The 85,758-nt window shown below is 43.5% G+C and carries 92 protein-coding genes, 2 tRNA genes, 1 rRNA gene, 5 pseudogenes and 1 other annotated feature; of the genes and pseudogenes, 14 read left to right on the top strand and 86 right to left on the bottom strand.

Annotation, left to right across the window (positions count from 1 at the left end):
• Positions 1–122: 122 nt before the first annotated feature.
• The 16 genes from FYJ57_RS09530 to FYJ57_RS09605 all read right to left on the bottom strand — a co-directional run bounded on the left by FYJ57_RS09530 (position 123) and on the right by FYJ57_RS09605 (position 11,728).
• Positions 123–248, bottom strand: a complete 126-nt coding sequence (locus FYJ57_RS09530) for a MerR family transcriptional regulator (protein ID WP_235904527.1) — start codon at positions 246–248, stop codon at positions 123–125.
• Positions 245–463, bottom strand: a complete 219-nt coding sequence (locus tag FYJ57_RS09535; protein ID WP_008705328.1) for a hypothetical protein — start codon at positions 461–463, stop codon at positions 245–247. Before FYJ57_RS09535 ends, FYJ57_RS09530 begins: the two co-directional genes overlap by 4 nt.
• Positions 456–683 (bottom strand): DNA-binding protein, encoded by a 228-nt coding sequence (locus FYJ57_RS09540; protein ID WP_154432470.1) that lies wholly within the window; start codon positions 681–683, stop codon positions 456–458. The genes FYJ57_RS09535 and FYJ57_RS09540 overlap by 8 nt, the downstream gene beginning before the upstream one ends.
• A gap of 580 nt (positions 684–1,263) precedes the next feature.
• A complete protein-coding gene (locus FYJ57_RS09545; protein ID WP_154432471.1) occupies positions 1,264–2,202 on the bottom strand; it encodes a macro domain-containing protein in 939 nt (312 codons plus the stop codon).
• Entirely contained in the window at positions 2,174–2,674 is a 501-nt protein-coding gene (locus tag FYJ57_RS09550; RefSeq protein WP_154432472.1) for a TIR domain-containing protein, read from the bottom strand. Before FYJ57_RS09550 ends, FYJ57_RS09545 begins: the two co-directional genes overlap by 29 nt.
• 14 nt (positions 2,675–2,688) lie before the next feature.
• Positions 2,689–3,054: a hypothetical protein gene (locus FYJ57_RS09555; RefSeq protein ID WP_154432473.1), complete on the bottom strand. Its 366-nt coding sequence runs from the start codon at positions 3,052–3,054 to the stop codon at positions 2,689–2,691.
• The gene (locus tag FYJ57_RS09560; RefSeq protein ID WP_205839947.1) at positions 3,041–3,526 is read right to left on the bottom strand and encodes a type II toxin-antitoxin system HicB family antitoxin; all 486 of its coding nucleotides are present in this window, start codon (positions 3,524–3,526) and stop codon (positions 3,041–3,043) included. The genes FYJ57_RS09555 and FYJ57_RS09560 overlap by 14 nt, the downstream gene beginning before the upstream one ends.
• Before the next feature lie 12 nt (positions 3,527–3,538).
• Positions 3,539–3,799 carry a type II toxin-antitoxin system HicA family toxin gene (locus FYJ57_RS09565; protein ID WP_154432474.1) on the bottom strand — a complete coding sequence of 87 codons (261 nt, stop codon included), beginning with the start codon at positions 3,797–3,799 and terminating at the stop codon, positions 3,539–3,541.
• Positions 3,800–4,191: 392 nt separating this feature from the next.
• The gene (locus FYJ57_RS09570; protein WP_154432475.1) at positions 4,192–5,532 is read right to left on the bottom strand and encodes an FtsW/RodA/SpoVE family cell cycle protein; all 1,341 of its coding nucleotides are present in this window, start codon (positions 5,530–5,532) and stop codon (positions 4,192–4,194) included.
• Positions 5,533–5,535: 3 nt separating this feature from the next.
• Positions 5,536–5,865, bottom strand: a complete 330-nt coding sequence (locus tag FYJ57_RS09575; RefSeq protein WP_154432476.1) for a PadR family transcriptional regulator — start codon at positions 5,863–5,865, stop codon at positions 5,536–5,538.
• A gap of 89 nt (positions 5,866–5,954) precedes the next feature.
• Complete coding sequence (locus FYJ57_RS09580) at positions 5,955–7,526, bottom strand: MobA/MobL family protein (RefSeq protein ID WP_205839948.1); 1,572 nt, start codon at positions 7,524–7,526, stop codon at positions 5,955–5,957.
• A 397-nt stretch (positions 7,527–7,923) separates the two neighbouring features.
• On the bottom strand, positions 7,924–9,267 hold the full coding sequence (locus tag FYJ57_RS09585) for a virulence-associated E family protein (protein ID WP_154432522.1): 1,344 nt from the start codon (positions 9,265–9,267) through the stop codon (positions 7,924–7,926).
• Between the two features lie 27 nt (positions 9,268–9,294).
• Positions 9,295–9,879 carry a CHC2 zinc finger domain-containing protein gene (locus tag FYJ57_RS09590; RefSeq protein WP_154432478.1) on the bottom strand — a complete coding sequence of 195 codons (585 nt, stop codon included), beginning with the start codon at positions 9,877–9,879 and terminating at the stop codon, positions 9,295–9,297.
• Between the two features lie 212 nt (positions 9,880–10,091).
• The gene (locus FYJ57_RS09595) at positions 10,092–10,439 is read right to left on the bottom strand and encodes a plasmid mobilization protein (RefSeq protein WP_118380867.1); all 348 of its coding nucleotides are present in this window, start codon (positions 10,437–10,439) and stop codon (positions 10,092–10,094) included.
• Entirely contained in the window at positions 10,439–11,527 is a 1,089-nt protein-coding gene (locus tag FYJ57_RS09600) for a site-specific integrase (protein ID WP_154432479.1), read from the bottom strand. The genes FYJ57_RS09595 and FYJ57_RS09600 overlap by 1 nt, the downstream gene beginning before the upstream one ends.
• Positions 11,528–11,539: 12 nt before the next feature.
• On the bottom strand, positions 11,540–11,728 hold the full coding sequence (locus FYJ57_RS09605) for a hypothetical protein (protein ID WP_087175032.1): 189 nt from the start codon (positions 11,726–11,728) through the stop codon (positions 11,540–11,542).
• A gap of 334 nt (positions 11,729–12,062) precedes the next feature.
• Here FYJ57_RS09605 and FYJ57_RS09610 point away from each other — a divergent pair, with 334 nt between their 5' ends.
• Positions 12,063–12,584 carry a helix-turn-helix domain-containing protein gene (locus FYJ57_RS09610; RefSeq protein WP_154432480.1) on the top strand — a complete coding sequence of 174 codons (522 nt, stop codon included), beginning with the start codon at positions 12,063–12,065 and terminating at the stop codon, positions 12,582–12,584.
• A 335-nt stretch (positions 12,585–12,919) separates the two neighbouring features.
• On the opposite strand, the gene FYJ57_RS09615 is transcribed toward FYJ57_RS09610, so the two are convergent.
• From FYJ57_RS09615 to FYJ57_RS09670, 12 genes are all read right to left on the bottom strand, one after another.
• On the bottom strand, positions 12,920–13,219 hold the full coding sequence (locus FYJ57_RS09615; protein ID WP_055262129.1) for a type II toxin-antitoxin system RelE/ParE family toxin: 300 nt from the start codon (positions 13,217–13,219) through the stop codon (positions 12,920–12,922).
• Position 13,220: 1 nt separating this feature from the next.
• Positions 13,221–13,469, bottom strand: coding sequence for a type II toxin-antitoxin system prevent-host-death family antitoxin (locus FYJ57_RS09620; protein WP_055262131.1), 249 nt, complete (start codon positions 13,467–13,469; stop codon positions 13,221–13,223).
• Positions 13,470–13,624: 155 nt separating this feature from the next.
• Positions 13,625–14,239, bottom strand: coding sequence for a helix-turn-helix domain-containing protein (locus FYJ57_RS09625; RefSeq protein WP_055261444.1), 615 nt, complete (start codon positions 14,237–14,239; stop codon positions 13,625–13,627).
• A gap of 21 nt (positions 14,240–14,260) precedes the next feature.
• On the bottom strand, positions 14,261–14,923 hold the full coding sequence (locus FYJ57_RS09630) for a phosphatase PAP2 family protein (RefSeq protein ID WP_055261446.1): 663 nt from the start codon (positions 14,921–14,923) through the stop codon (positions 14,261–14,263).
• Positions 14,924–15,176: 253 nt separating this feature from the next.
• Complete coding sequence (locus FYJ57_RS09635) at positions 15,177–15,551, bottom strand: TnpV protein (protein WP_055261448.1); 375 nt, start codon at positions 15,549–15,551, stop codon at positions 15,177–15,179.
• A 4-nt stretch (positions 15,552–15,555) separates the two neighbouring features.
• Entirely contained in the window at positions 15,556–16,977 is a 1,422-nt protein-coding gene (locus tag FYJ57_RS09640) for a plasmid recombination protein (protein ID WP_055261451.1), read from the bottom strand.
• Positions 16,978–17,262: 285 nt separating this feature from the next.
• Positions 17,263–17,490, bottom strand: coding sequence for a DUF5348 domain-containing protein (locus FYJ57_RS09645; RefSeq protein WP_022092901.1), 228 nt, complete (start codon positions 17,488–17,490; stop codon positions 17,263–17,265).
• 191 nt (positions 17,491–17,681) lie between these two features.
• Entirely contained in the window at positions 17,682–17,915 is a 234-nt protein-coding gene (locus FYJ57_RS09650) for a complexin-2 (protein WP_427786934.1), read from the bottom strand.
• A 71-nt stretch (positions 17,916–17,986) separates the two neighbouring features.
• Positions 17,987–19,054, bottom strand: coding sequence for an AAA family ATPase (locus FYJ57_RS09655; RefSeq protein ID WP_022092900.1), 1,068 nt, complete (start codon positions 19,052–19,054; stop codon positions 17,987–17,989).
• A gap of 124 nt (positions 19,055–19,178) precedes the next feature.
• Positions 19,179–19,499: a plasmid mobilization protein gene (locus FYJ57_RS09660; protein WP_022092899.1), complete on the bottom strand. Its 321-nt coding sequence runs from the start codon at positions 19,497–19,499 to the stop codon at positions 19,179–19,181.
• Positions 19,489–20,604, bottom strand: a complete 1,116-nt coding sequence (locus tag FYJ57_RS09665; RefSeq protein WP_055261453.1) for a site-specific integrase — start codon at positions 20,602–20,604, stop codon at positions 19,489–19,491. The genes FYJ57_RS09660 and FYJ57_RS09665 overlap by 11 nt, the downstream gene beginning before the upstream one ends.
• 2 nt (positions 20,605–20,606) lie before the next feature.
• On the bottom strand, positions 20,607–20,801 hold the full coding sequence (locus FYJ57_RS09670; RefSeq protein ID WP_005611072.1) for a hypothetical protein: 195 nt from the start codon (positions 20,799–20,801) through the stop codon (positions 20,607–20,609).
• Positions 20,802–20,984: 183 nt separating this feature from the next.
• Here FYJ57_RS09670 and FYJ57_RS09675 point away from each other — a divergent pair.
• Positions 20,985–21,431, top strand: a pseudogene (locus tag FYJ57_RS09675) (helix-turn-helix domain-containing protein); the annotation flags it as partial.
• Between the two features lie 203 nt (positions 21,432–21,634).
• Here FYJ57_RS09675 and guaA read toward each other — a convergent pair.
• The 11 genes from guaA to FYJ57_RS09730 all read right to left on the bottom strand — a co-directional run bounded on the left by guaA (position 21,635) and on the right by FYJ57_RS09730 (position 33,325).
• Complete coding sequence (gene guaA, locus FYJ57_RS09680; protein ID WP_106491233.1) at positions 21,635–23,179, bottom strand: glutamine-hydrolyzing GMP synthase; 1,545 nt, start codon at positions 23,177–23,179, stop codon at positions 21,635–21,637.
• Positions 23,180–23,270: 91 nt separating this feature from the next.
• Positions 23,271–24,626, bottom strand: a complete 1,356-nt coding sequence (locus FYJ57_RS09685; protein WP_154432481.1) for a CCA tRNA nucleotidyltransferase — start codon at positions 24,624–24,626, stop codon at positions 23,271–23,273.
• An 88-nt stretch (positions 24,627–24,714) separates the two neighbouring features.
• Positions 24,715–26,154, bottom strand: coding sequence for a proline--tRNA ligase (gene proS, locus FYJ57_RS09690; protein ID WP_154432482.1), 1,440 nt, complete (start codon positions 26,152–26,154; stop codon positions 24,715–24,717).
• A 144-nt stretch (positions 26,155–26,298) separates the two neighbouring features.
• Positions 26,299–26,511, bottom strand: a binding site (T-box leader).
• 69 nt (positions 26,512–26,580) lie between these two features.
• Entirely contained in the window at positions 26,581–27,210 is a 630-nt protein-coding gene (upp, locus tag FYJ57_RS09695) for a uracil phosphoribosyltransferase (RefSeq protein ID WP_022171355.1), read from the bottom strand.
• Positions 27,211–27,325: 115 nt separating this feature from the next.
• Positions 27,326–27,769, bottom strand: coding sequence for a ribose 5-phosphate isomerase B (gene rpiB / locus FYJ57_RS09700; protein WP_154432483.1), 444 nt, complete (start codon positions 27,767–27,769; stop codon positions 27,326–27,328).
• Position 27,770: 1 nt separating this feature from the next.
• Positions 27,771–28,232, bottom strand: coding sequence for an arsenate reductase/protein-tyrosine-phosphatase family protein (locus tag FYJ57_RS09705; protein WP_022171357.1), 462 nt, complete (start codon positions 28,230–28,232; stop codon positions 27,771–27,773).
• Between the two features lie 9 nt (positions 28,233–28,241).
• A complete protein-coding gene (locus tag FYJ57_RS09710; protein WP_154432484.1) occupies positions 28,242–29,291 on the bottom strand; it encodes an L-threonylcarbamoyladenylate synthase in 1,050 nt (349 codons plus the stop codon).
• A gap of 110 nt (positions 29,292–29,401) precedes the next feature.
• On the bottom strand, positions 29,402–30,103 hold the full coding sequence (locus FYJ57_RS09715) for an N-acetylmuramoyl-L-alanine amidase (RefSeq protein WP_328597461.1): 702 nt from the start codon (positions 30,101–30,103) through the stop codon (positions 29,402–29,404).
• Between the two features lie 64 nt (positions 30,104–30,167).
• Positions 30,168–31,058: a coiled-coil domain-containing protein gene (locus tag FYJ57_RS09720; protein ID WP_154432485.1), complete on the bottom strand. Its 891-nt coding sequence runs from the start codon at positions 31,056–31,058 to the stop codon at positions 30,168–30,170.
• A 42-nt stretch (positions 31,059–31,100) separates the two neighbouring features.
• Positions 31,101–32,786 carry a glycosyl hydrolase family 18 protein gene (locus tag FYJ57_RS09725; protein ID WP_154432486.1) on the bottom strand — a complete coding sequence of 562 codons (1,686 nt, stop codon included), beginning with the start codon at positions 32,784–32,786 and terminating at the stop codon, positions 31,101–31,103.
• A gap of 299 nt (positions 32,787–33,085) precedes the next feature.
• Positions 33,086–33,325 (bottom strand): hypothetical protein, encoded by a 240-nt coding sequence (locus tag FYJ57_RS09730; RefSeq protein ID WP_118568048.1) that lies wholly within the window; start codon positions 33,323–33,325, stop codon positions 33,086–33,088.
• A gap of 551 nt (positions 33,326–33,876) precedes the next feature.
• On the opposite strand from FYJ57_RS09730, the pseudogene FYJ57_RS16270 reads away from it, so the two are divergent.
• Positions 33,877–33,972, top strand: a pseudogene (locus FYJ57_RS16270) (DUF6783 domain-containing protein); the annotation flags it as partial.
• Here FYJ57_RS16270 and FYJ57_RS16275 read toward each other — a convergent pair.
• Positions 33,958–34,038, bottom strand: a pseudogene (locus FYJ57_RS16275) (DUF6783 domain-containing protein); the annotation flags it as partial. The pseudogenes FYJ57_RS16270 and FYJ57_RS16275 sit on opposite strands and share 15 nt — an antisense overlap.
• Positions 34,039–34,101: 63 nt before the next feature.
• Between FYJ57_RS16275 and FYJ57_RS09735 the strand changes: the two are divergent.
• Positions 34,102–34,917, top strand: coding sequence for an adaptor protein MecA (locus FYJ57_RS09735; protein WP_328597462.1), 816 nt, complete (start codon positions 34,102–34,104; stop codon positions 34,915–34,917).
• A gap of 126 nt (positions 34,918–35,043) precedes the next feature.
• On the opposite strand, the gene FYJ57_RS09740 is transcribed toward FYJ57_RS09735, so the two are convergent.
• Entirely contained in the window at positions 35,044–35,244 is a 201-nt protein-coding gene (locus tag FYJ57_RS09740; RefSeq protein ID WP_022171223.1) for a DUF1858 domain-containing protein, read from the bottom strand.
• Positions 35,245–35,438: 194 nt separating this feature from the next.
• On the opposite strand from FYJ57_RS09740, the gene FYJ57_RS09745 reads away from it, so the two are divergent.
• Positions 35,439–35,609, top strand: coding sequence for a 4Fe-4S ferredoxin (locus FYJ57_RS09745; protein WP_022171222.1), 171 nt, complete (start codon positions 35,439–35,441; stop codon positions 35,607–35,609).
• 111 nt (positions 35,610–35,720) lie between these two features.
• Here the strand turns inward: FYJ57_RS09745 and FYJ57_RS09750 are convergent, their stop codons facing one another.
• From FYJ57_RS09750 to FYJ57_RS09805, 12 genes are all read right to left on the bottom strand, one after another.
• Positions 35,721–36,293 (bottom strand): helix-turn-helix domain-containing protein, encoded by a 573-nt coding sequence (locus FYJ57_RS09750; protein WP_205839949.1) that lies wholly within the window; start codon positions 36,291–36,293, stop codon positions 35,721–35,723.
• A gap of 71 nt (positions 36,294–36,364) precedes the next feature.
• On the bottom strand, positions 36,365–37,699 hold the full coding sequence (gene dnaB, locus FYJ57_RS09755; protein ID WP_022171220.1) for a replicative DNA helicase: 1,335 nt from the start codon (positions 37,697–37,699) through the stop codon (positions 36,365–36,367).
• 13 nt (positions 37,700–37,712) lie between these two features.
• Positions 37,713–38,159, bottom strand: a complete 447-nt coding sequence (gene rplI / locus FYJ57_RS09760) for a 50S ribosomal protein L9 (protein ID WP_154432489.1) — start codon at positions 38,157–38,159, stop codon at positions 37,713–37,715.
• 2 nt (positions 38,160–38,161) lie between these two features.
• A complete protein-coding gene (locus FYJ57_RS09765; RefSeq protein ID WP_154432490.1) occupies positions 38,162–40,207 on the bottom strand; it encodes a DHH family phosphoesterase in 2,046 nt (681 codons plus the stop codon).
• A gap of 244 nt (positions 40,208–40,451) precedes the next feature.
• Complete coding sequence (rpsR, locus tag FYJ57_RS09770; RefSeq protein WP_022171217.1) at positions 40,452–40,715, bottom strand: 30S ribosomal protein S18; 264 nt, start codon at positions 40,713–40,715, stop codon at positions 40,452–40,454.
• A gap of 59 nt (positions 40,716–40,774) precedes the next feature.
• Positions 40,775–41,230, bottom strand: coding sequence for a single-stranded DNA-binding protein (locus FYJ57_RS09775; protein ID WP_022171216.1), 456 nt, complete (start codon positions 41,228–41,230; stop codon positions 40,775–40,777).
• 77 nt (positions 41,231–41,307) lie between these two features.
• A complete protein-coding gene (gene rpsF, locus FYJ57_RS09780; RefSeq protein WP_154432491.1) occupies positions 41,308–41,595 on the bottom strand; it encodes a 30S ribosomal protein S6 in 288 nt (95 codons plus the stop codon).
• A 104-nt stretch (positions 41,596–41,699) separates the two neighbouring features.
• Positions 41,700–41,900 (bottom strand): DUF951 domain-containing protein, encoded by a 201-nt coding sequence (locus FYJ57_RS09785; protein ID WP_022171214.1) that lies wholly within the window; start codon positions 41,898–41,900, stop codon positions 41,700–41,702.
• A gap of 3 nt (positions 41,901–41,903) precedes the next feature.
• Positions 41,904–42,635: an NAD-dependent protein deacylase gene (locus tag FYJ57_RS09790; RefSeq protein WP_118618619.1), complete on the bottom strand. Its 732-nt coding sequence runs from the start codon at positions 42,633–42,635 to the stop codon at positions 41,904–41,906.
• Between the two features lie 76 nt (positions 42,636–42,711).
• A complete protein-coding gene (gene srtB, locus FYJ57_RS09795) occupies positions 42,712–43,530 on the bottom strand; it encodes a class B sortase (RefSeq protein ID WP_154432492.1) in 819 nt (272 codons plus the stop codon).
• An 82-nt stretch (positions 43,531–43,612) separates the two neighbouring features.
• Positions 43,613–44,692: a metallophosphoesterase gene (locus FYJ57_RS09800; protein WP_328597463.1), complete on the bottom strand. Its 1,080-nt coding sequence runs from the start codon at positions 44,690–44,692 to the stop codon at positions 43,613–43,615.
• 143 nt (positions 44,693–44,835) lie between these two features.
• Positions 44,836–45,900 (bottom strand): PTS sugar transporter subunit IIC, encoded by a 1,065-nt coding sequence (locus tag FYJ57_RS09805; protein ID WP_154432494.1) that lies wholly within the window; start codon positions 45,898–45,900, stop codon positions 44,836–44,838.
• Positions 45,901–46,021: 121 nt separating this feature from the next.
• On the opposite strand from FYJ57_RS09805, the gene FYJ57_RS09810 reads away from it, so the two are divergent.
• A tRNA-Met gene (locus tag FYJ57_RS09810) sits at positions 46,022–46,095 on the top strand.
• 306 nt (positions 46,096–46,401) lie between these two features.
• Here the strand turns inward: FYJ57_RS09810 and FYJ57_RS09815 are convergent.
• From FYJ57_RS09815 to FYJ57_RS09840, 6 genes are all read right to left on the bottom strand, one after another.
• Positions 46,402–47,391: a diaminopimelate dehydrogenase gene (locus FYJ57_RS09815; RefSeq protein ID WP_154432495.1), complete on the bottom strand. Its 990-nt coding sequence runs from the start codon at positions 47,389–47,391 to the stop codon at positions 46,402–46,404.
• Positions 47,392–47,576: 185 nt separating this feature from the next.
• Complete coding sequence (locus FYJ57_RS09820; RefSeq protein ID WP_154432496.1) at positions 47,577–48,269, bottom strand: FadR/GntR family transcriptional regulator; 693 nt, start codon at positions 48,267–48,269, stop codon at positions 47,577–47,579.
• Positions 48,270–48,351: 82 nt separating this feature from the next.
• On the bottom strand, positions 48,352–49,044 hold the full coding sequence (locus FYJ57_RS09825; protein WP_022171207.1) for an LrgB family protein: 693 nt from the start codon (positions 49,042–49,044) through the stop codon (positions 48,352–48,354).
• A gap of 2 nt (positions 49,045–49,046) precedes the next feature.
• Positions 49,047–49,412, bottom strand: coding sequence for a CidA/LrgA family protein (locus FYJ57_RS09830; protein WP_154432497.1), 366 nt, complete (start codon positions 49,410–49,412; stop codon positions 49,047–49,049).
• A 151-nt stretch (positions 49,413–49,563) separates the two neighbouring features.
• Entirely contained in the window at positions 49,564–51,156 is a 1,593-nt protein-coding gene (hcp, locus tag FYJ57_RS09835) for a hydroxylamine reductase (RefSeq protein WP_205839950.1), read from the bottom strand.
• A 177-nt stretch (positions 51,157–51,333) separates the two neighbouring features.
• The gene (locus tag FYJ57_RS09840) at positions 51,334–51,951 is read right to left on the bottom strand and encodes an ATP-binding protein (RefSeq protein ID WP_154432498.1); all 618 of its coding nucleotides are present in this window, start codon (positions 51,949–51,951) and stop codon (positions 51,334–51,336) included.
• Between the two features lie 186 nt (positions 51,952–52,137).
• On the opposite strand from FYJ57_RS09840, the gene FYJ57_RS09845 reads away from it, so the two are divergent.
• A complete protein-coding gene (locus FYJ57_RS09845; protein WP_154432499.1) occupies positions 52,138–52,800 on the top strand; it encodes a Crp/Fnr family transcriptional regulator in 663 nt (220 codons plus the stop codon).
• 136 nt (positions 52,801–52,936) lie between these two features.
• Here the strand turns inward: FYJ57_RS09845 and FYJ57_RS09850 are convergent, their stop codons facing one another.
• The 5 genes from FYJ57_RS09850 to FYJ57_RS09870 form a co-directional block, all read right to left on the bottom strand.
• A complete protein-coding gene (locus FYJ57_RS09850) occupies positions 52,937–53,518 on the bottom strand; it encodes a 50S ribosomal protein L25 (protein WP_154432500.1) in 582 nt (193 codons plus the stop codon).
• A 127-nt stretch (positions 53,519–53,645) separates the two neighbouring features.
• Positions 53,646–54,113 carry an Hsp20/alpha crystallin family protein gene (locus FYJ57_RS09855; RefSeq protein ID WP_154432501.1) on the bottom strand — a complete coding sequence of 156 codons (468 nt, stop codon included), beginning with the start codon at positions 54,111–54,113 and terminating at the stop codon, positions 53,646–53,648.
• A gap of 372 nt (positions 54,114–54,485) precedes the next feature.
• Complete coding sequence (locus tag FYJ57_RS09860; protein ID WP_331466650.1) at positions 54,486–55,778, bottom strand: chloride channel protein; 1,293 nt, start codon at positions 55,776–55,778, stop codon at positions 54,486–54,488.
• Positions 55,779–56,041: 263 nt separating this feature from the next.
• On the bottom strand, positions 56,042–57,721 hold the full coding sequence (locus tag FYJ57_RS09865) for an alpha-amylase family glycosyl hydrolase (RefSeq protein ID WP_154432502.1): 1,680 nt from the start codon (positions 57,719–57,721) through the stop codon (positions 56,042–56,044).
• Positions 57,722–57,733: 12 nt separating this feature from the next.
• A complete protein-coding gene (locus FYJ57_RS09870) occupies positions 57,734–58,678 on the bottom strand; it encodes a hypothetical protein (RefSeq protein ID WP_022172737.1) in 945 nt (314 codons plus the stop codon).
• Between the two features lie 319 nt (positions 58,679–58,997).
• Here FYJ57_RS09870 and FYJ57_RS09875 point away from each other — a divergent pair, with 319 nt between their 5' ends.
• The gene (locus FYJ57_RS09875) at positions 58,998–60,221 is read left to right on the top strand and encodes a dicarboxylate/amino acid:cation symporter (protein WP_154432503.1); all 1,224 of its coding nucleotides are present in this window, start codon (positions 58,998–59,000) and stop codon (positions 60,219–60,221) included.
• An 89-nt stretch (positions 60,222–60,310) separates the two neighbouring features.
• Here the strand turns inward: FYJ57_RS09875 and pdxR are convergent, their stop codons facing one another.
• Positions 60,311–61,708 (bottom strand): MocR-like pyridoxine biosynthesis transcription factor PdxR, encoded by a 1,398-nt coding sequence (gene pdxR, locus FYJ57_RS09880; RefSeq protein WP_154432504.1) that lies wholly within the window; start codon positions 61,706–61,708, stop codon positions 60,311–60,313.
• Between the two features lie 137 nt (positions 61,709–61,845).
• Between pdxR and pdxS the strand changes: the two genes are divergently transcribed.
• Both pdxS and pdxT read left to right on the top strand, forming a co-directional pair.
• Positions 61,846–62,718, top strand: coding sequence for a pyridoxal 5'-phosphate synthase lyase subunit PdxS (gene pdxS / locus FYJ57_RS09885; RefSeq protein ID WP_154432505.1), 873 nt, complete (start codon positions 61,846–61,848; stop codon positions 62,716–62,718).
• Between the two features lies 1 nt (position 62,719).
• A complete protein-coding gene (pdxT, locus tag FYJ57_RS09890; protein WP_154432506.1) occupies positions 62,720–63,289 on the top strand; it encodes a pyridoxal 5'-phosphate synthase glutaminase subunit PdxT in 570 nt (189 codons plus the stop codon).
• A gap of 473 nt (positions 63,290–63,762) precedes the next feature.
• Here pdxT and FYJ57_RS09895 read toward each other — a convergent pair whose 3' ends face one another.
• The 4 genes from FYJ57_RS09895 to FYJ57_RS09910 all read right to left on the bottom strand — a co-directional run bounded on the left by FYJ57_RS09895 (position 63,763) and on the right by FYJ57_RS09910 (position 67,083).
• Positions 63,763–64,023: a DUF6171 family protein gene (locus FYJ57_RS09895; protein ID WP_022172742.1), complete on the bottom strand. Its 261-nt coding sequence runs from the start codon at positions 64,021–64,023 to the stop codon at positions 63,763–63,765.
• A gap of 110 nt (positions 64,024–64,133) precedes the next feature.
• Complete coding sequence (locus FYJ57_RS09900) at positions 64,134–65,636, bottom strand: alpha-N-arabinofuranosidase (protein WP_154432507.1); 1,503 nt, start codon at positions 65,634–65,636, stop codon at positions 64,134–64,136.
• A 48-nt stretch (positions 65,637–65,684) separates the two neighbouring features.
• Positions 65,685–66,674, bottom strand: a complete 990-nt coding sequence (locus FYJ57_RS09905; RefSeq protein ID WP_154432508.1) for a family 43 glycosylhydrolase — start codon at positions 66,672–66,674, stop codon at positions 65,685–65,687.
• A 202-nt stretch (positions 66,675–66,876) separates the two neighbouring features.
• Positions 66,877–67,083 (bottom strand): DUF1858 domain-containing protein, encoded by a 207-nt coding sequence (locus tag FYJ57_RS09910; protein WP_022172745.1) that lies wholly within the window; start codon positions 67,081–67,083, stop codon positions 66,877–66,879.
• A gap of 363 nt (positions 67,084–67,446) precedes the next feature.
• Between FYJ57_RS09910 and FYJ57_RS09915 the strand changes: the two genes are divergently transcribed.
• Complete coding sequence (locus FYJ57_RS09915) at positions 67,447–67,929, top strand: DUF2798 domain-containing protein (RefSeq protein WP_154432509.1); 483 nt, start codon at positions 67,447–67,449, stop codon at positions 67,927–67,929.
• Between the two features lie 168 nt (positions 67,930–68,097).
• Here FYJ57_RS09915 and aguB read toward each other — a convergent pair whose 3' ends face one another.
• The 14 genes from aguB to FYJ57_RS09985 form a co-directional block, all read right to left on the bottom strand.
• Complete coding sequence (aguB, locus tag FYJ57_RS09920; RefSeq protein ID WP_154432510.1) at positions 68,098–68,979, bottom strand: N-carbamoylputrescine amidase; 882 nt, start codon at positions 68,977–68,979, stop codon at positions 68,098–68,100.
• Between the two features lie 63 nt (positions 68,980–69,042).
• On the bottom strand, positions 69,043–70,224 hold the full coding sequence (gene aguA, locus FYJ57_RS09925; protein WP_154432511.1) for an agmatine deiminase: 1,182 nt from the start codon (positions 70,222–70,224) through the stop codon (positions 69,043–69,045).
• Positions 70,225–70,315: 91 nt separating this feature from the next.
• Positions 70,316–71,467: a carboxynorspermidine decarboxylase gene (gene nspC / locus FYJ57_RS09930; protein WP_022172749.1), complete on the bottom strand. Its 1,152-nt coding sequence runs from the start codon at positions 71,465–71,467 to the stop codon at positions 70,316–70,318.
• The gene (locus FYJ57_RS09935) at positions 71,464–72,723 is read right to left on the bottom strand and encodes a saccharopine dehydrogenase family protein (protein WP_118576663.1); all 1,260 of its coding nucleotides are present in this window, start codon (positions 72,721–72,723) and stop codon (positions 71,464–71,466) included. Before FYJ57_RS09935 ends, nspC begins: the two co-directional genes overlap by 4 nt.
• An 87-nt stretch (positions 72,724–72,810) precedes the next feature.
• On the bottom strand, positions 72,811–73,665 hold the full coding sequence (gene speE, locus FYJ57_RS09940; protein WP_022172751.1) for a polyamine aminopropyltransferase: 855 nt from the start codon (positions 73,663–73,665) through the stop codon (positions 72,811–72,813).
• A gap of 14 nt (positions 73,666–73,679) precedes the next feature.
• Positions 73,680–75,152: an aminotransferase class I/II-fold pyridoxal phosphate-dependent enzyme gene (locus tag FYJ57_RS09945; RefSeq protein ID WP_022172752.1), complete on the bottom strand. Its 1,473-nt coding sequence runs from the start codon at positions 75,150–75,152 to the stop codon at positions 73,680–73,682.
• Positions 75,153–75,808: 656 nt separating this feature from the next.
• Positions 75,809–76,663 (bottom strand): ADP-ribosylglycohydrolase family protein, encoded by an 855-nt coding sequence (locus FYJ57_RS09950; protein ID WP_154432512.1) that lies wholly within the window; start codon positions 76,661–76,663, stop codon positions 75,809–75,811.
• A gap of 291 nt (positions 76,664–76,954) precedes the next feature.
• Positions 76,955–77,173 carry a hypothetical protein gene (locus FYJ57_RS09955; protein WP_154432513.1) on the bottom strand — a complete coding sequence of 73 codons (219 nt, stop codon included), beginning with the start codon at positions 77,171–77,173 and terminating at the stop codon, positions 76,955–76,957.
• Between the two features lie 247 nt (positions 77,174–77,420).
• Positions 77,421–78,461, bottom strand: a complete 1,041-nt coding sequence (locus tag FYJ57_RS09960; protein WP_022172755.1) for an alcohol dehydrogenase — start codon at positions 78,459–78,461, stop codon at positions 77,421–77,423.
• 213 nt (positions 78,462–78,674) lie between these two features.
• Entirely contained in the window at positions 78,675–79,157 is a 483-nt protein-coding gene (queF, locus tag FYJ57_RS09965; protein ID WP_154432514.1) for a preQ(1) synthase, read from the bottom strand.
• Positions 79,158–79,168: 11 nt separating this feature from the next.
• Complete coding sequence (gene queC, locus FYJ57_RS09970) at positions 79,169–79,852, bottom strand: 7-cyano-7-deazaguanine synthase QueC (RefSeq protein WP_154432515.1); 684 nt, start codon at positions 79,850–79,852, stop codon at positions 79,169–79,171.
• A 17-nt stretch (positions 79,853–79,869) separates the two neighbouring features.
• The gene (gene queE, locus FYJ57_RS09975; protein ID WP_154432516.1) at positions 79,870–80,520 is read right to left on the bottom strand and encodes a putative 7-carboxy-7-deazaguanine synthase QueE; all 651 of its coding nucleotides are present in this window, start codon (positions 80,518–80,520) and stop codon (positions 79,870–79,872) included.
• Complete coding sequence (locus FYJ57_RS09980; protein ID WP_154432517.1) at positions 80,521–80,943, bottom strand: 6-pyruvoyl trahydropterin synthase family protein; 423 nt, start codon at positions 80,941–80,943, stop codon at positions 80,521–80,523.
• A gap of 458 nt (positions 80,944–81,401) precedes the next feature.
• Positions 81,402–82,274 (bottom strand): MerR family transcriptional regulator, encoded by an 873-nt coding sequence (locus FYJ57_RS09985; RefSeq protein WP_154432518.1) that lies wholly within the window; start codon positions 82,272–82,274, stop codon positions 81,402–81,404.
• A 229-nt stretch (positions 82,275–82,503) separates the two neighbouring features.
• Here FYJ57_RS09985 and FYJ57_RS09990 point away from each other — a divergent pair, with 229 nt between their 5' ends.
• Together FYJ57_RS09990 and FYJ57_RS09995 are read left to right on the top strand one after the other, a co-directional pair.
• Positions 82,504–83,766, top strand: coding sequence for an iron-containing alcohol dehydrogenase (locus tag FYJ57_RS09990; protein ID WP_154432519.1), 1,263 nt, complete (start codon positions 82,504–82,506; stop codon positions 83,764–83,766).
• Complete coding sequence (locus FYJ57_RS09995; RefSeq protein ID WP_154432520.1) at positions 83,723–85,102, top strand: aldehyde dehydrogenase; 1,380 nt, start codon at positions 83,723–83,725, stop codon at positions 85,100–85,102. The genes FYJ57_RS09990 and FYJ57_RS09995 overlap by 44 nt, the downstream gene beginning before the upstream one ends.
• Positions 85,103–85,199: 97 nt before the next feature.
• Here the strand turns inward: FYJ57_RS09995 and FYJ57_RS16550 are convergent.
• A pseudogene (locus FYJ57_RS16550) lies at positions 85,200–85,304 on the bottom strand (DUF6783 domain-containing protein); the annotation flags it as partial.
• On the opposite strand from FYJ57_RS16550, the pseudogene FYJ57_RS16555 reads away from it, so the two are divergent.
• Positions 85,284–85,355, top strand: a pseudogene (locus tag FYJ57_RS16555) (hypothetical protein); the annotation flags it as partial. The pseudogenes FYJ57_RS16550 and FYJ57_RS16555 overlap by 21 nt on opposite strands.
• A gap of 114 nt (positions 85,356–85,469) precedes the next feature.
• Here FYJ57_RS16555 and FYJ57_RS10000 read toward each other — a convergent pair.
• A tRNA-Asn gene (locus FYJ57_RS10000) sits at positions 85,470–85,542 on the bottom strand.
• An 89-nt stretch (positions 85,543–85,631) separates the two neighbouring features.
• Positions 85,632–85,758, bottom strand: a 23S ribosomal RNA gene (locus tag FYJ57_RS10005); the annotation flags it as partial.

Below are 85,758 nucleotides of genomic sequence, written 5' to 3' on the forward strand. Positions count from 1 at the left end.
GAATTTGGCATTAAAATTTCTTCTTTGTCTGGACATGATAATGGATCCTTTCTTTCATACTGGTTTAAGTATATCAGATTCATTAAAAACTGTCCGAAAAAGTGTCTTAATTTATGAGACCATTATACTTTTGCTTTCAACTCCTTGTTGTACTCTCGCATCAAATTGTAGGCATACGCTTTAGAAACACCAAGAATTGCACACACATCATCCACATCCATATACATTTTTTCCTGCACTATACTCATATCGCTTTATCCTCCTTCAAATATTGCTCAACATGTTCCAGACCATAGATCTTGTCCTCTACATAACGGGTTGGTACCCGACCGAGAATCACATAATAGTTTTTGCTTTCCAGATCGGCATTCATTCTTTCCACCACCCGGTAAGCAAACGAAACTGATAATCCAAAGAGTTCTGCAATGTCTTCCACTGATAAATACATTTTTCTCTTACGCATGAAACCATTCCTTTCCCTCTTCCTGTGGAATCTCACAAGTATCTTCCACTCCGTAGAAACGCTTCACAAAATACTTTGTCGGAACTTTTCCTCTAAGCGTCAGATATCCCTGTTCTTCCAGTTCCTTGTTCAGATTTCCGATGATCTCATAAGCCGATGTCTGTTTTACTTCCAGAAGTTCACAAATATCAGATGCCTTTAAAAATAATTTGTTCTGCATAATCAGTACCTCCTGTATTTTGAATATTTATCTCTTCATATACTCTGTACTGGCAGATGCAAAATCGGACATCATTTTCCGAAATTTATCAAATTTTCTTGTTTTTTAATTCTCCATCAGTGTGATTACTGTGTCATGGAGTTTAAGCTCATCGAAAGTAAAGAACCTTTCTGTGGTATCTGTTTTCTAAATGCAGGCAACAAAAAAACAGTCTGCCTTGACGAAAATCACTTCAATCAAAACAAACTGTTCTTCATATTTACTCTAATTTTATTTTATGAGAATAACCGATTTCACGAAATTTGCAGGTGAATCTGGAATATAAACAAGAGAAAAAAATAATTTTTAAACTCCATTTGCACTCCATTTGGTCTTTTCGACACCCCGCAAAGCCTTTATTTATGGGCTTTTCCGCGATTTTTCAAGCTACTCAAACTCGGCTCCATTGCGGCAAAACTTAACGGAATTAATTAATGTTTTGCTTACAATAAGCGAAGTTTTTATTTCTACTACATAATTTACGCTGGCTTTCCGATGAACTGTTGCCAGAATGTTGCCATGATACTCTATATATTTCTTTCTATTTTATCATCACGCCTTCCTTTTTATCATTATTGTCTACATATCTATATTCGCACATGTAATGAAGATATTCGTTTAGCTTATCTAACTCTAAATCTTTATGTTCCAAATCTAACGGATGAATACATATCTGTAAGTTCTCAGTTATCTTTCTTTCTTTTGCAGAAGCTACAAATGAAAAAATTATTTCCTGAATGACCTTTTTTCTAGAGGCTTCTTTAATTCCTGCTCTTCCTGTTCCCAATAACGGAATCGCTAGATTTTCAATATGTCCTCTACTCTCCAGATGACTCCAAAGCCCTTCTAATGCTATTTGTACATTTTCAAATTTTGTATTTACTGTTTTCCCATATTCATTAACATCTGCAATTGCCACAAAATAATAATGTTTTCCTGCATATGTAACTTTACTAACAGTACCTAAAGGATATTTTTTATCTTTACTATGTGTTCTATCAATTTTTTCATATGCATATCCTTCCAATCCTTTTTCAATCAAATTATCCAATGTCCCTATATTATTAGCAAAATATTTCTTTTGAAATTGTCCCTGCACACTACTAACACTAATAAACTCATCTTCCATTTTAGTATCAAATGTTGTATTTGTTGGGATTACTATTGCAGCCTTTGCATTTAACACATCGGATACTTGCAAATTAATTTTCACATCTGTTCCCTTTAAAAAATATTCATAGTTTAAGTAAACTTTATTTTTCCAAAAAGAAATAATTATACAACCACCAAGAATCCAAATAACATAGTCATGCATCCATGTGTAAATAATATTTGAATTAAACATTAACAATACACATTCTCCAACCGTTAATATAATACCTAACAATGTAAGGACATTTTCAATAATCTTCCAAAATCGTTGGATGGTAAATTTTAAAATATACTTTACTTTACAACCCCAGTTTCTTATATGTTTCATCTGAATAATAATATGCTCCTGTTTTTCCTTCTCTTTTTGCTTTTTGATTAAAATCCGGCCAGTTTTCAAGTGCATATTCCAAGATTTTTGCATTAAAACTAACATGAATCGCTAACTCATCTCTAATGATAGCTGGACATCTTTGTGAATCCATAGATCGTTTTCCATTTAAATTAACAACAATACATGGTAATTCTCGTTTAAGTGCCTCTTGAATTTCCCATCTTACATATTTATATAAATATCTTGTATGTTCACCTACTAAAAGCACAAAAATCTTAGTATTTCTAAATCGTTCTTGCAGCCCTCTTTTTATTGATTCTTCACTTTTATCCAATATTGTATTTATATCATGCGCATCATAAAAATTAAAAGATGTATTGTCATTTTGTCTCCACGCTTTCATCAAATAATAATAATGCAAATCATGATCTGCATCCATGGAAACATATACTTTATTTCTGTATGCCATTTTCAATCACTCCATTACATTTTTTGAGCAAGCTCCATTTTACTATATCCCATAACAACTAACATATCATCCAATGAATTTAATAGCATTTCTCTTGCCATCGGTACTAACTTCTGTTCTGCAATTTCATTATAATCATCTGGTAATTGATTCAATTCAAACACAATATCAGAAACTAATTCCATTCGTAATTCTTCATCTTTTGAACCAATATTTAATTCAATATTTAACAAAACAGTTTTATCTTCTTCATTTTTGGAAGTTTTCATCTTTGCTCTACATTCCATACTAAGTTCAAATTTCTTAGACAAATTTTGAGAAATATAAATATTGGCACTGATTATTTTCCGTTTTACAATTTTTGCACTAATTTCCTGCATATATTAAACTCTCCTTTTTAGACCATATCGGCTTGTCGTGATACATCGATGTTAAACTTGCATCGACATAACTTTCCCAATTCATTTGCTTCTTCCCATATGGTATATATATTACAGTTTCCTTTATATTTTCTTTTGACTCAAAAGACTGATTAATCGCCTTCATTACATATTGATTTAAAGTAATCTTCTGCTTAGCAGCCTCCAATGCTGCTTTTTTATGCATTTCTGGCGGTATTCTAATATTAAATGTTCCTTTAAATTCTTTATCCGGATTTTTCCCTATCTTTTCACACAACTCTAAATAATTATCGATACATTGCTCAAACATTTCTTTTAGTTCCGTAACTGATGTACCATGAAAATTCAAAGAATCGGTAATACCAAACACTTCTCCAACAAATATGTTATCTTCTGCATCATATTCCACAGATGCATGGTATCCTTTATATTCTAACATTGAATTCATCATATCACCTCTAACTTAATCTAATTCACCTATATCTTTTAAAAATTGTATAGTTTTATTAATTTGGTATCTATACAATTCATTTCCTGGATGCGGTTGATCAAACTGTAAAACTCTTTTTGTTTCATTATGCACAAACCCTATTCCTGAACCTCTACCTCCCGAAAATTTTTCACAATTACATTTACCCATCAGCAAATCTAGCTCTCTGGTTGTAAAGTTTTTAGGACTTGGTTTCCTACATAGTTTTTCAATCAAATCTTTTTTCTTAGGCATCTATAATTATCACCACCATCGATTCATTATATGCAACTATTTTTCAGTTGCTTAATTATACCACCCTTTTTTTCGTTTTTCAATCGCTTTCTGATAGCAATTTAAGTCTAATCATTTTTATCAACTTTAATCATGCAACACTCCTATCTACCAAACCAAACGGACACAAAAAAATAACCGTCCCAGCCTCGCAAACTGAACGGTTATTTTCTTAAATAATCATTATGTGGGCTAACCGTCTATCGGTAACACCTTTTCTATAAATTATATTAGCATCGAATTCTCAAATATGTCAAAACCTTTATTTGCATCTACCACATAACATTCGATGAGTATTTTTCCTTACTTGCCATAGATTTCTGGTTTCTTACTCTGATTATCATTCCGTCAGATTATAAATCAATCGTCATTTTTATATGTGGCATTTTGACTTTTACATGTCGCGGGTAAACATTTTTGTACCTGTATATGCTTAATACGATACCAATGAGCCCATATGAAACAACAATATAACTTCCACCTGCAGATAAGAATGGAAGAAATGTCGTTGTTGGCGGAAATGCCCCTAAATTTTCTAATACATTTATCAGAAAACTTACAAGGAAAATCATGCCACATCCACATCCCATCATCATACCTAATTGGTTCTTCTGTTTCAAAGCTGTTCCAAAAACAAAAAGTATTAAAACAGTTAAGACACAGCATACAAGTATCGCTACGATCATTCCGTATGTAGATGACAAATACGTTAGCAGATAGTCTGCATTAAACCCGGGCAATTTTTCCGAAACATCTGCTCCACTACTTCCTATCATTTTATTTGTGTTCAAAAATGAACGTATTGTTGCAGTCAAATAATTTGCATCTCCAGTGTTAGAAACAAATGCCTGTATACGTGCTTTCTGGTATGACGCCAGGACATTTCCAAAATACATCCCAAAGAAACTCACAACTGGCAGAACCATAAAAATCCCCCATAATCCGGCTATCGTTTTTTTCTTCGGAATGATAAACCAGTCTTTCAAAACAGCTATTGTCAACATCACAAGCATCGATATCATCATCAAACCTGCTGTCATTGTGGCAGGCATCCGCATGACAAAAAGAATCGGCAGTACCATCCAAGCTACTGCTTTTACGAATCCCTTATAGCCTAATCCATGATACTGGTAAATGACTCCCCCGTAAATCGGAACATAGAACAACATCAATGCCTGTATGGATATGACCCTTCCACCAATATTCATGTAATATGTCATACCATTTATGCTAACTCCAAAAAACAAGGTTAGTAAACATGTCGCCAATAATATAACAGCAATCAACTTAGAATATCTTGCTAATAATGTATAGTCCATAAAATATAAGACCATCATGACTACAATTCCCACCAATACATGAATCACATATCTACTGGAAGCAAATGCATCTGCCCCATCCATATGCGTTGCAATCATTATATGCGTCACAATTCCAGCTACACTAATTAAAGCGATCATAAAAAGCAACTTCCATGCAATCTGAGGCTTATGAATCCGGTCAAGTGAAATCCCCGCCTCGACCGGATCCCCCATATCCTTAACAGCCTCTTTTTCTGCACTCTCGTAGTTCATGCCAGCATGGATGTTTGCCTCAATCTGCTCTTCCATATGATTCTGCAATTCCTGTCGTATATATGGTCTAGCCTTCTTGCAGCGAATTTGTTCTAGCAATGTCTTCAAATATTCATCCATAAATCACACCTCCAATGCAAGAACATTCGATACTGCTGCCGAATACTCTCTCCATTCTTCGGTTTTCTTCTCCAGAAGTTTTCCTCCCTGTTTTGTCAGACTATAATACTTTCTGGTTTTTCCGCCAAATTCTTGTTCATATACCACCAATAAGCCCTTTTCTTCAAGGCTGTGCAACAATGGATATAATGTCCCGGCCTTTAATTCAAACACATTCTGAGATTTTTGGCGTAATGTATCTATCATCTCATAGCCATACATGTCCTTTTCAGATAACAGTTTCAAAATAAGCATTGTCATGCTTCCGGAAACTAATGATTTTTCAATAGCCATAAACTTCATCCTCCTTATGTAGGTAATCTATATATCGGTTATCTATATAATATGCAGATAAACATTATCTGTCAAGACTTTTTATCATATTATAAGCAATCTCTATTATGAATTTTTTGTTGCCTAACATAATCTACATTTTGCCCCTGTCGTTTTTTCTCCTCCAACCGTTCATGAATACTTCTTTTCTGTCCGGTACTTTTCTGCACATCCCATGCTCGCATATTGCTCACATTTGCCGGAATCGTCAGATACAGTTTCTCCCGTTTGAACTCCTGAGCATCCCATTCCTTCTGAGCCTGTTGAACTTTCTTTAATTCCACTCTTGCAGCCTTCATTGCCTTTGTAACTTCCAGTGCATTTTGATATCCATGCTGAGCCGGTATTAAATCCAGTGTATCTTTTGCCTTTTCCAGTTGAGCTTTCTTCGCATCAATCTTTCCTTCCAGTTCTTTCCGCTCTTTTTTGTGGAACCATTTCTTTTTTACTTCCTTCAAATCTTTTTCCAGTTTCACGACGGCTTTTTCAATGGCATAAATCTTCTGTTCCTGCTTTTTCATCTTATTAAGGATCTGTTGTAATCTCATAACCTCTGCTTCCTGCTTTTCCGAGGCAGGACGTTCTCCTTTCGGTTTTGCTGGAAGTGGTTCTGGAGTAATATCAATCCTTACATCATGAGCAAGCAATGGATTCCCTTCCGAATCTCTATCGCAGTATTTCGTCTCCCGCAGAAATTCTACAAATCCCCTTAGGTATCCGACTGCTTTCTGAAGAATTACGGTAAATAATTTCGGATCCTGTCCATGTTCCCGGAGTGACTCCGCCACCGGTTCATCAATCTGTGATTGCTTTGCCATCATCACTTCTACTTCTGATGCACCTGTAAGTAATGCCCGGTCTACATTCCGGTTCCATTCCTGCCGGAGATAATTATCTGCCCTGATCTCCGCTTCTTTGGGATTGTTTTTCCCAATCTTCTTGGTAGCAAGATAAGGACCGCCTTTCTGAAATACCTGCAACTTCTCATTTTCATCTTTCACAATCTCATTGATGGCATCCGTCATGACCTGCTTCATATTTTCAAGAAACGCATTGGACTTAAATTCCTCTTTCTTGGGTTGAAAGAAATTCGTCTCATACACTTCCCTTTTTTTGATGATCTTACATCCGGGTCGGAGATTTCCGTCTTCATCTAGGATTTCCTTTTTCGTCCGCACATGCTTTCCCTTTTCATTATAGAACATATTTCTGCTGGCAATTTTCCACTCCACTTCCTGCCGAATCTCCCGCTCGGAAAAAATTAGGTGAATATGCAGATTGGTTTTGCTCTTATTGTGGTGCAATGCTGCGCAGCATCCCACATCATATTTCTCTAAGAAAACCGAAGTTATATACTTCAGCAACAGTTCATGGTCATACTCGATCAGGCTCGGCGGTAACATGATAATCAATTCCCTGGCTTCAATACATGTTCCCTCCGTTCCACTTTTTGCAAAGTCCCGCTGATTTTGATCCGAAAGCAGATCCCAGTAATGATCTTCTACATTGGAAAAGACTGCATACAAGTTCTCCTGTCGCTTGGGGCTGCTGATATAATCCACTCTGCCTTTCACATCATGCAGCTTGCTTTCCATCACAAAGCTATGATTTCGTCTGTTCACAATACCTCCTTTCCGCCCGGATACGCTACCAAAGAAAATCGTCATCGGAATGGACCTTCATGGCATTCTCAAGTCATGCAAAAACGCCCCTGCGAGGCCCTCCGGGAGGACGAAAGACACAGAGTATAAGCTTTAGCTTGTGCGATGGGTGTATTTCGCTCTCAATCGCCGAGGGCTCTTTTTGTCATACCCGGATGATTCTATATGTGCTGATGATTAATTTTTTCTGACTGACGCATCCGCCATTTTTATTGATGCCCGTTTCCGGGCTGTTTCTCATTTCTGCTTTGTTTTCAAAGTTTTTTCGCTCCTGTTCACACCTTCTTGTTCACATTTCGCCCGGATTTTTGTGAACAGAAACCTGTGAACAGAGCTCAAAACATTTTAAAAGTAATCTTTAATCAAATGGTATTTCCATGTTCTCATCCACTTTCATGAATCCTTCCTCATCTTTTTTCGATTGAATCCGTTTCCATGATCTCTGCGTTCCGATTGCCCCACCAAACCTATGATTGCCATGTTTCGTCCAGCCGATGATCTCATTGTCCATCAGATTACCAATTTCTTTTGACTGCCATTTTGGAACGATACCTTCCTGATGAAATACCTGCTGATAGATAATCGTAGAACAGACATAATCTTCTTCATACGAATCAAGAAATGCCTGTATCATACCTGTCTGAGTGTCCTCCGGCATGAATTCTCTCTGAAGCAGCTTAACGTGATCCTCCATCTCCGGTGAAAAAGTCAGCGGATAATTTCCGCTTCGATAGATTTCCATTGCCTCTGCCCATGCCTGGATAATGTATAATCTGGATTCCGCTTCATTTTCATAAATGGTGGTTTCCGCTTTTTCCGGAAATACCCTGACCGGAGCAAATCTCCGGTTTCCAGTACGGTCAAATGGAAGGAAATTCAGGTCGTTGGAAGTACCGCAAAAGACACACTGACGATACCTGTCCTCTGCCCGTCTTTCATAGGGAATCCGGTAAATATCCTTCTGTCGGCTCAGGAAAGATTTCGTCTCTTCAATACTCTTGGCATTTGCCACCGCATTCATTTCTGACATTTCCACAATCCAGTGTCCTTGCAGATACTCATAAACTTTCTTATCATCGATCCGTTTCATATCGTCCGTAAACCACTCATCTTTGATTGCCAGATATCGGAAAAACGTAGATTTTCCGGTTCCCTGCCCGCCGACCAGGCAGAGCATAATGTCGTATTTTGCTCCCGGCTCATACAGCCTGCGTATGGCTCCCATCATGTGCATCTTCATCACTTCCCCGGTATATCCAATATCCTCTGCCCCGAAAAAATGTGTCAGCATATGCTGAATTCTTGGAGTCCCATCCCATTTCAGGCTCTCCAGATATTCCAGGATCGGATGGAAGCTGTTTTCATTTGCCACAATATCGATTGCCTTTGTGATTACACGGTCACTGGTCAATCCATAGTTCTTTTCCAGATATAAAGCCAGATTGTTCATATCCGTATCGGTCATATGGACGCCACGTCTTTTCCATGGCATTTTCTTCATGATGTCAATCTGACACGTCATTTCATTTCTGCAGATGGCTCCTTTCAGACAGGAATCATGCTCCAACGCATATTTGCAGTTCTGAATGGACTGCCGGATTTTCCCCTTTTCTGTGACATCCAGACGATTTCTGATATCCTCCACTGTCAGAAGCTCCGTTTCCACAATCTCCTCTAAATTCTGCAAGGACTCCTCGCTCATATTCTGCAACTCTCTGTTCATACCGCTTCACCTCCTCCCGTCCGTTCTGGAAAAATCCAGAACCTCTTCGTCAGTTCCAAACATCAGCATGTCCGCCATATAACTGACCTTGCTTTCATTCTGTAAGGCTTCTGCAAATAATGGATGCCATTCCTCTTCCGCAGATTCCGGCTTGTAAAATTCCTTCCAGAATTCCATCCACCGTAAATACCGGAGCAACACATCCGAAGCATACTTCGCCCATTGCTCAATCTTTTTCTGTACGAATTGCATCCGTTCTTCTTTCGTCAGAACCTTCTCTTTTTTCTTAACTTCCAGTTTTCGGTTTCTATTTGCCCCAGATGTCCCGATTGAAAGATTCAGAGAAAAATCATCATTGATCTTCTTCGCTGCTTCCAGTTGCGATAATCCAAACAGCACCGCCACATAATTGACTGCATCTCCTTTGGCTCCACAGGCGAAGCAATAATAATTCCGGTCAATCTTCATACTGGGGTGTTTATCATTATGAAACGGACAGCACGCCATCCCGTTCCGGCTCACTTTTAACCCATATCTTTCTGCCACCTGCCTTGCGGTGACACGTTCTTTCATTTCCTGAAAAATGTTCATGTACGTCCTCCTGTATCCTTTGTTATCAAATTCCGTAATTTTCCCTCTTTCCGTCACAGGAGAACTTTGCTATACTACACATAAAGCTATATGCGTATAGGCAGACTTCTCCCGTAAGGATTGAGTTTTGTCTATGAGGCTTTACCAGAGCCTGCATAAGTTTTTAAGCGTGTGAGAAATGTCCTTGTTACCAGCAGGGGCATTTTCCTTTTTTAGGGATGTTCCGGGGATTCCACATGCTGCGGTTCCTCCTTCATCCCATTTAGCGTCACAGCAACCATCTGGATAGTCTGAAGAAGTTCTTCATTTTCTTCACTGCACACTTCCAACCGTTTCAGTTCCCCGTAAATCTGCTGCATCTGATTTTTCAGAGCTTTGTACACTCTCGGATTTCCCTGCACAGTCACTTCCCAGTCCATTAACTTTCTCAGGATGTACTCCTGTTTGCTAAGCCCGGATAACGCCACCATGCGGTCAATCATTTTTGCTTCTTCCTCGGATACCCGGAATCCCACTGTCCGGTTTCTCCATCGTCCTTTTGCATCTAACGTTCTCTCCATCAGATTTCATCCTCCTTCTCCATCCGCTCCACATCCAGTTTATTCGCCATCTCCGTCTGTACCGTTGGAAACAAATGTGCATACCGATACGTGATTTTTTCTGCTTCATGCCCCACACGGTTTCCAATGGCAAGAGCAGTAAATCCCATATGAATCAGCAGGGAAACATGGCTGTGGCGGAGATCGTGGATTCGGATAATCGGAACTCCTGTCTCTTTGCATCCCCGTTCCATTTCATGTTTCAGATAAGATTTAGAAAACGGGAAAATACGCTGATCCGATGCCAATGAATAATACATCTGAAAATAGTCCAGCATTTCTTCACAGAGAAACTCCGGCATCACAACGATCCGATTACTTTTTGCTGTCTTTGGCGAAGTAATAATATCCTGCTTTTTCATCCGGTGATACGTTTTATTGATCCGTACCGTCTGTTTCTCAAAATCAAAATCTGATCGTGTAAGGGCAAGCAACTCCCCTTCCCGAATTCCGGTCCAGTACAACATCTCAAAGGCATAATAGGATCTGGGCTTGTCCATCATTGCCTCAGCAAATATCAGATACTGTTCCTTTGTCCAGAATTTCATTTCCTTTGGAACCTCTTTTCCCATACTTCCTGCCTGTCTTGCCGGATTTCTGGGCAGATTATAATAGTTCACCGCATGATTGAAAATTGCTGTAAGCTGTGCCTGAATCGTTTTCAGATAATCCACGGAATAGGGCTTGCCCTTTTCATCCCGGTATGCCATCATCTCATTCTGCCAGGCAATCACATCTGCCACGGTAATCTCGTTGATTTTCCGTTTTCCAAAGTAAGGAAGGATTTTTGTCCGCACAATGTGGCTTTTCGTCTCAAATGTACTTTCCTTCACCCTCTGGCGTTTATACTCGGAATAAATCTCATAAAAACTCTCAAACGTCATATCCAGCTTATTTCCTTTTCGGAGCATCATCTCATGCTCCCATGCAGTCGCTTCCCGTTTGGTCTTGAAGCCACGTTTCTGCGTCTGTTTTCTTTCCCCGGTAAAATCGGTGTACCGGAACACCACTCTCCATGTACCTTTGTCTTTTTCCTGATAGACAGCCATCTTAAGTACCTCCTATTTTTCTTCATAAAACAACTTTTTCTTGAAATAATTGGCATCCACACGCCCCGGCACTGTAATCAGTCCCATTCCGCTGAGTTCTTTATTCAGCTGGCGGATAATCTGGTATGCCTTTGACTGCTTGACCTGTAAAATATCCATTACCTCTTCTGCAGTCAGAAACCCATTCTTTAATTCAGACATTCCATTCACCTCCTTCCGCATCATCTTCGAGGAAAAACCCCTCTACTTATCCAAATTTTCAAGACATCTTATACAACCTCGCTTTCAAATTTTCTTTAACTTAACTTTATTCAGTTAAGTTTTAAACGTATTATATTAACTCTTTTCCGTTAAGTCAAGTGATTTAAACATCAGTAATTAAATTTTTTTGTTTAAGTTTATATTGCGTCTTATTTTTCCATATGCTATACTGATTTAAATAAATATCGTTAACCACCAGTTCCTATTCATTGCACCACCGTAGGAACTTATATTCAAAAATGAATAAAAGATTTCAGGAAAAGGAGAGATTCCTATGGCATTTGGAAAACGTATTAAATTTTTCAGAAACAGAAAAGGTATGAAACAGAAGGAGCTTGGCGAACTTCTTGGGTTCCTTGGAAAGACTTCGGATGTCCGTGTGGCGCAGTACGAGACAGAAGCCAGAACCCCTAAAGCTGATCTGGTCAAAGAAATGGCACAGATCTTCGGTGTAAGCACCAGAGCCATCAATGTCCCGAACATTGACTCCTATCTCGGTCTCATGCACACCCTCTTTGCACTGGAAGATATGTATGGCATTAAGATCGGAGAAATTGACGGAGAACTCTGCCTCCGACTTGACCGGGAACAAAAAGAATATCAGCATCTGTTTGAACCTTTTCATGCATGGCAGCAAATGGCTGCAAAACTGGAAGCCGGAGAGATCAGCCAGGAAGAATACGATAACTGGCGATATAACTATCCGGAATTGGACACCTCTGAGATTCGGGCAAAGATTCCGTCTCAGGAACTCTCTGACGAACTCATCAAGGCTCTGAAAAAAGAGAATCAATAAAGAAATGTAAAAAGAAAAAACCTTACTGACTACTCTTTCCAATTTTGGAAACAGTTCATCAGTAAGGTTTTTATGTTATAGAAATATAATTTTATTCAACGGATATTGCAAGAACGTTGCCAATCCGTTGCCAAAAAATAACGGAATTTGCTTGGAAACCGCATAAATACTTGGTCTATTTTTGCAAAATCTTATTCAAACTCGCAAATGAGTTTTTGTCACTATACAATTTTGTATAGGCGTTATGGTTCTATCTGGTTTTATATGTGTTCCACTATCCTTAGTCCACGGACTGTACTGAACGGTGTTATCAATTTGTTATCATATTTCTGTTATCAATCAAAAATTCTTGTAATATCCTGATACCGATTGATGACACGATAAATTTCTACATACTCGTTGCTTACCTTGTAGATAATCACATAATCTTCCCATATCGCATATTTATAGTCTGTCCGAAAGCTGACTCGCTTTGAAAGGTCTGAACCCATTCCCGGAAACATCTGGAGATTCTCAAATTTACCATAAATTTCCTTTATAGTCTTTGCGGCATATTCTTCACTATCTTCAGCGATGTAATCCCGGATATTCTTCAGGTCCTTTGCAACAATCGGGTTAATCCGTAATTTTAACATCTTATTCCCCCACAAGTGCCTTCAGTTCATCTAACTCCAGCCATCCCTCGCCGTCTTTCACTGCTTCTTCGGCTTCCTGCAGCTTCATTAAAAGCTTCTTTTCCGCACGATCACGTTCATAATCTTCAAAATCCATAACCACAAAACGTCCTCTACCATTCTTGGTAAGATATACAGGCTCGCCTTTATGGCAGTTCTTCAGGACTTCGTTATAATTTCTCAAATCAGATACTGGTAAAATACTTGCCATATTCTTTCAGCTCCTTCCTTGATTTTATATTGTTTCTGCTACTTATATTATACACAAAAAGCTGTAAAATTCAACGTGAATTTTTACAGCTTTCTATTATAACTATTCCTATTTTTTAATTCGACAAACTTGAAGTTGTAGGGGACAATACCTGATCAGCCTGCCTTGGCTTGTTTATAAAGGAGACCACTTTTGATCAGTAATAGCAGAAAAGCAACTATTATTGCATATGGTTCTTTCATCATTGCCAAAAACAAAACATCGATAACACTGCATCCTATAGACAATGCAGTAATCACCTTTTTGCCTTTTTCAAATTTGAAATAGACCATCAATATTTTCACAATCCCGATAATCGTTAAAGTGATGAACATTATCCAATAAATGGTAATAATCCATTTATTATTATCTACATACTCAAAAAGATTTACCGAATAGATATAACCATTGACCGGCTTGGGATACAGCGGAAGAAAAATAAGCATCAAAGAAAGCAAGTCAACAAATCCCCATAATAAGTCACATACACTATTGAGATTTGATTTGTTTTCTTTTTCTGCAATCAAAATCAACTGTTCTCCAGATAACAGATCATCAATCGACACAGAAAAATATCGAGATATTTCCTTTAATGAATCTATGCTCGGATATCCTCTTCCGGATTCCCATTTTGAAATTGCAGTTCTAGATACAAATAATGCCGCAGCCAGTTCTTCTTGTGTCATTCCCCGGCTTTTTCTTAATTCCTGAAGTTTTTCATGAAATTCCAAAACCTCCACCCCTTGCTCGTTTTATTTATTCTTTATTGACAGTATAACCGCTCCCTGATAAATAGAAAATAATCCAATGCTTAACAATACGCCACCTACAATATCCGTGAGCCAATGTACTCCCGAAATCAATCTGCCAATAACCATGAATGCCGAAAAAGCGATTGTTACAATCGTTATCACTTTTTTGACTGCAATGCTTGACAGCCTGCGCTGAGTCTGTTCGATCAAAGTCGGCATCACACACAATACCAATAGTGTAGTTGATGATGGATAAGATGCCTCCATTACTCCGTTAATTAAAATAGGTCTGTAATTGATTGGAATCATCTCAAAAAATATATATGCCAGGATCACGACAATATAATAAATACCCAGAATAATGATATCCGGATCCACCTTGAAAAGACTTCTTTTCTTAATCAACTGAACTAGTCCCACACCTGCAAAGATCAGGCATACTACGACAGGCACCAGCCCCATCCAATCAGTAATCGAATAAATCATCATGTGTACGCCTGTGAAGCGGTGAAACCAGCAATTGAGTGTTGCAAATCCAATATTCGTTCCGTTTTGACCATGAGGCTGCACATCTACCATCTGGATCAAAACTGTCCATAATACAAAAGTTGCAATGAATATTCCTCCAAATAGTAAATTCTTCATTCCGTTCTTTTTCATCATTCTACGTCCTTTCTATATGGGTTTGTCTTTTCGACACATTCACCTTATCAAAAAACATAAAATGATGATAGAATCGCTCGGTCACATACGTGATACGATTCGTATCATACCCGTAAATGCTTGTTTTTTCAGTATTTCCTTCTGATTATCTATCCCTGCAAATCCGGATTTATCTTTTAGCATTCTATCATGTTCTATTCTGAAATTCCACTCTTACATTTACAAAGAGTCGCCTTTCGGCAGCCCTCTTAACTTATATATAAACGATCTCTTTCAGTACAATTTTTTCAGCACTTGTTCTGATATTATTCATCAACCCGACCCACTTCATCTGATCCCGTATCTTCAATGTTTCTGTCACACTCTGTTCTTCTGCCATCTGCTTCATTAACATTTCGACCTGCTCTCTTGCATCCCGATCAATCTGATTCAGATGTTCAGTCAGCTTTCCAGTCAATAACAGGCACTGATATCTTGCTGGTCTATACTCTTTCAGATATTGTTTCCGCAACATTCCATATTTCCCATATGTCGGTTCTTCCTCATTCAGCACCAGACCCGGCAAATAGTAATCTCCATGCAAGGTATAGCTTAATCCGTTCTTTTCATCATAAATGTGTTTTTTCATGCACTTATATCTCCATTCCTCTGTTCTTTGTTTTATTTTTCTTACGCTGCTGATTCTCCATCTCGCTCTTTTTCGCACCCCATGCTAATCTTTCGTAAATGCTTCCTTTTGGCATTTGTTCCATCCGTCGTTTTTCTTCCAGTGCTTTCTGATTATGAATATCCTGCAGTACCGCAGCCTCCACAGTGTCTATTCCCATGACACGCACAACACGATCATATCTATCAGAAACACTTTGCAACATATTCTTTTCTTCTAATAATTTCTGATTGTCTTTACGCATATCATCCAACTCTTTCTGAACACTGTTATATGCCTGTTTTGTCTTCTGGTATTTATTTTTCCATTTCTCCACTTCTTTCGTAAGTTCTTTTACCTGGGCAGCCATTGCAGCAATCTTATTCTTCATTTGAATAAATAATGGTTTAACTTTTTTATCCCGATAGGTTCCTGCACGTTCCAATGCTCCTGCTTCCGGTAGAAGCGTTTTAACCGTCCCATATTCTTTTATTTCCTTACTGACATTATCTATGATCGGCTGTAACTGCTCCCGACGTTCTTCTAGGCTTTTTAATTCTATTTCTGCTTTCTCTGCCCGCTTTTCTGCAGCTTCTTTATCCCTGACCGCCTGTTCCTTATCTTCTTTCAAAAGCTGAATATCTGCCTTGGATTCTGCAATCTGTGCAGTCAGTCCCTCATTCTCTGCTGTCAGATACTCTTTTTCCTGCTCCAGAGCCTGAACTTCCTTCTTTCGTTCTTTTTTCTTGAAATTATAAACATCCAGATGTTCCTCATGGGTACCTTTCTGTTCCCATTCAATCCCATACTGCTTTGCAATATCTGCCAGCACTTCTTTTTCGTGGTTTATCCACTGATTTAATTCTGTGTCATGTTTATTTCCACCTTGAAATCCCAAACTTTTTAATGCCTGCTTCAGTGAAACTCTGATATCCATCCCTTTTCCTTTCCAACCAGTCACATAGGGAACAAAATCAATATGCAGATGTGGTGTAGCTTCATCCTGATGAAGATAACAGCAAAATACCCGGAGAGTTGGATTCCTTTTCTGAAAATCCTGCATATATTCATTCAACACCTTCACTGCCAGTTCTCCTTCTACTGTCCCTACAGCCATGTCTTCACAATTTCCAATCTGGAAAATGACCTCATGGAATAGTTTTTCCTGTTTTCCCTGCCGGATTTTTTCATAATAATTTGTAATCTGACGGTCTTTTCTTTTCCCCACATTGTATCGCTCCACAGAATCATCAAACAACTCTTTATAAACATCTTTCAGATTTTCATTCTGGTAACAAATATTCAAGTGTACTCTGTCCGGATCTACATTTTCTGCTATGAAATCCCTTCTGTTATGAGCCAGAGAACCAGCTCCGATCATACCGCTAATTGTTCTTTTCATGGTCATGCTTCTCACCTCCCCTTCTGAAACCAGTGCCAGACATGGCACATAAATTTGTATCTTCGCCAGTTATGGCGATAAAAAGAACTCTTCGCCGGATACGGCGGTTTTGTTACTTTTGTCAAAAGTAACGCAAAAGCACTTTCGACAGCCGTACCGTCCATCAAAAGTCCCCTTGCGCCCTGCCGGGGGCAAGACGTCCGGGGACGTCTGTTATGCACCGACCGAATCGGAGCGAAGACCTATTCCTCCCGTTGGTCGGTTTACTCCTGCGTTACTTGTATGACTGACTTATCCCGTTATTCTCGCCCGGACATATTCCAAATCTCCGCAGTATGGTGTCCCCACCAGATACCATTCCCTTGCCGGATTCATTTCCATTCTGGTCTTGACCCACTGATCGTCAACCAGCACTTCCAGCCCTTCTCCGCAGTGAAATCCTGTGTCAATCCATAAATCTGATGATAATAAACCGTATCTTCCGTTATTGCTGTTATAACCTAATCTTCCTTCTCTCATTGTGTCACTCTCCCTTCATTTATCGTTTTCCATAGGGAGCCCCGTTTCAGGGCATCCTTCACAGCCATCAAACCACCAACGCACTGTCGTTTTATCCACAACCTTCCGTCTTGCATCTTACCAGCTTTCTCCTTGTCTGCTATCTACAGGTGCGTGACACGCTCCTGTCATAGGACAGACAACAAGAACTGTTACCATCGAAAGCTTTCCGGTATTCCCCGCCTGTCCAGATATTCCTGACGGGACTTTTCCCGTTCTTCCTCTGTCGGAGCAGTTTTCGACTGTGTATATAACTGCCGGTTTGCCATACGCTCCACTTTCTCCATAAGCCCTTTGCAAATTTCCTCCGAACAGCTTTGATCTTCCATCAAATGATAGGAAACCAGCTGTCTAAACAAGGCAAATGGTATCTGTACATTTTTTATTTCCATGTTGTCTCCTTTCAAGGTGGCAAGATGCCCTGTTCTTAAGAAATAGTCATCTTGCCATCTTCCTTTTATTCTGGAAGCATCCAGAACCATTGATTTCCACGTTTCACCGAATCAATCTCCAGTTCCAGTTTTGCGTTCCGTAGGGTTTTCTTCTTAATTCCTCGTTTTTCCGCTTCTTCTTCAATCTTTTTCTGTGCCATGCCACCATCAGCCAATATTTCCAACAGAAACTCCTTTGCCTTCCGGCTTTTCTGACCTCTGCTGTCACCACTGAGCAGATCATCCGCACTAATGTCGTATTCCCCGATCCACTCGAATCCAGTATCCTTATCTAATCGGAATGCAATTGATTTCCCTTCCGGTGCAAGGGAACTTTTCACATGGCATACCACACGGATTTCCGGTTCATCTTTAATCCGCCCAACAATCAGCACACTTCTGGCTGCCGCCTGAAAATCAATCGAACCCAATCCACGGTAAGAAGATTTTCCGTTACTGTTTTTGTTCATATGCCCGATCAGAATGATTGCACAGTGGTATTTCTCTGCAAGCACTGCCACACGCTTCATTAACGGACGGATTTCATTTGCCCGGTGCATATCCACCTCTGCTCCAAGAAATCCCTGTATTGGATCTAAAACTACCAGACGGGCTTTTGTCTGTATGATAGCTTCTTCCAATCTGGCATCCATCATGGTCAATGCCCGATCGTTATCATCAATTACCATCACTCTGGAACAATCTGCACCAGCTGCAAGAAGTCGAGGCTTGATAGTATCGCCCAATCCATCTTCTGCAGTCTGATAAATAACATTCACAGGTTCTATCGGGCTTTCCACTGGATTCGCATCAGAGTCAACGTTCTTTTCTGCTCTATCCTTCTCGTCTGTTGCCTGTTGTTGCTCTGGAAGAATTTTTTCGCCTTTGGTCAACTTCGCAATAATCTGAAGTACCATCGTAGTCTTTCCTTCTCCCGGATCTCCCTGAATAATCGTTACTTTTCCAAAAGGAATAAACGGATAGAACAGCCATTCAATCTGCTCTACTTCCACTGATTCCATATTTATCAGCTTCAGATCCGACTCCGTCCTTTTTATTTCTGTTTTCTTTGTCTCTACTCTGTTCGTTTCCATCGTTCCTCCTTATTTTCCCGTTGAAAGGAAGTGGAGATTTTGATAGAATACTCGTAGAAAGTTTTTGGTGAGTATTCTACCAAATCTCTGCCTTTAGGTGTTTGCCGACACTTAAAGGCATTTTCTATTCTTCCTTCATGCCATCCATCGTCACTGTGATCAGCCGGATTACTTCCAGTAAATCCTCCGGCACATCATCACCCTTTTTCAAACGTTTCAGTTCATTCAGAACCTTTGCCAGTTCATTTTTCAACGCCTTATACACTCTCGGATTTCCTGTCACTACAACCTCTTTTTCCTGCAATCTTCGGATAATATAATCCTGTTTAGTCAGACCGGACAATTTAACCGCTGTTTCCAGAAGTTCATCCTCCTCCGGTGATACCCGAAAAGCTACCGTTTTATTTCTCCAACGCCCCTGTCTATCCAAACATTTAGCTGACATACGCAAGTCCTCCTTCCCTATCATTTGGTTCTTCATTCATGTTTTCTGCATCCAACTGGTCTGCCATATCCTGCTGTACGGACGGGAACAGATGCGCATATCGGTAAGTGATCTTTTCTGCTGAATGACCAACCCTTTTTCCGATTGCCAGTGCTGTATAGCCCATGTTAATCAGCAAAGAGACATGGCTGTGTCTGAGATCATGCACCCGGATTTTTTTCACACCGCTTGCTTTGCATCCTCTTTCCATTTCATGGTTCAGATAATACTTAGTTACAGGGAAAATACGGTCATCCGGCTGCAGGCTGTAATATAACTTCAAACAATCCTGCATTTCGTCACATAAGAACTTTGGCATAGTTACAGTACGGACACTGTTCTTTGTTTTCGGAGTGCTGATCACATCTTCTCCCTTTAAACGCTGATAGGATTTGTTGATCCGCAACGTTCTCTTCTGGAAATCGAAATCCGCAGGAGTTAAAGCCAAAAGCTCCCCGGATCTGATTCCGCACCAGTACAATAACTGGAACGCATAGTAGGAAAGTGGTTTATCCATCATTTCTTCTGAAAACTGTTTATACTCTGCCTTTGTCCAGAAGAGCATTTCCTTGCTTTCTTCTGAGCCGATTGTGCCAGCTTTCCTTGCCGGATTCATGCTAAGATCATAAAACTTGATCGCATGGTTGAAAATCGTACTCAACTGTCCATGGATTGTTTTCAGATAAGTAGGGGATAAAGGTTTTCCTTTCCTGCTTGTCAATTTGCGAAGCTCATTATGCCAGTCCAAAACATCCTTTGCGGTGATTTCTGACACCTTTCTTTTTCCCAGATAGGGTAAAATCTTGGACTTGATAATATTTTCCTTTGTAAGCCAGGTACTCTTTTTCAGCCTTGGTCTCACATCTTCCTCATATAATTTGCAGAAGCTCTCCAGTTCCATATCCATACTGGCTTTCTTCTGGAGTATGAACTGCTGCTCCCACTGTGCAGCTTCTCTTTTTGTTGCAAATCCTCTTTTGCATTTCTGCTTACGTTCGCCGGTCCAGTCCTGATACCGTACCATAACGTACCATGTGTTATTGCTTTCAGTCTTGTAAATTGCCATTCTTAATTCCTCCCATCGTTTGATCTCGTTCCGTAGAACTGTTCGTAAAAATACTTCCGGTCAACTTTTCCTGCAATTGTCTGGCATCCCATCGCCTGTAATTCCCTGTTCAGCCTTTTCATCAGCTTATAAGCGTAGGATTCCGATACTTCCAGAACTTCCATGACCTCTTTTACATTCATAAACATTTTACTCATTGTAAAATCCCTCCTTCGTTTCTCACTATACATTTCTGTATAGTCCGTATGATACTATACTTTTTTGTATTGGTCAAGTGTTTCAAAACAAAAATTCTATACTTTTTTGTATGGTTTCTCCTTGTCTGTACTATACATATATGCTATACTCAATTTATCAAGTAAAAGACAGGAGATATGAGCATGGCAATAGGAGAAAGAATTCATCATTTTCGACTTCTGCGTGGATTTACGCAGAAATATTTAGGTCAACAGCTGGGATTCAGCGAATCACAGGCTGATGTCCGCATTGCACAGTACGAAAAAGGCTCTCGCAGTCCAAAGGAAAACTATCTGAATGCACTGGCTGACATTTTTGAGGTCTCCCCTCATGCACTCGCTGTACCGGACATTGACAGTTATGTTGGGCTGATGCACACCTTATTTACATTAGAAGACCTTTACGGACTTCATATTGGAGAAATTGACGGAGAACTCTGTCTCCGGCTGGATAAGTCCAAAGGAACCACCTACCTTTCTATGTTTGATATGTTCTACGCATGGCAGGAACAGGCAGAAAAACTAAAATCCGGGGAGATCACCAAAGAAGAATATGACCAGTGGCGGTACAATTACCCGAAAAAAACAACATAAAAACCAACGAAAAAAGGCCTTACCAAATTGATTTCACTCAATTCAGTAAGACCTTTTTTGTTGGTTTCACACATATTACCTGACAACCACCGGATTGCTGATAAATACTACCTAAATATCCGGTGTTATCATTTTGTTATCAAATAGAACTTCTTGTGCCCGGAAATGCCCTGTTTATAAGGGTTTCCAGAATTTTTTCATTATTCAAACTCAATCGTTGCCGGTGGTTTCCCCGTGCAATCATACATTACTCTATTTACATGCTTCACTTCATTTACAATTCTGCTGGTTGTTCTTCCGATGACATCCCACGGAATCTCAGCGCTTTCTGCAGTCATGAAATCTGTAGTGGTTACCGCACGCAGTGCGATGGCGTAGTCGTATGTTCTTTCATCACCCATAACACCTACGGAACGCATATTGGTCAGAGCTGCAAAGTACTGGTTTACTTCTTTGTCCAAGCCAGCTTTAGCGATTTCTTCGCGCCAGATGGCATCTGCGTCCTGTACCATCTGTACTTTTTCTGCGGTTACATCGCCGATGATACGGATACCGAGCCCAGGACCAGGGAATGGCTGACGGAATACCAGGTAATCCGGAATGCCAAGTTCCAGACCGGCTTTTCTTACTTCGTCTTTGAACAGGTCACGCAGAGGCTCGATGATTTCTTTGAAATCTACATGCTCCGGCAGACCACCTACGTTGTGATGAGATTTGATTACGGTGGATTCTCCGCCAACACCACTTTCTACAACATCCGGATAGATAGTTCCCTGTACCAGGAAGTCCACAGCTCCGATTTTCTTTGCTTCTTCTTCAAATACACGAATGAATTCCTCACCGATAATTTTTCTCTTTGCTTCCGGTTCTTCCACGCCTTTCAGTTTCTCATAGAAACGTTCCTGTGCGTTGACCCGGATAAAGTTCAGGTTATAATTGCCGTCCGGACCGAAGACCGCCTCTACTTCATCGCCTTCGTTCTTTCTCAGAAGACCATGGTCTACGAATACACAGGTCAGCTGATCGCCAACTGCCTTGGATAACAGAACAGCTGCCACGGAAGAATCCACACCGCCGGACAGTGCACACAATACTTTACCGTCACCGACTTTTTCACGGATCGCCTTGATAGACTCTTCTACGAAAGAATCCATCTTCCAGCTGCCGGCACAACCACATACGTTAAATACGAAATTTGCCAGCATCTGTTTTCCTTCTTTTGTATGAAGAACTTCCGGATGGAACTGAGTTGCATACAGTTTCTTTTCTACATTTTCCACTGCTGCTACCGGACAGTCCGGTGTATGAGCAATGATCTTGAATCCAGGTGCTGCCTGCTCGATATAATCGTTATGACTCATCCAGCAGATGGTCTTTTCGGATACATTTTCAAATAATGCAGAAGACTGATCTACGGTTACTTCGATCTTACCATATTCACGAACCGGCGCCTTGCATACTTTTCCGCCCAGCTGGTGCATCATCAGCTGAGAACCATAGCAGATACCGAGAACCGGGATACCCAGATCATAGATTTCTTTTGCATAAGAAGGAGAATCCTCCAGGTATACACTGTTGGGACCGCCGGTGAAAATAATTCCCTTCGGCTCCATAGCTTTGATTTTTTCCAAATCGGTTTTGTAAGAATAAATTTCACAGTATACATTACACTCACGTACGCGTCGCGCAATTAACTGATTGTACTGTCCACCAAAATCGAGTACGATTACGGTTTCTCTCTTCATGAACGTCTCCTCCTGATTTTCTGATATCCATTGTTTCTGCCCGGTTTTCGCCGAAGCTTTATATTTCTCTTTATTTCTAAAGTACCCTATATTATAAAGTACCCTCTGCCTTTTGACAAGTCCCATGTTCTTTCCACCAGGCAAGCAATTTTTCTTTCTCATTCATCTCTGGCTGATCCAGTACCATCTCCAGTAGTTCCTGAAGCACAGCTCCCATCTGCGGTCCCGGTTTCATTCCGGTCGCTATCAGATCCCTGCCGGTCACTGCCAGTGTTTTCAGCGACACGCACTGGTGTTTTTCCATGATCTCATGGTAAAGCTTTTCCACAGCTTTGATCCGCTCCAGCTTCTCTTCTCTGAGATACATACTCTGTGCAAGGTTATCTGCCCGCTGCACCTTCAAAAACAGCGGAAACAGATCTTCTCCTACTTTATAGATTGCCCGCCGGACTGCTTTCTCTTCCGGGGCCGGACGATAATCGTGCCAGTAGATCAGACGAGTCACCTGTGCGATGGTATCGTTATCAAACTTCAGTCGTCGAAGAATCTTTTTCGCGATTTCTTTTCCCTCCGGTCCATGTCCTTTAAAATGATCCACACCGTTCGCATCAGTCGTCCGCATATTCGCTTTTCCGATATCGTGAAGCAGCATGGTCAGTCGCAGAATCCGGTCTTTTTCTGTCAGGCTAAGTGCTTTTAACGTATGCTCACCCACATTGTACATATGATGTGGCGTATTTTGTTGTGTTTCCATAATTGCATCAAACTCCGGCATGATGATCCGTGTAATTCCAAGATCATACACACTTCTCCACATCTGCGGCCGATCCGACATCAATAGTTTCACTGTCTCTGTCTGGATCCGCTCCGCACTGATCTTTGAAAGCGTCGGTGCCAGTTCCACAATTGCCTTTTTGGTATTTTCTTCAATCTCAAATCCAAGCTGCGCTGCAAACCGTACCGCCCGAAGGATCCTCAGTGCATCCTCACCGAACCGCTGCCACGGATCTCCCACACAGCGGATGATCTTTCTTTGCAGATCATTCATCCCGCCAAATTCATCAATCAGCCCACGATCTTTGCTGTAAGCCATGGCATTGATCGTAAAATCACGGCGTTTCAGATCTTCCGTCAGATTTGAGGTAAACTGTACCTCTTTCGGATGCCTGCCATCTTCATATTCCCCGTCAATCCGGTACGTGGTCACTTCATAGCCGACACCATGTACCATGACCGTCACGGTTCCATGCTGCAGACCGGTGTCCACGGTTTTGGAAAATAGTTCTTTCACCTGATAAGGAGTGGCAGATGTGGTTATGTCCCAGTCATCCGGCGTTCTGTTCAACACCGAATCCCGGACACAGCCACCCACTGCAAATCCCTCATACCCATGTGCCTGAAGCACATCAATAATCATGTTTACTGCTGCCGGTAACTGTAACCGCATTCTATCCACTCCTTTTCTGTTTCATGCTATTCGTTCTGAACACCGATAACAGCCGAATGCCTTTATTGATGTTCCCACACTTTTTCTTTTAGTATGCTTTGCCCCAGTATACCATCTTTGTCGCCGGTTTTCCACAGCATACACAGGTATCTGCCAGATGTTCCTGGTTGAATGGGATACAACGGGAAGTTGCTGCTGTATCTTCTTTGATCTTATCCTCACATGCCTGATCGCCACACCACATAGCTTTAATAAAGCCAGGTTTTTCATTGATGGTCTTTACAAATTCTTCGTAGGTGGTTGCTGTATAGGTATGTGCATCTCTGTGTGTTCTTGCTCTCTCCAGCATATCATTCTGGATAGTGTTCAGGATCTCTGTTACTTTCTCAGCCAGTTCCGGTAATGCGACAACAATCTTTTCACCGGTATCTCTTCTTGCAACGACTGCCTGATTTGCCTCGATGTCCTTTGGTCCACACTCGATACGAACCGGAATACCACGCATCTCCTGCTCTGCAAATTTGAATCCCGGACTCTTGTCGGTAGCATCTGTTTTCACACGAATACCTGCCGCCTTCAGTGCAGCTTCCAGTTCAGCGGCTTTCTCCAGAACGCCTTCTTTTCTCTGCTGGATCGGGATGATCACTGCCTGTACCGGTGCGATTCTCGGCGGCAGTTTCAAACCGCTATCATCACCATGTACCATGATCAGTGCTCCGATCATACGGGTTGTCATACCCCAGGATGTCTGATGTACATACTGTAATTTATTTTCTTTGTCTGTGTACTGAATGCCGAATGCCTTTGCGAATCCATCTCCGAAGTTATGACTGGTACCGGACTGCAGGGCTTTTCCGTCATGCATCAGAGATTCGATGGTGTAAGTAGCTTCCGCACCTGCAAATTTTTCTTTGTCTGTCTTTCTTCCTTTGATAACCGGGATTGCCAGTACCTGTTCGCAGAAATCTGCATACAGGTTCAACATCTGGATGGTTCTCTCTTCTGCTTCCTCAGCAGTTGCATGTGCGGTATGTCCTTCCTGCCACAGGAATTCTCTGGAACGCAGGAATGGACGGGTTGTCTTTTCCCAACGCATAACAGAACACCACTGATTATATACTTTCGGCAGATCTCTGTGAGACTGGATCTCTTTTGCATAAAAATCACAGAACAGAGTCTCAGAAGTCGGGCGGATGCAGAGACGTTCCTGCAGCGGTTCAAGTCCACCGTGTGTCACCCATGCAACTTCCGGTGCAAATCCTTCTACGTGATCTTTTTCTTTCTGCAGAAGGCTTTCCGGAATCAGCATTGGCATATACACATTTTCTACGCCTGTTTCTTTGAATCTTCGGTCAAGTTCATGCTGGATATTTTCCCAGATCGCATAACCCGCCGGTTTGATCGCCATACATCCTTTTACACTGGTGTAATCAATCAGATCTGCTTTTTTTACTACATCGGTATACCACTGTGCGAAATCCTCTTCCATGGAAGTGATCGCTTCTACCATTTTTTTGTCTTTTGCCATCTTTATTTCCTCCATTTTTGTTCTCACGTACTCTCGGAATCTTTCTGTGCTTGATTTTGCGAGATGATTTTTTGTCAGTTGTATCCGAGAGTACATTTCTCTATCTCCAGGGGATTCCAGATCAAAATAAGCACCTGATCCCCAAAAAGGGACCAGATGCTTATCCGGCGGTACCACCCTAATTAACAGCCCGAAGACTGCTCACTTTCTTTCACTCTTTTTTAACGCCAAAGTCGCGGTCTGCTTACTCACAGACAGCTCCGGGGTCGGTTCCACACACTCCGCACAGAAATCTTCCACCTCTGATTTCCTCTCTGTTGATTGTCACCTGTGTACTATTCCCTTCATCGCCTTTTTTATTTTATTGCTGATAGGATTTTATCGGAAACTCCCTGATTTGTCAAGGGGTTGCTATCCGACTCTCTCTTATTTTGTTCCGAAGATTCTGTCTCCTGCATCGCCAAGACCCGGTACGATATAGCCGTGATCATTCAGATGATCATCCAGTGCACCGATATAGATATCCACATCCGGGTGTACTTCCTGCAGTTTCTTTACACCTTCCGGTGCTGCAATGATACACATGAAGCGGATATTTTTTACACCTTTCTGTTTCAGCATGGTAATTGCTGCTTCTGCGGATCCACCGGTTGCCAGCATCGGATCAACAACGAAAATGTCACGCTCGGAACTGTCTGCCGGAAGTTTGCAGTAATATTCTACCGGTACCAGAGTTTCCGGATCACGGTACAGACCGATATGTCCTACTTTTGCAGCCGGAATCATTGCCAGCATACCTTCTACCATTCCCAGGCCTGCACGGAGAATCGGTACTACAGCCAGTTTCTTTCCTGCCAGTTCTTTCGCAGTCATCTTTGTGATTGGGGTTTCAATTTCCACCTCTTCCAGCTTCAGATCTCTGGTCGCTTCGTAGCACATCAGCATCGCGATCTCACCGATCATCTCTCTGAATTCCTTGCTACTTGTCTCTGTTCTTCTGATAATTCCGATTTTATGTTGAATCAACGGGTGATCCATAACTACTACTTTTGACATTTGTTCTCCTTTCTGCCGTTTCCGACATAGCGCTCTTTTATCATTCTGTATCACAGTCGGGAATTTCATTCATAACTGTATCTGTTACCTTCTTTTTCATGTATTTTACTGCACTTTACTCTCCGTCTGTCGGCTCCTCGATCAGTTTGATTCTACGGATGTGACGTTCATCGTTGGAAAATGGAGTATCCAGGAATGTCTCCACGATCTTAATGGCAAGTCCCGGTCCTACAACTCTTCCACCCAGTGCCAGTACATTGGCATCGTTGTGTTCTCTGGTTGCCTGTGCACAGAAACAATCGGTACATAATGCAGCACGGATTCCAGGTACTTTGTTGGCTGCGATAGAGATACCGATTCCAGTTCCGCAGATCAGGATTCCTCTCTCACATTCTCCCTTAACGATGGCATGAGCCACTTTTCTTGCATAGATTGGATAGTCTACGGAATCTGTGCTGTCGCATCCATAATCCCGGTACTCCAGTCCTCTGCTGTCCAGGTATGCCTCAATCTCCTTCTTCAGTCCATATCCGCCATGGTCACAACCAATTGCTATCATGTTACAGTTCCTCCTCTTCGTTTAACCTTGTTACCAGTTTTCTCATCAATAATTCCAGTTCCGTATAGCACTGACTGTATACAGTCAGTGGCTGACCGTGCAGGGACGGTATATCTCCGCTCTCCCCCACGTATTCTTTTACTGTATAGACATGGGGCGCATTCTCATACGTTTCCCAGATCTGCGATTTTTGTTTGTCCTCCATCGTCAGGATCAGAACATCATTGTTGATATCTTCCTGCTCTAACTGCATGGCAATATGACTTGGCTGCGGGTAACCGTTGCTGGTCAGTACTGCCTCCGCTTTCGGATTCAACGGTTCCGGAAATAATACCACCATCCCTCTGGACTCAATCGTCAACGGATTGGTAAGAAATTTTCTTTTCAGGATCATCTCTGCCATCGGCGCCCTGCAATTATCATTGGTATCTACAAAAATCAGTTTTTTATACCGTATTACCATAGTTCATCCTCAAACCTGAATCTTTTTCTGACCTGCAGCCTTCATCAGACGGTTCATAATCGCCTGTCCCATCTGGGGCGTATCAAAAGCTTCTGAATAAATATAAGTCACTCCACAGTCGTCAAATTCCCGCAGTACAGCAAACAGATGTCTCGCAATGCTCTCTTCATCTGCCCTTGTTCCGATGCACTTTACAATTCCTTCCGGATAAGCCTTTATACTCTCCTCTGTAGCAATCACGCCCACCTTCTCTCCTGCTCTGATCTTTTCTTCCACCAGCGCACAGATTTTCTCCTGTACAGCTTTCGGTGATCCTTCCACCACGGTCAAATCCGCTTTCGGTGCATAGTGGCGGTATTTCATTCCGGGAGCTTTCGGTTTGACTTTACTGTCTGCCTGGATCAATCCCCGATCCATCTGCACCTGACCGATCACACGTCTTACCATCTCCTGATTAATATATCCCGGACGCAGAATCGTCGGAATCTCTTCCGTAAAATCCACAATTGTTGATTCCAGACCGATCCCCACGGATCCGCCATCCAGAATCATATCAATCTTCCCATCCAGATCCTCTTCCACATGGGAAGCCATCGTTGGACTCGGGCGACCCGATGTATTGGCACTTGGTGCCGCAACATAGCCTCCCCCTGCCCGGATCAGTGCCTGTGCCAGCGGATGATCCGGCATACGCACTGCCACAGTATCCATTCCACCGGTCGTCTCATAAGGCACAATATCGCTTTTCTGAAAAATCATTGTCAATGGTCCCGGCCAGTAAACTGATGCCAGTCTTTTTGCACTCTCCGGCACCTCTTTTACAATTTTCTCCAGATCTTCCATATCTGCAATATGAATGATCAGTGGATTATCGGAAGGCCGACCTTTCGCCCGATAGATTTTAGCAGATGCCTGCGGATCCAGTCCGTTTCCTCCAAGTCCATATACCGTCTCTGTGGGGAATGCTACCAGACCGCCCTGTCTCAGAATCTCTCCGGCTTCCCGGATACCTTCCATATCTAATTCCTGGGGATTCATGCGAATCACTTTTGTTTTCATTTTCTTTCACCTTATTTCTTCACATCTGATAACAGTATACTAGAGTAACGTGCGATGGGCAAGTGTAAATTTATCACAAGACTTCTCAGGCTCCTGTGATTTTTTTATTTTCACTTTTTCTCTGCCAGGCTGCTCAGATATTCCAAGGTACCACTGCAGATTGCTTTTGCCACCTTGCTCTGATATTTTTCATCCGTCAGCAATAAGGCTTCCTGATTATTACTTAAAAAACCGCATTCTACAATCACCAGTGTTGCCTCTGTCTTTTTCAGCATATAATAAGTCCTGTTCCCTTTGGCCTGTCTGTGATTTTCCTTATCCAGCACTTCCACCAAATGTTTCTGTAATATCTCTGCCAGCTTTTTTCCTTCTGAAGAATCCTCATAATAAAAGACCTGTGCCCCATGAATTGCTTCTTCCGGGTAGCTGTTTTGATGAATACTTAATACACAGTCCGGCTGGATCTTCCGAACCATCTCACAACGTCTTTTCAGATCCTGTACTTTACTGTTTCCTCCGTCTCCTTCCGAAAGATCTACATCATTTTCTCTCGTCATATAGACCTTTACCCCGTTTTTTTCCAGTTGCTTTTTCAGCCGTTTTGCAATCTGCAGATTAATATCTTTTTCCTTTTCCTGATGAATCCCTATTTTCCCCGGATCACTGCCCCCGTGACCACTGTCTATCAATACCACACCATTCCCCGCTCCGGCATCTGCCCCTGTAAGTCTTGCTCCCGTCCTTGCCAGCCAGAACACACCGGTCAGAAGTAGCACCGTCATTCCCAGTTCCCATATTTTCTTTTTCATCATAAAAACTCCCGGAGCATATTTATTAAAATATATGCCCGGGAGTCTGGTTCAAGTCCTGTGTTTTTCATTCTTCATCCTGACGGTTCATCATCTGTTTCATCTCTTCCTCGGAAAAATCTTCCTCTTCCTCGTCGAGATCTTCTTCATACTCCGACTCCCCTGTCTGCAGATTATTCTGTGCAGCAACTGTACTTTCGTCTTCTTTTTTTCTGGATGCCTCTTCATCTTCCAGCTCTCGCATGGTTTCCGGCATCGCACTGACAATCTTATGTACTTCTTTATAAGAAGCCATAAAACGAATCTGTGCCTGGTTGATCAGTTCTACAATTTCATTCATCTCATCCTGTACAGCAATGTATTTTCGTTTTCCATCAGCCAGTTTCGCATCCACTTCTGCCTGTACGGCTGCCAGGCATTTCTCTGCTTCTTTCTTCGCTTCGTCCATCAGTTCATCTCTCGTAGCAATGGCCTCTGACACAATCTGATCTGCTGCTTTTCTTGCATTCTGTGTTGTAGTCTCTGCCTGCTGATCTGCATCGTTGAGTACCTGTTCTGCTTTTTCATTTGCTTCTCTGATAATCTTTTCCGCTTTCTCCTCAGATTCCAGCACCAGTCCACCGATCAGATCATAGCGGTCAATATATTTTTGATATTTTTCGCTGATCTCACGCTCCAGTTTTTCTTTCTGTTTCTGTTTTTCCTGAATTCGTTCTTCCAGATGAGCGATTTCTTCTTTATGTGCTTCTTTTTGTTTCTGCAGTGCTGCTACTTTTTCACTGTCCTTTTTCGCAAGCTGTTTTTTCAGTTCCTGAATCTGCTTTGCCTGTTCCTTTTTTTCTTTAATCAGTTTGCTTTTTTCCGCATATGCTGCGTCCTTCATCTCGCGAACCTGATTCAATACATCATCTTTATCAAAACCACCCATCAACGTCGTTTTAAATCTTTCTTCTGCCATCTCTTTTTGTCCCTTTCCCTTCTTGTCTATACTCCTTTTATTTTACTGCAGATACTGTGCGATCACCGGCCATACAGATGCCCGCTCAAATCCCAGTTTCCACTCAGCTACTCCTGCCAGCTGATTCTCCTGTATCAGTTTCATCTTCTCCCCGATGGACTGTTCATCTTCCACCCAGATGGTATAGATTCCATCCTCAGCTTCTACACTCGCTACATTCTGCCCGGCTTCATCATCCCAGTAAGTATCCATACCATGTTCACTGATATAATTTGCAGCTCCATCCATTCCCAACACTTCGCTGGTCAGATTTCCCGCACCAAATGGCTGGATCCAGACTCTTGTATAGAATGGAATCGCATTGATCACTTTCTGTGCCGGCACTTCTTTCAGTGTATCTTCGATACCTGCTTTTACAAATCCAAGTGAAGACACCGAACCTGCATCTGTGCTCCCTGCATAATGTTCATCGTAACCCATAATGATCACATAGTCTGCAACAATTCCCTGTTCTGTTCTGTCATAATGTTTGCTGTAAGTCGGAACCGGGTCATCAATGGAAAATACTATTCCCTGATTACGGCAGGCAATCGAAAGTTCTCGTACAAACTGAATATAATGCGGTGCCTGTTCTTCTGTAATTGATTCAAAATCCAGGTTGATTCCATCCAATCCCACTGAGGCTGCCTGTGTCATCAGTTGCTGAATGATATTGGCACGTGCCGCTGTACTTGACAGGAATGTCAGATTATCCGTTTCACTGTTAAAATTATCGATCAGTCCCCAGACCTCCATCCCCATAGCATGTGCCTGGTTTACATAATCAGCACTTGCCAGTGAAGAAATTGTTCCATTATTATCCGTCACCGAAAACCAGGTTGGTGAAATCGTGTTCACTCCCTGTGCATCTGCCACCATCTGTGCCAATGTTGCGTTTCCATCCATACTGGTCACCTGATGAAACGCAAGATTGATTTTATAATCTTTACTGATATTGGTATATTCCGGTACAGTACTTGCATGTTCCTCATTATCATCCTTCGGATCCGAAAGTACTTCTTTTTTTATATATCCACTGTAGCCATCTGCCGTAGCAACTCTGCTCCAATTGTCCAGCTCCTCCTGCAGATACAGCGTATCTCCTTTTTTTACCTTGGCCACAATAGAACTCTTAATCCCGCCTTTCTGACGAATCTCACTGTTTTTCTGTGCCGTTACCAGCTGCAGATCATTCCATTTTGTTCGAACCACCACACGAGCCGGATCTTCAAAAGCAGTATACGTCATATCCGTATACTGGCTGACAAATTCAAGATCCAGATAAACACCGCCATCAATCTGTTTCAGTATCACATAATCCGTCATCTGAGTCCCTGCTGATGTCACATACTGCGTACTCTCAGGAACAATCTGAAATTCTTCCGTTGGCAACGTATACAGCATCACCTGCTGCTGACTGTCCCAGTAAAATCTGCTGTTAATATATGTAGCAACGACAGAATTCTCTACATAATACCTTCCGTCGATCATTTTTACTTTTGCATCTTCAAGCTCATGGTTCACCACCAGCCCCGCCTCATCATCTCCGGTGAGCTGAAAATAGTCTTTTCCGTCTATGATTGTTCCGGACGGAGTATATTTTTTAATAAATATAGAAAGGATCCCTGCGCAGATCACTAAAAAAATCAATATGATCACCGAAAAAACCGGTGTTATTTTTTTCTTCATTTCTGATAACCTCCTACTGCCCTTTATTATAACAACAGAATGATTTCCCGTCATCTTTTTTTGACATATTTTTTGTTTTTTCTATATTTTATCTTTGACTTTGACTCGTTGCTCGCGTAAAAATCAAAATTGGTCCACCGGACCAATTAATGATATGCAATGCAAAAAAAGCCACAGCAAGAATAACTGAATTTTTTCTGCTGTGGCTTCTTCTTTTTGCAAAACAGCTTTTCTATGCAAGGGAGGGAACCTTATAGGATATTATTGTTTCTCTGCTGCTTTACATTTTCTGTTTTCATTTATAATTTCTGTGTATAACCATCTTCTTTCTTCACCGCATCGAACTCCAGCCGGAGCAGACGTCCGTAAGAATCCGGAACGTAATCTCTCATATAGGAAATATCTTCTGCGATCTTATGTGCTTTCCAGATTTCCTTCGGACTGCTGGGTTCTCCGTCCAGCCACAACGGAATCCCCTGTGCCTGATAAGCATCCAGTTCCTTTCGAAAATCATCCTTTTGCTTCTTATTTTTTTTCATGTTTTTTGTGATATATGATCCTTTCTTAAGTGCACAGCACCATTATTTTTCGAAAAGATGACACTCGTCCCATCAATTAAATTAATTACATTCATTTTTACACTTTGGGGAAAATACGATATTATACGCTAATGAATTGAATAAAATTGTAAATAGTTGAAACGTTTTTTGAAATGTTTATAGATTATCAAAACAGTGGCTGGCCTCACATCCTTTCCAGGAACCGTGCCACCTCTTCTGGTTTTTATTATACCTGATTTTTCCTATAATGCAAGAAGAATATTACGAAAAGGCCGAAAACCATTAAAATATTACACATTTTCCTCAAAATTGTTGAATTCTGTCTTTATTCGTCGAAAATCCTCTTCCGTACGGTTTGCAATCTTTTTCTATCACCTGCAGAAACTACTGTGAAATAACAAATGCAGAGATTTTAATCCTTTACATCCGGTTTGCATATAGTATATAATAATAATGATTCAATATGCTCTTTTTGTAGCTAGCTACGCTGAGGCTTTTTAAACTGTACAATTGGATTCGCAGACAAGTGAATGATACAGTTATTTCGAAAACGGTGTACTAGAGCGTGTCTGAAAAAGGCTTTTCGTGAGCTGCGAGTCCCAGTTTGTGGGAGATTTTATCCGAATGAGGGCGGCGTAGCGGGCTACGGCAACCGAATGAGGGTAACATATACCGCAATGTAGGGCTTGCAAGTTGTGGAAATGATTTTTCAGACACGCTCTAGAACAATGGTTGATAGTAAGGATGTGATATCTGTGAAAATAGAAAAAATTAATGATACCCAGATCCGCTGCACACTGACCAGCGAAGATCTGGCGGATCGCCAGCTAAAGTTAAGTGAACTGGCTTACGGATCCGAAAAAGCAAAAGATCTTTTTCGTGATATGATGCTACAGGCTCAGGATCAGTTTGGTTTTGAAGCCGACAATGTTCCACTAATGATTGAAGCAATTCCGATTACACCGGACAGTATCGTACTGATCATCACAAAAGTAGAAGACCCGGAAGAACTGGATACCCGTTTTTCCAAGTTTGCTGCCGGTATCGATGAAACTGCTCCTTCCCAGACGGAAGGGCCGGCTGTTACCGGTGCAGACGACATCCTGGATCTTTTCCAGAAACTGTGTGAAGGACGACTCAAAAAGCCTGTTGCTTCCTCTGAAAAAAATAAAACCGAAGATTCCTCCGACAGAAAAACAAAGATTCAGCCGGATACTGCAGAAACGCACTCTGATACAGAGGCAGCGGAAAATGACATTGCTCAGACCCGTCCGGATCTGACCCGTATCTTCACATTTTCCAGTCTGGACACCGTTATCCGGGCGGCTCTTACTTTAAACGGATGGTATACCGGCACAAACACACTCTATAAAGACCGTGAGACTACTTACGTACTGATCCTGCATCAGTCCGGCATGAATCCGGAAGACTTTAACAGAGTCTGCAACATGCTCTCCGAATATGGTACCGGCAAAGCCTGCACCGCTGCAACAGAAGCCTATTTCAAAGAACACGGTGAGATTCTGATAGCTGATCAGGCACTGCAGCAGCTGTTATTATTGAATGTATAACTTTCAAAATCAGGTTTCAGTTGAAATCGGTTCACGGAGTCAATTATTGATATGCAATGCGGAATAAAACGAAACGGCAGGACATCTGAATTCTTCCTGCCGTTTCGTTTTTCTTTACACGATTTTTTATTGTGCCAGATAATCATTAATCTGATCTACCAGCAGATCTACATCCAGTCCATGAACCATCGCTGCTTCTTCCAGGGTCTCTCCCTGTGCAGACGGACAACCAATGCAGTGCATACCGGCGCGCATTAAAATTACTACGATATTTGGATCGATCGTAACCAGATCGGCAATAATCATATCTTTGGAAATTTTTCTCATTCTGTTTATCTCCTTTCCTGTGATACGCACATTATAATACCATTTTCTCCCGTAGGCAACTGTTGTATCACACCAAAATCATACAAACTCCTGCGATTGTACGTAAATTTGTACTTGTAATCCTGCACTACTTATATTAGAATTAGCATATAGCCGAGAGTATATCGGTAAATACGAAAAGGAGGATTTGAATTATGGCATATGTAATTTCTGACGAATGTGTAGCATGTGGAACATGCGCTGGTGAATGTCCAGTAGAAGCTATCAGCGAAGGTGATGGAAAATATGTTATCGATGCTGATACTTGTGTAGAATGCGGTACCTGTGCAGGTGTCTGTCCTACAGAAGCTATCGTTGAAGAATAATTATTATTTTAAATATAATTATTTCCGCGCGGAAGAAGGAGCTGTACACAAAACTGTGTACAGCTCCTTCTTTATGTTATTTAGTAACTGTTTGCTCCCTTCACAGTTACGTTATTTTTTCTTTTTGCGATTTTCCTGCGTGGCGGCGACCATTTTTCTGGATTGTTGATGTCGCCGGATCGCTTCATCCAATCTTCGGTAACGTCCTTCTTTCCTCTCCTTCAGTTCAATATCGTGAATCAGGCGTTCCATGATTGCCTGAAAACGTTCTTCTTTTGTCGGTTGTTCAGATCTTCTTTTCTGCTTTTCTTCTTTTTTTTCAAAGGACTGCTCTGTCAAAAATTTCCGTGGAGTTACAATCTTTACCTGAATCTGTTCTTCCTGAAATTCCGGCTCTGTTTTCTGTTGTTTTATAATACCCTCTCCCGACATCCTATGTTCTTCCACTTGCGGAATTTCATCCTTCTCATGAAGTTTCTCTTTTATTGTCTTTAACTGCAAACCCTCTTTTTTCAGTTCCTTGATTTTCTGAAATATTTCCAGATCTTTATCGGTGTAGTATCGATGTCCCATCTCATTTCGTTTGATGGACAAGCCCAGTTCCTCTTCCCAGTAGCGCAGTACATGAGGTTCTACCTGAACCAGTTTTGCCGTCTCAGAAATCAGGTATCTGGTTTCTTTCATAATACAAGTACCTCCTGCACTCATTATAGAGCATACAGGAGGTACTTTACAAGAAAATCTCTTCGCCTTTTTTAGTCCTTTTTCGCGTTAACAAACCGAGTGTACTCCGGCATCCATACCAGATTTACTGTACCGATCGGGCCGTTTCGCTGTTTGGCGATGATAATTTCCGCCATGTTTTTGTTTTCAGTATCTTTATTATAATAATCATCACGATAAATGAACATAACCACGTCCGCATCCTGCTCGATCGCTCCTGATTCTCGGAGGTCTGAAAGCATCGGCCGTTTATCATCTCGTTTTTCCACCGCACGGCTCAGCTGTGACAGCGCAACCACCGGAACATTTAACTCTCTGGCTACCCCTTTCAGTGCCCGGGAAATATCAGAAATTTCCTGCTGACGGGAATCACCGCCACGTCCACTACCGGACATCAACTGTAAGTAGTCAATGATAATAATATCCAGTCCCTGTTCCAATTTGAATTTTCTGCATTTGGACCGAAGCTCAGAAATAGAAATACCTGGTGTATCATCAATGATCAGACGGGAATTTCCAATCACACCGGCTCCCTCGATCAATTTCGCCCAGTCTTCATCTTCCAGACTTCCGGTACGGATCTTTTGAGAATCCACCTTAGACTCCAGTGAGAACAGACGGTTCACCAGCTGTTCCTTACTCATCTCCAGCGAAAAGATGGCTACTGATTTGTCTTTTCGAAAAGCCATATACTGTGCCATATTCAGAACAAATGCCGTCTTACCCATGGAAGGACGAGCCGCTACCAGGATAAAATCCGAAGGTTGCAGACCGGATGTCTTATAATCCAGATCCACAAAGCCCGTTGGAATTCCCGTTACAGTTCCCTTCGTCTGTGAAGCTTTCTCGATGGTCTCCAGGGCGTTTAACACCACCTGGCGAATCGGAACATAATCTCCACCCGTTCTGGTCTGAAGAAGCTGAAACAGCTGCTTTTCTGTATCTTCCATGATTTCTTCCACCGGTTCTTTATCCAGATAACAGGTATTGGCAATATCTTCGTTCATCTTGATCAGTCGGCGCAACATTGCTTTTTCTTTGACGATTTTTGCATAATGTCCTACGTTAACCGAAGTAGGTACCGCCGTCAGAAGATCCTTTGCAAATTCCATGCTGCTGATCTCCGGCGGAACATCCTTTTCTTTCAGTTTCTCCGGAAGTGTGACAAAGTCTACCGGTTTTCCTTCGTTATATAATTCCACCATGGAATCGAAAACAATTCCCATCTGCTGTCGATAGAACTCATCTCCGGTCAGGATCTCGGATGCAATCATAATCGCCTCACGGTTCATCATCATACAACCGATGACAGAGCGCTCCGCATCATCGCTGTGGGGCAGAATTCGTTTAATCAGTTCTTCTTCCACGGAAGAATTCCTCCTATGCTTCTTTTACCACAACCTTCAGTTCACCTGTTACCTTCGGATGTAACTTGATTGGCACCATAGTTGTACCCAGCTCTTTGATCGGAGCTGAAAGCTGCAGTTTCTTTTTGTCCAGTTCATATCCAAGCTGTGCCTTTGCCGCCTCCGCGATCTCTTTTGCAGAGATGGATCCGAAAGTTCTTCCACCTTCTCCAACTTTAATGCCTACGGTTACCTGTTTGTCTTTCAGTTCTTCCGCGAATGCTTTTGCAGCATCCAGATTTTCCTGTGCTACTTTGTCTTTATGAGCTTTCTGAAGTTTCAGATCATTCATATTTTTTCCGGTTGCTTCCACACCAAGTTTTTTGGGAAGCAGAAGATTTCTTGCGTATCCGTCACTTACATTAACAACCTGTCCTTTTTTTCCAAGAGCTTTTACATCTTCAAGCAAAATAACTTTCATCTTTATATATCTCCTTCATCTAGCATTTTCTGTAAAGTCTGTTTCAGTACATCTTTCGCCTCTGTAATAGAGTAATGTTCCAGCTGCGCTCCTGCGATATTCAGGTGCCCGCCACCGCCAAGGCGTTCCATCACAATCTGTACATTTATTTCGTCGATGGATCTTGCACTGATATAAATCGTATTGCGATAATCTGTCAGCACAAAAGATGCCTTTACCCCAATGATATTCAGCAACTCATTTGCCGCCTGTGCACCAATCACTGTAGGGCTGTCAAGTCCTTCACTTGGACACACCGAAATTGCAAAGTGTTCACGAAACAGTTCTGCGTTTCGGATTGCTTCTCCTTTAGCCCGATAATCCTCAACATGTTCACGAAACATCTTTCTTACCCTTGTCACATCCGCACCACATCTCCGCAGAAAAGCTGCGGCCTCAAACGTGCGTACACCGGTTTTTGTAAGAAAATTATTGGTATCGATCATTATTCCCGCATACAGACTGTCAGCCTCTATATTCCGGATCCGAATACCGTCCGCAAAATATTGCAGAATCTCTGCAACCATCTCGCAGGCCGATGATGCATAGGGTTCAATATAAGATAATACCGCATTCTGAATAATATCTTTACTCTGTCTGTGATGATCCAGTACCACGATTGTCTTGGTCATATACAGAAGTTCTTCACATTCTGTATAACCTGGTCGGTTCGTATCCACTACAACCACTACCGTATTATCATCCACAATCTCTTTTGCTTCATGACTTGTGACAAACATCCGGAAATCATAATCCTGGCTGTGCAGGAACCCGTCCATCAGCGGACGGATCGATGAAGTCGGATTATTGATTACAATATAAGCTTTTTTCTCCAGAGTTCTTGCAGCCCGGTAGATACCGATGGCAGCTCCGAAAGAATCCACATCTGTAATCTTGTGTCCCATGACCACGATCTTGTCCTTACTGCTCATAAATTCTTTCAGAGCATGGGCTTTCACTCTGGCTTTCACTCTGGTAGTCTTTTCCATCATCTGAGATTTTCCGCCAAAATACGTGATATTATTGCCATCTTTGATGACAACCTGGTCACCACCACGACCAAGAGCCAGTTCCATGGCGATCCGGGCCGATTCGGAAGTATGCGCATACGAATCCGCATTGATACCGATACCGATACTGATAGTTACCGCCATCTCATTTCCGATATTTACAGATTTTACTTCTTCCAGAATATTAAATTTTTTCTCTTTTAACTGTTCCAGTGACTTACGGCGCATGACCAGAAAATATTTATCTTTTTCCAGTTTCTTCACCACGCCGTCTATCGAAGCAAAATACTTGTTGATCTTACGATCAATCAGCGCGATCAACAAAGAGCTTCTGACCTCTTCAACGCTTTCTAGCGCTTCCTCATAATTATCCAGATACAAAAGTCCGGTCACAAGCTGTTCTTCCTGATTCTTCCGCATATACTTTTTAAGTTCTGTTTCATCAAAAAGATAGGCTGCAATCAAATAATTCTTCTCTTTATCTGCATCTATGATCTGAGAACCATCCAGCAGTTCATCGATCTCTACTCTTCGCATGTTCAGCCGAAAATCATGATCCTGATATGCGACTTCGAAATCTCTTACTTCCTCCGGCAACGGAAGTTTGTTCATTGTCACCTCCGGAAAAATATTTCCGATAAAGCGACGGTACTTCTGATCTTTCCCCGTCAGATAAAGGAACTCATCATTCATCCAGAGGATCTTTCCTTCTGCATCCAGCAAGGCATAGGGAAGTGCAAAGTTTTTCATCAGACTTTTCTGCACCTGACCATATTGGGTAGCAAAAGAAATCAGTTCGTTGAGGAACACCGGTCTTCTGTGAAAATATAGCAGAATCCCGAGCAACAGATACACTGCCGTAAATACTGTACCGATTCCTCCCGCCTTCCAGCTGACGCTGTATAATAACACATCCATTGCCACCAGAAGTATCGTCAGAATAAAAGGCCAGCGCATATATGTTGCCAGCTTACCCTTTAACTTAATTCCATCTTTCATACTCTGTACCTATTATCGATTTTCCCTCCGCATATTCTATCCCCACAGAGTAAAAATCTCCTTTTCCAAGTACACCTTTGCTTTCTTTAAACAAAGGTATGATTTTCCGGCACTCTGTCAAAAATGACAAACCACCAAATTACTCTCCTATTATATCATTTCCCGCGCAAAGAAAAAAGTCTTTTCTTTTTAAACAAGAAAACCGCCATCGGTTTCCCGATGACGGTATAACAAACTTTTTGAATTAGTCTGTTACATATGGCATAATAGCGATATGTCTTGCTTTTTTGATTTCTACAGTCAGAGCTCTCTGATGTTTTGCACAGTTTCCTGTGATTCTTCTAGGAAGGATTTTTCCTCTCTCGGAAACATATTTTCTTAATTTATTTACATCTTTGTAGCTGATTTCATTGTTTTCTTTACCGCAGAATACACAAACTTTTTTTCTTCTGCGTCCGCCTCTTCTCTTCATTGGAGAATCCGGTCTTTCACTTTTATTGTAAGCCATGAATATTACCTCCTTATCGAAATCTAACGATTCGCACCCGAACCTGGGTTCAATGCGTATTAGTTAAATGGCAGATCCTCATCAATTCCATCCGGAATATTCATAAAACCGTCTGCAGATCCGCTTCCACCTGCTGTCGGAGCGGATGGTGCTGCCTGACCGCCAAAATTACCGCCACGGTAATTGTCGCTGGCTGCCTTGCTCTCTGCAAACTCCTGGTCTTCAACTACTACATCCGTGGTATAGACCTTCTGGCCGTCCCGGTTTGTGTAGCTTCCGGTCTGAATTCTTCCACTGACTACAACCTTCAATCCCTGACGGAAATACTTCTCAGCAAATTCTGCTGATCTTCCAAAGGCTACACAGCCAATAAAATCAGCCGTTGCCTCACCGTCTCTCTTGAATCTTCTGTCAACAGCCAGTGTATATCTTGCGATTGCCATTGAATTGTCACCTGCTGAATATCTTACCTCAGGATCTCTTGTTAAACGACCCATTAAAATGACTTTGTTCATATTCTTACCTCTCTTGTAAATGTATATACTTTTACGGGATCTTACAAACCTTTAATGGGCTTGGCACTTAAGAAAAATTAAGCTTCTTTCTTAACAACTAAATATCTCATTACATTGTCCATGATACGAACGTGTCTTTCAACTTCTGCAGGACAGGTTGCATCTGCTTCGAACTGGATGAAATAGTAGAAGCCTTCTCTCATTTTCTGAACTTCGTAAGCTAATCTTTTCTTACCCCATTCTTCAACTTCTGTAACTGTTCCGCCGTAACGTGCTACATAGCTTTTTGCTTTCTCTACTACGGCTTCACGAGCTTCATCCTCGATTTTTGCATTCACAACCAATGCTAATTCATATTTGCTCATGCTGTTTTACCTCCTTTTGGACTTTTGGCTTCCGGTTTCAGTACCGGAAACAAGGATAAATTATATATCACAAGACGATATTTTACCATGAATCAAAAACAATTTCAAGTATTTTCTTCACTCTTTTTCTGTAAATTTCTTGTGTTTTTTTCCACCAGTTTCCGTGCAATCATGATTTGATGACCGCACCCGGTGCATTTCAGACGGAAGTCAGCACCCACACGGAGAATTTCCCATTCACTGCTTCCACAGGGATGTTGTTTTTTTAATTTTACAATATCCCCCACTTCATACTGATATGTCATATTTTATTTCCCCTTTACTTTAATCTGTGAAAAAATCTGACCAATTGGTTTCTGGATCAGAAGATCTGCATTTCGATCCTGTGGTGTGGCACCTTTATTGATCAGTACCAGTGCTCTTCCCCTGAAATAATCCAGCAGACCGGCGGCCGGATATACTGCGAGAGATGTGCCACCCACGATCATCACTTCTGCCTCTGCAATGGTACGGATGGCATCCGATACTACCTCATTATCCAGTCCTTCTTCATATAAAACCACATCCGGCTTGATCACACCGCCGCACTCGCATTTTGGAACACCCGCAGAATGCAGCATGTACGATGCATCAAAAAATTTATGACATTTCATACAGTAATTTCTGTGTACCGATCCGTGAAGTTCCATCACATGTTTACTTCCTGCTGCCTGATGAAGTCCATCGATGTTCTGTGTCACCACACCGGTAAGCTTTCCCGCCGCCTCCAGTTCCGACAGTTTTTTATGTGCCGCATTCGGCTTTGCATCCAGTGCCAGCATCTTATCCCGGTAAAAGCGGTAAAATTCTTCAGGATGCCGCATAAAAAACGTATGACTTAAAATGGTCTCCGGCGGATAATCATATTTCTGATTATACAGACCGTCCACACTCCGAAAATCCGGAATTCCACTTTCTGTAGAAACTCCGGCCCCACCAAAAAATACGATCCGGTCATGTTGATCAATAAGTTCCTGTAATTTTTCCACATCCTGTCCCATGATACATCCTCCTTATCCACATATTTCACAGGTTTCTTCCACCCATTCACATTCTTTCACTTCTGCATATCTGATTTTATTTATATGTTCCGACCCAGCGCGCCTGTACAACAAAACGCACCGATTCATCGGAAGTACAGGTAGACAATGTTACCACATAATCATCTTTTCCAAGTCCCAGTGCCTTCATATCCACCTTCGACTGTTTTGCCATCTTCTTCACATAAGCCTCAAACTGTTCATCATGTACACTGAACAATGTATATACATCACTGCCCACCTTTGCATACTGCATGGAAAAAATCTCATACCTGTATTTTCCGTTCGGCGTACAGATCCACAGGTATTTGCTGTCTTTGTATTTTTCACTTTCGTACATCTGTTTTAGTTTTCCGAACATTGAACCGTTTTTCATATTATGACCATAGATGATGGTATTGCAATCAGAAAAATCAGATGCATTGGTAGAATCAATAAATACAGACCCCGCAAAATTATAAGTCTTTTTAATTGTCCGGTGCAGATAATATTCATTATCTTCTCCCTGGGCAATTGGATAACTAATAGATGGAATTGCCTCCAGCTCCAGCCATCCCACTACATCGTCATTGATTGCTTTTAATGCGTCAAAATCCACTTCCGGCGGATTGACGGTAAGTTCTTCCTCCGGGATCAGATTTCCTTCCTCATCTTTCTTCTCTTCCACCACTTCCAACGGTTCACTGCTCTGCACCGTTGTTGCTTCTGCCACAGCATGATATTCATCCACTCCTTTTTTATACCCCAGATAGATATTTACCAGCTGATACATAGAGAAGCAGAATACACACAGTGCAACCAGAAACAGCAGTTTCCAGAAGATTCCCCCACCTTTTTTCTTTTTCTTAGCTGTCATCTCTCACTAACTCCTTCTTTCTGTCTTCCATTCTGTTGTACCGTTTCCTGATTCATACTTTTATACAGGCATGGTTCGAAACTCATCCCTGAAAATGAATCGTGATCGGACAGATCTCGCAGTCGGTACCGACACGCATCGCCGATCCCCAGACACCAACCCCGGAAGTTACGATACTGTGCAGGTTCCCTTTTTTCAGATAACCACAGGCATTTTCCCACATCAGTTTGACAGTCAGATTTCCCGGGAACATCTGGCCATCATGGGTATGTCCGCATAGCTGCATATCTGCACCCGATGTCTCAAGTTCTTTCAGTTGTTTCGGCTGATGTTCCAGAACAATGATCGGTTTAGCCTTATCCAGACCACTCAGAATCACTTCCGGCTCTATGCGATTTTTAGTTCCGTCACCCGGCTTTTGCGCATCTTTTCTTCCCACCAGATAAAAAGCATCATCGATCAGCATCACTTCGTCATCCAGAATCCGGATCTTTGCTTTTTTTGCAAATTCTTCAAATCGTGGATCACGCATCTCTTTAGCCTGAGACGCCACAGAAAATCCACCAAGCAATCGCTCTGTCACATCATGATTGCCAAACACACCAAACGAACCATATCTGCTCTTAATTCCCGCCAGTGTCTTTGCGATCCTGTCCGGGTTCTGCACGGCTTCATATTCATTATCAAAAATATCCCCGGCAAATACCACCAGATCCGCATTCTGATCATTAATCTTTTTCACCATCCGCTGCATCTGCCCGTTTCCCACACTATAACCAAGATGCAGATCCGCAACCAGTACCACTTTCAGATTCCTGTTGTCTCCACAGTTTTTCCGGATCGTCACTTCATACGGTTTGACTTTTACGATATTAGAATGCACGATACCATAAGCACTGATTCCTCCAATCAATGCAGTCAGAAGAATTCCCACGAATACATATCCAACTTTACTAAAAAAGAAATCATGTATTTTCCCCGGTATTTTCTTCAGTACCAGCCGCAGGATATCTGCAACTGCAATAAATATCAGAATGTATGCAAAAGTTCCCAGCCAGTAATTACTGATACGCTTTACCAGTACCTGCAATTCTGAAGAAGGAAGAAGGAATGCAAATAACAGTGAGAGTGCCAACAGGGAATAAATTACAATATATGGCACTGCAAACTTTCTGGAGTGAAAACGTTCGGAACACGCTGTCAACCACTTGTGCACCCGATGAAGGATATAAAGGTTTAAAGATATATAAACCGGTATAATAATCAGTAAAATCATATTGTCTCCTCTATGTCATACCGCTCCTTTTACAGATCCAGTTTCATATCTCCGTCCTTGATAAAATTATGTTTTCTCATAAACTGTGTAAACACCACTGTAAGAACTGCCGGCAGCATAAACTGTATCACAACAATCTTCAGCAATACTACAACCGGATGTTCCGTCTGTGCCATCACCTGCCAGGTCATGATCTGACCAACAAAGCCGGCAGATCCCATCCCTGAACCTGTCGCATTGTTCGTCATATGAAACAACATCGTGGAAACCGGGCCAAGCACAGCGCTCGACAGAATCACCGGAAGCCAGATCAGTGGTTTTTTAACGATATTCGGCACCTGCAGCATGGAAGTTCCCACACCCTGTGCGATCAGGCCGCCCACACCGTTTTCCCGGAAACTTGCCACTGCAAATCCTATCATATTACAGCAACATCCCACAGTAGCAGCTCCTGCTGCCAGCCCGGACAGATTCAGGATTACACCTAATGCTGCTGAACTGATCGGCAATGTCAGGATCATGCCCATCAGAACGGATACCACAATTCCCATCAAAAATGGCTGTTGCTCCGTTCCCCAATTGATCAGACCACCGAGCCACGTCATAAAAGAAGAAATCGAAGGACCCACCAGAACACCCACGGCAGAGCCCGTACCAATAGAAAGCAACGGAACCAAAATAATGTCCAGCCTTGTTTTTCCTGCAATCAGATGACCGATTTCAATACCTACATACGCGGCAATAAAGGCGCCGAGAGGTTCTCCCGGTCCCTGGAGTGCCAGATTACCATCCACCAATAATGTTCCGGCCAGTACCTTCGAAGCATAGCCACCGATCATACCACTGGTAGCTGCTGACAGTACAACCATTGGAGATTCCTGAAACTTATACGCTACACCCACACCGATCCCGGCACAGGTTAACCCGGCTGCTATTTTCCCCACCGCATAGATCAGTGTCCCGATGGATCCTCCTGCAAGCGTCCCGATCTGCTGGATGATCGTTCCGATGATCAGTGTTGCAAAAAGTCCCAGTGCCATTCCACTGAGTCCCTCCACAAAAACCCGGTTCAGACATTTCTTAATCAGATTCATACATAACCCCTTTCCAGCTCATCACTTTATTCCTGTTCTTTTCAAAGTGTAACACGGTTACTTCCATTCTTCCAGTACTATTTGACAAATCCACAGCATAAGCATATAATATAATTGATAACGCGGGATGGAGCAGTCTGGAAGCTCGTCGGGCTCATAACCCGAAGGTCGCAGGTTCAAATCCTGCTCCCGCAATTTTTTATGTTCAATTTCAGTAACTATTCAGCAGCCATTATCCCGCGAGGTGTTTTGGCATATTTATGCCAAAATCCCGAGACATACAAGCAAAAATGCCATCACCGAAGGTGATTTTAAATGCATTTTTGCTCGTAACTGTGAAGGTACTGAACAGTTACCAATTTTAAATAAAATCATCACACAAACACCATCTGACACTTTTTTCTGTGTCGGGTGGTATTTTTTTACTCGTTGCTCACGAAAAAAGAAGAGTGACCTTTTTTTAACAGCCAGCTCTTCTTTTTGTCTTTTGTTCTTCTATTTTTACAGCAGATGTGCACGAATCTCGTCTGCGCTCAGCGGGGAAAGATATGCCGGAGCTACATCAAAGACCGTCTTACATCCTGTCATTCCTTCTGCTTTCATACGGCTCAGTGCCCTTGCGTAAGCAACCAGTACACTGGAAGTAAATTCCGGATTGGATTCCAGTTTCAGAGAATATTCGATCATCTGATGGGTATTTTCATTTTCACCGGTCATGCCACTTCTCATAACAAATCCACCGTGAGGCATCTTGTTATGAACAGCGTCAAATTCTTCTTCAGAGATAAAGTTTACTGTGGTATCGTATTCATCAAAATAGTTTTTCATAGTTTTGATGGATTCTTCGATCTGTTTTTTATCAGCACCTTCCTCGGCAACTACGAAGCACTCTCTGGTGTGTTTCTGACGTGTTGTCAGTTCCGGCTGTTTTCCGGCTCTTACCTGATCCATCGCTTCTTCCACCGGAACAGTATACTGAATACCACGTTTTACACCCGGGATTCTTCTGATTGCATCAGAGTGTCCCTGGCTTACGCCTTTACCCCAGAATGTATAGGTTTTTCCGTTTGGCAGAATGGATTCTGCATAGATACGGTTCAGAGAAAACAGACCCGGATCCCAGCCTACAGAGATCATAGCCAGATGACCATTTTCTTTTGCGGCTGCATCTACATTTGCAAAATGCTGTGGAATGTTTGCATGGGTATCAAAACTGTCGATGACATTAAAATCTTTTGCCAGTTCCGGCGTCTGTTTTGGAAGGTCTGTAGCACTTCCGCCACAGATGATCATAACATCGATCTGATCTTTCATATTCTTTGCATCTTCCATGGTGTATGCTTTTACGCCAGGTGTTTTGACAGTTACTGTTGCAGGATCTCTTCTGGTAAATACACCTGCCAGTTCCATATCTTCATTCTGACGGATCGCCATCTCAACGCCTTTTCCCAGATTGCCATAACCTGCAATACCGATTCTTATTTTTTTCATCGCTAATTCCTCCTGTACTCTCCTATCTATTTCCGGAATCTTTCTGTACCTGCTTTGTCAGAAGAGACTCCGATCATGTATATTTCCGCCTCCGTACCGACGGTTTTCGGGGATCACGTTCTGAGACTGCACTTTGTGTTCACCACTTTACCTTTGCACAGTCATAAATCTCCTTTTGTATCCTATCACATTTTGATGTCACGTTCAAGCCATTCATAATGTTCTTCCAATGCCAAAAGCCCTTCCTGAATATTTCCCTCAATAAGACAGATGGCAATATTCTTATGAAGTGCGATCCATTCTTCCGTATCAATGGATGCCGCCTGCCGCAAAACCACCTCACCCTCTGAGCGTATGATCTCAGACAAGGCATCCGTCAGAAGAATCAGAAGCCGGTTCTGCGAATACTCAAATACCAGGTGGTGCAGTTCATGATCCGAGCGGATCCGTTCCTCAAGATCTCCGTTTTCCATCCGGTTGATAATCGCTCCTGCTTTTTCCTTTCCTTCCTCTGAAATCAGCGCGCTTGCCTGCACATACGCCTGTTTTTCCAGAACTGACCGAAGCTGATTGACTTCCCGGTAATTACTCTCTTCCATCAGAACCAGCATGGAAAAAACACTGCTGAGGCTTTCTCCCATCCGGTTTACCAGAAAATTTCCCTTGCCGTGGCGGCTTTCCAGAACGCCTGTATGCTCCAGGATCCGTAGTGCTTCCCGGACCGAATTTCGGGAAATCCTCAGTGTTTCCATCAGTTCCCGCTCGGAGGGTATCTTCCCGCCATAAGAAATATCTTTGTTTTTTATCAGTGTTTTCAAATATTCCAGTACCTGGTCATAGGCTTTTGGTGAAGTTGCCTGTACACTTTCCTTATCCAACTGTTTTTCTCACTTTCTTACTTTTCTTCCCTGCCAGACCCACAGCCGGCATGATTTCCGGACAAAAATACCCGACATATTTTTACATCAGACTTGCAAAAACAGAAGATGTTACCACCGTCAGCAAACCTGCCACAGCGATTGCAAGACTGCTCATCGCACCCTCGATCTCACCCAGTTCCATCGCTTTTGCTGTTCCGATGGCATGAGCGGCAGTTCCAAGAGCCAGTCCTTTTGCCACCGGTTCTTCCAGACGAAAGAGCTTACAGACAAGATCTGAAATCACATTTCCAAGGACACCCGTAATGACGATAACTGCTACGGTAATAGTTACCACACCGCCAAGTTCTTCCGATACCCCCATACCAATGGCTGTAGTAATGGATTTCGGAAGCAGAGTTACATACAACTGAGAGTTCAGATGGAATGCCCGCGCCAGGATGTAAACACCGACCATACTTGCCAGCACCCCGGACAGAATGCCCGCTGCAACGGCTTTGATATTATTCTTCAGCAGTTCAATCTGTCGATAGAGGGGCACAGCCAGACTGACCGTCGCCGGTGTCAACAGATAACTGATATACTGGCCACCTTCGTTATAGGTATCATAATCAATATGAAACAGAATCAGCACCGCCATTACGCAGATGACTGCAATCAACAACGGATTAAAAATTGCCAGTTTAAATTTCTTTTTCAGAAGAGTTCCGATCTCATAGGCCACCAGACTGATCACCGCACCAAAAAATACGGAATTTGTCAGGAAATCTTTCATTTTTATTTTCCCTCCTTACGTTTTCTCTCCCAGCGGATCACCCGCTGTGTCACCTGTCCGGTCACTCCCATGACAAGTACAGTTGTTACTACCGTCACTACGACCACCGGAACCACGACCGGTCGCAGCACATCCCATGCATTCAAAAGTCCTACTGCCGCCGGGATAAACATAACCGGCATAATTTCTATCAGAAAATCAGCGGCTCCCTCTACCTGATCCAGCTTTACAATACCGGTAAGAAGTGCAGCAAGCAACAATACCAGCCCATACACACTGGCCGGAACCGGAAGTGGAATCACCATACGGAAAAACTCGCCGATAAACGAGAACAACAATATCATACAAAACTGTCTTACGTGCTTCAAAATATTTCTCCTTTCGCTGGTAGTACCAGTTTCAGATTATACTGACCTGACTATTTCCTGTCAAGGAGCAAAATCCCCATAGAAATTCAAAAATCTCCGGCAATCGTTTACAAATTGCCGGAGATTTTTCTTTAAAAAATGCTGCTGTCCATTATCCCAGCATTTTCTCCAGATCTTCCTTCGGATCCCCGATTGGACTGATCCGGTAGTTTTCTACCAGATACTGCAGCACATTGGGAGACAGGAATGCCGGGAGAGACGGTCCGAGATAAATATTTTTGATTCCAAGGTGCAGAAGTGTCAGCAGGATGCACACCGCCTTCTGCTCGTACCAGGAAAGCACCATGGAAAGCGGAAGTTCATTGACTCCGCAGTCGAAAGCTTGTGCAAGCGCGACTGCCACTTTGATGGCTCCGTAGGCATCGTTACACTGTCCCATATCCATGATCCGAGGGAAACCGCCGATGCTTCCGAGATCCAGATCATTAAACCGGTATTTTCCACACGCCAGCGTAAGAATGATCGTATCGGACGGTGTCTGTTTTACGAATTCCGTATAATAGTTTCTGCCTTTTTTTGCTCCGTCGCAGCCGCCGACCAAAAAGAAATGCCGGATCGCTCCTGCCTTTACCGCATCCACGATCTGATCTGCTGCCTGCAGAATCGTTCCATGTCCGAAACCGGTGGTCAGCTTTTCTCCGCCGTTGATTCCCTGGTACTGTCTGTCTTCTGCAAATCCGCCAAGTTCGAGTGCTTTCTCGATCACCGGTGTGAAATCTTTCTCATCATCCACATGCACCACACCCGGATAAGAAACTACTTCCGTGGAAAAGACGCGGTCTGCGTAGCTCTCCTTCGGTGGCATCAGACAGTTGGTCGTAAACAGGATGGCTCCCGGAAGATCAGCAAATTCTTTCTGCTGGTTCTGCCATGCCGTTCCGAAGTTTCCTTTCAGATGACTGTATTTTTTCAGTTCCGGGTATGCGTGTGCCGGAAGCATCTCGCCATGGGTATAGATATTGATGCCCTTTCCTTCGGTCTGTTCCAGAAGCAGCTTCAGATCACGCAGATCATGACCGGTAACCACGATAAACGGCCCTTTTTCCACTTTCATTGAAACCTCTGTAGGTTTCGGGATTCCGTAAGTCTCTGTGTTGGCACGATCCAGCAGTTCCATACAGGTCAGATTAACTTTTCCCGTCTCCAGAACCACCGGGAGAAGTTCTTCCATGCCAAGATCCATAGACAGCGTAGCCAGTGCTTTATATAAGAAGAAGTTCACTTCTTCCGACTGATATCCAAGTACCATCGCATGGTATGCATACGCTGCAACACCCCGGATGCCGAATAATAACAGGGATTTTAACGACCGGATATCCTCGTCTGCATTCCAGATTTGTTCCATATCATAATTGTCTGTATTTCCACATTTTGCCACACAGGTTCCGCATCCCGGTGCGATTCTGCTTTTTTCCTCTTCCACACGCTCGATCATCACACGAATCGTCTCTTCATTGAAACTTACATTGGTCAGTGTTGTAAATAATCCCTCGATGATCACCCGGTCGGTATCGGCGGTCTTCGGATTGTTGCCGCAGGTCTTCGCAAGGCCGATCAGTGCCCCTGTCAGCTCATCCTGCGCCTTTGCTACATCAGCCGTCTTTCCGCATACTCCGCGCTTTCCGGTACATCCATTGCATCCTGCTGTCTGCTCACACTGAAAACAAAACATATTTTTCTCCATTTTTTGTACTCCTTTTATCAGTTTTTTTATCGTTTTCTTTACTTTTACCTTATTTATCTCATAAGTATCCCTGATTTTTCTGCTTTTATCCTTCGTACTATGTCTCTCGCACAGATAGCCTCACGGATTACACCGTTTGGTTTTTCCCATCCGTCTGCCTTTAAAACGTTCTGCCCGTTACTCCCGGATCGTACCGTCAGTTCCGACCGTGATCACCTGCCATGGCAGCCGTTTTCCGCTCGCTTCAAGGGCACGTTTTGCCGCCATCTCAAGTCCTCCGCAACATGGAACCTCCATGCGGACAACAGTGATACTCTGCACCTCATTCTGCCGGATGATCTCTGCCAGTTTAACGGCATAATCGGTGCTGTCAAGTTTCGGACATCCCACCAGCACCACACGATCTTTTAAAAATTCATCGTGGAACTTCGCATAAGCGTACGCTGTACAGTCTGCCGCGATCAGCAGGTTCGCTCCCTCATAAAAAGGTGCATGCACCGGCAGTAATTTGATCTGTACCGGCCACTGACGCAGACGGGAACGCTCCGCTTTCGCCTTTTCTTCTTTATTTTTCAGCACTGCTGCCTCGTCATAAGCTTCCGCTTCCCGTTCAATAAAATGAATCGCATCCATCGGACATGCCGGAAGGCAATCCCCCAGTCCGTCACAGTAATCGTCGCGCATCAGTTTTGCTTTCCCGTTTACCAAACCGATTGCCCCTTCGTGACAGGCCTTAGCACAGGCGCCACAACCATTACATTTATCTTCCTCTATCTGAATCACTCTTCGGATCATATTCGATTCCTCCTTATTTTCTATATGCACTCCTGAAATCTCTCTATATCTGATTTTACACAAATGCATTTCTGTCTCTGTTATGCTGTCCTTCTTCTCTTTGCAACAGCTCCCTTGCGTTTACAAACAGAGGATACTATAATATCAGATAAAAATATGTTGTTTTAACCACAAAAAGGAGAAAAAATGAATTTTCCAATATTAAAAAAAATCCCCCTGTTTTATGGTGTGAAACCGGAGGAAATTCCGTCTATTCTGCATTGTCTCTCCGGACAGATCCGGTCGTTTTCCAAAGGGGAAATGATCTTTTGTGCCGGTGAATCTATTACCGCTGTAGGAATCGTGCTGGAAGGTTCTGTTCATATTGAAATTGACGATTTCTGGGGCAGTAAAAATATCCTGAATCACGTCGGACCCGGACAGCTTTTCGGCGAAGCCTACGCCTGTTCCCCTTCGGAACCGCTGATGGTCAATGTCGTATCCGTCACGCCCAGTCAGATTTTATTTCTGGATGTTCCGAAGATTTTGCATACCTGTGAAAAACCATGCAGTCATCACCAGCAGATGATTGAAAATCTGCTCCGCATCATGGCAACCAGTAACCTGCAGCTTTCCCGCCGGATCCTGCACACCACACCGAAAACCATCCGTGAACGGCTGCTCGCCTATCTTTCCTATCAGGAACTGCTCACCGGATCGCCTGAGATCACCATCGCCTTCAACCGCCAGCAGCTCGCTGACTATCTCAGCGTGGACCGGAGTGCGCTTTCGAAAGAAATTGGGAAAATGCAGAAGGACGGGCTGCTGGAAGTGAAAAAAAATGAATTTGTCCTAAAAAGCAGAGAATAAAGAATATGATGCCGTGTACATCTTCGCAGAGTGTTCCCGATTTACTGAAAAACAGTTTTTGTAAGACACTAAACAGGGCAAATCGCTCTTTCGAACGATTCGCCCTGTTTGTGTTTTTATTTACTTGATTTTTGTATTATTCAGCCTCTTCAGCTGTCTCCGGTTCCGGTACACTGTTGTGAACTGCGGTGCAGGATACAACAACTGCTTCCGGATCTGTTTTCAGATCGATGTTCGGATTCTTGGCGATCTCCAGATCTTTGACTTTGATCACATCACCGATCTTCATCTCACCGACATCCACCTGAACTTTATCCACCAGGTCAGCAGGCAGTGCCTTATAAGAAATCTCTTCCAGATCTTCCTGCAGAACACCTGCCTCTACTTTCTCATGGTTGAGCAGAACGATTTCCGCTACGGAATGTACTTTCTCGGTACTTACCAGTGCCTGGAAATCAATCTCATCCACGCGGTTTGCCATTGCATTGTAATCAACCTCTTTGATCAGTGCATCGTAGGTCTTGCCGTCTACTTCCAGCATAACCTGACTTCCTTTGTTGTCCGTCTTCAGCAGCTGATCTACTGCCTTTTTCGTCATCTGGATCGGAAGAGATCCTTCAATCTCTCTGCCAAACAGATTACCTGTGACATAGCCTTCTCTTCTTAATTTCTTTGCTTTGACGTCCATGCTTCTTTTTTCAGCTTTTAAAGTATTCATTTATCTTTTCCTCCAAACTGATTGCTTAGCAGCCTTCTACAAAGAGGTTTTGTTAAGTATTATATATAAATGTGCTACCGTCTGCCATCCGGCAAACCGTATGGTTAATAGTTACCCGATTCAGATATTATCCTTCAATGGCGATGTATTTGTTTTCTTCCACTGCCGGTTTTGCTTCTTTCTTCGGAACGAACAGTTTCAAAATACCATGTTTGAATTCGGCTTTGATCTCACCCGGATCTACTTCCTCTCCCACATAGAAGCTACGTGTGCAGGCACCTGCATAACGTTCTTTACGGATATATTTTCCGGTTTCTTTTTCTTTCTCGTCTTTATCAAGGCCTTTGGCTGCCTCGATGGTCATATAACCATTTTCCAGAGAAACCTTTACTTCATCTTTGGCAAATCCCGGAAGATCTATTTCAAATTCATATCCATTGTCTTTTTCTTTGATATCGGTTTTCATCACATGTCCGGCTCTTCTGCCGTACAGTTTTTTCTCTGCTTTGTGCAGTTCCTTGCCGGTATCGAACGGAAAATAATCATCAAAAAAGTCATCAAACAAATTCTCTCCAAAAATACTAGGCATCAACATAAGTCATCTCTCCTTTTTATTCATCATGTATTATTACCTTGTTTCTTTGGAACTGGGATGCTTCAGGAGCTTTCGAACTTTTTCTTCGTTCTTTTTGTTCCCTTCCTTTGTTCTAGGTGTAATATAACACTTAAATCAGCACTCGTCAAGGGGGAGTGCTGATTTTTTTGTGAAGATTTTGTGTCCTTCCGTGACATTCGTCTGGTACATCGTCTCACAGACAAATGAATGATTCAGTTATTTCGAAAACAATGTATCCGGTCTCATGGGAGCACGGACTTTGACTTGTTGCCCACGTAAATGAAAAACGAACTTCCACCCTTACTTTGTTTGCCACAACATCAAGGTAGAAGTTCGTTTTTCAATTAGTTATCAGGTCTTCGTATGCCGGTTTACATATTTCGCCTTATATTTTGAGTACACGATCGTCTGGTCTTTATACAGCCCGTAATATCCGGACACTGCATAGCTGACCGCCACAGCCAGCAGATAATACGAAACGCCCTGGAAGCCAAACAACTCAAAGGCTATCAGTATAGAAGTAACCGGGCAGTTCGTCACACCGCAGAAGACAGCGGTCATCCCGGCGGCTGCACTTAAAGACGGTGAAAATCCCATTATCTGTCCTGCCAGACAGCCAAAGGTAGCACCAATGGCAAATGAAGGAACGATCTCCCCCCCTCGAAAACCTGCACGCATCGTCAGTGCTGTCAGAAGCATTTTCCAGAAAAAGTCAAAGGTCTGCGTCTGTCCATGTTCCACTGCCTGTTCGATCAGCTGATTACCCGCACCCATATACCGGTCTGTCCCAAGGATCCAGTACAGGACTACTACCAGACAGCCCGCCGCGAAGACACGCAGATATGGATTTTTCATCCATTTATCATATCCCTTGCTCACATATTCCAGTAACAGACAAAAAAAGATACTGACTGCACCGCAGCCTACGGCGATGATGCCCATTTTAATCCCGTTTTCCATCGAAAATGCCGGGATTCCCGTGACATGAAAGTTCTCCGGATGGATTCCGAAACTTCCCGCAAAATCATAAGCAACCAGCGATGCCACCACACAGGGCAGCAAAGCCGCATAGTACATCACACCTACGCTGACCACTTCCATGGCAAATACCGCTGCCGCCATCGGCGTACCGAAAACAGCCGAAAACGCAGCACTCATCCCGCACATAACGATCACATGGCGGTCTTCCTCATCCAGATGGATCCACCGTCCCAGTTGATTTCCGATACTTCCTCCAAGCTGGATCGCCGCACCTTCCCGGCCTGCTGAGCCACCAAGCAGATGTGTCAATGCTGTAGCGATAAAAATCAGTGGTGCTGAACGAAGCGGGACCTCATCCTGCGACCGGATCGTAGAGAGTACCTGGTTCGTTCCTCTGTCCTCTTTTCCAATCTTCTGATATAAAAATACAATCAACAGACCACCAAAAGGCAATAATAAAACAACCGCCGGTCTGTCTGCCCGAAACTGTGTCACCCAGCTCAGACACCCGGCAAATAAACTGCTGGCACCGCCAACCACTCCACCGATCAGAAGTGCCAGCAGGATCCATTTGACAAAGTTGCTCATATCCTGCTGTATCCGTTTTCCATAATAATGTGACATCACTTCCAGACGGTGATGTCCCTTTTTCATAGGTTCCATATGTTTCCCCGCTTCCCTTTCCTCTTTCGTATTTCCGCCTCATTTTCCCGGAATCATACTTTCTTTCAGTATACGCCATCCCTGTATATTTTTCCAGCGCAATGAACTTTAAATATCATGGAAAATTGGTTCACTGTTACGGTTCACTGGCTCAATTATTGATATGCAGTGCAACGAAAAAACAGGGCGAAGCCGCTTCCCTCTCAGCGTTCGCCCTGTTTTCCCTTATTTCTTTTACTCCCTCACATCACTGCCTGATCCCCTTATGCGTAGATTCCCTCAGAATCTGTAATCTCGTACTCAAAAGTCTTCAGATTTGCGCGCAGTGTTGCACTCTCGCCCTGGTTTGTCCAGATGAAGGTAATGATTTCACCTTCTGTGGATACTGCAAGTTCTGCATCAAAGCCGAACGCTTTGGATACGTTTCTAAAATGCAGAAGTTTCAACTGCTCTTTTACGATATCTGTCTTCATCAGTTCTTCGATCTGTGCTGCGGACAGATTGGTACGGTTGATTTCTTTATGACCGCCGGCACCGGCACGTTTAACAGCCTCGTGGTCGTTCTTGCCAGCGAAAAGATCCAAGTACCATACCTGCGGTTTTCCAGGCATGAACATCTGCAGTGCTCTGGCCATAAGCATTTTTTTGTCATCTTCGCCCAGTGCACTGTAATAAGTTGCATTTACCTGATAATATACATTTTTCTGACCATGAAGATCTTTCACATATCCGCCTCTTGCAACAACAGTGTCGATGATCTGCTGGATTCTTTCTTCCGGGATCAGCCCCTTCAGATCCAGAAGCGGGATTCCATCGTGGCAGCCCAGCATGTTGACTACATGGATTTCTTTTTCCATCAGTTCTTTTGCCCATTTTTCCAGAGTGGAACCGTTGCCGCTTTCCAGTGCATCGATGATCATGCCCGGAAGGAAGAAATCGTAGGTCATGTAACCCTGTTTTGCAATCTGTTCATAGTTCTTCTCTCCGTAGCTTGCATGGATCTCCGGAAGAAGGGTCAGATTGTATTTGTCTGCCAGTTTTCGTACTTTTTCCAGTACTTCCCATGTTCCCGGCTCATTCAGGAAGTTTTTTTCTCCCGGCTCCTTCGGTGCATAAGCAAATGCGTCCAGACGCACGATCTTTGCTCCGTATGCAGCCAGCGTCTTCAGTGTTTCGTCATAAAACTCCCATACCAGTGGAGATTTGATATTCAGATCCATCTGTCCCAGATATTTTCTCTTACTCTCCAGAAGTTCTACCACGCTGTCTTTGCAGAAAGTATCAATGTTGAGTTCTGACGGTTTTTTACCTGCTGCAATCTCCTCATTGACTTTCTTCGCGATCAGATCTGCTTTGTAATACTGTACCTTTGCCACCTGCATAATGTCCTGTGCATCCAGTACCGGATATTTAATTTCCTGGTAGAACGTATTCCAGTAAGGCACATTTTTTCCGTCCGGGAAACGTACCATCAGGATGGGAAGACCCGGTTTACGGAAGAACATATGCTCGATCAGTTCCTGATCCGGCTGGATATATCCTTCTTCAGTCATGGTTCCCTTTCCTTCCCAGAACTTGTTCCAGTCGATAAAGAAATCACGGTATTTGGAGTCGTCGCCGTTTTTCAGGATATCCTGAAACTGCCTAGATAATACAGAAGCATGGTTCAGGATAAAATCCAGTTTCAGATTAATTCCCAGTTCTTCCAGTGCTTCCAGATCTTTTTTATCTGCCAGTTCTTCATTCAATGTGTAATCGATTACAGAGAACCCGCGATCAAGATCTGTATTAAATACGCTGGGCAGAATATAGAAGGAAGAAAATACATCCTTTAATTCCGGTTTCTGTAAAAATCCGGTGATATCACTGAGGGTTCCACCTACGCTGTCCGGATATGCATTTAACATCGGTTTTGCATCTGCTGTAACGGTCATTTTACTCATGCTTCTCTCTCCTTATATTCTTCCCTGATCCATGATCTCTTTGTATTCGTCATAGGATAACAGTTTTCCTGCTTTGGATACGATCACTTTCGCTTTATGAGCCTGGCTCTCCAGCATATCCTGTTCCAGTTCCAGTACCATGGTGGTAAATGGGCTGTCTACAGCACCGTCACGATTTCTTGCTTTTCTGTGTGCCATAGTCTCCTGCGGAGTACTGTTTAACAGAACCGGGATATCTACACCCTTGTAATTGTCACTGTTTCCGTGTGTCCACTCGATGATCAGGATCTCGGTATCAGAGAAATCCACTTCTTCATACCACAGTTCGGTATCTTCTCTTCCCATCCGTTTCAGCCAGATCTTTTCTGCCTTGTTTTTAAAGCTTTCAACGATTTCTTCCACTTCTTTGAAATCGATTTCATTCAGGGTACCAAGATATCCTCTCAGGCCTGTCTTACCATTCTCCAGATAAGATTCATACCAGTCGTAGCTCTCTTTCAGCTTCGGATCTGCATCCATTCCTGCAATCTGTCTTTCATGGATGATGTCGAATCTTTCTTTTGTAAATGTTCCGTCTTTTACCATACCGCGGATCGCGCTCTCACGAAATACATGAAGACGTTCTGCATCGTTGTACTTTGGAATTCTGTGCGGATAGTTATCTCCGGACAGTGTATAGGCTTTCATGCCAATCTGATTAAAATAGAAAGAAAGCAGAGAAGCGGTCTCTGATTTTCCTACTCCGGATCCACCGCATACAGTCAGTACGATCTTGCGGTCTGCGTCTTCTTTTTTCAGTTCTCTGATCTGTCCTAAAAGTTCTCTGAAGATCAGGTTTGCTTTGTTGATGTGATCTTCACCAATCTCGATCTTGTCTCCTGGCATGTCGCCCTGTGGGATCTTCTCCGGGATCACCGGTGCAGTCCATGCAGAAGGATTTTCCACATATTTGTTCATGTTTGCCTCCTCTTGTCCGGCTGCCTTCCGACAGCCGCTGAATCATTGCGTTTTCGTAACTGTTCCATACCTTCACAGGTACGGACCAAAATGCATGTAAGCTCATCTTCGATGATATCATTTTGGCTTATTTGTCAGATAAAGGAATTATATCACGACATTGTGAAAAACATATCGCAATATAATCGGTGTTATTATATGCCAGATACCCGTTTTCCGTCAATATTTCTTCAAAATATTTCTCCGTGTAATTTTTGTGTAATATTTGCTTAATATCTTTATGGTAAAATATTTCATATTTTTTTAGAGGAGGAAATCTATGAAAAAGTTTTATACGTGGTATCAAAAACATATCACAGGTGCAATCTTTATCGGCCTGATTCTCGGTATTCTGACCGGACTTTTTCTGGCTGGACGATTTGAACCTGTACTGACCGTCACCAGTCTTCTGGGAAGCATCTATATGAATGCACTGAATATGATGATCTTCCCTCTGGTCTTCTGTTCCATCATCATGGGTATCACCAGTATCGGTAATGCCCGTACCACCGGAAAGATTACCGGTTATTCCATGATCTTTTTTCTGTGTACCACCGGACTTGCCAGTCTGGCAGGACTGATCATCCCACGTCTGATCCGCCTTGGAAAAGGAGTTAACTTCGAGATGGCAACTTCCGATATCCAGGCTACCGAGATGACCAGCATCCTGGATACCGTAAAAAACCTGATCCCGTCCAATCCGGTAGCTGCTTTTGCCAACGGAAATATGCTTCAGGTTCTGGTATTTGCCGTTATCATCGGTTTTACCCTGTTGGCGATCAAAGAAAAAGGGGAACCTCTGTTACATCTGATTGATTCCTGTAACGAGGTATGTCTGAAAATCATCAGCACCGTGATGTATTTTACCCCGATCGGTGTCTTCTGTACCATCGTACCGGTTGTAGAAGCCAACGGAACCAAGACGATCCTGTCTCTGGCTACCCAGCTGATCATTCTGTATGTGACTTTCTACGGATTTGCACTGTTCATCTATGGAGGATCCGTAAAACTTCTTGGTAAGACAAGCCCGGTCAAATTCTTCAAGGCCATCATGCCTGCTGCTCTGAATGCCTTCGGAACCTGTTCCAGTTCCGCAACCATCCCGATCAGCAAACAGTGTGTGGAAGAAGAACTCGGTGTCTCCAACAAGATCACCAGTATCACCATTCCTCTGGGAGCAACCGTCAACATGGATGCGGTATCCATCCTGATGTCCTTTATGATCATGTTCTTCGCTAATGCCTGCGGTATTAACGTAAGCATCAGCATGATGATCATCATCCTGTTAGCCAACGTTCTCCTTTCTGTGGGAACTCCGGGTATCCCCGGCGGAGCCATTGCTTCTTTCGCAGCTCTTGCTACCATGGCAGGGCTTCCGGCCGGCGTTATGGGTGTCTACATCAGTATCAACACCCTGTGTGACATGGGTGCAACCTGTGTCAATGTCATCGGTGACCTGGCTGCCTGTGTGGTTCTGAAGGAGAAAATCAAGTTAGACGAATAAAACAATTAATTACATAAGTGCAGAAAACGGGATACACCCGGACATCGAAAATGATTCCAGGTGCATCCCGTTTTATTTTCTCATTTTTTTCAGCAGATTTTCTCCAGCCCTCTTACAATCTTTCCGATCCGCTCCATATCTACCGAAGAATAATTCATTACATACGTGTTTTCAATTCCTGCCTTCTTTTCATAGTAGAACTTGGAAAGTGGTGACAGCTTGATGCCCTGGGCTTTTGCCAGCTCTATTACATTCTCCTCAGCTTTCTCCGTTTTCAGTTTCATCAAGAAATGCACACCGGCCTCTTCCCCGGATATTTCCACGCATTTGTGCAGACCACTATCCCAGATCGCAGATAAGAATCCATTTTTCTTATTTTGATAGTAATTGCGCAGCCTGTTAATATGTTTTTCGAAATATCCTTCTTTGATAAACAGATCCAGGGTATATTGTTCAAAGTTTGATACCGTACAGGAATAAAATGATAATTTCTGATAAAACTGTTCCAGAAGCGGACGCGGCAGGATCATATAACTGATACGTACAGTAGAAGCCAGCGTCTTTGTAAAGGTATTCATATAAATAACTTTTTCGGAAATATCGATACTTTGCAGTGTGGGGATCGGTTTCCCGCCCAGACGCAGTTCACTGTCGTAATCGTCCTCGATGATGTACCTGCCTTCTCCTTTTGAAGCCCAGCCAAGAAGTTCATAACGGCGGCTGATCGGCATCACAATTCCGGTCGGATAATGATGGGATGGAGAAATATGTACGATATCTACCTTTTTTTCTTCTAACTGAGAAACTTCCACGCCTTCATCATCCATATCGATGTATGTCCAGTTTACCTGATAGTTCCGATAGATTTTCCCGATCTTCTGATATCCCGGATTTTCCACCGCATAGACTGCCTCGTGTCCCAGAAGCTGGATCAGCAGACCGTACAGGTACTCGGTTCCGGCTCCTATGATGATCTGCTCCGGCTGTACCGTCATACCCCTGAAATCCTTCAGATAGCCCGCGATGGACTGTCTGAGTGACATAATTCCTCCACAGGGCGGGTTAGTCATCAACTGAATCCGGCTGTCGCTTAACACCTCCCTGACCATCTTCGCCCAGATGGTAAATGGAAACTGATCGGCCTCGGTCTGATTGCTGGTAAAATCAGCCAGATAGCTGTTTTCTCCACTGGTCATGGGAATAATCTCCTGCACTTCTTCTCTCTGTTTTGTCTCCAACACCCCTTTAAAGTCCGTTACATAGAATCCTCTTTTGGGCATGGAATAAATATAGCCCTCCGCGATCAGCTGCTCATAGGCATTTTCTACAGTGATCACGCTGATACCCAGATTTTTTGCAAAACTCCGCTTGGAGGGAAGTTTTTCTCCTGCCTGCAAAGTCCCCTGTAAAATATCGTTTTTGATGCATTTGTACAGATATTCATACATGGAATCTGACCCTATATTTGTGAAATTATACGTCAGCATTATTCTTCTTTTCTCCTGTCTGGCCTTACTGAATATATTTATTTTGATAATTTTTTCATATCCACTTTAGCATTATAATCTATCCATACATTTTTTTCAAGAGATTAACCTACTACTTAAGGAGGAATATTATTATTATGGAAAACAGATACGAACTGAACAAGGAACTGGCACAGATGTTAAAGGGCGGTGTCATCATGGATGTCACCACACCGGAGCAGGCAAAGATCGCGGAAGCAGCAGGTGCCTGTGCTGTCATGGCACTGGAACGGATACCTGCAGATATCCGTGCAGCCGGCGGTGTTTCCCGTATGAGTGATCCGAAGATGATTCAGGGGATCCAGAATGCTGTTACTATCCCGGTTATGGCCAAATGCCGAATCGGTCATTTTGTGGAGGCTCAGGTTCTCGAAGCGATCGAGATTGACTATATCGATGAGAGTGAAGTGCTCTCTCCTGCAGATGATGTGTACCATATCAATAAGAAAAACTTTAAAGTACCTTTTGTATGTGGAGCAAAGGATCTGGGCGAGGCGCTTCGCCGGATCAACGAGGGTGCTTCCATGATCCGTACCAAAGGAGAACCTGGTACCGGTGATATCGTGCAGGCGGTACGTCATATGCGTAAAATGAACGGTGCGATCGCACAGATCAAAGGCATGCGTGAGGATGAGCTTTTTGAGATTGCAAAGCAGTTACAGGTTCCTTTTGATCTGGTTGCTTATGTACATGAAAATGGAAAGCTTCCGGTGGTTAATTTTGCAGCCGGAGGTGTGGCTACTCCTGCAGATGCAGCTTTGATGATGCAGCTGGGTGCCGAGGGTGTCTTCGTAGGATCCGGTATCTTCAAATCAGGCAATCCGGAGAAGAGAGCAAATGCGATTGTGAAAGCGGTTACGAATTATACAGATGCGAAGATAATCGCCAGATTATCTGAGGATCTCGGGGAAGCGATGGTCGGTATCAACGAATCTGAGATTCAGCTTCTGATGGCAGAAAGGGGAAAGTAAGATGAAAATTGCAGTTCTTGCCGTACAGGGAGCTTTTATCGAGCACGAGCGGAAACTGGAAGTACTTGGGGCTTCCTGTGTGGAGCTTCGCAAGGCAGAGGATCTGAACCAGTCTTATGACGGGCTGGTTCTTCCCGGCGGCGAAAGTACGGTACAGGGGAAGCTTTTACGGGAGCTTGGGATGTTTGATACGATCCGGAAGCAGATTAAGAAGGGACTTCCGGTTTTGGCTACCTGTGCGGGGATGATTCTTCTGGCGGATTCGCTGGAGGGGGATGCGATGGTACATCTTCAGACGGTTCCGATGACGGTGAAGAGGAATGCTTATGGACGGCAGTTGGGGAGTTTTCACACGGAAGCAGAGTTTAAAGGAATTGGGGAGATTCCTATGACGTTTATCCGCGCGCCTTATGTGGCGGATGTTTCGGATGGCGTTGAGGTACTGGCTGTAGTACAGGATCGGATTGTGGCGATTCGGTATGGGAAGCAGATGGCGCTGGCGTTTCATCCGGAGCTGGATGAGGATCATCGGGTGCATGAAGAGTTTTTACGGATGTGTGGAGAAAAATAAGTTCGGTTGGGTTCATGACGGACGAAGCGGGAGGGCGGACAGCGCCGGGCAGACAGCTGCTGGTAACGCAAATCTGAGCTAGTCACCAACTCCGACTATGTTCACGAGGGTCGGCGGACCCTCGCGAAAGTCTGCGTAGGTGCCGGATCTCATCTTTGCTAAAAGCACCAGCAAAAGGCTGTCTGCCCGGCGCTGTCCGCCCTCCCGCTTCTGGCTTTCGTTGAGACTGGTTTTGTTCGATGGGAGATTTCCCTCTGGTAGATTGTTTTTAATTTTGGAAGTTACTATTCAATAAGTGACATATGACTTGTAACTTTGAAAGTACTGAACAGTTCCCTTTGAAACTGTTTACTCTTTAAGTTGTTTTTTATCATAACTGCTTAGTAAAAAAGACAGCCTGTTTTCGCATTAGTTTTTGCTTAAACAGACTGTCCGCAGCGCGGCAAAACGGTTTTCTCCATTTGGATCAATTTTCACCATCTCGGATGAATATCCGGGCAGTGGCGGTGGGTTATGGCGGCGCGCATTTCTACATAGCAGCCGCAGATGCGGCACATACCGGAGAGCAGGTGGTCGCAGGTTTTGCACTGGGACAGGCGGGTTTCGTATTCCTGATCCGGGGTTTTGTCGTCGGGGTTCAGGTTGGCGATGTATTCGTACATGGTTTTGTATGTGTCTGCTTCGCTCATTTCACGAAGCAGACATTTTTTGCAGATTCTTGTGAATGTGTCCATTGTTTTTTCTCTGTTTTTTATATCGTGTCATTTTACCGGAAAAGGGCAGCCTGTATAACAGGCCACCCTTTTGGTATCGCAGGGATTGCTCCGCGATTTTCACGCGGACTTTATTTCAGTGCAATGTGCAGTACACTGCAGGCCGGAATGGTGAATTTGATTCCGGCGTGTACTTTTTCTACGCCTTCGAAGGACTGTACCACTACGTTTTCCGGATCATCGAAAGTATTTTTTGCATGCATTTCCTGGGTTACGATCTGAGCTTCGATGGATTCCACTTTTTTACCAAGGATGGTAGTTTCGATCGGGTAAGCATGTTCCAGATCCAGATTGGTCATGGTGATATGCATCACACCGTCCGTATCTACGGATACAGACTCAGACAGATTTGGTACCATATTTTCTTCTTCCAGTCCGACGGTTTCTGTCTCCAGGGTGCTGTCCAGGAGGTCTGCGTCCTGATGGTATTTGTACATATCAAATACATGATAGGTCGGGGTCTTGATCATTTTGCTGCCTTCGGTCAGGATTACGGCCTGCAAGACGTTTATCATCTGGGCGATGTTTGCCATTTTTACGCGGTCGCTGTGTTTATTAAAGATATTCAGGTTGATACCTGCTACCAGGGCATCGCGCATCGTGTTCTGCTGATACAGGAAGCCCGGGTTGGTTCCCGGTTCTACTTCGTACCAGGTTCCCCATTCATCGACGATCATTCCGACTTCTTTTTTCGGATCGTATTTATCCATGATCGCTCCGTGACGGGTGATCAGTTCGTCCATGTACCAGGTCTTTTTCATGGTCTGGTACCATTTTTTTTCGTCAAATTCAGTAGCACTTCCTTTGTTTAACCATCCGCCCGGATGCGTATAGTAGTGCAGAGACAGCCCGTCCATAAATCCGTGCTGACCCGGTTCGTTTCGACGGAAGGTGGTTTTCATGACTTCCTCTGTCCACTCGTAATCGTCCACATTTGCTCCGCAGGCGATCTTTTTGATCGGTTTGTTTCCGGCATAGTTCCGCACATATGTCTGGTATCTGCGGTACATATTTCCATAGAAATCCGGGTTCATGTTACCGCCACAGCCCCAGTTTTCATTTCCCACACCAAAGTAATCTACCGTCCACGCTTCTTTGTGACCGTTTTTCGTTCTCAGGTCTGCCATCGGGGATACGCCCTCGAAGGTCATGTATTCTACCCACTCAGACATTTCCTGTACGGTTCCGCTTCCCATGTTGCCGTTGATATAAGTCTCACAGCCCAGCTGACGGCACAGCTCGAAGAATTCGTGCGTTCCGAAGCTGTTGTCTTCTACCACGCCGCCCCAGTGGGTGTTGACGATTTTCTTTCTTCCTTCTTTCGGTCCGATGCCGTCTTTCCAGTGATATTCGTCAGCGAAACATCCACCCGGCCAGCGAAGTACCGGGATACGGATCTGTTTTAAGGCTTCCACCACATCGGTACGCATCCCGTTGACGTTCGGAATTTCAGAATTTTCTCCCACATACAGTCCCTCATAAATACACCTTCCCAGATGCTCGGAAAAATGCCCCTGCAGTTCTTTATTGATATGGGAAAGTTTTCGTTCTGCATTGATTACAAATTTTGCCATGTTGTTCCTCCATATTTTTATGTATAAAGTATATTTTCAAATATCCGTTTACAAATACTCTGTTTCTTCCACCTTCTGGTACACAAATACCGGGAATCCTTTTTCGTCATACATCACTTTCATGATTCTCGCATGGCGGTTCGGGTCGTACAGTGGATCTCCGATGATCTCGTCATACGGGCGGGCATGATAGACACAAAGATCCGTCACACCATCTTCTGCCTTTACAAAGCAGTTGTGCCCCGGTCCGTAAATCCCCTTTTCTTCGTCGGTTTTCAGTACCGAATGCCGCAGTTTCGTCCATGCATGCGGATTCAGCAGATCTGCATTTTCATCGATATACATCATTCCCATGCAGTAGCATGCTCCCGTCGCGCTTGCGGAAAAAGTCAGAAAAATCTTTCCGTCATGTTTTAAGATCGCCGGTCCTTCATTTACCCAGAAATCCACCCGCTCCCAGTCATAATCCGGTGTTGTCAACAATACCTGATCCGTGCAGAGTTTGTTGGCTGCGGCCATTTTTCCGATATACAGATTGGAAATCTGGCGACCGACACCCGTTTTTTCCGCCCAGATATAATACCATTCTCCCCGGTGTTCAAACACCGTCGCGTCCAGAGAAAAGGCATGGAACGAAAATTCATCGCTGTCTGCCGCCTGCATCATGCCAAGTTCTTCCCATTCATCTTTCATCGGATTCTGCCCCTTGCAATGCAGGACATACGGACGGATGTTCCAGATGTCATCTTTATCCCCGGCTGCATAGTAGATATACCATCCGCCAAACAGATAGTGAATCTCCGGTGCCCAGATATGGATGCTCTGCGGTCCGCTTTCATGTCTCACCCAGAGGGTTTTCTCCTCCGCATGTACCAGACCACCCAGATCGTTCGCAGCACGCAGAATAATCCGGTCATAAGCCGGTACGGATGCGGTAAAATAGCAGGTTCCGTCCGTGTGGCGGTACACAAACGGATCCGCCCGCTGCGCGATCCATTCATCGTTGTATGGCGTGTGGATATAATTGTCTTTATTCATTTTTATCCTCTTTTTCTGTTAAAATAGTTTTCTTTTTACTGATTATAAGAAATAATAGACTTGTTGATAATATGGCAACAAGTCCAAATTTGCCATATGCTTTTTGTATACTCTGCCAAAACTTAAAAATCCTCAGTTCCGACAGGTGCTTCTTACACCAACCGGAAACTGAGGATCTTAAGATTTGAACCGCTTCTACGACTTACGCGTTTCTGCTGCTCAGATATTCGTTAATATTTGCCAGAACAACGTCTGCATCCAGACCATGCACCATGCATGCTTCTTCCAGAGATTCTCCGATAGAAGACGGGCATCCTACGCAGTGCATACCAGCCTGCATCAGGATCACAGCGATTCCGCCATCCAGTTCCAGCATCTCGCCCATAGTGGTTTCTTTCGTAACCTTCATGATTGGGTCCTCCTTCATACTGTTTTCGCGACTGTTTCCAATCACACTTACTGATACATTTTATCATACTTCTCTCAGAACTTCCAGTTTTCTCGGTAGATTTTTCTCACAGTTTTCCACAGGCTCCAGTGGATTCATCCGTGATATCCACGGAACTCCGTCCCCGGTGGAGGAAAACTTTGTGGAAAGTCTCCTATTACATTCGCCGGTAGCAGGTAATTTACAACAGATACCCGGACAATTGGCTCTGATGCACCGGATTTGTCAGAAAAATAACACTTACGAAACACCAAAGACTACGTTATAATAATCAACGCTGTAAAAAACCAAGTAAGATTTGAAAGAGAAAAAGGAGTAACAAATATGCCGCAGAATAAAAGAGAAAGTTTAATTTACACCGTCCTGATGTGTTTTTGCATGGTGCTCTGGATGAGTATGTATAATGTCACCCTGCATATGGGAGGTTTTTCCCTGGAAGTGTTAAAAGAGGGATGGCTGGGCTTCCCGATCGCCTATGTATTTGCCATATGCTGTGACTGGTTCCTGGTATCCGGTCTGTCGAAAAAGTTTGCATTTACCTATCTGGTAAAACCGGAAGACAGTGTACTGAAAAAAGTCATCTGTGTATCCTGTTCCATGGTAGTACCGATGGTACTCATCATGTCCATGTACGGTGCTGTGGAAGGATGTGTGCGCTCCGGTGCATGGTCCCAGCTGCTGATGATCTGGCTGACCAACATTCCCAAGAACTTTATCATGGCTCTTCCTTTCCAGCTGATCATAGCCGGGCCGCTGGTTCGTTTCATCTTCCGTTCTGCATTCCCGGAAGGCAAGGTACTGGCGTAACACAGCACAAAATCCGGGAAAGTGGTGTTAAGAGATACCACTTTCCCGGATTTTTTATTTACGCGAGCAATGCGCCAAAGTCCATGCTTGTATTAGACCTTGGCGACTGCCGCGATAACTCGAGAAACTTGCAAAGCGTGTTTCTCATAGTTTTTTCTGCTCTCTCGTCTACTCTGTAATTTTCCCGTAGCACTTCGGTCTCCTGTCGCGGAACAGTCCCCATTCCAGACGTTTTGCTGCCAGTTCATCCAGATCAAATGTCTCTGTCAGTATTTCTTCCTGATCCCTGGAAGCTGTCTGTAAGAGTTCTCCCGTTTCATCCGTGATAAAAGAGGAACCGTAAAAAATCAGTGATGATTCCTGCCCGCCATTTTCCGCACAGGGTTTTACTTCCTCTTTGCCGATCCGGTTGGCCGCGATCACCGGCATCAGATTCATCGCTGCATGTCCCTGCATACAACGACGCCAGTGCGGCATACTGTCACATTCAAGAATCGGTTCGGAACCGATCGCCGTAGGATAAAAGAGCAGTTCTGCTCCTTCTAAAGCCATACACCGTGCAGTCTCCGGGAACCACTGATCCCAGCAGATTCCCACACCGATCTTTCCATATCTGGTGTCAAATACCCGGAAACCGGTGTCTCCCGGTGTAAAATAAAATTTCTCCTGATAATAATGATCATCGGGAATATGTGTTTTCCGATATACCCCGAGTAGTTCTCCATCCGCATCGATACAGGCTACCGAATTATAGAGATTATTGACCTCTTTTTCATAAAAACTGATCGGTAAAACCACTTTCAGTTCCTTCGCCAGCTTCTGTCCCCAGCACACCGCTTCATTTTCTTCCACAGGCTTCGCATAGCTGTAAAAATCATATCTCCTCTGCTGGCAGAAATATTCTCTCTCGAAAAGTTCCGAGAGCAAAATGATCTGTGCACCGGCGGCGGCTGCCTGACGTACCATTTTTTCTGCTTTTTTAAGGTTTTCCTGCGGATGATTGGTACACTGCATCTGCACTGCTGCCACCGTCACCTGTCTTTTTCCCATGTTCTCTTTCCTCCTGTCACCCCGGTACTTTTGTCCTTTTCATGGGACTTTTACCAGCTCTTCTCACCGCTTCTGTTCGTTTCGTCTTTTCCCTGCCGGAATCTGCTGCGTAATACAGTGGATATTTCCTCCCCCTGTCAGGATATCTCTGGCATATACCGGGATAATCTCACGATCCGGACAAAGTTTTCCCAGAATCTGTGCTGCTCTCCGGTCGCTTTCTTCATTTTCCCCGCCAAATGCCGGCAGTATCACAGCACCGTTGGAAAAATAGAAGTTTACATAAGAAGCTGCCAGACGTTCTCCCTCTTCCCGGACATCCTCGCCTTCTTCAAATACATATCCTTCCAGTTCCTCTCTGGTCACGCAGACCGGGTGATCCGGGATCGGAAGTTTATGCACAGTGATTTTTCTTCCCTTTGCATCTGTCTCTCCTTCCAGGTATTCCAGGCACACCTCAGATAACGGATACTGAGGATCTTCCCTGTTGTCTGTCCAGGCAAGAATCACCTCACCCGGTTTTAAGAATGCACAGACATTGTCCACATGCTCGTTGGTCTCATCCATATAGATTCCCCGGGGCAGCCACAGCACTTTTTCGGCCCCCAGATAGGCTTTCAGTTTTTCTGTAATCTCCTCTTTGGTAAGATCCGGATTTCTGCCCTTACTGAGCAGACAGGATTCGGTCACCATCACGGTTCCCTCTCCATCGCTGTGGACAGAACCGCCTTCCAGCACAAACGGCCTTGCGTCATACCAGGTGTATCCCTCTTTCTCGCAAAAGAAAGGAGCAAAACGATTGTCTTTTTCCCATGAAGCGTACAGTCCGTCTTCGGTTCCGCCCCAGGCGTTAAACTCCCAGTTGATTCCCCTTACTTCCTGTCCATCCGTCACAAAGGTTGGTCCCACATCTCTGGCCCAGGCATCGTCGGTCTCTGCCGCAAAAACCCTTATCGGATACAATGCTTCATCTGTCTGCAGACGCTGTGCCAGCTTTTCCGCCTCTGAAAATGTCTTCCCACTTGCCGCAAGATAAACTTCTTCACTTTTTGCAATTGCCCGGATTACGTCTGCAAATGCTTTTTTTGCCTCCCGTGCACCATTTCGCCAGGATCCCGGCCGTTCCGGCCAAATCAGAATACAGCCCCGGTGCGGCTCATATTCTCCTGGCATACGGTACCCGTCCTGCACCGGCAGAATCTTTCTTATTTCTACATGATTTATTGTCTTTTTTCCGCTGTCCATGTCTTCCTGTCTCCTGTTTTTCTCCTGGTGTTTCTGCAAATATCAAGTACTCTCTGAAGAATCTAATGATCTCTCAGGATATTCTGTGATGTTATGACAGTCTCTCTTTAAAATCCTCATACCCGAATGTCTTTATCATCTCCACCGTTCCATCTTCCTTCAACAAAGCGATTCCCGGAAGCGGCATACCGTTAAAGGTATTATTTTTCACCATAGAATAAATCGCCATATCTTCAAAGACCAGACGATCTCCGATCGCTACCGGATGTTCAAAACTGTAATCCCCAATCACATCCCCGGCAAGACAGGTCATGCTGGATAACCGGTACGTATATGTTTTTTCTCCCGGTTCGTACCCACCCCGCAGAGGCGGACGATAGGGCATTTCCAGTACATCCGGCATATGACAGGCCGCGGACGCATCCAAAATCAGGATCTCCATTCCATTTTTCACGATATCCTGCACTTCTGTCACCAGATATCCGGCATTTAAAGCTATAGCCTCTCCGGGTTCCAGATATACTTCTACCTGATAGGTTGCCCGAATATAGGCAATCAACTGTTTTAACTGTTTCAGCTGATAACCCGGTCTTGTGATATGGTGGCCTCCTCCCAGATTCAGCCATTTCATCTTTTTCAGATACTTACCAAACTTTTCTTCAAAAGCCCGAAACGTAATCACCAGATCATCGGCATCCTGCTCACAGAGCGTATGAAAATGAAGCCCTTCCACACCTTCCAGCAGATCTTCCCGAAACTCTGCCTTCGTCACACCAAGCCGTGATCCCGGTCCGCATGGATCATAAATCTCATGACCTTCCTGAGTGGAACATTCCGGATTCACCCGGATTCCCACGCTGACCGGTTTTCCATCTTCCCGGATCTGTGCGCTTTGTTTACATAACTCTTTATATTTTTCATACTGTCGGAAGGAATTGAACACGATATGATCACAGATTTTCACCAGTTCTTTCATATCGGCTTCCTTATACGCCGGTGCAAACACATGATTTTCTTTTCCCATCTCTTCCCTGCCAAGGCGGGCTTCATAAAGCCCGCTGGCCGTGGTTCCGCTGATAAAGGTTCCAATCATCGGGTACAGAGAAAACATGGAAAACGCCTTCTGTGCCAGCAACACATGACAGCCCGTGTCCTTCTCCAGTTTCTGAAGAATCCTGAGATTTTCTTTTAACTTTTTCTCATCTGCCACGTAACAGGGAGTTGGCAGATCTTTCCACATCATTCTACGATCTGTGGATCTTCATCCACAACCCACGGCAGGCCATACTGATTCAGCATATCCATAAACGGATCCGGATCAAATTCTTCGATATTGAAGACACCGTCTTTATCCCATACTTTATCCACAACCAGCGCCGCACCGATCATTGCAGGAACACCTGTCGTATAAGAGATTGCCTGGGAACCAACTTCTTTGTAGCATTCCTGGTGATCACACACATTATAAATATAAATCGTCTTTTCTTTTCCGTCTTTCTTTCCGGTGAAGATACAGCCGATATTAGTCTTTCCCACAGTACGCGGACCAAGAGATGCCGGATCCGGGAGCAGTGCTTTCAAAAACTGAATCGGAACGATTTCTCTTCCTTCATAATTGATGGGAGAAGTGGAAAGCATTCCTACATTTTCCAGACATTTCATATGTGTCAGGTAACTCTGTCCGAATGTCATAAAGAAACGGATTCTTTTTACACCAGGTACATTCTTCGCCAGAGATTCGATCTCCTCATGGTGAAGCAGATACATATCTTTTTCTCCTACCTGCGGGAAATTATATTCTCTCTTGATCTCCATCGGTTCTGTCTCTACCCAGTGACCGTTCTCCCAGTAGGAACCATTGGCAGATACTTCACGAAGGTTGATCTCCGGATTGAAGTTAGTTGCAAATGGATATCCGTGGTCTCCGCCATTGCAGTCCAGGATATCAATGGTGTCGATCTGGTCAAAATAATGTTTCATTGCATATGCGGTAAATACGCTGGTTACACCCGGATCAAATCCGCTTCCCAAGAGAGCTGTAATCCCCGCTTCTTTGAATCTTTCACGATACGCCCACTGCCAGGAATAATCAAAATATGCAGTAAATCCAGCCTCTTTGCATCGTTTTTCATAGATGGCTCTCCACTCCGGATCATCGGTATCTTCCGGTTCGTAATTCGCGGTATCGATATAATCCACCTTACACTCCAGGCAAGCCTCCATGATCGTCAGATCCTGATACGGCAGCGCCACATTCAGAACCGCATCCGGCTGATACGACCGGATCAGGGCAACCAGTTCTTCTACTTTATCCGCATTCACCTGTGCCGTTGTGATCTTCGTATCTGTGGTTGCTTCCAGTTTTTTCTTTAAAGTATCACATTTTTCTTTCGTTCTGCTGGCAATGCAGATCTCTGAAAATGTTTTGCTGTTCTGACAGCACTTATGAATCGCTACTCCTGCTACGCCTCCGCATCCGATAATCAGTAATCTTCCCATTCTTTTTTCCTCCTGTTTTCTATTATGTACTCTTAGGGTCTTTCTGACCCAGTTACTTTTCCTGATTGTTCCGTACCTTCACAGTTGCTACTTTTCTTCTTCTTCCAGCATATCTTCCACATACTTCGGAAGCATAAAAGCTCCCTTATGAAGATTGGTGGTATAATACCAGGTCTTAATTTTCCGTTCTTTCCATCGTTTTACATTCAGATCATCCAGGGGATGATATTTTTTGGAAGCAAATCCAAACAGCCAGTATCCGGAAGAGCAGGTTGGTATATGTGCCTGATACACTCTGCTGACGGGAAAGCTGTGACTGGCCTTCCTGTGCATGACCCGGCAGGATTCTTCGTCCTCATCATAAAACGGACTGCCATGCTGATAAACCATGATCCCGTCTTCCTTTAGCGCCCGGTAACAGTTTCCGTAGAATTCTTTGGTAAATAATCCTGCATTATGCCCCAGTGGATCGATTGCGTCATTGATGATCAGATCGTACATATTTTGTTTGCTTCGCAGAAATCGCAATCCGTCTTCATAATAGACCGTTACCCGTGGATCTGACAGTCCGCAGGCATTATCCGGAAAGTATTCTTTACAGACCTCCACAAACACCCGATCCGGTTCCACCACATCAATGGTCTCAATCTCTTTGTAATGTCCCAGTTCTCTTGCCACACCGCCGTCACCGCCACCGATCACCAGCACATGTTTCACATTCGGATGAACAGCCATCGGAATATGTACGACCATTTCATCGTAGATAAATTCATCCTTCTCTGAAAATACAATGCTTCCGTCTGCACTTAAAAAACGGCCAAATTCATCCGAATCAAATACATCGATCCGCTGAAATTCCGTCTGCAGCCCGAACAGCTGCTTTTGTACCTTTACAGAAACTTTTACTTTTTCTGTATGGTAATCCGAAAACCATAATTCCATTCTTTTCTCCCCCCTTATCTTCTTACCGCACCGGTCGGAGCTTCCATCACATACAGATATTCCACCGCCGGATCCTGCGTTCCCTGCATGGAACAGCCCTTTTCTTTCGCATATATAATGTAGTCAATAATTTCTTTTGTGATCATCTCTCCCGGGGCCAGAATCGGAATCCCCGGTGGATAACACATGGCAAATTCACCACAGATCATCCCTTCTGTCTCCCGGATCGGCACTGCCTTTTTCTCCGCATAAAATGCCGTCTGCGGAGATACCATAACGGTCGGGTTAATATATTCGGTATTCGGCATCTGCTCCGGATCTCTGGCGTACAGCCTCTGGATATCCGAAAGAGCCCCTACCAGGCGTTCAATATCCTGAATCCGGTCACCAATGGAAATATACGCCAGAATATTGGCAATATCTCCCAGTTCAATCTGGATATCATATTCATCCCGCAAAAGATCATACACTTCGATACCCGCAAGACCGATATCTCTGGTATAGACAGACAGTTTAGTCACATCAAAATCGTATACACTGCTCCCATTGATCATGTCTTTTCCATACGCATAGAATCCACCGATGGCATTGATCTCTTCCCTTGCATACTCAGCCATCCGGCTCACTTTTGCAAAGGATTCTTTTCCCCGGAGAGCCAGATTTCTTCTGGAAATATCCAGACTGGACATCAGAAGGTAAGATGCACTGGTGGTCTGGGTCAGATTGATAATCTGACTCACATATTCCCAGTTCACATTTTTTCCCGTCAGCAACAGGGAACTCTGGGTCAGGCTTCCCCCGGACTTATGCATGGAAACCGATGCCATATCCGCTCCTGCGTCCATGGCACAGACCGGAAGGTTCTCACCAAAATACAGATGGGTTCCATGGGCTTCATCCACCAGAACCAGCATATTGTGTGCATGAGCAATCTTTACAATGGATCGAAGATCCGAACAGATTCCATAATAAGTAGGATTGTTCACCAGCACCGCTACCGCATCCGGATTCGCAACAATCGCTTTTTCCACTTCGGACACTTCCATTCCCAGGGAAATTCCGAGACGGTTATCCACCTCCGGGTTTACATAAACCGGTATCGCTCCACACAATACCAGGGCATTGATCACACTCTTGTGTACATTTCTTGGAAGGATGATCTTATCCCCCGCCTTGCAGCAGGAAAGTACCATTCCCTGTACCGAAGAGGTAGTTCCTCCTACCATGAAAAAAGCATGATCCGCACGGAATGCTTCCGCCGCCAGCTCCTCTGCCTCTTTGATCACCGATACCGGATGGCAGAGATTGTCCAGCGGTTTCATGGAATTCACATCCAGACTGACACATTTTTCACCCAGAAGTTCCACCAGCTCCGGATTACCCCGCCCTCTCTTATGCCCGGGCACATCGAAGGGAACGACCCTTCGTTTCTTCAGTTTTTCCAGCGCCTCATAGACCGGCGCATGCATCTGTTTTTTCTTATCCATATCTTCTCCCTGTTGTCTTTTTCCTGTCCACAGATCAAATATTGTTTATATGTGACTGTGAAAGTACTGACCCGTTATATTTATATAACGAGATAAAATACGCTTCGCAAATTTTACTCGTTATCGCGACAATCGCCAAGATCGCATGCAGGCATGGACTTTGCCTCGTTGTTCGCGTAAATCAAAATTGATCCACCGGACCAATTATTGATAGGTAATGCAACAAAAAAAGACAGGTGAAATCACCTGTCCGCATTGTCATTCTATAGTTCTACTTTGTATTTTCTCTACATCCGCAAAAACTATGTTCTCAGAGTTTGTCGTTGGCATCTTTGCCAGCAAATATTTGCTATTCCGTAACTGTATCCGCCCACAGCTACAAGCTAACTACTCTTTATTGACCATTTCACAAGTGATACCTCAACCGGATTTCTTCGCTTTCTTCCGGTTGGAAACTTATAAAATTTAGCTTTTAACTAAATCAATAATGCGGTCTCTCACCGCTCTCGGCAGCTGCCCCGCCTGTCCGTATGGGCTTAACCAATATGCTTGGTGGGCTAATAATAAATATTTGCATGAAAACATGGTTTGCTTCATGTAGTTTTGAGTATATCACAGCATTTTATGTAATGCAAGTAAAAGCTGGGTAAAGTCATTCAAAGTACTTTCCCGGGTGTCCCATTCTTATCATCTGAATCGACATTTCTATCTCTGCCAAGAGCATGATCAAACTCATCAAGAACATCCGTCATCAGGCCTTCATCGAGCCGACTTCTGCACTCTGCAACCAATACAGCTGGAATTCCATAAAATGCTTCTGCAATACTGCCTGTAATAGCGCCAAGTGTGTCAGTATCTCCACCAAGTGATACTGCATTCCGTATGGCATCCTCAAAATCTTGGGATTCCAGAAATGCAATAATCGCCTCCGGTACTGTTCTCTGACAAGTCTCATCCATATGATATCCCGGTCTGATTTCATCAAGTGTTCTATTAAGATTATAATGAAACTCCCTCTCAATATATTCTTTAATCTCTTCTTTCGAGAATCCATTCCTAGCCATGTATATTGCACTGGCTGTTGCCTCTGCACCCTTAATGCCTTCCGGATGATTATGTGTCACGTTTGCTGTCGCTCTTGCTACCTCTCTTGTTCTTTCCATCGAATCATAAAGCCATCCCGCCGCTGACACTCTCATGGCAGAACCATTTCCATAACTTCCGTATGGCTTTGGATTGCTTTCTCTAAGCCAATGCCTGAATCTTCCACCATAACCTGCATATGGATATCTTTTTCCCCTATCCTGCATGTTAGTTACTACCGCCTCTTCAATTTCCTTTACTGTAGCTTCCTTTCCGACTGCAAGAAGAGCTTCTCCAACCGCTATTGTCATAACAGAATCATCTGTAAAGTCACAGTCTTTACTAAACAGATCGAATTCCTTTGTTTTATCTCCTCTGTCAAACTCAAATGGACTTCCTATAATATCTCCTAAAATTGCTCCGTACATATATGCCTCCAATCTCCGGAATGCTCCGGCAGCTCTTTTTCTTTGTTACAATATGAGTATAATTGAAAGACATCTTTATATGGTCGCTATCCGGGCGACACTTTTTAGGGCAAAAACAAACGCCGATACTATAAGTACCGACGTAACATATGCACCGGTAACAGCAATATCACCTCTTGCAATTTTCCGATGCCTGCTTTTCAGCAAGAAGCTGTTCTTTTCCTGCCGCCCTCTTGATTACCGAACAGCAAAAACAGGCTTGGCTGGATTTGCTATCTTAGCCACTATGCTTTACTCAAAATATCCGCTTAGATAATTTGCCGTATCTTCGCTCACTGCAAAAATCATATCTAAATCATCTAAACCGTAAATCTTAATGCCCATGTAAGAACCATCATATAGTGTGATAGTGGTAACATCATAAAGTGTTCCATCTTTATCGGTCTGTCCCAGTTTGATTGTTTTCTCGTAACTATTCAGTAGCCACTGTCCCGCAAGGTGTTTTGACATGAATATGTCAAAATCCCGAGACATACAAGCCAAAATGCCATCACCGAAGGTGATTTACGCGAGCAACGAGTCAAAGTCCGTGCTTGCACGGAACCTTGAGGAGTGCCGCGATAACGATAAAAACTCGCAAAGCGTGTTTTTATCGTTTAAATGCATTTTGGCTCGTAACTGTGAAGGTACTGAACAGTTACGTTTTCCCTTGTATTAGTTTCCCAATAATTACTATCTTTATTTCCGGTGAATTCTACTAATGCCAACATTCAACAGCTACTTTTATAACACCATCTCTCTTATTCTCGAAAAGATCATAAGCCTCATCAATCTTACTTAGAGGATAGGTATGCGTGATAAGTGGTTCTGTATTAATCTTTCCATCAGCAATCAGTTGCAATGTCTCATCGCAGTCGCATCCATCTACTCCACCGGTTTTGAAGATAAGATTTTTCCCATACATATCTGGAAGCGGTAATCTCTGTGCTTTATCATACAGTGCAACGATTGTTACAATTGCATTCGGTCTTGCGCACTCCCATGCAAGGCGAAACGTTGATTCAGCTCCGGCAACTTCAAGAACAACATCTGCTCCACCATGATCACTTGTTTTTTTTACAAATTCCTCACATTCTTCCGGAGAAACAGTAAGTACATCCGGATAATGCTTATTAATAAATTGGATACGTTCTTCGTCTTTCTCACACATGATAATATGCTTTGGACTCTTCAGCATAACGCAAAGTAATGTGCAGATTCCTGTGGGACCTGCACCGATGATCAGTACCGTGTCATCTTCTGTAATTTCAGAAATACGAGTTGCCCAGTAGCCGGTAGCCAGTACATCTCCAACAAATAATGCCTGTCGCTCTGTAACTTCGTCCGGAATCTTGTTTAATCCTTGATCTGCGAACGGTACGCGCACATACTCAGCCTGACCGCCATCGATACGGCAGCCAAGAGCCCAACCGCCATTTTGGTCCGTACAGTTATTGACATAACCTTTTTTGCAGAAATAACATTCACCACAAAATGTCTCCACATTGACTGTTACTCTGTCTCCCGGTTTGACATGAGTAACAGCGCCTCCAACTTCTTCAACAATTCCAACCATCTCGTGACCAACAGTAATTCCCAAAACTGCACGTGGAACACTTCCATGCTTGATATGTAAATCACTGGAACAGATACTCGCAAGCGTTACCTTTACAATAGCATCCCTTTCATGCATAATTACCGGTTTCGGTTTTTCTCTTAATTCGAATTTTCCTTTTGATACATATGTATAAGTCTGCATTGTTTTTCCCCCACCATTTTCAAATAGTATAAAGCATTTTTGCTCGTAACTGCTCAGTACCTTCACCGTTACGAGCCAAAATACATTTAAAATCTCCTCCGCTCAAGAAAAGAATCGTATATCAATCACAGCCTTCTTATATTATAGGTTTCCATCTTACGAGTTACAAGCGAAAATAAATAGGAAAAGAAAGTTCCCTGCTTATAACGACTCTCACCGATTGTCAATCTTCTCCGGGAACATATCATGATTACTCATGCGGTTCCAGGCAACCTTTTCCCAATCCGTACCCGGCTTTCCGTAATTACAATACGGATCAATGGACAATCCTCCTCTTGGGAGAAATTTACCCCAGACTTCTATATATTTCGGTTCAAGAAGACTGACCAGATCCTTCATGATTATGTTGATCACATCTTCGTGAAAGTCTCCATGATTTCTAAACGAGAACAAATATAATTTCAAGGATTTACTCTCCACAAGACGTTCATCCGGAACATAAGAAATTGTGATCGTTGCAAAGTCCGACTGTCCGGTAATCGGACAAAGGCTTGTAAATTCGGGGCAGTTAAACTTGACAAAATAATCATTTTCAGGATGTTTATTCTGAAATGCCTCTAATACAGATGGATTGTAATCCATACTGTACTCTGTTTGCTGATTTCCCAATAATGTTAAATTTTCTTTTTCTCTCATCGTTTTCTCCTCTATCTCAATGCCGGATCTTCCATATGGTTTGCCTGAAATGCCGCTGCACGGTCAATGCATGTTCCACATTTTCCGCAAGGCTTCTCGCCTCCTTCGTAGCAGGACCAGGTCAACTTGTAAGGAACTCCCAGTTCTAATCCAATCCTTACTACTTCAGCTTTGGATACATTAACAAAAGGTGCTTCTATTTTAAGCTGATGTCCGGAACCTTCCCATATTGCTTCATTCATAGCCTGATTGAATACCGGCGAGCAGTCCGGATACGCAAAGCCTGCAGAATCATCTGCATGAGCTCCATAATAAATTACTTCGCAGTCCTTGCTCAGCGCGATACTTGCCGCAGAAGAAAGAAATAATCCGTTTCGGAACGGTACATATGTGCTTACTGGCTTATCGCCATTGGTTTTTGAAATCTGTTCTGCGTAACTTTCCTCCGGGATGTCTTCCGTAGACTGTTGAAGCAGTGAACAGTTACTATATTGAAATATCTTCCTCAAATCCAGGAACAAATGCTCCACACCATAATATTGGGCAACTGCTATTGCAGCTTTAATTTCTTTATCATGTTTTTGTCCGTAGGAAACCGAAAGGGCAATCACCTGGTCTTTCCCATACTTTTGGATTGCCAGTCCCAATGCCGTTGTTGAGTCGATTCCTCCGCTAAAAAGAACTAATGCTTTCATCTTTATCACCTCACTATTTATACTCCCCGCTTGTCAGGATCCCAGATCACTTTATGTATCTGTATCTGCAACCGTACACCATTCAACCGATGCTTCAACATGAATTCTACTATTTGCACCGGTTCTATTGAGCCAAAAACAGGGCTAAGATAAACATGACATCTGTTGGTCAGATCATAAGTCCGAATCAATTCCAGTGCTTTCAGCAAATCTTCCTGACTGCCGGATACAAATTTTACAGTATCATTCTTTTCAAGCAGTTCCATGTTCTCTGTTATCATATGTTCTTCGCACCCGCTTGATGGTAACTTATAGTCCATTGTAAATACCGGACGTTCTTCACAAAATGCAGCCAGATCGACTGCTCCATTTGTCTCAATCTCAACCTGCAGTCCTGCTTTTAAAAGAAAATGGATTAAACCTCTGATATCTTTTTGCATCAACGGTTCTCCGCCTGTAAGTGTCACATTGTGAATTCCTGTTCCAAGAACATAATTTAGTATTTCTTCCGGAGTTTCTTCTTTATATGGGCACTCAGGTTCATTAGCCCACATAGTATCACAATAACTACATCGCAGGTTGCACCCTTTAAAACGGATAAAAACTGCAAGTTCTCCTGCACGCGTGCCTTCCCCATTAATACTGGTAAATTTTTCTACTACTTTCATCTACTCTTCCTCATAGACTGCACAATTATTAGGTGTCTCATATACTTCCACATAATGAACTCCATACCCTAAATCTGTTAATTCTTTGTAGAAATAATATGCGAAATTTTCTGCTGTAGGATGAAATGAAACTTCCTCCAAATGAAAATCTTCATTCTGAAGTGCAGCTACGGTCTCTGCTTTCAGAGATCCCGTCTCGTAGATCAGGCTATGGTCAAAGTAATCACAAAGTACCTTCAGATCTTTTTTCAGATTACCAAAATCCACTACCATTCCTCGTGTCTGTCCTTCTTGTTCTAACTCCTGACTCTTGATTTTTGCAACAACATTCCAACGATGTCCGTGGATGTTTCTACATTTTCCCTCGTATTTCCAAAGAAAATGTGCTGCATCAAAGCTGGCTTTTGTTTGTAAATAATACATATTTCAACTCTCCTGTATGTGAAATGTATGTACCTGTTAAGAGCTATGCATTCTAAATAGAGCAGTTTTGTAACTATTCAGCAGCCACTGTGAAGGTACTGAACAGTTACGCAGTTTTCATATATCAGAAAATCCACATCTAATATACAAAAAGCTCTGCGTACTTCTTCGCACGCAGAGCCTGAAATCCTCATGATTAGCCCCGGTTTTATTTTTCGACAGGAAGGTACAAATGAACTGTCGGCTGTTTTCACAGCATGAAAATTATACCACAGAAAGTCAGATTGTTAAATTGATTTATGATATTATGATACTGACTGCCCGATCCATACTTCTTAAGAGCAACTGTCCTAAAAAGATCCCCATGCCGAAACATGAATTCCCTTTTGTCCCAGTATCCATATCCCCCGGATATATTATCTATATTTACATATAATATCTACACAAAATTTTATGGATTATTTTCGGGTTATTTTCAACCCTCTATGCTTTTCAGACATTGATTTTACCGGTTCGACGCAGGCGATGATATATTTCAGGTATTTTCGTTCCGCATTCGGATCGATGACATTCACAATACTGAGGCTGTAAAGATCCGAACTAAGCTGCAGTGCCTGCTCTTTCAGATAATTTCGGATTTTCTGGTAAGCGATCCGGATATCTCCGTCTTTCTCCCGGCAGACCATCACAACCGTAAGTCTGCCAGAAAGCTCGCGGATGCCCGGGCCGGATGCCTGTGCGTCCGCAAAGCTGAAAACTTCCCTATACACATACTGTTCTTTCTGGAAATCCTCCCGTCCGATCGACGCTCCCATAGGAAAGGCCTGTATTCCGGGATGAGCACATTCTTTCAGATGTCTGTGAATGTCTGTGGAAATCTCGCTGAAAGAGGTCGCCGGATCTGAGAGTACTTTTGTTACCTTTAATCGAAAAATCTCCGGCTGCTCATACAGTTCCGGCTTTCCTGTATCATTCTTCCGGATCTGTTCCAGCAGTTTTCTTGTATTTCCGATAATTCCGATCCGCCGCTCCAGCTCTCTTTGCTGCGTCAGAAGCGCCGCGTACTGCCGGTCAACAAAACCGTCAAAACGCACTTCTTCCCCGCCAAGCAGATATTCTTTTATATCCTCCACTGAACATCCCAGTCCACGAAAGGTACTGATAAAATAATAGGAGCTGATCTGCGCATAGCTGTAATAGTGATACCCGTTTTTCTCACTTTTCTTCGGCACCAGGATCCCCTGTTTTTCATAATAACGCAGCGTGTCTCTCGTCGTCTGACACATCCTGGCAAATGCTCCCGCGCTGATGCAATATTCCTCTCCCGCCATGTTTTTCCTCCTGTTTTTCCGACATTTCTATGTTGTAATCCGGTTCCGGATTTGTATTGTTACAGTTTTCTTCTTTTTCTATATGTTCCCCGTTCCTGCTGTTATTCGCTGTCTTTTGTAACATTTGCATTCTTGACATGGGGGTTACACCCAGCTTTATTCTATCACAGGATAAAAATACACAACACCCTGATTTCAGGGGATTTTATAATAATGGAGTTGAAATATCATGCATACATTAAAGAAACTTTACTGTCGTTGTTTTCAGATCAGTTTTCGTGCTGCCCTGCCGCTGATGCCGTACCGGGAACCGAAGCTGATCGATGGATTTTCCGGTGTACCGAAAGTTTTGCGGAAACATAGCATTACCAGGCTTCTTCTTGTCACGGATCCGGGTGTGTATTCTCTTGGACTGACTACACCGCTGGAACAGATTTTGAAAAAAGCCGGGATCACCTGTATCGTCTACAAAGATACGGTGGCCAATCCTACTTCTGCCAACGTGGAAGATGCCAAAAACCTGTATCTGAAAAAACACTGTCAGGCGCTTCTCGCTTTCGGCGGCGGCTCTTCCATGGACTGTGCCAAAGGAGTCGGTGCCAGACTCGCCCGTCCGAACAAATCACTGGCCAAGATGGAAGGAATCCTTCATGTCATGCACAAGCTGCCCCTGTTGATCGCCGTCCCCACCACAGCCGGAACCGGAAGTGAAACAACACTGGCCGCTGTCATCACCGATGCCGATACCCATCACAAATACGCGATCAACGATTTCAGCCTGATCCCGCACTACGCCGTTCTGGAGCCTGAAGTCACAGTCGGACTGCCAGCGCAACTCACCGCCACTACCGGTATGGATGCCCTGACACATGCGATTGAAGCATATATCGGCCGCTCCACCACGAAGCAGACCCGAAAAGCCGCGATTGAAGCGATCCATCTGATCTTCCAGTATCTCCCGGTCGCCTATAAAAATGGCAAAAACCGGACAGCAAGAAAAGAAATGCTCCGCGCCTCCTATCTGGCCGGTACTGCATTTACCAAAAGTTATGTCGGATATGTACATGCCGTAGCACACAGTCTGGGCGGTCAGTACGGCATCCCGCATGGACTGGCAAACTCCGTTCTTCTTCCGATCGTTCTCGAAGCGTACGGAAGCGCCGCGCACAAAAAACTGGCTCACCTCGCCCGGATCACCAAACTTTCTTCTTCCCCAGACGATACCACCGCAGCCAATGCTTTTATCGCACATATCCGAAAAATGAACGCTTCCATGAACATCCCGACGACCCTCTCCGGTATCCGTAACGAAGATATCCCGAAACTGGCCCGCTATGCCGATAAAGAGGCGAATCCGCTTTATCCAGTTCCGATTCTTTGGGATGACAAACAGCTTGCTTTGATGTATCATCTGGTACAGGAGAAAAAAGAAAAGGAGAATAACAGCCATGCAGAAACAGGACATCGAGACTATACTGGCATCTCAGCGTAAGTTCTTCGCCACCGGAAAGACTCTGCCGGTCTCCTGGCGTCTCGAACAACTGAAAAAATTAAGAACTTCTATGCTTCGCCACGAAGAGGATCTGTACGGAGCATTGAAAAAAGATCTGGGAAAAAGCCGGATGGAAAGTTATATGTGTGAGATCGGACTGACCCTTTCTGAACTGACCTGGATGGAAAAGCATATCCGCAGGCTGACCCGTGAAAAACGGGTTCCAACCCCACTGGCACAGTTCGCCGCAAGAAGTTTTCAGTCCCCGACACCGTACGGCACGGTTCTGATCATGAGTCCCTGGAATTATCCGGTACTCCTGACACTGGAACCTCTGATTGACGCACTGGCCGCCGGCAATACCGTCATCGTCAAACCAAGTGCCTACGCACCAGCTACGAGTGCTGTAATGGAAATGATTATAAAAGAGACTTACCCTCCGGAATATGTCCGTATGATCACTGGCGGCCGTCAGGAAAACCAGGCCCTGCTTACACAGCGTTTTGATAAAATCTTTTTTACCGGCGGCAAAACCGTCGGCCGTGAAGTACTCCGCCATGCCGCAGAATATCTAATCCCTGTCACCCTGGAACTCGGTGGGAAAAGTCCGTGTATCGTAGATTCCACCGCAAAGATTCCATTAGCTGCCAGACGCATCGTCTTTGGAAAATACTTAAACTGCGGGCAGACCTGTGTGGCTCCGGATTATATCCTCTGTGATGTTTCCATCAAAGATGCCTTGCTTGCAGCAATTCAGAAAGAAATTACCCGACAGTTTGGAGATCGTCCGTTGGACAATCCGGATTACGGAAAAATTATCAACGAAAAACATTTTGAACGGATCCTCGGTCTAATCGCAAAAGAAAAAATAATCTGTGGTGGCGAATCAGATTCTTCTACTCTTCGCATCGCCCCAACCGTCCTCACCGATGTTTCCTGGGACGATCCGGTCATGGGGGAAGAGATCTTCGGACCGCTCCTTCCGGTGCTGACATATTCCTCTCTGGATGAGGCGATCCGCACCGTAGAATCTCACCCCCATCCACTGGCATTATATTTCTTCAGCGAAGACAAAAAAGCGCAGAAAAAAGTACTGGATCTGTGTCACTTCGGCGGCGGCTGCATCAACGACACCATTATCCATCTTGCTACCAGTGCCATGCCATTTGGCGGTGTCGGTGAGAGCGGTATGGGTGGATACCACGGCATGGAAGGCTTCAAAACCTTCAGTCACACCCGCAGCATTGTCGACAAAAAAACCTGGATGGATCTTCCGATCCGGTATCAGGAGTATGTGGGATGGAAAGAAAAACTTTTGCGGATGTTTCTGCGATAGTTTTCTTATTTTTGCACTTCCAAAATTGAAATCCGTAAAATATCAAAAGGTGGTATGTTCATTGTCACGTCAAACAATTGAACACACCACCTTTTATTTACACAAGCAGCGCGCTAGAGCGTGTCTGAAAAAGGCTTTTCGTGAGCTGTGAGTCCCAGTTTGTTGGAGATTTTATCCGAATGAGGGCGGCGTAGCGGGCTACGGCAACCGAATGAAGCATCGAGTCGAAATTCACATCTGCACAAAATCTTGATAACGCTCTAATTCGTGTAACAAAAAACCTGCAGGATACATTCATTTGTATCTTACAGGTCTATTCTATCTCATTCCTCCCGGAGCTTTCCCTGCCTTTCCTGGCACAAAAAAGCTCCCCCAGTTGGACTCGAACCAACGACACTGCGGTTAACAGCCGCATGCTCTACCGACTGAGCTATGGAGGATCATTCTCTTTCTCTCTTTTCTCTCCATGTACCTTCAAAACTGCACACACGTAACATCCTTCTTCCTACTGCTTTGCGATCAACCGTTCCAGGTCAAACCCTCGACCGATTAGTAACAGTCAGCTCCATACATTACTGCACTTCCACCTCTGCCCTATCTACCTCGTCGTCTTCAAGGGGTCTTACTTCTTTCGAATGGGATATCTCATCTTGAGG

This window comes from Oliverpabstia intestinalis (assembly GCF_009696065.1).
Classification (GTDB): domain Bacteria; phylum Bacillota; class Clostridia; order Lachnospirales; family Lachnospiraceae; genus Oliverpabstia; species Oliverpabstia intestinalis.

What these genes read in the sequence shown, in the direction of transcription:
- FYJ57_RS09530 (WP_235904527.1), bottom strand. Translation starts at nt 248, where the DNA reads ATGAGTATAGTGCAGGAAAAAATGTATATGGATGTGGATGATGTGTGT.
- FYJ57_RS09535 (WP_008705328.1), bottom strand. Translation starts at nt 463, where the DNA reads ATGCGTAAGAGAAAAATGTATTTATCAGTGGAAGACATTGCAGAACTC.
- FYJ57_RS09540 (WP_154432470.1), bottom strand. Translation starts at nt 683, where the DNA reads ATGCAGAACAAATTATTTTTAAAGGCATCTGATATTTGTGAACTTCTG.
- FYJ57_RS09545 (WP_154432471.1), bottom strand. Translation starts at nt 2,202, where the DNA reads ATGAAACATATAAGAAACTGGGGTTGTAAAGTAAAGTATATTTTAAAA.
- FYJ57_RS09550 (WP_154432472.1), bottom strand. Translation starts at nt 2,674, where the DNA reads ATGGCATACAGAAATAAAGTATATGTTTCCATGGATGCAGATCATGAT.
- FYJ57_RS09555 (WP_154432473.1), bottom strand. Translation starts at nt 3,054, where the DNA reads ATGCAGGAAATTAGTGCAAAAATTGTAAAACGGAAAATAATCAGTGCC.
- FYJ57_RS09560 (WP_205839947.1), bottom strand. Translation starts at nt 3,526, where the DNA reads ATGATGAATTCAATGTTAGAATATAAAGGATACCATGCATCTGTGGAA.
- FYJ57_RS09565 (WP_154432474.1), bottom strand. Translation starts at nt 3,799, where the DNA reads ATGCCTAAGAAAAAAGATTTGATTGAAAAACTATGTAGGAAACCAAGT.
- FYJ57_RS09570 (WP_154432475.1), bottom strand. Translation starts at nt 5,532, where the DNA reads ATGGATGAATATTTGAAGACATTGCTAGAACAAATTCGCTGCAAGAAG.
- FYJ57_RS09575 (WP_154432476.1), bottom strand. Translation starts at nt 5,865, where the DNA reads ATGGCTATTGAAAAATCATTAGTTTCCGGAAGCATGACAATGCTTATT.
- FYJ57_RS09585 (WP_154432522.1), bottom strand. Translation starts at nt 9,267, where the DNA reads ATGAGCGAGGAGTCCTTGCAGAATTTAGAGGAGATTGTGGAAACGGAG.
- FYJ57_RS09590 (WP_154432478.1), bottom strand. Translation starts at nt 9,879, where the DNA reads ATGAACATTTTTCAGGAAATGAAAGAACGTGTCACCGCAAGGCAGGTG.
- FYJ57_RS09595 (WP_118380867.1), bottom strand. Translation starts at nt 10,439, where the DNA reads ATGGAGAGAACGTTAGATGCAAAAGGACGATGGAGAAACCGGACAGTG.
- FYJ57_RS09600 (WP_154432479.1), bottom strand. Translation starts at nt 11,527, where the DNA reads ATGGCTGTCTATCAGGAAAAAGACAAAGGTACATGGAGAGTGGTGTTC.
- FYJ57_RS09605 (WP_087175032.1), bottom strand. Translation starts at nt 11,728, where the DNA reads ATGTCTGAATTAAAGAATGGGTTTCTGACTGCAGAAGAGGTAATGGAT.
- FYJ57_RS09610 (WP_154432480.1), top strand. Translation starts at nt 12,063, where the DNA reads ATGGCATTTGGAAAACGTATTAAATTTTTCAGAAACAGAAAAGGTATG.
- FYJ57_RS09615 (WP_055262129.1), bottom strand. Translation starts at nt 13,219, where the DNA reads ATGTTAAAATTACGGATTAACCCGATTGTTGCAAAGGACCTGAAGAAT.
- FYJ57_RS09620 (WP_055262131.1), bottom strand. Translation starts at nt 13,469, where the DNA reads ATGGCAAGTATTTTACCAGTATCTGATTTGAGAAATTATAACGAAGTC.
- FYJ57_RS09630 (WP_055261446.1), bottom strand. Translation starts at nt 14,923, where the DNA reads ATGATGAAAAAGAACGGAATGAAGAATTTACTATTTGGAGGAATATTC.
- FYJ57_RS09635 (WP_055261448.1), bottom strand. Translation starts at nt 15,551, where the DNA reads ATGAAAAAACACATTTATGATGAAAAGAACGGATTAAGCTATACCTTG.
- FYJ57_RS09640 (WP_055261451.1), bottom strand. Translation starts at nt 16,977, where the DNA reads ATGACCATGAAAAGAACAATTAGCGGTATGATCGGAGCTGGTTCTCTG.
- FYJ57_RS09645 (WP_022092901.1), bottom strand. Translation starts at nt 17,490, where the DNA reads ATGAGAGAAGGAAGATTAGGTTATAACAGCAATAACGGAAGATACGGT.
- FYJ57_RS09655 (WP_022092900.1), bottom strand. Translation starts at nt 19,054, where the DNA reads ATGGAAACGAACAGAGTAGAGACAAAGAAAACAGAAATAAAAAGGACG.
- FYJ57_RS09660 (WP_022092899.1), bottom strand. Translation starts at nt 19,499, where the DNA reads ATGTCAGCTAAATGTTTGGATAGACAGGGGCGTTGGAGAAATAAAACG.
- FYJ57_RS09665 (WP_055261453.1), bottom strand. Translation starts at nt 20,604, where the DNA reads ATGGCAATTTACAAGACTGAAAGCAATAACACATGGTACGTTATGGTA.
- FYJ57_RS09670 (WP_005611072.1), bottom strand. Translation starts at nt 20,801, where the DNA reads ATGAGTAAAATGTTTATGAATGTAAAAGAGGTCATGGAAGTTCTGGAA.
- guaA (WP_106491233.1), bottom strand. Translation starts at nt 23,179, where the DNA reads ATGAAGAGAGAAACCGTAATCGTACTCGATTTTGGTGGACAGTACAAT.
- FYJ57_RS09685 (WP_154432481.1), bottom strand. Translation starts at nt 24,626, where the DNA reads ATGCGGTTACAGTTACCGGCAGCAGTAAACATGATTATTGATGTGCTT.
- proS (WP_154432482.1), bottom strand. Translation starts at nt 26,154, where the DNA reads ATGGCAAAAGACAAAAAAATGGTAGAAGCGATCACTTCCATGGAAGAG.
- upp (WP_022171355.1), bottom strand. Translation starts at nt 27,210, where the DNA reads ATGTCAAAAGTAGTAGTTATGGATCACCCGTTGATTCAACATAAAATC.
- rpiB (WP_154432483.1), bottom strand. Translation starts at nt 27,769, where the DNA reads ATGATAGCAATTGGTTGTGACCATGGCGGATATGGACTGAAGAAGGAG.
- FYJ57_RS09705 (WP_022171357.1), bottom strand. Translation starts at nt 28,232, where the DNA reads ATGGTAATACGGTATAAAAAACTGATTTTTGTAGATACCAATGATAAT.
- FYJ57_RS09710 (WP_154432484.1), bottom strand. Translation starts at nt 29,291, where the DNA reads ATGAAAACAAAAGTGATTCGCATGAATCCCCAGGAATTAGATATGGAA.
- FYJ57_RS09715 (WP_328597461.1), bottom strand. Translation starts at nt 30,103, where the DNA reads ATGATGAAAAAGAAAATATGGGAACTGGGAATGACGGTGCTACTTCTG.
- FYJ57_RS09720 (WP_154432485.1), bottom strand. Translation starts at nt 31,058, where the DNA reads ATGGCAGAAGAAAGATTTAAAACGACGTTGATGGGTGGTTTTGATAAA.
- FYJ57_RS09725 (WP_154432486.1), bottom strand. Translation starts at nt 32,786, where the DNA reads ATGAAGAAAAAAATAACACCGGTTTTTTCGGTGATCATATTGATTTTT.
- FYJ57_RS09730 (WP_118568048.1), bottom strand. Translation starts at nt 33,325, where the DNA reads ATGAAAAAAAATAAGAAGCAAAAGGATGATTTTCGAAAGGAACTGGAT.
- FYJ57_RS09740 (WP_022171223.1), bottom strand. Translation starts at nt 35,244, where the DNA reads ATGAGAAAAATTTCCAAAGATATGATTATTGCCGATCTGGTTACGATC.
- FYJ57_RS09745 (WP_022171222.1), top strand. Translation starts at nt 35,439, where the DNA reads ATGGCATATGTAATTTCTGACGAATGTGTAGCATGTGGAACATGCGCT.
- FYJ57_RS09750 (WP_205839949.1), bottom strand. Translation starts at nt 36,293, where the DNA reads ATGAAAGAAACCAGATACCTGATTTCTGAGACGGCAAAACTGGTTCAG.
- rplI (WP_154432489.1), bottom strand. Translation starts at nt 38,159, where the DNA reads ATGAAAGTTATTTTGCTTGAAGATGTAAAAGCTCTTGGAAAAAAAGGA.
- FYJ57_RS09765 (WP_154432490.1), bottom strand. Translation starts at nt 40,207, where the DNA reads ATGAAAGATGGAATTAAGTTAAAGGGTAAGCTGGCAACATATATGCGC.
- rpsR (WP_022171217.1), bottom strand. Translation starts at nt 40,715, where the DNA reads ATGGCTTACAATAAAAGTGAAAGACCGGATTCTCCAATGAAGAGAAGA.
- FYJ57_RS09775 (WP_022171216.1), bottom strand. Translation starts at nt 41,230, where the DNA reads ATGAACAAAGTCATTTTAATGGGTCGTTTAACAAGAGATCCTGAGGTA.
- rpsF (WP_154432491.1), bottom strand. Translation starts at nt 41,595, where the DNA reads ATGAGCAAATATGAATTAGCATTGGTTGTGAATGCAAAAATCGAGGAT.
- FYJ57_RS09785 (WP_022171214.1), bottom strand. Translation starts at nt 41,900, where the DNA reads ATGACATATCAGTATGAAGTGGGGGATATTGTAAAATTAAAAAAACAA.
- FYJ57_RS09790 (WP_118618619.1), bottom strand. Translation starts at nt 42,635, where the DNA reads ATGGGACAGGATGTGGAAAAATTACAGGAACTTATTGATCAACATGAC.
- srtB (WP_154432492.1), bottom strand. Translation starts at nt 43,530, where the DNA reads ATGACAGCTAAGAAAAAGAAAAAAGGTGGGGGAATCTTCTGGAAACTG.
- FYJ57_RS09805 (WP_154432494.1), bottom strand. Translation starts at nt 45,900, where the DNA reads ATGAATCTGATTAAGAAATGTCTGAACCGGGTTTTTGTGGAGGGACTC.
- FYJ57_RS09815 (WP_154432495.1), bottom strand. Translation starts at nt 47,391, where the DNA reads ATGAAAAAAATAAGAATCGGTATTGCAGGTTATGGCAATCTGGGAAAA.
- FYJ57_RS09825 (WP_022171207.1), bottom strand. Translation starts at nt 49,044, where the DNA reads ATGAAAGATTTCCTGACAAATTCCGTATTTTTTGGTGCGGTGATCAGT.
- hcp (WP_205839950.1), bottom strand. Translation starts at nt 51,156, where the DNA reads ATGGAGAAAAATATGTTTTGTTTTCAGTGTGAGCAGACAGCAGGATGC.
- FYJ57_RS09840 (WP_154432498.1), bottom strand. Translation starts at nt 51,951, where the DNA reads ATGATCCGAAGAGTGATTCAGATAGAGGAAGATAAATGTAATGGTTGT.
- FYJ57_RS09845 (WP_154432499.1), top strand. Translation starts at nt 52,138, where the DNA reads ATGAATTTTCCAATATTAAAAAAAATCCCCCTGTTTTATGGTGTGAAA.
- FYJ57_RS09850 (WP_154432500.1), bottom strand. Translation starts at nt 53,518, where the DNA reads ATGAATACTTTAAAAGCTGAAAAAAGAAGCATGGACGTCAAAGCAAAG.
- FYJ57_RS09855 (WP_154432501.1), bottom strand. Translation starts at nt 54,113, where the DNA reads ATGTTGATGCCTAGTATTTTTGGAGAGAATTTGTTTGATGACTTTTTT.
- FYJ57_RS09860 (WP_331466650.1), bottom strand. Translation starts at nt 55,778, where the DNA reads ATGGAACCTATGAAAAAGGGACATCACCGTCTGGAAGTGATGTCACAT.
- FYJ57_RS09865 (WP_154432502.1), bottom strand. Translation starts at nt 57,721, where the DNA reads ATGAGTAAAATGACCGTTACAGCAGATGCAAAACCGATGTTAAATGCA.
- FYJ57_RS09870 (WP_022172737.1), bottom strand. Translation starts at nt 58,678, where the DNA reads ATGAACAAATATGTGGAAAATCCTTCTGCATGGACTGCACCGGTGATC.
- FYJ57_RS09875 (WP_154432503.1), top strand. Translation starts at nt 58,998, where the DNA reads ATGAAAAAGTTTTATACGTGGTATCAAAAACATATCACAGGTGCAATC.
- pdxR (WP_154432504.1), bottom strand. Translation starts at nt 61,708, where the DNA reads ATGCTGACGTATAATTTCACAAATATAGGGTCAGATTCCATGTATGAA.
- pdxS (WP_154432505.1), top strand. Translation starts at nt 61,846, where the DNA reads ATGGAAAACAGATACGAACTGAACAAGGAACTGGCACAGATGTTAAAG.
- pdxT (WP_154432506.1), top strand. Translation starts at nt 62,720, where the DNA reads ATGAAAATTGCAGTTCTTGCCGTACAGGGAGCTTTTATCGAGCACGAG.
- FYJ57_RS09895 (WP_022172742.1), bottom strand. Translation starts at nt 64,023, where the DNA reads ATGGACACATTCACAAGAATCTGCAAAAAATGTCTGCTTCGTGAAATG.
- FYJ57_RS09900 (WP_154432507.1), bottom strand. Translation starts at nt 65,636, where the DNA reads ATGGCAAAATTTGTAATCAATGCAGAACGAAAACTTTCCCATATCAAT.
- FYJ57_RS09905 (WP_154432508.1), bottom strand. Translation starts at nt 66,674, where the DNA reads ATGAATAAAGACAATTATATCCACACGCCATACAACGATGAATGGATC.
- FYJ57_RS09910 (WP_022172745.1), bottom strand. Translation starts at nt 67,083, where the DNA reads ATGAAGGTTACGAAAGAAACCACTATGGGCGAGATGCTGGAACTGGAT.
- FYJ57_RS09915 (WP_154432509.1), top strand. Translation starts at nt 67,447, where the DNA reads ATGCCGCAGAATAAAAGAGAAAGTTTAATTTACACCGTCCTGATGTGT.
- aguB (WP_154432510.1), bottom strand. Translation starts at nt 68,979, where the DNA reads ATGGGAAAAAGACAGGTGACGGTGGCAGCAGTGCAGATGCAGTGTACC.
- aguA (WP_154432511.1), bottom strand. Translation starts at nt 70,224, where the DNA reads ATGGACAGCGGAAAAAAGACAATAAATCATGTAGAAATAAGAAAGATT.
- nspC (WP_022172749.1), bottom strand. Translation starts at nt 71,467, where the DNA reads ATGATGTGGAAAGATCTGCCAACTCCCTGTTACGTGGCAGATGAGAAA.
- FYJ57_RS09935 (WP_118576663.1), bottom strand. Translation starts at nt 72,723, where the DNA reads ATGGGAAGATTACTGATTATCGGATGCGGAGGCGTAGCAGGAGTAGCG.
- speE (WP_022172751.1), bottom strand. Translation starts at nt 73,665, where the DNA reads ATGGAATTATGGTTTTCGGATTACCATACAGAAAAAGTAAAAGTTTCT.
- FYJ57_RS09945 (WP_022172752.1), bottom strand. Translation starts at nt 75,152, where the DNA reads ATGGATAAGAAAAAACAGATGCATGCGCCGGTCTATGAGGCGCTGGAA.
- FYJ57_RS09950 (WP_154432512.1), bottom strand. Translation starts at nt 76,663, where the DNA reads ATGTACGGAGCAATTTTAGGAGATATTATAGGAAGTCCATTTGAGTTT.
- FYJ57_RS09955 (WP_154432513.1), bottom strand. Translation starts at nt 77,173, where the DNA reads ATGTCAAAACACCTTGCGGGACAGTGGCTACTGAATAGTTACGAGAAA.
- FYJ57_RS09960 (WP_022172755.1), bottom strand. Translation starts at nt 78,461, where the DNA reads ATGCAGACTTATACATATGTATCAAAAGGAAAATTCGAATTAAGAGAA.
- queF (WP_154432514.1), bottom strand. Translation starts at nt 79,157, where the DNA reads ATGAGAGAAAAAGAAAATTTAACATTATTGGGAAATCAGCAAACAGAG.
- queC (WP_154432515.1), bottom strand. Translation starts at nt 79,852, where the DNA reads ATGAAAGCATTAGTTCTTTTTAGCGGAGGAATCGACTCAACAACGGCA.
- queE (WP_154432516.1), bottom strand. Translation starts at nt 80,520, where the DNA reads ATGAAAGTAGTAGAAAAATTTACCAGTATTAATGGGGAAGGCACGCGT.
- FYJ57_RS09980 (WP_154432517.1), bottom strand. Translation starts at nt 80,943, where the DNA reads ATGTATTATTTACAAACAAAAGCCAGCTTTGATGCAGCACATTTTCTT.
- FYJ57_RS09985 (WP_154432518.1), bottom strand. Translation starts at nt 82,274, where the DNA reads ATGGCGGGAGAGGAATATTGCATCAGCGCGGGAGCATTTGCCAGGATG.
- FYJ57_RS09990 (WP_154432519.1), top strand. Translation starts at nt 82,504, where the DNA reads ATGCATACATTAAAGAAACTTTACTGTCGTTGTTTTCAGATCAGTTTT.
- FYJ57_RS09995 (WP_154432520.1), top strand. Translation starts at nt 83,723, where the DNA reads ATGCAGAAACAGGACATCGAGACTATACTGGCATCTCAGCGTAAGTTC.